Origin of the sequence: Methylomonas sp. LWB, assembly GCF_001856095.1 — a bacterium.
In the GTDB taxonomy this organism is placed as follows: Bacteria; Pseudomonadota; Gammaproteobacteria; order Methylococcales; family Methylomonadaceae; genus Methylomonas; species Methylomonas koyamae_A.
The window spans coordinates 457182-547533 of the sequence record NZ_MKMC01000012.1; the positions used below are offsets into that span (position 1 = coordinate 457182).

Below are 90352 nucleotides of genomic sequence, written 5' to 3' on the forward strand. Positions count from 1 at the left end.
TCCAGCGTATGGGCGATGACGCCTTCGGTGGAGTTTTCGACCGGCACGACGCCGAACTGGCAATGACCGGTCTCTACCGCCTGGAAGATTTCATGAATCGTCGGGACCGGAGTATCCTGGACCGCGTGTCCGAAATGCTTAAACGTCGCCTGTTGCGAGAAGGTGCCGGCAGGGCCGAGGAAGGCGACTTCCAGCGGTTTTTCCAGAGCGAGGCAAGCCGACATCAACTCCCGGAACAAATGCGCGGCGGACTGATCGCCTAACGGGCCAGGATTGATCTCCATGATGCGCCGCAACACCTGCGCCTCGCGATCAGGGCGGTAGAAACTGCCGGTCTCGCCTTCGGCCTGCTTGGTACGCGCGACTTCCAGCGCGCAACTGGCGCGCTGATTGATCAAGTCGAGAATCTGCCGATCTATGGCATCGATACGCTGGCGCAGTTCGGACAAAGGAATGATCGCGGTCATAAGCCTTAATGAGTACGCTCGAACTCGGCCATGAATTCGATCAAGGCCTCGACGCCGGCTTCCGGCATCGCATTATAGATGCTGGCGCGCATGCCGCCCACCGAACGATGGCCTGCCAGCGTGCTCAAGCCTTGTTGCTCGGCTTGCGCGAGGAAGGCTTTGTCCAGCGTTGCATCGGCCAATACGAATGGCACATTCATCCGCGACCGGCAGGCCGGATCGACCGGATTTCGGTACAGACTGGAATCGTCGATGGCTTGGTAAAGTTTGTTGGCTTTGCGGATGTTACGTTGTTCGATCGCGACGACGCCGCCCTCGCCTTTCAGCCATTGCAGCGTCAAACCCAACAAATACCAGTTGTAGGTGGCCGGCGTGTTCAACATCGAATCGGCCTTGGCCTGCTGAGCATAGCTGAACACGGCCGGCGTATTCTTGGCCTCCAAGCCCACCAAATCGTCGCGGACGATGACTACCGTCACGCCTGACGGCCCCATGTTTTTCTGCGCGCCGGCGTAGATTAAGCCATAGCGGCCGATATCGACCCGTCTGGACAGGATATTCGACGACATATCGCAAACCAGCGGCAGGTCGCCGGCGTCCGGAATATCGTTAAATTCGACGCCGTGTATCGTTTCGTTGGAAGTGTAGTGCAAGTAGGCGGCTGCCGGATCGACTCGCCAGTCCGCGTAGGCTGGGATTGTCGTGAACGCGGTCGATTCGCCGCTGGCCGCCACCTGGACTTCGCAATATTTGCCGGCTTCCTTGATCGCCGCGGTAGACCAAGCGCCGGTATTAACGTAACAGGCCTTGGTTTTGCCGTTCAGGATATTTTGCGGAATCATCGCGAATTGCGCGCTGGCGCCGGCCTGTAGAAACAACACCCGATAATTGGCCGGTACCGCCAGCAGTTCGATCAGATCGTTCTTCATTTGCTCGGCAATGACCATGAAGTGCGGACCGCGATGGCTCATTTCCATCACCGACATACCGCTGCCCCGCCAATCCAACATTTCCTGTTGCGCTTGTAGCAATACCGGTTCCGGCAACATCGACGGACCGGCGCTGAAGTTATAAATCCTGACCATTATTCTTCCTCTCCTGTCGACGGTGCCGCGTCGCTATCCGGACTTTCGTCGTCGAGATCGCCTTCTTCGTCGCCCAGCGCTTCGATGCGGTCGACGCCAACCACTTTCTCGCCTTTATCGAGGCGAATCACGGTAACGCCCTGAGTATTGCGACCCACCACCGAAATTTCGTTGACGCGGGTTCGGACCAAGGTACCGCCGTCGGTAATCAGCATGATCTCGTCGGTGTCGTTGACCAGCACAGCCCCGACCACCGCGCCGTTGCGTTCCGAGGTTTGAATCGCAATCAGTCCCTGACCGCCACGCTTGTGCTGGGTAAACTCTTCGAGCTTGGTGCGTTTGCCGTAGCCGTTTTCGGTGATATTCAATACCGTCCCCTCGCTGGCGACGATCAGCGAAATCACTTTTTGGCCTTCCTGCAAGCGGATACCCCGCACACCGGCCGCGACCCGGCCCATCGAACGTACGTCGCTCTCGTTGAAACAGACCGCCTTACCGTCGCTGCTAAATAACATGACGTTTTGACGGCCGTCGGTCAGCGCGACGCCGACCAGGGTATCGTTATCGCGCAAATCGATCGCAATTTTACCTTTCGCCAATTGGAACGCGAATTCAGTCAGCGGCGTTTTCTTGACCGTACCGGCCATCGTCGCCATAAACACGTATTTGTCCTCGCTGTACTCGCGAACCGACAGCATCGCGTTGATGCGTTCACCCTCTTCCAACGGCAACAAATTGACGAAAGGCTTACCGCGCGAGGCTCGGCTGGCTACCGGCAACTCGTACACTTTCAGCCAATATACCTTGCCGCGCGACGAGAAACACAGGATGGTGTCGTGGGTGTTGGCGATGATCAGTTTTTCGATGAAATCGTTTTCCTTGGTGGCCGTCGCCGATTTACCGCGACCGCCGCGCCGTTGCGCTTTGTAATCGGTCAGCGGCTGGGTTTTGACGTAACCCTCGTGCGACATGGTCACCACCATGTCTTCCTCGGTGATCAGATCTTCAGCGGTCAGGTTGGAATAATCCTGAACGATTTCGGTTCGGCGCGCGTCGGCATATTGGTTTTTGATTTCTTCCAATTCTTCCTTGATGACTTCCATCAAGCGCACGTCGCTGCCCAAGATGAACAAATATTCGTCGATCAATTCCAGCAATTGCCGATATTCGTTGACGATTTTTTCCTGCTCCAGCCCGGTCAAGCGATGCAGACGTAAATCCAGGATGGCTTGAGCCTGATTTTCGGACAGCCGATATTGGCCGTTCGCCAAGCCGAATTCGGCCGGCAAGTCTTCCGGGCGCGAGCGATCCGCATCTGCGCGGTCCAGCAGAGACGCGACCAGTCCGGCATTCCAGGATCGACCCAACAGGCCGACTTTGGCTTCCTGCGGATTCGGCGAGGTTTTGATCAGCTCGATCATCTCGTCGATGTTCGCCAACGCCACCGCCAGACCTTCCAAGATATGCGCCCGCTCGCGCGCCTTGCGTAGATTGAAGATCGTCCGGCGCGTCACGATTTCGCGTCTATGGTCGATGAAGGCGGCCAGAATGTCCTTTAAATTCATGCAATGCGGCCGACCGTCGTACAAAGCCACCATGTTGATGCCGAATACGGTCTGCAACTGGGTTTGCTTGTAGAGATTGTTCAACACCACATCGGCCACTTCGCCGCGCCGCAATTCGACGACCATCCGCATGCCGTCCTTATCCGATTCGTCGCGCAATCCGGAAATGCCCTCCAGCTTGCCTTCCTTGACCAATTCGGCGATTTTTTCCAGCAAGCGGGCTTTGTTGACCTGGTACGGCAGTTCCGTCGTGACGATGGCTTGTCGGCCGCTGTCGCCGATGTCCTCGAAATGGCAACGGGCGCGCAGATAGATTCGGCCCCGGCCGGTGGCATACGCTTCGTGTATGCCCGATGCGCCGTTGATGATGCCGGCGGTCGGAAAATCCGGGCCGGGTACGATCCCCATCAGCTCGGGAATCGTCAAATCGGGGTTTTCGATCAAGGCCAAACAGGCGCCGACCACTTCGCCGAGGTTGTGCGGCGGGATATTGGTGGCCATGCCGACCGCGATGCCGGAAGAGCCGTTGACCAGTAGATTGGGTACTCTAGTCGGCAGCACTGTGGGTTCGGATTCTGACTCGTCGTAGTTGGCGACGAAATCGACGGTTTCCTTGTCCAGATCGGCCAGTAACTCGTGGGAGATCTTTGCCATCCGCACTTCGGTGTACCGCATGGCCGCCGGCGAATCGCCGTCCACCGAGCCGAAGTTGCCCTGACCGTCGATCAACATGTAACGCAGCGAAAACGGTTGCGCCATTCGGACGATGGTGTCGTAAACCGCGGTATCGCCGTGCGGGTGGTATTTACCGATCACGTCACCGACGACGCGGGCGGATTTTTTATACGGTTTGTTCCAATCGTTGCCCAGTTCGCTCATCGCGTACAGTACGCGGCGGTGCACCGGCTTCAGGCCGTCTCTGACATCGGGAAGCGCCCTACCGACGATGACGCTCATCGCGTAATCGAGATAGGACTGTTTCATCTCGTCTTCGAGATTGACAGGAATGATTTCTTTAGCGAAGTCTGACATGGGTCCGTGATTCCATAGCGGTCGACGGCAAGCGCATCGACGGGTGGGCCTGAGTTGTCAATTCCATTTACTCAGTACCGACAGGTTTGTAAAGCCGGCAATTATAGCAAACGCCCCCCAGCCACGTCAGGCAAAAATCTCCGCCAAAAAGTTTTGCATCGCTTGCCACGAACGCCGGTCGGCGAGCGGCTGGTACACCGTGCCGAACCCCGGATTATTGGCCACCGGGTTGGTAAACGCGTGCAGGGTGTGACCGTAGCTATGCAGTTGCCAATCGGCACCGGCTTTGGTTAATTCGGCTTGCAGCGCGATAACCTGCTCCATCGGCACCATCGGATCGTCGTGACCGTGCAAGGCCAAAACCTTGGCTTTTATCATGGGCTCCGGAATGTTGGCGGGCGGCGAGAATAGACCGTGGAAGGCCACCACGCCTTGAATATCGGCGCCGGTCCTGGCTAAATCCAACGCGCACAAACCGCCGAAGCAAAAGCCGATTGCCGCAATTTTGCGATTATCGGCCCACGGCAATAATTTGGCCGCCGCCAGCGCCGCCAGCGTCCTACGCTGCAACAAGGCGCGATTCGCCATGAACGGCTGCATCAACTTGGCATTTTCATCGGGGCCGCTGCCTAACACGCCTTTTCCGTACATATCGACCGCAAACCCCAAGTAGCCCAATTCAGCCAATTTTCGAGCCTTGCCGGCGACAAATTCGTCCCGCCCACCCCAAGCGTGATGAATCAATACCAGCGGGCGCTGGCCGCTAACCGCGTCGTCGTACGCGAAATACCCTTCCAGCAAGGTCTCTTGATCCAGATAAGCAACCGTGTTTGCCACTATGGCCATGTCCTAACTCCTTTGGATGGTTACAAACGACCGGTCTGACGCAGGGACTCCAGAAAGGCTTCGGAGGCTTGTTCGACCAAATCCAATACCCGTTCGAAGCCGTAACTGCCGCCATAGTACGGATCGGGGACCTCATGCTCCAGTAGATGCGGCGCATACTCCAAAAACAAACGGATTTTATGCCGATGATCCGGCGGACACAGCTCGGTCAGACTCTCCCGGTTTTCGCTATCCATCGCCAAAATATGGTCGAAATGGGCAAAATCCGCTGCCGATACCTTGCGTGCGCGCAGGTGTTTCAATTCCACGCCGCGATCGCGAGCGGCTTTTTGCGCGCGTAAATCCGGCGCGTCGCCGACGTGATAGGCATGCGTGCCAGCGGAATCGATCTGAAAGCGATCGGCCAAATTTTGACTTTCGATCAAATTGGAAAACACGCCTTCCGCCGTCGGCGATCGGCAAATATTGCCCATGCAGACAAAGAGTACTTTAATTTTATTCATATAGGTCAATTACTTACTAAATTAATCGCTGCAAGATCGCTTCTAGAATCGCCAACCTTGAGTCTTTGACAACAAAGCTAGCGCGCCTATTTTAGTCGTCCGGCGGGATTTTAGGGTAGAGATGCGGCCTTTGGTCGACAAGAACCCGCAACCGATACGCTCGCTCGGGGAAGAGCCTACTCGTTCGCTGTGCGTGCTCCATAAAACGCCACCATCGCTATAAAAATCGCACAATAGACCCAATCAGCCCCGGCATTCGAGCTGATAGTATTCGTCGGAGACTTTAAGTTGGCGTGGTGCTTTTGCTGAGGCAAGGACCATCGTCCGTGACAATAAAAAAGGGGCCTTCCGGCCCCTTGTTTGGCTTACAGCCCGGATTAGTTGAAAGAACTGCCTGGCGTGCCGGGGAGATGCGGCATGCTTTGTGTCGGAAATTCGCCGCTCAGTGCGTTCAAAAATGCGACGATGTCGGCTACTTCGGCGTCGGACAATTCCTTATTCAATTGCAGTTTTGCCATCAACCATACGGCTCTGTCCAAGGTTTTCACGGAGCCGTTGTGAAAATACGGTGCGGTCAGAGCAACATTCCGTAACGTAGGCACTTTCCAGAAATGCTTGTCGGCATCGCTTTTGGTGACTTCGGCGCGGCCCAAATCTTTTTGGAAATGGTATTGCGCTTCGAAATATCCGTTGGAATTCACTGGGAATTTTTGGAACATGCCGGCACCGTTAAAGGCTGGACCGCTGTGGCAACTGGTGCAACCGATTTCGACGGCTTTTTTCATGCCGCGTACTTGTTGTTCGGTCATGGCGTTGGTATTGCCTTCGACATATTTGTCGTAAGCGCTGTTAGGCGTAATTAGCGTACGTTCGTAAGCCGCGATAGCCTTGGTCGCATTATCCTTACTGATCGAGTCCTTGCCGAAGGCTTTTTCGAACGCGTCTTGATAGCCTTCGATGGTTTTCAAGCGGGCCACTACGTCGTCCCAGCTTTTCATGCCCATTTCGATCGGATTGGTCACGGGACCGGCGGCTTGTTCTTCCAGGCTGGCCGCACGACCATCCCAAAATTGCACTGCGTTGAAAGCCGCATTCCAGACCGTCGGCGCGCTACGTCCGCCGGTTTGACCGTTGACGCCCATCGAGTTGGGTCGATTATCTTCGCCGCCCAGCATGGTGTTGTGGCAAGAGGCGCAAGCCACGGTGCCGGTCGACGACAATCGCGGATCGTGGTAAAGCATTTTTCCCAACGAGACTTTTTCGGCTGTGGTGGGATTGTTTTCCGGTGCCGGAGCGCTGGCCGGCAAGGATTCCGCGCCTGATGCGGACAAGGAACCGGTCATCGCCAACGCGGCGACCAGCAAACGAATTTTTAACATAACCATCCTCCTAAAAGTAATTATTGTTAGCTCAAGGCTGCCGAATTGTAAGATATTGCCGCGCGGCAGGTAAATCTAAATGCACGGTCGCCACTGCTACGGCTTGGCCCATGCTTGAAGTTGAAAAAAGACAGATGAGTTCGTGTTTTAGAGTACTGAATGTTCTCCATTCCCCGCCTATCCGTGGTAGCTCGACATCTTCATGGGTTTTCCGGCTGCAAGCCATCGCGCAACCGCGCTAATTGTAGCTGGGCTTCGTCGATTGCAAAGCGATCGATTGATTTGGCGATCGCGTCAAGTTCCGCCTGCCATCCCCCCCCTGCCGCCAGCGCCCGCAGCTCCGCGAGCGCCGATTCTACCGCGCCAAGATCGGTGTCCAAGATCCTCGCCAAACGCTCGGCGGCCTTGGCGACTTCCTGGGTATTGACGACGGGTTTCGGCTCCACCACGTTTTCCGGCTGTTTCGCCGCCAAATCGGTCAATTCGAGGATAATCCGCGCCAAGCATTGCTCCAAATCGGCGAGTTGCGCTTCGGCCGGCGGGTGGCTTTGCTTTAACACCGCGTCAACAGAGGAGGCCGCTTCGAACAAGGCTTGCGCGCCCAGGTTGCCGCTGACGCCTTTCAGCGCGTGGCAATGCGCTTCCGCTTCTTCGAAACGCCCCGCTTCGATCGAAGCACGCAGTTCTGTCACCGAGTCGGCGTAATGCGCTAAAAATCGCAGCAATTGCCGCCGATAAGCCTCCGAATTGCCGCCGATGCGCCGAATGCCCTGCGCGACATCGATATGACGTAAACACTGCAGATCCGCCGGGTATGCGACGCTAGCCGTTGCCGAGGCTGGGGGAGTCTGGCTCCCGGTGCCGGCGATCCAGGTGGTCAACGAAGCCAGCAAACGCTCGGGATCGATCGGTTTGGTGATATGGTCGTTCATGCCGGCTTGCAGACTTTTTTCGACGTCTTGCGCCATGGCGTGCGCCGTCATCGCGATAATCGGCATCGCACCGAAGCGGTCGGCGCCGTCGGCTTGGGTTAGCGACCGGATTTGCCGTACCGCTTCCAAGCCGTCCAGCACCGGCATCTGAATATCCATTAACACCGCGTCGTAAGCTGTCTGACAGACTTTCCGCACCGCCTCCTCGCCATTCACTGCCTCGTCTACCTCCAGGCCGTGTCCGCGCAATAATTCGCCGGCAAACTCACGGTTGATTTCGTTATCCTCAACCAGCAAGATGCGGCGACCGTGTAATGGTCCGGTTTCCACGCCACCTGTCAGGCGCGGCTTGAATTTGTCGGCCATGCCCTGGATACGGCCACGTCCCAAGGCCGACAGGATGGCATCCAGCAAAGACGACGGCGAGACAGGTTTGATCAAGAAACCGTCGATGCCGACCTTGTCCGCCAGGCGCATGACGTCCTCGTTGCCGTAAGCGGTGACCATGATCGCCTTAAGCCCGGCCAAGCGAGGGTCGGCGCGCATTTGTTCCACCACTTCATCGCCGTTCATGCCAGGCATGTGCCAGTCCACCAACACCAGTTCGTAGGATTGAGTTGCGGTCGCTTGGCGCAATTCGGTCAAGGCTTCGGCACCGCTGGCGGCAACCCCTATGCGTACGCCGAACGGCCTGAGCATATCGGCAATGATTTCCCGCGACGCTTCGTTGTCGTCCACCACCAACACCCGGACGTCGGCCAACAGCCGGCCAACCTTGTCCTCCAGCGATTGCGGCCGCAGCGCGCCGTCACCGACAATACCCAAACGCGCGGTAAAGCAAAACGTCGTCCCCAGACCCGGCTCCGACCAATCGATCCAGATTCGGCCTCGCATCATTTCCACCAGTTTCTTGGAAATGGCCAGTCCCAAGCCGGTACCGCCAAAGCGCCGACTAGTGCCTTGGTCGGCCTGAGTAAATTCGGTGAACAATTTATCGCGGTCGGTTCGCGACATGCCGATGCCGGTATCCCGCACCGTGACCAGCAGTTCCATTTCGGTCGGCGCGACGACGCGGCCGTGAAACGCCAGTTCCAATTCGCCACGCTCGGTAAATTTCAACGCGTTGCTACACAAATTGGTCAACACCTGCCCAAGACGCAACGGATCGCCGATTAACAGCGGCGGAATTTCCGGGTCGTGCCGAATCAAAAACTCGATATTTTTTAAGCCGGCTTGATACCCGATGACATCGGCCAATTGATCGACGACCGCATCGAATCGGAATTCGGCTTGCTCCAACGTCAGTTTACCGGCCTCGATCTTGGAAAAATCCAGAATGTCGTTAAGGATGCCTAACAAGGCCCTAGCCGAGCTATATGCTTTGGCCAAATAGTTGCGCTGCGACGCGCTGAGTTCGGTTTGCAGCGCAAGATGCAGCATGCCCAGCACGCCGTTCATCGGCGTGCGGATCTCGTGCGACATATTGGCGAGAAACTGACTTTTGGTTTGAGTGGCCGATTCGGCAGCATCGCGAGCTTCCTTCAGCGCGGTTTCGTATTGTTTGCGTAACGTGACGTCTTCGTAGGTACTGACGAAACCACCGTCGGAAATCGGCCCGCCGCTGATTTCCAACACCTTGCCGTCGGCCCGCGTCCACACGTAGCGGTGTGGTTGAAAGCGACTGATTCTTTCCAGGGCCTCGCGCAACTCGGCCTTGGTTTCGGCGTAACGCAAGGCATCGTCATGTAAATCAAAACGTTCGAAATCGCTGTGATCGCGGCCGGTTTGCAACAATTCTTCCGGATAGCCGCGCACGAGCGCCAATTGCTTGTTCCACACCAGCAATTTCAAATTGGCGTCGAAGGCAATCAAGCCTTGCGACATGCTGTCCAGCACCGTCGTCAATATCGCGCCGTTGTGCGCCAGTTTGACGTTGGTTTCGGCCAACTCGGCGGTCCGCGCCGCCACTCGGCGTTCCAGGTCCTCATTGACCGCCGCCAGTTGATGGCGGCTTTCCGCCAACTGGCGATCGCGGTTTTCGATCGTCGCGATCATGGTGTTAAACGCTGAAATCAATGCGCCGAGTTCGTCGTTGCTGTGGCGCTCGGCGCGCAGCGTGTAATCCTGACTGCGGTTGATGGTCTCGACGGTTTTTTTTAGCTTAACCAACGGCGCCGAGATCACCCTTTGCAAGCGCGAAGCCATCAAAAATGCGATGGCACCCGCCAATACCACGATTAGCGATGCCGCGATCAACGAACCCCGCCAGAGATTATTCAGTTCCGCCAAACTGGCCACGATCAACACCCGTCCGACATGCTGACCGTCCAATTCGATATCCTCGGCCATTCGGCAAAATTGCTCACCGAAAACCGCCAGTCCGACCTGTTGCCGCGCCGGCCACGAGGCCGGACAAGATTCGCCCCGCCGATATTCGGCGAATAAGCCGCCCTCGGCGTTGTAAATACAGGCGGACACCACCGCGGGCTTGACGCCCAACGCGCTAAGATTGGCTTCGGCGACGCCCGGATCCCCGAAGGACAAGGCGACGGTGCTGCGGCCGGACACAATCCGCGCCAGCGATTGCAAGTCCTTGGCCATATCTTCTTTCAGACGCATGCGCTCGTGCACGACGAAACCGGTTCCGGCCAGTAACAGCGCGACCAGGCTGGTTACCAAGATAATCAGCACCAATTTAGTTTTGATATTGACGTCGAGTGAGCGGACCGGCATGGTTTTCAAGGTTTGGAGGGAACGACGATACGGGCAATTTCCATCAACAAGGCATTAACCTTGAGTTGAGCGCCGCTGACCGTTTGGGGGTTGATTTCGACTTTAATCTGATCTTGTTCGCGGTAAAAGCCTATCCCGCCGCCGCGCGCCGCGAATCCAAGTTGGTCGCTGACGGTCAGCACCGCCCTGCTCTTCGTTTGCTGTAACAGTCCCGGCAACATCGCCGAATCCCCATCGATGTACAGCAATTGGCATATCTGCAACTCCTCGGTTCCGGACCAGATTTGCAAGGCTCTACCCTTACTATCGCGGCTGGCCAATTCGCCGAGTTGTTCGACCACCGCGTCGGCGCCGACCACGCAAACATGCAAGGGTTCGTCGCCGGGCGTCGGCCATTCGACCAGCCGGGTGAAATTAAACAAATATCCGGCCTTGATTTTCGCGTCGGCACTATCCGCCGCCACCGGCCAAGCCAACCAACACATCGCCCACAAGGCGATAAGGCGACAACGGATCGCCGAAATGCGGGCAGCGCGCATTAGAACTCCAGCCGCGCCGTCAATTTCAGCGTCAGCGGCGGACCGGCCAAAATCGACGTCGGCGCGCCGAAGTCGGACGAGGCGAAGTTGCTATTGAAAGCGCCGTAATTTTTGAAGTCGAACAAGTTCAAGACGTCCAAACGTAACTTAAATCGCGTATCTCGCGGAGTGTCGAAATTTTTGATTAACGCAATATCGAATTGCCGATAGCCCCACCATTCGCCGGGAAAAATAAAGTCGTAACCACGCGGCGTGTAGGTATCGAAACGGCAGGCACCACTGGTGCAATTGATGCCGTAGCGGGTTTCGGGCGTGGCCAGCGTCAATTTGGCGGCGAAGACCACATCCCACGGTAAATCGACGCTTGCGGTGGTTACGATTTTGTGGGCGCGTACTCCAGAGGTATCGAGCCAACCGACGCTGTGAGTATCCGGCTTTTCAAATAAATAGCTGCTGTTATCCACGAAGGATTGCGGCTTGTTTTCCTGAGAGTCGGTATAGGTATAAGCAAAACTAGCCCCCCAACCGCTTTCCTTGACGTAAGGCTTCTCGGCTTTTAAATACACCGAATTGGTTTTGGTTTGCACGCCGTTGTCGAACAGGATCAACTGACCGTAGCCCGGAACCGCTTGAAAAGTACCGCCAAGGTCGCTGCCGGCCCGGTAAAAGCTGCCGTCGGCATTACGTCCGCCCAGCACGCCCACCAAACCATCGTAGCTATGCACGTGCGACACCGCCAGTTCGGTATACCAATCGCCGATACGGTTGCGGATACCAAGGCTGAATTGATCGGCGAACGGCGTTTTCAGGTTGTTGCGCATTAAGTTGATTTCCCGGCTGGCCGGGGTGGCGCCGGTCAATGCGCTGAGTTGCTCGCCGTTGTAATTCAAATAGGCCGGATCCCAGGCGATGCAGTCGGCCGCCGCGCCGCAATCGTAGTTCGGATCGCCTTGAAACGCCACGCTGAACGACGGGTAACTGCCTTTAGTGCGCTCCAACTGCAACACGTCGTAAATGTTGCGGTCGTAGGCTCTCCCATAACCGCCGAACACGACGTGGCGCTGATCGCCGTCGAAGTCGTAGGCAAAACCCAGGCGCGGCGCGATGTTGTCGGCGTCGGCTCGGCGGTTATGGCCGTTGCTGAGATAATCCTCGAGATTGTAGCCGCCGCGGCCGCCGGCGATATTGCTCCAGTCGCGCAACGCGCTCGCCACGCCTGTCGGCGTGACGAAATTCAAGTAGCCGGGGTTGTATTCGTAATCCCAGCGCGCGCCCAAACTTAAACTTAGATGTCGATTCAATTCCCAGTCGTCTTGCAGATAGAGTCCGACTTGACTGACGTCGGTCGATGTCGCGCCGTTGCCGTCGCCCAATCCGGCCATCGGCGCGGCCCAAGTGACCCGGTAGGGCGTCCCGTCCGGGTTGTTCAGGTTGTAGCTGAATTGAGGATTGTAGGGATCGCGTTCCAGTGCGTTCAATTCGATGTACTTCAGCTTTGCGCCGACTTTGACGACGTGCGAACCGTGCCAATTCAAGCCGCTGAAGGTCAAATCGTCTTGCAAGCCAGGACCGCGTTGGCCTTTGTCTTGAAAGTTACCGGCGCCGCCGCCGTTCAGGACCGTGACGCTGCTTAAATTACCGCCGCTTAGGCTACCATCCAAACGCTGTAGCAACTGTCCGGCATTCAAATGCGCCGGCTGTTGCCGCCAATGGCTATCCTCGTAGGTGAAGCGCGCTTCGTTAACCCAGTGTTCGGCGGTGTATTGATACTTGAAGTCCAGGCGTTTTTCGGCGTTGCCCTTGTCCAGCGCGTTCGGTTCGGCATTGCCGCCGCCGATACCCAGTATTTGCGTTTCGTCGCGCAATTTAAACGAGGCCTCTAGCGAGTTGCGCTCGTCCAGGGCCCAATCCAGCTTGGCGAAGAACAGATCGGCTTCGAACGGCCGATTCGCCTCGCCGAGCAGGGATTGGTAGCGGGCCGGCAGCGCCCCACCGTCCGCGGTGCGCACGCCGGCGAAATCGTCGTTTTGTTTGCGCTCGTAAGCGACGAAAAAATGCGCCACGTCGCGGGCGATCGGTCCGCTCAAGGTCACGCCGTATTGGGCCTGCATATTGTCGTAGCGTCCGTTCAGCGTTTCGCTGGGCGTGGCGGCGCGCAAATCTTGATTGGTGTGGTCGTAAAAGGTCTCGCCGTGAAACTGATTGCCGCCGGATTTGGTCTGCACCGAAATCACCGCGCCGCTGGCTTGATCGAACTCGGCTTTGTAGTTTTGACTGATCACTTTGTATTCGGCGACCGCCGATTCCGGAAACACGTTCCCTCGACTGGAATCCTGGCCGGCCACGCCGCCGCGCACCACGTAATTTTTTTGGCTGACGCCGTCGATATAGAGATTGACGCTGTCCGGACGCTGACCGCCGCTTTGCAAGCGGGTACTGCCGTCCTGATCGGTTACCACGTTGACGCCGGGCGCCAGATCGGCGTAGTTCAGGAAGTTGCGGTTGATCTGCGGCAAGCGTTGCATTTGTTCCGGCGTCAGGTAGGTCGCCAGCTCCGGGTTGCGGATTTCCGATGCGGTTGAAGCGGATTCGGTGCCGGCTTCGGCGCCGACCGCCAAGTCCAGCGTCATGGCCTGTCCGACTTGCAAGGTCAGCGCCTGCTCGATACTGCGGCCATCCGGCGCCAATACTTTCAACGAATAGCGGCCGGGCCGCAATGCCATCAACACATAGCTGCCGCCCTCGCGCGACACGGTGCGGGTCGAAAAGCCGCGATCCAAATGGGTGACGATGATTTGGGCGCCCGCTTGATCGGCTAAGCCGGGCATTTCGACCCGCCCGCGTAGCGTCGCCATGCTGGGGTCGGCCCGAGCCGGCAGCCACCAAGCCACGCTCAACAGGCCGATACCGGCCAGTTGGCCAGCCTGCGCTGGCATCGACCGAAGCCATTTGAACGGAGCTGAGCTTTGGTCCGGCATGCCTTCACGCGTCCGATTCGGTATAGCTGGCGGCCGCCACCGGCGAGGGCTGGCCAATGTAATAGCCCTGGGAATAATCGATACCCAGTTCCTTGACCTTGGCCTGGATACGCGGACTGCCGACGAATTCAGCGATCGTCTTCATCCCCAGGCGCCGCGCCGCATCGACGATGACGTGAGCGATCGCTTGCGAATCGCGGCTATCGATGATGTTCATGATGATGGAACCGTCGATTTTTAAATAATCGATCTTCAGCCGTAACAAATGCGCGAAATTGGAATAGCCGCTGCCGAAATCGTCGATCGCGAAACGGCAACCTCGGGCCTTCAGCTTTTCAATAAACTCGGCGATCTCGCCGTAATTTTCGATACCTTCGGTCTCGGTGATTTCCAAGACGATGCGCGGCCCAACCTCCGGCGGCGACAGGCGATCGTACAGAAACGCGGCGGTATCGGCGTCGATGATGTCTTCGACGGTTAAATTCAGCGCCATCAAACCGCTACAATGGGGCAAGGCCTCGATCACTTTGTTGACCATGGTTTTGGTCAGCGCCGTATATTGGCGGGAGCGTTTGGCCACGCCGAGAAAGGTAGGTGGAATCACCGTGCCGTCCTCGTCTATCATCCGCATCAAGGCTTCGTATTCGACAATCCGGCCGGTGGCATTGTCGACGATGGGCTGGTAGTAGGGCACGATCCGGCCGCTGGCTAACGCCGAGCGAATCTTTTGGCTCCAGCGGATGTTGTCGCGGTAATGCGATTTGACCTCCATTTCCTCATCGTAGATCAGGTAATCGCGTTGTTCGGCCCTGGCCCTGGCCAACGCCAGCGCGGCATGGGTATAACAGTTGTCGGTACCCTGGCAAATCCCGGCAGTGACTTGAATGAAAATACGGTCCTCGTCGCAATCGACCGGTTCTTCCTCCAAGTGCCGCATGATGCGGGCTATCAAGGACGCGAACTGCTCCAGCGTGCAATCGTCGCCAACCGCCAGCATCGCGAACAAATCGCCGCCAATGCGGTAGGCTTCGACCCAGCCGCCGCCCATCCGGTCCAAACGTCGGCCGATTTCCAATAAAACCTTGTCGCCGTTGGCCAAGCCGTAAAAGTCATTGATGGCCTTGAATTGGTCGATATTGATCATGCCGAGCAAAGGACGGCTGGCGGCTTCCAAGTCCTGCATCAATTTGACGCGGTTGGGCAGTCCGGTCAATTTGTCGGTGGCTTGTTCGCGGATCAGTTCTTCCTGGTGTATCAAGCAAGTGACGTCCACGCTGCAAGACATGTATTCGCTGGGACGGCCGTCGGCACCGACTACCGGTACGATGGTATTGTTGATGTAAACCGTGTCGCCATTCTTGCGGCGATTGCAATAAATCCCGCGCCAAACATCACCGCCGGCGATGGTCTGCCACATTTCCCGAAACAAACTGCATGGCGTATCCGGATCGGCAATGAGTTTATGGGTTTTTCCGATGACTTCGTCGCGGCTGTAACCGTAGGTATCGACAAAGGCATCGTTGACGAAGGTGATCACGCCGGCCGCGTCGGTACGCGAGACGATGTTGGCGGCATCGGTTGCCCGAGTATACTCGTTGAGCCGGTGCAGGCGACCTTCCAGCGCGCGCCGCAGGCGACTCAGTTCCAGGTGCGTTTTGACTCTGGCGCGAACTTCGTCGATATCGAAGGGTTTGGTGATGTAGTCCCCAGCCCCCAACGAAAAGCCGCGGATTTTTTCGATCGCGGCGTCAACCACCGACACGAACAAAATCGGAATCGCTTCGGTGGCTGGATTTTCCTTGATACGCTGGCAGACTTCATAACCGTCCATGCCCGGCATCATCACGTCCAGCAACAATAAATCCGGCGGGGTGGGGCCGAATACCAAGTCCAGAGCTTTTTGGCCATCGGTGGCAACCAGTATGCCGTAGTCGCCCTTCAAGGCTTCCAGCAGACCATGAATGTTCTCCGGTAAATCGTCGACAACCAAAATGGTTGGTCGGGACTTGCTGACAAAATTGGCATTTTTACTCATGAATTCGTAAGACTCGGGCAGTGAAGCCAATTATAGTCGGCCATAGCGTTTACGATAGGCGGCTAGGGCCAAGTGGGTTCGGACTCTGGCCAGCAAGGTTTCCGGCACGACCGGCTTGGTCAAATAATCCGCCGCACCCATCTGAAATCCCTTGGCTTCGTCGCCCGACTCCGATGCGGCGGTTACGAAGATCACCGGGATGTCGGCAGTGGCGTCCGAGGCCTGCAAGCATTCCAACACCTGGTAGCCATCCATTTCCGGCATCACCACGTCCAGCAGAATCAAATCCGGCACGGGTTGGCGCTGGGCGATCTCCAAGGCTTTCTCGCCGGAGGTTGCCGCCAGAATCGCATATTCGCCGCGGAGTATGTTCAATAGGGTGTGCAAGTTCTCGTGAACATCGTCGACGATCAAAATCCTGGATTTGTCGCCGGCGCTATATGTGTCGGGCATGGACGCCGCCTCCCAACGGCTGAAATAATGTCTTTAGTGAATTCAATGGCCTACTGATTGCCGAATCGGCACAAGCCGGTTCCGCGGTTTGATTCGAGACAAACATCAACGCTTGCCTCGCAGCCCTGTCGAACCCGCGCTCACCTCGATCCGCGTTGCATTTGCTGGGTGTATCGAGTATCCTACCGACGATAAATCAGTCACCGTTTTTTAAAAAAAGCCTTCCGGCTATCGCCGAGGGGTTGAACAACCTTAGCATGTTTCTTCCGACTGATTCACACCTGGAGAGATGGCCGAGCGGTCGAAGGCGCACGCCTGGAAAGTGTGTATACGGCAACGTATCAAGGGTTCGAATCCCTTTCTCTCCGCCACCGAATATTTTAAGGCCTTGATAAACTCCAGTTTATCAAGGCCTTTTTTGTTGTTTGAATTTCCAGTTCGAGCCTGTCTTAGTTTTACCATCGAATACGCTCGCCGATTCCTAACCTCTTTACAAGATGTCGGCTCCCCAACTCGAAGCTTTCGATTAGTTTGCGTGCCAGCCCAGGTTCGAGGCCCGTCCGCACACCGCCGGATGGCTTATGTGCCATGGTCTTCGCTTAGAGCATAATCAGTTTTAGCCACGTCGTACCCAAGCGGCGGATGAGCTAACGACCGCAGCCGGATTTCGAGGAACAGAAGAGTTTGGGGGAATCCTTACGCTGGCAAGGTCGGGCTGAACAACGTTGCTGGATAGACCTTACATTTGGCGAGCCGGCGACTTCACGCGATACTGACAACCTTCGATTGCAGAGCAAACTTCATGGAAACCGACAGCGAACAACTGACCGAAATCGAAGCCGCCACTTTGAATCATTACGACCTCAATGCCGAATCTTTTTGGGAAGGCACCAAGGATCATGACGTCAGCCAGAATTATGCGGCATTTTTACGGGCGTTACCGCGAGATCGAGCGCTGGATATTTTGGATCTTGGATGTGGGCCAGGCCGGGATCTGTTCTATTTTAAAACCTTAGGCCACAGACCGGTCGGACTGGACGGTAGCGCGAGATTTTGCGAGATGGCGCGCGCTCACAGCGGCTGTCAGGTATTGCGGCAAAATTTTCTAAGTCTGGATTTGCCGACTCAGGGTTTCGATGGCATTTTCGCCAACGCCTCGCTGTTTCATATACCTAGCCGCGAGTTGCCGCGCGTGCTAGATCAGTTACATGCCGCACTAAGATCCGCTGGGGTCTTGTTTATATCCAATCCTCGCGGCAACGGTGAAGGTTGGTCCGGACAACGTTACGGCCATTTTATGGAAATTGACGCGAGCCGAACGTTTTTGGCCGCGGCCCGATTCGAGATCCTCGATCACTACTACCGACCGCCGGGCAAGCCGCGCCACGAGCAACCTTGGTTGGCGCTGACCGCGCGCCGACTGGACTGAACCCGCCGGCGACCGGCCCGACGAGATCCAGGGTGTTGGTTTTTATTTTTTGCATCGAAAACCGATTCAGGTGGGTGTTTCGGCTTGCCTAAGGTCCCCTACCAAACGCAAAAACTCGGCTAGTCTTAGGCATTTGGCGAAAACTAAGGAATATCGAGTTGGAAAACCGCAGACCCAACGTGATCGATTTTGAAGCCTCAGGGTTTGGTGTCGACAGCTATCCCATTGAAGTCGGGGTCGTCTTGGCCGACGGTCAAAAATATTGCGCTTTAATCAAACCGGCTCAAAGCTGGCGGTTTTGGGACGGCGAAGCCGAACGAGTTCACGGCCTTAGCCGTGAGCTGCTGTTGGCGCACGGCAAGCCGATCCAGGTGGTGGTTGGCGAGTTAAACGCCTTTCTCGGTAACCGCGTAGTGTATAGCGACGGTTGGGTCGTCGACAAACCCTGGCTTTCCAGACTGTATTACGACGCCCATGCTCAACCCAGTTTTTATTTAAGTCCGTTGGAAAACATTTTGAAGGAAAGCCAGATGGCGATCTGGAGCGAGATCAAGCACGAAGTGATAGAGACGCTGGCGTTACAACGCCATCGCGCCAGTAGCGATGCGCTGATCGTCCAGGAAACGTTTGCTCGCACCAGGGAAATAAGCGCACTACCTGCTGGATCGCCCGCATGACGACAAAGCGTTCGGACGGAGTCCTACCCTATGTTCCTGGTTATTACGCCTCGCGATAGCACGAACGGACAAGCTCGCCAGCCTGGATCTCGACACCCGCGACAGCGCCAACCCAAATCCCCTCCGAAACGGCGAGCATTACCGAGAATCCGACAAAATACCATCGCGCGAACGGCTCGATTCGTTTGTGCTTGTGCAAGCGGGGCCGTTGCTGGAACGCCTAGCCCTCATGCTACGCGGATCGCGCTATCGGGCACCATCCGCCGTTTTGCTGGCGGATTCACAAAATAAAGCTATATTGGTAATCTTTAGACTAACGTACGCCGTGCTAAGACCCGTGAAAGAGTCGCGAGCAAGGCCTAGGACAGCCTAACCAAAACGATAGAGTATGTGACGAACGCCTATTCGGCGACGGTTGACCGGCTTAATTCCACGAGGAGGCTTGGCGTACCATGGCGCGACGCAAACTGCCCGATTTGCCGATGAAGCAAAAGCTTTTGTATTTGCAGGAGCTGACCGTGGCGCTGGCCTTGCTGTTTACGTTGCCGATCACCAGTCTGACGCAAATTCATCAGGAGCGGAGCCGTTTGGAAACCGAAACCCGTTCATTGAGCACGATGGTGGGCTTTAGTGCTAGCGCCGCGCTGTTGTTCGACGACGTCAAGACCGCGAACGGCGTGCTGGCGACCTTGCGCGGTAAACCGGAGATTTTGTCCGCGCAACTCTATAGCAGGGAAGGCTTGTTGTTCGCGCAATATCCCTCAAGCGATACAACGCCGGATGTCCCGCGCGACTTGAGCGACGCGCGCTTGGAAATCGCGAGCAACGGCTGGCGACTGACCGAACAGGTCTTGATATACCCGGTTAGCGGCGAGGGTCCCGAAATCATCGGACATCTGCGAATGGCCGTCGATTTACGGCCGATGTGGCGGACGGTGTTAATCAATATGGCGCAACTGTTCGGCGCGTTGCTGACCGCGGTGGTGCTCGCGGTATTATTCGGCCGTAATTTGGCCAAATCGATCGCCGCGCCGCTAACCGCCTTGTCGTCGTTGGCGCGCAAGGTTTCGCAAGATAACGACTACATGGTGCGGGCCGGCGGCGGCGGAGACGACGAGGTCGGCCAATTGGTCGCCAGCTTCAATTCGATGATAGAACGCCTGCAACAACGGGACGCCGAGTTGGCCAAGCAACGCGAAAATCTAGAAAGGCAAGTCGATCTGCGTACCGTCGACTTGCGCCGAGCCGTCGCGGAGGCGCAGGCCGCCAACCTCGCCAAGTCACAGTTTCTAGCGACGATGAGCCACGAAATCCGCACGCCGATGAACGGTGTATTGGGCATGACCGAATTATTGTTGGGAACCCGGCTGGACGACACTCAACGCCAATATGCGGAAACCGTATTCAGCTCCGCGGAATCGCTATTGACCATTATTAACGATATTCTCGATTTTTCGAAAATCGAAGCCGGCAAATTGCAACTGGAAACCATCGATTTCAGCCTCTACGAACTCATCGAGCAACTGTCGGCGTTGTTCTGGGAACGGGCGCGCGCCAAGCATATCGAGCTGGATTGCAGAATCGACGCCAGCGTCGCCGACGCGGTCCGAGGCGATCCGCACCGTTTGCGGCAAATTCTGACTAACTTGTTATCGAATGCCATCAAATTCACCGAACGCGGCTCGGTGGGTTTGTACGTCTCGGCGGCGGAAGCCGATCCGGCCGCACCGGAACGGCGGCTACCCTTGGTGTTTCGGGTGGTCGATAGCGGCATCGGTATCGCCGAAGAAATCTTGCCTAAACTGTTCAAGCCCTTCAACCAAGCCGACGGATCGACCACCCGCAAATACGGCGGTACCGGCCTGGGATTGGCCATCTGCAAGGAATTGTCCAGTCTGATGGACGGGCGGATCGAAGTGCGCAGCCAGTTGGGCGTCGGCTCGCAGTTCGCGGTCTATTTGCCGCTCGCCCCGGCCGGCGCTCTCCTGCCGCCGGTCAACGTCGACCCGATTTTGCGGGGACGACGCGCGCTGGTGGTTGCCAACGGCCAGCTGGACATCGAATGCTTGTGCTTGGAACTCTCCGAACTCGGCGTGCATTTCAAGCTCGCCGCAAACGAAGCATCGGCCCTGCTACGGCTGGAAGAGGGTGCGAAATCCGGCATCTATTACGATTTCATTTTGTTCGACGTGGCGACCTTGGACGTCGGCGTGTTAAACGAACGTCTTCAAACCTTGCCGCGCCTAGCCTCGATTCGCGCCGTCGAAATCAGTGGCGCCAGCGGCCCCGACCCTAAACGACCGCTGCCGGACTGGCCGGTTTTATACCAGCCGATTCAGCGCCAAGCGCTCAGGGAAGTATTATTGCTGGGAGTAGACGGTAAACCCAGCATCGCCGACTTGGTGGCAGTCCGTTGCGATCGGCGGCGAATATTGTTGGCGGAGGATAACCCGGTCAATCAAAAAGTCGCCAAGGCCATGCTCGATCAATTGGGGTATCGGGTCAGAATTGCCGATAACGGCAAGTCCGCGCTGCACATTTACGAATCCGAACCGATAGACTTAATCTTGATGGACTGCATGATGCCGGAGATGGACGGCTATTCCGCCGCTCGGCTAATTCGAGACAGCGAACGCCAACAAGGCGGCACGCGAATTCCGATCATCGCGCTGACCGCCAACGCCATGGAGGGCGATCAGCAAAAATGTCTGGACGCCGGCATGGACGACTACGTCAGCAAGCCGTTTTTACAGCAAGCGCTGGCGAGTAAAATCGGCCGCTTTCTACCGCATTCCGGCAACAACGAATCACCGGCCCGTCCGCCCATCGACAAGGACCTGGACAAATTGGACAACAACGCCCTGGACACTTTAAGGCAGATCGGCGGCGACCAGTTGGTCACGGAAGTCGTCGACCTGTTCCGTCAGAATGCGCTCGAACAAATCGACTTAATCGCCACCGGACTACGCGAGCAAAACCCCCAAGCCGTGCGTTTCGCCGCGCACGCGTTGAAGTCGGCGGCCGCGAATATCGGCGCGCGAGGCTTGTCCGAACAAGCGAAAGCCATCGAGCATGCGGCCCGCGACAATACGCTGGATTTCGACGACCGGCTTGCCCTGACCTTGCAAAACAGCTATAAACGAGTGCTTGCAAAGCTTGCTAATCCGGATCCCGAATGACCTCCCCGCCATCCTCTCGTAGTCTGATATTAGTCATCGACGACGACGACATGATACGTCTGATGTTGACGAACATCCTGGACCGGGAGGGCTTCGCGGTGATCGGCGCCAGCGACGGCGAAACCGGTTTGGAGCGTTTGGCGGCGGACCAACCCGATCTGGTGTTGTTAGACGTGATGATGCCCGGCATTAGCGGCTTCGACTGCCTGCAAAGCATTCGCGCCCAGCCTGAAAAACGCTTGCTGCCGATCGTCATGCTGACCGGCGTCGACGATCTGGAGTCGGTCAATCGCGCGTTTCAGCTTGGCGCCACCGATTTCGTCGCTAAACCCATCAGCTGGGCCACCCTCCCGCACCGTTTGCGTTATCTGCTTCGGTCCTCCGCTGCTTTGGCCCAACTGGCCAAAAGCGAGGCGGAACTGCGTAAGGCGCAGAAAATCGCCCAGCTGGGTAGTTGGGAATGGTGGGTCGATACCGACAAAATGATCTGGTCGCGCGAAGTGTTCAATTTACTTGGCGTCTCTCCCGAGCACTTTCAGGCTAGTTGTCAAGACTTGTACGCGGCGGTGCATCCCAGCGAAGTGGGGATCTTGCGGCAGGCCATCGACCTGTGCTTGAAAAATCGCCGCCAATTTCGGCTCGACCTCCCGGTTGTCCACCGCGACGGCGGGGAGCGTATCGTTCACATCCAGGGCGAATTGATCGTCGACGGCGAATCGGCGACCCGGATACAAGGCACGCTGCAAGACATTACCGAGCGCCGCCATATCGAGGAAAGAGTCAGATTTTTATCGTACTACGACCCGTTGACCGGACTGCCGAACCGGGCACTATTTCGGGAAATTCTGGCCGAGGCGATGGCACAATGCAATCATCAAAATAGCCGGATTACGACCTTGTTCGTTTGCATAGATCGCTTCAGCCGCATCAATGAAACATTGGGTCCAAGAGCCGGCGATCACGTCTTGAAAATGTTTGCCGACCGCTTGGTCGCCGAAGTTCGCGACAGCCACGGCAAGGGAGGCGGCGCCTTTGGCGGCGAATCCACCGTGTCGCGCTTAGGCGGAAATGAGTTCACGATATTGCTTAAACACGCCGACGACGATCAAACCGGCGTGCGCGTGGCCCGCCAAATTCTCAGAACCCTGGAACCCGCCTTCCAAATCGACGCGATCGAGTTATTCCTGGGCATCAACATCGGCATCGCGGTTTATCCGGGCGACGGTAGCGACGAAGACGCTTACATTAAAAACGGCGAGTTCGCGATGCACCATGCCCGCGAACAAGGCCAAAACACCTATCAATATTTCAGCAAATCGTTGAATGCGGTCGCGTTCCAGAAACTGGCCATGGAAAACAGCTTGCGGCGGGCGCTGGACCGAGACGAATTGCTGCTGTTTTATCAAGCCAAGGTCGATATGCATCGTCAGCGCGTGGTTGGCGGCGAAGCCTTGATCCGTTGGCGCCATCCGGATCTGGCACTGGTCGCGCCGTCGCAGTTCATTCCCATCGCCGAAGAATCCGGGCTGATCGTGCCTATCAGCAATTGGGTGCTGGAAACGGTGTGCCTGCAAATCCGCGAATGGCAAGATCGCGGCATCAGTCCGGCCATGGTGATATCCGCTAACGTCTCGGCCAACCAATTGCATCAACCGGGCTTTGTCGGCCATGTCCGCAATGCCTTGACCCAGGCCGGCATCGCACCGGAATGCTTGAAACTGGAATTGACCGAAAGCATGTTGCTCGACCATGTCGATGAAGCGCTGGTCACGTTACGCGAATTGCGCGCGTTGGGGGTGAAGACCAGCATCGATGACTTCGGCACCGGCTATTCGTCGTTGTCGTATTTGAAAAAATTGCCGATATCGGAATTGAAAATCGACCGCTGCTTCGTCCGCGACTTGCCGGATAACGAAGACGACGTAGCTATTACAACCGCGATATTGGCGCTAGCCCGGGCCTTAAGCCTGGATGTGATTGCCGAGGGCGTCGAGAATCAAGCGCAGGCCGAATTTCTGATGGCCGGCGGTTGCCATATGGCCCAGGGTTTTTTGTATCACAAGCCGGCCCCGGCCGACGAGTTCTTCGATTTCGTCGCCCATTTCAACCAAGCGACACTGTCCAACAGCGGGCGATAACCCTAGAACAATTCCCAAATCGGCTGGGCGCCGACCGGCAGCGGCGCCAAGCGGCCCAGTTCCAAGTATTGGTTTTCGGGGGCATGAAAATCGGAACCGACCGACGCACGTAACTGATGCTTGGTGGCCAATTCTTGACTGAAGCGAATATCGTCGCCGCTGGCCCGCCCGGTGACCACTTCGACGCCCTGCCCTCCCGCCACTTTGAATGCCGCCAACGCTTTATTGATCCATTTATTGCTCAATTTGTAGCGCAACGGGTGCGCCAGTACCGCCAAACCGCCGGCGGCGTTTATCCAACCGATAACTTCGGCTAATCCGGCCCATTGCGTGGCGACATAGGCCGATTTGCCCTTGCTCAAGTAATAGTCGAAAGCGTCCTGTTGAGTCCTGGCGCGGCCCACCCCGACCAAAAAATCGGCGAAATGCAAGCGGGTAATTTCGCCGCCGCGCGCCGCGCGGGCGACGGCCTGAAAAGCACCGTCTATGCCTTTTCTAGCCAATTTGTCGGCGATTTTCCTGGCCCGCTCGACACGCAAATCCTGCTGTCTGGCAACGCCGTCGACCAGCACTGGGTGGCTTGGATCGATATTCAATCCGACCACGTGCAAACAATGGCTTTCGAAACTCGCCGACAATTCGATACCTGGAATCAAGCGCAGGCCCAATTCCGCCGCGACAACCCGCGCCTCGGCCAAACCGGCTGTCGTATCGTGATCGGTCAACGCCAAGGCGGTAACGCCGCGGGCATGCGCCCGGCGTACTAACTGGCCCGGCGTCAATACGCCATCCGAAGCATTGGAGTGACTATGCAAATCGTAGATGGCGGCGCTCATTGGTAGTCGCCGTAAAGCTTGGCGTACAACCCGTTTTGCTGAATCAAGACATCGTGCTTGCCCTGCTCGCAGATCTTTCCTTGCTCGAAGACGTAAACATGATCCGCCTGTTTTACCGCGCTAAGCCGGTGAGCGATAATCAGCGTCGTGCGGCCCTCCAAAAACTCCGCTAAAGCTTGATGCAACTTGAATTCGGTCTCGGTATCCAGCGCCGAGGTGGCCTCGTCCAAGATGACCACCGCCGGATTACTGACGATCATCCGGGCAATGGCCAGACGCTGGCGTTGCCCGCCGGACAAACGCATGCCTTGTCGACCGACCACGGTGTGCAGGCCAAGCGGCTGCTCGCGCACCGCGTCCGCTAGTTGCGCCATCGATAAGGCCCGCCACAGGTCGCTATCGGCGACGTCGCGGCCCAAGGTCAGATTGGCCCTTATCGTATCGTTGAGCAAGGCCGGATGCTGTAATACCGTGGCGACATGCTCGCGCACCACATCCAAACCAATCCGATTCAGCGGAACGCCGTCAAAGTAAATCATTCCTCGGCCGGGCGGATACAAGCCGATCAAAGTCTGCGCCAACGTGGATTTGCCGCCGCCGCTGGCACCGACCAATGCGATTTTCTCCCCGGCCGGTATGTCGAGGTTGATGCCGTTCAAAACCGGCTCGTCGCGGTAGCTGAAGTGTAAATCGCGCACGCCGACCGATACCGTTTTCCGACCGGCAAACGGATTCTCGGCGTGCGGATAATCGGGCTCCCGCTGCAAGTGGGTCAATTGGTTAACCCGTGCCAAAGCCGCCTTCGCGGCGTAAAACGATTGCTGTATGCTCAAAATCTCCTGCACCGGCGCCATCATGAACCACAGGTAGCCAAACACGGCCAGCATTTCGCCAATACTGAGGTTGGAATACAGCACCATCAGCATCGCGGTGGCGCGAAAAATATCGAAGCCGAACAAAAATGTCAGAAAGCTAAGGCGAATCGCCGCATCGCTTTTCCAGGCGAATACCGTCGAGTGGTTCTTAACCGCCTCGGCACTGGCGACCAACTGCCGGCAATAATGCGCCTCTCGGTTGCTGGCGCGTATCTGGTGTATCGCATCCAAGGTTTCGCTCAAGGCTTGCTGAAACACCGCATAGGCTTTGTTTTCGTTCGCTTTCAGATCCTTCACCTTCGAGCCGATAGCCTTGGCTAGGTAGATCACCAGCGGGTTCAAAAAGATGATGAACAAGCCCAACTGCCAGTGCATCCACAGTAAAATCAACGCGGTGCCGAATACCGTCAATACCGCCACCAACAACTTACTAATGGTCGTGCCGATAAAAGTATCCAGCGTATCCAGGTCGGTCACCATATGGGCGCTGACCGTGCCGCTGCCCAGGCTCTCGTATTCCGACATCGACACTCGCTGCAAATGGCCGACCAAGCCCTCACGTATCCGAAAAATCACATCCTTGGCGATATTGGAAAATTGCCGGGTTTGAATAATGTTCAATACCAACGCGAACAGTCGCATCAACAAGCTGACCAGCAAGATCACGCCGATGTAGAAAATCGGCACCCGCCACTCTGTTGGAATCAATGGGTCCAGAGTATTGAGTACCGTACCGGGATGATGTAATAGCACTTCATCCACTAGCAGCGGCATCAACAGCGGCACCGGTACGCTGGCGACCGTCGCCAGCAAGGCGATGATATGACCGGTCACCAATTGCTTTTTGTGTTGCAGTGCGATGCGATAGATATAATGCCAGGAATACTCCTGAGGTGTTACGGCTTGGGGTGCGTTCAAGGGAATATGACTAAATCCGGTGGCTTAATAGCAAATTATAATAGCGTGGCGATCTTTACTGAACACTTGTTATTTCCGCGCGGCTTTTCGCGATTTCTAAGGACATTGGGTACCGTCCTCTGGCTGACGGCGGCCGGTTGTTGCATCGCCGCTCAGCCCGCTTCGTCCCAGCGCACGGCTTTCCTGCAAGCCGAACGCGCTGTCGCCGAGAATCGGCTTGGCGATTATCAACGGCTGAGCGCCGAATTGAGCGATTATCCGTTACTGCCTTATTTGCGCTACCTTTGGGCTAAATCGCATCTGGACGACGATCAGGCCGTACGTCGATTTCTCGACACTTATGCCAATACCCGCTACGCGGCGCCATTACGCACCAAATGGCTGATACAACTTGGCAAGCGGCAACGCTGGTCGGAGTTATTAAGCCAATACCGCGGCGGTGAAGACCCCGAACTGCAATGCTACGCCGGCGTGGCCTATTTACAGTCCGGCCGGACCGACGAAGCGTTTGGAATAGCCAGACCGCTTTGGCTGAGCGGCGGCGAGCCGGCGGAACCCTGCATAAGCTTGTTTTCGACGTACCAGGCCTCGCCTTATTTCAACCGAGACCTGCTGTGGCTGCGCTTCAAGGCGGCTCTGAAACGAGGCAATACCGGGCTGGCTCAGCGCTTGCTACCGGCATTCGCGGAAGACGAACTCAGGCTGGCGAATCTATGGCTAGACTTGCAACGCCACCCCGAGCGCCTCGCCAATATAGCGGCCTGGCGCGAATATCCGGCCGAAACCAGGGCCGAGTGTTTGGTTTTCGCCACGGTGCTTTGGCTCGAACAAGACCTTAACGCTGCGCTGGTCTTCTGGGATCGCGAAAAAACCGGCTTACCGATTCCGGCCGAATCCAGTCAGCGAGTGGAAAAACAAATCGGGCTCGCGTTAGCCACGCAACGCGACCGACGCGCCTATGCCCGATTGGCGGCGCTAGACGATAGCGACGACTCGATCCGCGAATGGCGGGTGCGTGCCGCGTTGCAACACCAGTCCTGGCCGGAGGTCGATCTGGCATTGTCTCGATTGAACAACGAAGAACGAAACCAGGACAAATGGCAATATTGGTTGGCGCGCAGCCAGGAACTATCCGGACTGCGCGAACCGGCCTTGAGCCTTTACCGGCAAATTGCCGAACATCGCAGTTACTACGGTTTTCTGGCGGCCGGCAAGCTCGGACGGACGGTGAAGCTGGTCGACAAGCCGCTGGCCGTTCCGGAGTCGGAGCTGGAAGACTTGCAATCGCGCTCGGAATTTTTGGAAGTTTCCGAGTTTTTAGCCTTGGACCGCCCATTGGAAGCTAAGCGGCAATGGGGCTTCGCCATCGCCAAACTCGATAAACCGCGCTTGGCCGCCGCCGCCAAGTTGGCGCAGCGCTGGGGCTGGTCGGCGCAAGCGATCGCCACGGTTGCCAAGGCTAACGAATGGGACGACATTGGACTGCGCTTCCCCATCGCTTACGCCGACAGTGTGAGGCAAGCCGCCGGCGCCCGCCAATTGGCGCCGGCGCTGATCTTCGGGCTGATCCGCCAGGAAAGCGCCTTCGACCCGCAGGCCGACTCGCCGGCCGGGGCGAAGGGTTTGATGCAAATCATGCCGAACACCGGTCAGGAAATCGCGAAAAACCTGGGGGAGCCCTGGAGCAGCGGAAACGACCTGCTTAAACCGGAGACTAACATCCAATTCGGCGCCTGGCACTTCAAGCAGTTGCTGGACCGTTTTGATCGCCACCCGGCTCTGGCCGCCGCGGCGTACAACGCCGGCGCTAATCGAGTGAAGCGCTGGCTGCCGAGCGATAAACCGCTGCCGGCCGATATTTGGGTGGAGACCATCCCCTACAAGGAGACCCGCGGCTACGTGGCATCGGTGTTGATGTATAGTCTGATCTATCGGGAACGCCTGAACGCCGAGACACCACGTTCGGAGGATTTGATGCGTGACGTGAGGCCTGGATGAAATTTAGGGCTGATTTTTTAGGCTAATTATTGGATAATGTCGGGTGTTTTGAACCCAATTTATCAGGTAAGTATTGAATGGAGAAGCCGCACAGTTTTACGCGCGAAGAATTGTTGATGTCCGGTCGGGGCGAGCTCTACGGCCCGGAAAACGCGCAGCTACCGCTTCCCAATATGCTGATGATGGATCGAATTGTCCACATCTCCGACGAAGGCGGTAAATATGGCAAGGGCGAAATCATTGCCGAATTGGACATTACCCCCGATCTTTGGTTTTTTGCCTGTCATTTTCAAGGTGACCCGGTGATGCCCGGCTGCCTGGGTTTAGATGCGATGTGGCAATTGGTTGGCTTTTATTTGTGTTGGATGGGTGGACCAGGTAAAGGTCGGGCGTTAGGCTGCGGCGAAGTCAAGTTCACCGGCCAAGTCTTGCCCAGCGCGAAAAAAGTCACTTATAAAATCGATTTGAAACGGGTGATCTTGCGCAAACTGGTCATGGGCATTGCCGACGCGGTGATGGAAGTCGACGGCAAGCAAATTTATGAAGCCACCGACCTGAGAGTCGGTCTGTTTACCTCCACCCAGGATTTCTGAAGAAGGTCTAGCCATGAGACGAGCAGTAGTAACCGGTCTGGGCATCGTTTCCAGCATTGGCAATAATCGCGATGAAGTGGTCGAGTCGCTCCGCCAGGGGCGTTCCGGCATTGGTTTTTGCGAAGATTATCGTGAACTGGGCTTTCGTAGCCAAATCCACGGTCCGATCAAGATCAACCTCGACGAAGCGATAGACCGCAAAGTCAAACGCTTCATGGGCGATGGTGCGGCTTACAATTATTTGGCGATGGAACAAGCCATTGCCGACTCCGGTCTGGCTGACGACGAAGTGTCCAATGTCCGCACCGGTCTGGTGATGGGTTCCGGTGGACCGTCTACGTCGAACTTGGTCGATGCGGCCGACATACTACGCTCCAAGGGCGTCAAGAAAGTCGGTCCCTATATGGTGACTCGCGCGATGTCCAGCACGAATACCGCCTGTCTGGCCACGCCGTTCAAAATCAAGGGCGTCAATTACACGATCAGCTCGGCCTGCGCGACCAGCGCCCACTGTATCGGTCATGCGATGGAATTGATCCAACTCGGCAAGCAAGACGTGGTGTTCGCCGGCGGCGGCGAGGAGTTGCATTGGTCTATGTCGGTCTTGTTCGACGCGATGGGCGCGCTATCCTCCAAATACAACGATACGCCGGAAAGCGCGTCTAGACCTTACGACGAAACCCGCGACGGCTTCGTGATTTCCGGCGGCGGCGGCGTACTGGTTGTCGAAGAACTGGAACATGCCAAGGCGCGCGGCGCGAAAATTTACGCGGAACTGGTCGGCTACGGCGCCACGTCCGACGGTTACGACATGGTGCAGCCGTCCGGCGAAGGCGCGGTGCGCTGCATGCAAATGGCGTTGGCGACCGTTGACGGCAATATCGACTACATCAATGCGCACGGCACCAGTACGCCGGTGGGCGATACCCGCGAACTGGAAGCGATGCGCGCGGTGTTCGGCGCCGATTCGGTGCCGCCGGTGAGTTCCACCAAATCACTGACCGGCCATGCCTTGGGCGCGGCCGGCGTCAATGAAGCCATTTATTCGTTGCTGATGATGCAGGAAGGTTTCTTGAGCGCATCTGCCAACATTACCCAACTCGACCCTGGCGCGGCGGGCATTCCCATCGTTCGCGAATACCGGGACAACGTCAGCTTGAACACCGTGATGTCCAATAGTTTCGGCTTCGGCGGCACCAATGCCACGCTGATCTTCCAACGTTTCAACGGCTAAATCCTTGAGCGGCTGAAGCCTTGCTTTAGCCGCTCGCCTAGCGCCCATGTCCGATTCCAACCAAAAATCCCGCACCCAATTCAACAAACTGCAGAAGCGTTTGCGCCGTAGCGTCGGCGAGGCTATTGCCGACTTCAATATGATCGAGCATGGCGACAAAGTCATGGTTTGCCTGTCCGGCGGCAAAGACTCCTACACGATGCTGGACATTCTGCTGAACTTACAAAAGACCGCGCCGGTGGATTTCGACATACTGGCCGTCAATTTGGATCAAAAGCAGCCCGGGTTTCCGGAGCACGTATTGCCGGAATACCTGAGCTCTATCGGCGTGCCGTTTCATATCATCGAGCATGACACCTACAGCATCGTCAAACGCATCATCCCGGAGGGTCAGACCACCTGCAGTCTGTGTTCAAGGCTGCGGCGCGGCACACTGTACGGCTTTGCCAGAGAACATCGGGTCACCAAAATCGCGCTGGGTCACCACCGAGACGACATCGTCGAAACCTTCTTCCTGAATTTGTTTTATGCAGGCAAACTGAAGGCAATGCCGCCGAAATTGCTCAGCGACGACAAACAGAACATCGTGATTCGGCCGTTAGCCTACTGCCGGGAAAAAGACATCAATCGCTTCGCGGCCTTCAAGCAATTTCCGATCATTCCGTGCAATTTGTGCGGCTCGCAGGAAAACCTGCAACGCAAAGCCATGAAGGTGATGCTGAACGGTTGGGATAAGCAGTTTCCGGGTCGTATCGAAACCATTTTCGCCGGGCTGCAAAATATTGCGCCGTCGCAAATGCTCGACGCAGGCCTATTCGACTTTGCCGGCCTGACCCGCGATACTAACCCGCTGCCGGCCGGTAGCGCTTGCGGCGAGGTTGGCACCGACCAATCGGCCGTCGTTGCCTACGGCGCCGGACTGGACATACTCGAACGTTAACCCAACGGAAATCCGGACATGAACCCAACCATTTTGGTCACCGGCGGCGCTGGATATATCGGCAGCCATACTTGCGTCGAGCTGTTAAACGCAGGATTCGATGTTGTCGTCGTCGACAATCTCTGCAACAGCAAAATCGAAGCCATTTGCCGGGTAGAACGTATCACCGACAAAACAATAGCTTTTCATCAAGCCGACATTACCGACAAAGCGGCGTTGCAAGCCATCATGGCCCAGCACAACATTGCCGCCGTCGTGCATTTCGCGGGACTGAAAGCGGTCGGCGAATCCTGCCAGATGCCGCTGAACTACTATCACAACAATATTTACGGCACCTTGGTACTGCTGGAGACGATGGCGGAGTTCGGGATCAAACGCCTGGTGTTCAGCTCTTCGGCCACCGTTTACGGCGATCCGCACAGCGTGCCTATTCTGGAACATTTTCCGCTGCAAGCCACCAACCCTTACGGCCGCACCAAGCTGTTTATCGAAGAAATCCTGCGCGACCTTAGCCAGTCCGATCCGCTGAGCCATAGCGCCACACCTTGGCAAATCACGATATTGCGCTACTTCAACCCGATCGGCGCGCACGCCAGCGGGCTCATCGGCGAAGACCCGAACGGCATCCCCAATAATTTGATGCCCTTCCTGTCGCAAGTCGCGATCGGCAAATTACCGATGCTGTCGGTATTCGGCAACGACTATTCGACGCCGGACGGCACCGGCGTCCGCGACTACATCCACGTGGTCGATTTGGCGGTCGGCCACATCAAGGCCTTGGAATACCTTCTAAAACAGGATGCCAAGGATAGCGTGTGCGACGCCATCAATCTCGGCACCGGTAACGGTTACAGCGTCTTACAGATGATCGAAACCTTTATTGAAGTCACCGGACAAGCCGTACCCTACCGTATCGCGCCGCGCCGGCCCGGCGACGTGGCGGCCTGTTACGCGGACCCCGGCCTGGCCGCCGAAAAAATTGGCTGGAAGGCCGAGCGAGAGTTGGCCCGGATGCTGGCCGATACCTGGCATTGGCAAACACAAAACCCCAACGGTTACGACTGAACAGCCCTCGGCTCCAGCACCAACCCGGCGTTTTCAACCCGGTTTCTGCCGCTACGCTTGGCCTCGTACAAGGCTACATCCGCCGCTTGCACCAGTTCCAGCGCGATTTGAGGCACCGCCAATTTCCTGCTGAGGTTAGGGTGGTAGGTGGCGGCACCGATCGAGATTGTGACCGGAATAACTTGATCGGCGTATTTGATCGTCAAATCGGAAATGCCGATGCGGATCCGCTCGGCAATCTCACCGTTCATCGTTTCGTCAGCCTGCGACAACAGTGCGACGAATTCTTCGCCGCCGTATCGGACCAATACATCGTTGCTACGTAGCTGCCGTTTGATAGTACACGCCACCAACGAGAGTACTTGATCGCCGGCTTGATGACCGAAGCCGTCGTTAATTCGTTTGAAATAGTCGATATCCAGAAACAGACAGGACAGGGGTTCACGGCTGCGTTGACTTCGGTCCAATTCCTCGACGATGCGCTGTTCCAGAAAGCGCCGGTTATTGACGCCGGTCAGCGGGTCTATCAGGCTGGTGCGACGCATTGTCTCGACATTCAAGTTGTTTTCGAGACAAATCCCGATCACGGATGCAATGTGCTCGATAAAATCGGTCGCCATGCCGTTGATAAAACGGTCGCGCTGGTGGCTGCCCAAATTTAATGAACCCAAGATTTTGCCGCGGCGGATTAGCGGGATGATCACAACCGAAGCCGGCTGTTTTTCGACGCCTGGAAAGAAGCGGCTCCAGCGTTCATCGCGATGGATACCCACCAATGGCTGGCCGGCCGTACCGAAACTTTGTAGAAATACCCCGTCTTGCTCCAACAGCACCAAATCGGGCCGCTCGCGAAACGCATAGTGATCTGCCTCGAGACAACTGGCAATTTCACTTTGGGCGTCGATCAAGGACAAGCAAACCGCATCGAGATTAAAAAACAAGCGGGTCTCGTCTATGATGAATTCAATCATCTCCGCCAGGGTGTTCAGCGCCAACAAACGCATTTCGAAAGCCTGCAGGCGCTTCAGAGTCAGACTGTTATGTTGAACTCGATTCAGCATGCCATCCAAATGGCTCTCCAGCACCGACAATTCAGCTGTTATATCTTCTTCCAATCTTGCCCCCACCGCGCGCGACGACCCAGCCGATAATCCTAGCAGGGTTTGTCGAAAATGCGCGGGCCTGACACACCAGGCTTCATCCGGCCGCCTCGGGCTCAACCCGACGTGTTTGAGGCCGGTTACCCGCTCGGTTTCGCGGCGAACAACCGGCGCGATGAGGCATAACCCCGCCGCTTAGAAAATGCCATTAGGCGACTTGATCCGCCTTCGTTTGATAGCTGTCGATTTGATTGAAGTTCAGATACCGATAAGTATCGGCGCTGCTTTGGTCGATCAACGCCGCATATTGCATGTATTCCTCCGGCGTCGGGATTTTCCCCAATAAAGAACACACCGCCGCCAATTCCGCCGAAGACAAATAGACATTGGCGCCATTCCCCAAACGATTGGGGAAATTACGCGTCGAGGTCGATACCACGGTCGAACCTTCAGCCACTCGCGCCTGATTGCCCATGCACAAGGAACAGCCCGGCATTTCGGTGCGAGCGCCAACTTTACCGAAGGTGCCGTAGTAACCTTCTTCTATCAGCTGGTTTTGATCCATTTTGGTTGGCGGAGCGACCCACAAACGCGTCGGCAAGGCCCCGGCTTTTTCCAGCAATTTACCGGCAGCGCGGAAATGACCGATGTTGGTCATGCAGGAGCCAATGAAGACTTCATCGATTTTGGTCCCAGCCACTTCCGACAAGGGCTTGATGTCGTCCGGATCGTTCGGGCACGCCAATAGCGGCTCGGTGATTTCGTTCAAATCGATTTCGATAATTTCCGCGTATTCGGCGTCCTTGTCCGCTTCCATCAATACCGGATTCGCCAACCAATCCTGCATGGCTTTAATCCGGCGTTGGATAGTCCGTACATCGCCGTAACCTTCGGCAATCATCCATTTCAGCAAGGTGATATTGGAATTCAGATACTCACGAATCGGCGCTTCATTGAGTTTGATGGTGCAACCGCCGGCAGAACGTTCGGCTGACGCATCCGAAAGCTCGAATGCTTGCTCGACTTTCAAATCCGGCAAGCCTTCGATTTCCAGAATTCGGCCGGAAAATACGTTTTTCTTGCCCTGTTTGGCCACGGTCAACGAGCCGCTTTTCAGCGCCGCATAGGGAATCGCGTTGACCAAATCCCGCAAGGTAATGCCGGGTTGCATTTGGCCTTTGAAACGCACTAATACCGATTCCGGCATATCCAGAGGCATCACGCCGGTCGCGGCGGCAAACGCCACCAAACCGGAGCCGGCGGGAAATGAGATACCAATCGGGAAACGGGTATGCGAGTCGCCACCAGTACCGACGGTATCGGGCAACAGCATCCGGTTCAGCCAGGAGTGAATCACGCCATCGCCTGGACGCAGCGATACCCCACCACGGGTCATGATAAAGTCAGGCAAGGTATGCTGCATTTGCACGTCGACCGGTTTCGGATAAGCGGCGGTGTGGCAGAAGGACTGCATCACCAAGTCCGCCGAAAAACCTAAACACGCCAGGTCTTTCAATTCGTCGCGGGTCATTGGTCCGGTGGTGTCTTGCGAACCGACGGTGGTCATTTTCGGTTCGCAGTAACTGCCGGGTCTGACACCGACCACACCGCAAGCCTTGCCCACTATTTTTTGCGCCAGCGTGTAGCCTTTGCCGGTATCCGCGGCTTCTCCTAAGCGGCGGAACACGGTTGATGCCGGCAAGCCCAAGGCTAGTCGGGCCTTGTCGGTCAAGCCGCGACCGATGATTAACGGAATACGACCGCCGGCACGGACTTCGTCGAAAATCACTTCGGTTTTTAACGCAAATTCGCAGATGATTTCTTCGCTGCCGTGGCGTTTGACTACACCTTGATAAGGAAAAATGTCGATCACATCGCCCATCGCCATGCCGGTCACATCGCATTCGATCGGCAATGCCCCGGAATCTTCCATGGTATTGAAAAAAATCGGCGCAATCTTGCCGCCAATACAGACGCCGCCGCCGCGTTTATTGGGGATAAACGGAATGTCGTCGCCCATGAACCACAACACCGAGTTAGTGGCGGATTTGCGCGACGATCCGGTGCCAACCACGTCGCCGACGTAGGCTACCGGAAAGCCCTTGGCTTTTAGCTCGGTAATTTGCTGTTCGGCGTTGGTGATGCCATCGCGCGGCATTTTCAGCATGGCTTTGGCGTGCAACGGAATGTCCGGTCTCGACCAAGCATCCGGGGCGGGCGACAGATCGTCGGTATTGGTTTCGCCGGTAACCTTGAACACGGTAACCGTGAGTTTTTCCGGCACTTCCGGCTTGGCGGTAAACCATTCGGCCTCAGCCCAGGATTGCAGCACTTGTTTCGCGTAAGCGTTGCCGGCTTCGGCTTTTTCCTGCACATCGTGGAAGGCATCGAAGATCAGCAGGATTTGCGACAAGGCTTTCGCGGCAATCGGCGCCAACGTCACATGATCGAGCAGTTCGATCAACGGCGCGACGTTGTAGCCGCCGAGCATGGTACCGAGCAACTCGGTGGCTTTTTCCGGCGTAATCAGTGCGGACGACGCTTCGCCTTTGGCAACGGCGGTCAAAAAGCCGGCTTTGACGTAGGCGGCTTCATCCACGCCGGCAGGGACCCGATTCGCGAGCAAATCCAGCAAAAAGGCTTCTTCGCCGACCGGCGGCTGCTTCAATAATTCGACCAAGGCCGCGACTTGCTCGGCATCCAAGGGTTTGGGAACGATGCCCTCAGCGGCACGTTCGGCTACGTGTTTTCGGTATTGTTCTAGCATGATGATTTCCGGTAAAAAAATTAGGCTTGGGATGCGTTGGCGTTGGCATTTTCTTGAGCCAGCGTTTGCTCGGCGATGAAGGTCCGCATGTCGTCGTTGTCGACTCGGGCATAGATTTCGGCGACGCCGAGGTTCAAGCCAATCGATTCGAAAGGCACGTCGTCGCCGAGAAAATAGTGATTGAAGACCCAACCTTCGCTACGCCGACAAACTTCGACATCGACGATGTCTTGCTCGATCAGCACGTATTCCTGCAAAGTCGCAATGGTTTGATATAGGCGGCGTTTGATGGTTTCGTCGCGGCGGCGGGTGGATTTGGATAACACCTCGACGACCAATACCGGAGTCTCGGCGTAATAGTCGTGGGTCGAGGTATCCTCGCAAACCATCATCGCGTCGGGGTAGAACAAATACTGGCCGATCTTGACTTTGACATCGGAGCTAAACGGCTCGCAGGGTTGGTCCTGCAAATGGTTGCCGAAGATACGCGACAAGTTCATCTTAATCCTGTCGTGATTCTTGCTGACGCCCGACATCGCCACGACTTCCCCGTCGTCATACTCATGCTTCGTGTCGCTGAGCAATTCCGCCGCAAGATAGTCCTCAACGGACATCCACGGTTTATCAAATTCAGGTTGCGCGCTCATATCCGCCTCCGTCGCCGATTAATCACTCCATCGCATCGACAATGGCCTGCCCCATTTCCTTGGTGCCGTATTTGCTGCCCGGGTTCAAATCCGGGGTTACATAGACGCCGCCGTTCACGACTGTTTCAATGGCGTTTTGCATGCGGATCGCGGCATCATGTTCCCCCAAGTGATTCAGCATCATCACGCCGCCCATCATCACGGCAGTCGGGTTGGCGATATTTTTGCCGGCGATGTCCGGCGCGCTACCATGCACGGCTTCGAACAGGGCTGCATCCTCGCCGATATTGGCGCCGGGAATAAGCCCCAAACCACCCACCAAACCGGCGGTTAAATCGGACAGGATGTCGCCGAACATGTTGGTGGTCACCACCACATCGAACTGTTCGGGTTTCATGACCATGTGCATGCAGGCCGCATCGACGATCTTCTCGTCGAACTCTATATTGGGATATTTGGCCGCCACTTCGCGAGCGGTTTTCAAGAATAAGCCTTGGGTGAATTTCAAAATATTGGCCTTGTGACAAACCGTGACCTTCTTGCGATGGTTGTCGATCGCGTATTTGAAGGCATATTCGACAATGCGCTCGGACCCCGCTTTGGTCACGACGGCCAAGCTTTCGGCAATATCCTTGGCCGGTGTCAGATAATGCTCCAAGCCCACGTACAAGCCTTCGGTATTTTCCCGCACGATGACGATATCGACATCATCGTAGCGGGTTTTAACGCCATGCCAGCTTTTGGCCGGTCGCACGTTGGCGTAAAGATCGTATTGCTTGCGCAATTCGACGTTAATGCTGCGAAAGCCCTCGCCGACCATCGTCGTCAACGGACCTTTGAAGGCCACCCTGGTTTGCGCTATGGATTCCATCGTTGCGTCGGGCAGGGGCGTACCGGTACGTTCGTAGGCCGACATGCCGGCATCGGCCTCGTGCCAATGGATTTTCGCGCCGGCGGCGTTAATCACCGCGACGGCCGCTTCCATGATCGAGGGACCGATACCATCGCCTTTGATCAACGTGACGTTATGCATTCAAACTCTCCTGACTCAATATTTAAGGGATAAACAATCATACACAGTTTCGATTAACGACGCGAAACCGCCGAGACTCAAAGTGCCGCGGCCGATTCGATAACCATGGCATCGTCGATCGGTGCAGCTTCCAGGGTTTCGTGATCGAGATCGTAACAAAGAATTCGCGGCGATCCGCCGAACGGATAGGCCACCGACAAGGTCACGCACAAGCGTCCGGTTGCCACCGACAAATAGGGCCGGGTCAAATGCACATCCTCGGAACCTTGCAAGGCTCGTAAAAGATACGGTCGGCGTAGCCAACTCGCCCGATTCCCGGCCGCCAACGGCGCGAACCGGCCTGAGGCGGTCCCGTAGCGGTGATCGGCAAGCACGCTACCGCCGATCTGCACGCCGTCGCTGCCCAACAAGTAACAGCGATCGGCGCCCGGTAGCGCCAACAATTGGCGAATGCAATCAAGACTCTCGAGATCTTCGGCACCGGTTTGTAGAGCCTGTTTAGCCACCAGCATCGCTTGAATATGATGCGGATAACGCGAACGACCGCTCCGCTTGGCAATATCGAGCGCATACTGGCCGAATAATTCAGCAACCACCGGGCGCGCTTCTTCGGCGTCTTGCACCCCCATGCGCGGGGTGCCGAAATAATAGCCTTGTACCAAATCGATATTCGCATGCATCGCAATCATCGCTTCCTCATGCGTTTCGACGCCTTCGATCAACACCAGACTTCCGGCTTCGTGCAGCGTGGCGACGATATTGGGCAGCATGCGCCGCGCGACTGGGTTATTTACCGCATGGCGGACGATCGACTGGTCCAACTTAACGATATGTGGTTTTATGCGCCAGATCCGCTGAAAATTGGAATGTCCCGCGCCGAAATCGTCAATCGCAATCAAACAGCCCAACTCGCGGTAAAAATCGACCGACCGATTCAATTGCCGCTCTTCCAACAACGGACTTTCCATGATTTCGATCACGACCCGCTCGGGCCGAATTTCTAGCAGTTTCAGCAACTCCGCGAAGAAAATACCGAAACGCCAGCCGTGTACGATGACTTCGGGCGCAATATTCAGAAACAACCAGTTGTCGCGGGAATCCGCCCGCTTAAAATTCTGCAAATGCAGGGCTCTACATAAACGGTCCAGATAAACCAAATCCTGCAAGGACTTTGCACTCTCGAACAGTTGCGGAGGCGCCACGACACTTCCGTCGAGCGCCCTGCCCCGGATTAACGCCTCGTAACCTACCGCGCGCTGGTGCGGCAAACTGACAATCGCCTGAAAAGCACTACTTAACTCGACATTCTGGTGATGACCGAGCGCATGATCGCCTTCCAGGCGGATTTTGCTTAGGATCTGGTCGAGCATTGCATGTTTGGCATAATCCGTGGTTTATCATATCAATTTCAAACATCGGGCAGTCAGCACAGACCGGGCAACAAACCCGCTGAAACCCAAGGCCGATCTTAGCGTCCTGCAGATCAGAAAGCAAAACTCGCACCAATTGCAGCCTAAGGGGCCTTTAGCCGAGGCGACGACTGAGGGTACTGCGCGCCTATAGATTGGAAACCGCTGTCCTGGCAGACTCCGAGGGGGCTACGACGGCCAGCGGCATACGCGCCGGCGGCGCAAACTGGCGGAGCTTCGGCCGGCTTGTAGCCATCGCGCGACTACCGGAGCCGTGACGGCCAAATCATGGCCGATCTCGGCGTCACCCGACCTTTGAAAATAGTGTCTTCATGTTTCGGCGTACTATGCCGACATCGTTGGTGAACCGATCGCTAGCCGATACTGGCAGAATGCCGCTCTCTAAAGCGAGCGGCCGCACCAAGCTAATCGAGATCGCGCTGCATTTTGGTGCATGGGCTTGATCGAGTGGTTAGTCGACCTACAAACAACCGATCACGAGATAGCGGCCCGACGACCATATAAATTCCGATTGAGACACCGTGCTTCAGCACCGATGCACAAAGTCCGGATAGAACGCCTTCGACGTCAAACGAACGACGATTTCGCTGAACACGAGCCACGACATGCTTTTACCAGACTAAACACTAACCGGGCGCTTGCCGATGCAAATCAAGCGATCACGTGCTTAGCGGCTTTAACCCAATTCGCTTCGCTAGCGCTGCCCCCGCAAAAAAGCGATGCGCTCGGCATTGTCAGGATGCGTGGACCAATATTCGCCGAACTCCCCCTTTCGATCACCAAGTTGCAGGCGGTCTCTTTCTCGCCAGTAAGCGTCCAACTTGTCTAGCATATCGGCCAACAAGGTCGGCGATTGGTGATGGCTAATCAGCAAATCGGCCGCATAGCGGTCGGCGGAACGCTCGAAATCGCGCGAATATCCGGTCTCCAGCAATACCGCGGGAGCCGCCGCCAATAGACTACTGATGTCGCCCAGATAGGCCGCCAATGCCAAGCCAACCACAGTGGCTTGTAACATCTGCCGCAAGGCGTGCTTCTCGCGAACATGGCCGAATTCGTGCGCCAGCACTGCGACGATCTCGTCGTCGTTGGCTGTAAGGCCGACCAAATCGTCCAGCACCAACACCGTTCCTCCGGGCAGCGCAAAGGCGTTGGCGCCAAGCTGACGGCTGGCGCGGAACGCCAGCCGGACCTCGGCATGCGGTGCCAAACTAAATGCTTTGGCCTGGATGTCGGCGCGGCGCGATTCCGGCACGCCGCTGGGCTGCAACCAATGTTGGTCGAGGCTGGCGAACAACTGATGGTCCATTTCCGTCAACATCTCGGCCGGCAGCCTTTCCGCGACTGTCTCGGCCGCATAAGGCAAGCCCCAACGATAGCCGGCAATCGCCAATCCCAGCAATAACAATACGGCGGTTATCGCCGCGACGATATGACTTTCCAAGGTTGATAACCAACCGTCGGCCCGCTCCGGCAGCAAGTCGGCGAAACCGACCGAATCCGCCACTTCGCAGCGGGCTCCGTCGGAGAATAGAATCAAACGCGGCGAACGGCCGAGCGGTGCCGGTATCGTTAGCGCGGTGAGTGGCTCGCTACGATTTACGGTTTCGCCTCGCAATTGCAAGTGGCCGGCTTCGACGCTGAGAACGACCCGATGGGCTATCGCCTGCCGGCCGTCGAAATAAATGCCGGCGACCGATTTCACAACGCGATATCGAAATCGAAAATATCGGCGATTTCCTCGCCAGCCGCGCCCGCCTGGCTTTGCAGTCCGCCGACGAAATCGGCAAGGCTGCCGCCCGGTAACAAACTCGTGCATTCGAGACGATAGCGAGCCAGGCGGATATCGGCGAACGGTTTGAAAAGCCCCAACGACAAGCCGATCAGCAACACATTGCTGATCATGATCCACAACAAGTCGCGCGCTCTGGCCCGCGCGGCGAAGCGGTGCGCACCGAGCCGGGTATGTCCCCACATCAGATTTTGCATTCGCGCCGATACAAAGGGATAGACGATTACCAACAGGCCGAAATAGGTTAACAATGCCGCGACGCCGCCAATCACGCCAGCCTGATTCTGGCCTTCCAGCGGAAACGCACCGGACGACAGAACCAGCGTCATGGCCGCGGCCGCGCCGGCAAACATCAGCACCGCCAGCAAGAACACCCAGAAATAGATTTTGTAAAACGCCCCGACAGTGGCTTCGAACTTGAAGCGCGCGGAGCCGAAACTGCTGTGATCGCGGGTGTAAACCGTCATGCGCTGTTGCGCCCACGGCCAGAGCAAGCCCAGCGTGGCGCCGCCCAAAAACGGCGCCCCCAACAGATACCAATAAGCGGGGCCGGTCTGGCCGTGAAAACCGAACCGCAAGCCGCGATAGCTAGTGTTATGCAAGCGAAACCGCAAGGACCGCACCAGCAACCACGGCAGCACCGCTAAAATCGCCAGAAAAATCACGGCCGCGATGGTCGGGTCGAAACGGCTGAAAAAAGAATAGGAACCAAACAGCAGCACCGCGATTACTCGACCCTTCAATATCGACTTCGGGTCGCCGTGATAATCGAAGCCGCTGTCGGCGAGTAAGGTATGCCGGTAAAAATACTGGTTGCGCCTGACCTTGGCCCACGGCGAATAAATACCCAAGGTCACGATACTGAGCAACAGATTGACGATCCAGATTCGAAAATATTCGCTCCCGTTTCCGGTGAAACGCAGCGATAGAGGTTGTGCCGACATACGCTCCAGCTCCTTTTACAATGGTATGTGGCCTACAAGCGTAGCCGAAAACCCAAGTCTAGCTGGCAAAATTAGCGGCGAACTCAGTCAGCGGGCACCTGCCGCAGTTAGTAACGGGTCGGGTAGCCGGGGATAACTTTTGCATTGCACCTATCCCTGTCGGTAAGGCGAGACCGGCGGAAATCCCCAAACACAAACAAGCCGTGGAGTCCGAGATTCAACCCGACGCGGCGCTTAAATTACCCTGGAAAATTGCTGTTGTTTTTGGACAAGGTACTTGTCGAATACCATGCAAATGTTCCGAATCAACAAGCGGCCGGCGGGCAAGACCTGGACGCCAGCGTCGTCGAGACTCAACAGCCCGTCACCTTGCATGACCCGCAAATGTTCCAATTCCGGCGCGAAATAATGGGCGAAGCGGATCGAGAATTCCCGTTCGATAACCGCGAAAGACAATTCGAAGTGGCAGATTAACTGAGTGATCACGGCGCGCCGCAACTTGTCGTCGTCATCCAATTCGACGCCGCGAAACACCGCTAGCCGGCCTTGGGAAATCCGCGCGGCGTATGGGTCCAGTTCCTTAACGTTCTGGATATACGCATCGCCGACCCGGCCGATTGACGTAATACCGAATCCGATCAGATCGCAGTCAGAGTGGGTCGAGTAACCTTGAAAGTTTCGATACAACTTGCCTTCGCGTTGCGCTACCGCCAGCAAATCGTCTGGCTTGGCGAAATGATCCATGCCGATGTATACGTAACCGGCGTCGGTTAGTTTCCTGCCGATCATTTGCAAAATATCCAGCTTGACCGATGGCGGCGGTAAATCGGCTTCGTTGATCTGCCGCTGGGTTTTAAAGCGGCTGGGCATGTGAGCGTAATTGAAGATCGAGAAGCGGTCCGGCGCGTAAGCCAGTACTTGATCCAAGGTATCCGCGAAGCTGGTTTCGGTCTGCAACGGCAAACCGTAGATCAAATCGATGTTGGTGGAACGAAACCCTTCCGTCCGAGCCGCTTCCAGGACCGCAAAGGTCTGTTCCTTGCTCTGTAAGCGATTGACCGCGGCTTGGACCGCCGGGTCGAAATCCTGCAATCCCAGGCTAATGCGGTTAAAACCCAATTCTCGCAACTGCGCGATGGTTCTATCGTTGGTTTCGCGCGGATCGACTTCGATCGAGTATTCGCCGCCGTCGTCGCTACGCAGATTAAAATGCCGGCGGGTCGCGTCCATCAAGCGTTGCATTTGTTCGAAATTCAAAAAGGTCGGCGTGCCGCCGCCCCAGTGCAATTGGTTGACCGGACGGGACCCGTCGAATAAGTCGCCCTGCATTTCGATTTCCCGGACCAGATTGTCCAGATACGGTACCGAATGTGACCGGTTTTTGGTCACAATCTTGTTACAGGCGCAATAAAAACATACCGTGTCGCAGAACGGGATGTGGAAATACAGGGATAGCGGCCCGCCGGCCGCATTGGATTTTTCGATATGCTTGAGATATTCCGCCTCGCCGAAGCCCTCGTGCAATTCCAACGCGGTCGGGTACGAGGTATAGCGCGGACCGGATTTGTCGTAGCGGTGAATCAGGTCCAGGTCGAATTGGATGGATTGATCCATTACTTCACTTCTTGGTCGATGGTGACATTGACCCGCCGGTTGGCATCGGCCAAGTTCAGTTCGGCGCTGCCGATCAAGTCGCCGGCGGCCGGCATCGCATTGCCGGACTTGGAGACTCTGGCAACGATGCGCAATTTCGGAAAGTCGGCTAAATGCAACTGCGGTTGCATCGCCATGCTGTCGTTTAACACCACGTCAATCGGCAAGTCGGCGACCTGCTTGCGGACGATGGCCAACGGCATTTTGGGGCCGTTGGCCGCTTGGGCGTAGATAAATACCGTGTTATCCGCCGGCGCGGTCCGGCCGTTCGCCAATGACGCGCGCACCGAAATTTCGACGTTCGGCGCGGATGCTGCGTTAGAAGGCGGCGCTTTGACCATTTCCGCTTCGGCCATCCGCATCATATTGGCCAACTGTTGTTGAGCCTCGTCATCGGCCGGCAATAATTTAGAAAGCTTTTGCCAATAAACGATGGCCTGCCGAAAATCGCCGGCCTCCGCCTTGGCCATCCCGGCCAGCCACAGTGCGGTGTGATCTTCCGGGACTTGCTCCAGGGCCCTGAAGACCAAGTCGGCCGGTTCGCCGCTCATACGGCCGTTGCGCGCCATCGACAAGGCGTCGGCGTAGCGCAGCATCACCGCCGGATCGCCCGGCTTGCGCCGATTAAGCTCGCCGAAGGCCTCGGCCGCTTTTTGATACTCCTGCATGTATACGAAGGATCGGCCCAGCATCATCCAGCCTTCCACATCGTCCGGCTGTTGTTGCAAGCGATCAACCAAGCGCTGCACCATGGTTTGGACGTTGTCGGCCAGCTTTTGATTGGTTGCTTGCCATTCGGCCTTCTTCATCGCCTCGGGTTCGCCGAGCATGCCGTACAGTAACAAGCCGCCCACCGGCAGCAATATTGCAATCGGCACGGCAACCCAGCGACCGGCAGAGCCAATCGTGGTCCCCCGGCCTTGGTCGTCCAAGGTGTCGAGCACGGACAACTGCAAATCATTGTATTGGGCTTCGTACTGCGTCGGCGACAACGCGCCGCTTTGCAATTGTTGCTTGAGTTCGGCCACTTGTTGGCGAGCGATGTCGGTGTTGCGTTGCGCGCCGTCGGCCGATGAAATCGGCGCTCTTCGAAACAACGGTGGCAGCAAAATCGCTAGCGCCACGGCGCAAAGCGCGGCTATCCAAAGCCAGAATTCAGTCGTCACGCGTCTTCGCCCTCGCCCAATAGTTTTTGCAGCCGGGCTTTTTGCGCGGCGTCAAGTTCGGTTGCTCGCCCGGTCCGCTTGCGGCGTGCCACCAGTATTACCGTGATCAAACCACCAGCCAAGAATAACGCAGGTCCTAGCCAAAGCAATACGGTTTTAAGATTGAAAGCGGGTTTGTACATCACGAAATCGCCGTAACGCTCGGTCATGAAATTGACCACATCGGCGCGGGATTTACCCTGGCGCAGCATTTGATAAACCTGTTCGCGCAAATCCTTGGCCAAATCGGCGTTGGAATCGGCGATAGTTTGATTTTGGCAAACCAGGCAGCGTAATTCCGAAATCAAGGTCTGATAGACCTGTTCTTGCTCGGGTTGGGAAAAATCCCGATACTCCACGGCGGCGAAGGCCGTTGAGGCCATCAGCATCAGACTCAGCAGGGCCGCGCGTTTCATGAAGGCTCCCCTTCCAGACGTTCTATCATCGGCAATAACACTTGTTCGAGATCGGCCGGTTGAATCGGTCCGGTGTGTTTATGCCTCACGACGCCGCGCTTGTCGATCACGAAGGTTTCCGGCACACCGTAAACGCCGTAGTCAATGCCGATGCGGCCGTCGCTGTCCATGACGCTGGCGTTATAAGGGTTACCGTGTTTGCCCAGCCAAAGTCCGGCGGCCTGAGCTTCGTCCTTGTAATTTAATCCAATCAGCGTGACCCGGTTTTGCTTGGCCAGCTCGACCAGCAGCGGATGTTCTTCGCGGCAGGAAATGCACCACGACGCCCAAACGTTCAGCAACCAAACCTTGCCTTTCAAATCATTGGGAGTCAGGGTCTTAATTGGCTCGGCCAATACCGGCAAGTTGAATGCCGGTGCCGGTTTGTCGATCAGCGGCGACGGAATTTCCCGAGGATTCAGTTTCAAACCGATCGCCAAAAATACCGATAAGCCAATGAACAGCAATAGCGGTAAAACGTATTTCATCGGCTCTCCTGACTCTTGATACCCGCCATGCGATAGCGACGGTCGCAGGCCGCCAATAAGCCGCCCACTGCCATTAACACGCCGCCCATCCAAATCCAACGGATGAAGGCCTTATAATAAACCCGCAAACTCCAGGCTCCCTGCTGGTCCAAGGGCTCGCCCAACGCGACGAACAGATCGCGAAACACGCCGGCATCTATTGCGGCTTCGGTCATCGGCATTTTTTGGACACGATAAACCCGCTTTTGCGGCGCCAATTCGGCGACGATTTGGCCTTCGTGGCTGACGGTCAGAAAGCCTTGCTCGGCTTGATAATTTGGACCCTGAGTCTGTTTGACCCCATGGAACTGAAACACGTAGCCGAACAAATCCAGGGTTTCTTCCGGCGCCAAACGCACGTCGCGTTCGATGCTGTACACCGAGGTATAGGTGATGCCGATCGCGAATACGGCGATACCCAAATGGGCCACCGTCATGCCGTAAAAACCGGCCGGAATTTGTTTCAAACGCTCCCAGGACCAGGTTTGGATGCGGTGTTGGAAAGCGGCACCCGACACCGCTAAGGTCCACAGCGCCAGGGCGCTGCCCACTGCCGCCGCCCAGGAATAGAATGGCATCGCCAGCGGGGCGGCAACGGCCAATAGCAGACATGCCGCCGCCAAGCCGCGCAGCTTAACGGTCAAGCTCTTGAAGTCGTCGGATTTCCAGCGCAGCAAAACCCCCAAGCCGACCACCAATGCTAGCGGCGCCATCAGCGGAATGAACACCGCGTTGAAATACGGCGGACCAACCGACAGCTTACCCAAGCCGAGCGCGTCTATCACCAACGGATACAAGGTGCCGAGCAGAATGCTAGCGGCGGTCACCACCAACAGCACGTTATTGACCAACAACACGGTTTCCCGGGACACCCAATCGAAGCTCGCCGAGCTTTTCACGTTGGGGGCCTTGATTGCATACAACAGTAAAGAACCGCCCACCACGGTCGCCAAAAACACCAAAATGAATACCCCGCGCGCCGGATCGCTGGCAAAGGCATGCACCGAGGTCAACACTCCGGACCGAACCAAAAAGGTACCGAGCAAGCTCAACGAAAACGCGAAAATCGCCAACAACACAGTCCAGGTTTTGAACACACCGCGTTTTTCGGTGGCAGCCAAAGAATGAATCAGCGCGGTACCGACCAGCCAGGGCATGAAGGAGGCATTCTCGACCGGGTCCCAAAACCACCAGCCTCCCCACCCCAGCTCGTAATAGGCCCACCAACTGCCCAAGGTGATGCCCAGCGTCAAGAACAGCCAGGCGACGTTAGTCCACGGCCTCGACCAACGCGCCCAGGCGGCGTCCAATCGCCCCTCCAACAACGCGGCGATCGAAAACGCGAACGCCACCGAGAAACCGACATAGCCCATGTACAACATCGGCGGATGCACCGCCAAGCCGGGGTCCTGCAATAGCGGATTTAGGTCGCGGCCTTCGGCCGGGGCCGGGAACAACCGGTCGAACGGATTGGAGGTCAACAATAGAAACAACAGAAAACCGATGCTGACCAAGCCCATCACGCCCAACACCCTGGCGCGCGTGGTATCGGGAATCTTGGCGCTAAAAGCCGCGACCAAGCCGGTCCAAATCGCCAAGGTCAAGGCCCAAAGCAACAACGAGCCTTCGTGAGCGCCCCACACCCCGGAGATCAAGTACAAAAACGGCAATGCGGTATTGGAGTTTTGCGCGACATAGGCGACGCTAAAATCGTGTACAACAAAGCTATAAGTCAGACAAGCGTAGGCCGACGCCATGAACAGCAGCTGTCCGAAGGCCGCCGGTTTGGCGACATGCACCCAGCCGGCGATGTTACGGCCGGCGCCGACAATCGGCAGCAGGCCCAGCACGATCGCCATGCCCAGCGCCAGTATCAATGAAAAATGGCCGATTTCCGGAATCATGGTTGCCCCGCCGGTTTTTTCAAGCTACCGGCCACTTCCGGCGGCATGTAGTTTTCGTCGTGCTTGGCCAACACTTCCTCGGCGACGAATACGCCATTCGGGTCCAGTCGGCCCTTGGCGACGATGCCCTGCCCTTCCCGAAACAGGTCGGGCAAGATGCCGCTGTATTCGACGACGACTTCCTGGCTAAAATCGCTGAGTTTGAAGCGCACCAGCAAATCCTTGCCCGGTCGTTCGACGCTGCCCTTGACCACCATGCCACCCAAGCGAAACGCGGCATTATCCGGAGCCTTGCCGGCCTTGACGTCCGAGGTCGAGAAAAAATACATCAGATTTTCGTTGAAGGCTTTCAGCGCGAAAGTGGCGGCCAAACCCAGTCCCGCCAACATCAAACCGATCAGCAGCAAGCGTTGTTTTCGAATCGGTTTCATCGTTGTTGACCGCGCTTTTGCTTGAGCCACAACTGGCGGAAAAACTGCTTGCGCTGCACGATCGGCCACAACACATTGATCAGCAACACCAAGAAGGTAATGCCGTAGGACGGCCAGACATACCAGGCATAACCGCCCATCTCCAAAAAGCTTTGCAGCGTCATGCTTGCTTCTCCATCAAGGCCCTAACCCATTGCGAATTGGGCTCGCGCTTTAGCAATTCGAGTTTGGCGGCTTGCAGCACCGCGATCAGATAATAAAACTTGAAAGCCACCGCCATCAGTAACAGCGGAATCAACATCGAAATATGGATGGACGGTTTACCCATCTTGCCGACCGTCGCCGGTTGGTGCAAGGTATTCCACCATTCCACCGAATAATGAATGATCGGAATATTAACGACGCCGACCAAGGCTAGGATCGAAACGGCGCGGGCCGCGCTGCGTTTGTCTTCGATCGCGCCGTACAAGCCGATCAAGCCCAAATAAAGAAACAGCAGGATCAACTCCGACGTCAATCGCGCATCCCAAACCCACCAGGTGCCCCACATCGGTTTGCCCCACAACGAGCCGGTGACCAACGCCACGAAGGTAAAACCTGCGCCAATTGGCGCGCTGCCGATCAACATCACTTCCGCCAATTTCATGCGCCAAACCAGCGCGATGGCACCCATGACCGCCATCAGCACATAGATGAATAAGGACATCCAAGCGGCCGGCACGTGTATATACATGATGCGGTAACTCTCGCCTTGTTGGTAATCGGTGGGCGCCAGTATCAAGCCGCTGTAAAGGCCCGCACCCAACAACACCAGAAAGATCGCGGTCAGCCACGGAATGAAGCGGTCGGCCAAAGCATAAAAATGCGGCGGCGACGAGGTTCGATGAAAAAACCGGCTAACCGGCGCTGGAATCACGGACATTACTCAATTCACACTCATTTTTAACGCGGCGGCGGTCGGCAGCGGGACTAACACGAGGGCCGCCAACAACATCGCCAACAAAATATTCAATTGCGCCGAAACCGGCAAACCGCCGGCGGCCCTGTCTACCGCGCCGCTGGCAAAAATCAGCACCGGCACGTACAACGGCAACACCAACAACGACAACAGCATGCCGCCGCGCCGCAAACCGACAGTCAGAGCCACGCCAACCGCGCCGATTAGACTCAATAATGGAGTAGCTATGATCAAGCTCAGCCACAAAGTTCCCATCGCCCGTTCCGGCAGGCCCAAAAACACCGCTAGCAACGGCGCCACCAGCAACAACGGCAAACCGGTAACCAGCCAGTGCGCGGCGATTTTGCCCAGCACCAATACCGAGAGCGGTTGCGGACTGATCAGCATTTGCTCCAGCGAGCCGTCCTCGAAGTCGCTGCGAAACAAGCCGTCCAGCGACAGCAGGGTTGCCAATAGCGCCGAGACCCAAATCACGCCAGGCGCCACCGCTTGCAATAAATTCGGCTGGGCGCCGATCGCCAACGGAAATAAGGTCACCACCAACACAAAGAACATTAACGGATTGGCCATTTCGGCGCGGCGTCGAAAGGCCAGCATCAAATCCCGGCGGACGATGGCCCAGAAAGCTTGAATCAATGGCATGCTTGCAGATGGATGGTTTTCAATTCGATGTCGGGTAGCCTGAGATCGTGGTGCGAGGTCAATACCGCCAAGCCGCCGCCGGCGACGTGTTCCGCGATCAGCGATTCGATTAAGCGTATGCCCTGACGATCTAGCGACGTAAAAGGCTCGTCGAGTATCCACAACCGATTGGCGGTGATCAACAAGCGCGCCAGCGACAAACGGCGTTTTTGCCCCGCCGACAAAGTGTGCACCGGGTTATCGTCGAAACCGGCCAGTTGGACTTTTGCCAGGGCGTCGTCAATCCGATAGGCACCATCGGCCTTCATCGCCAACGCAAAACGCAGGTTTTCCAACACGGTCAATTCCTTCTTGGTACCGTCGGCGTGGCCGACGTAGGCCATGTCGCGATGGTAGGCGCCCTCTTCCAGACGCTCGCCGGTCCAAAAAATATCGCCGGCGTCAGGTTCGCGAAAACCGCAAAGAATCCGCAATAGCGAAGTCTTGCCGCAACCGTTGGCGCCCTCCAACAGCAAGGCCTGCCCGGCCGCCAATTCGAAACTCAAACCGGAAAACAGTAGGCGATCGTCGCGCGAACACGCTAATCCCCGGGCTTCCAGCATGACGGTTTGCGAATTTTCCATGTTCGGCGCAAGGCTCCAGGTTTACGAGGCGCGCTATCTTAACATTAAGGCCACCGGAATCCGCAATTCGCCGGCACGGAAAAACGCCCGATTGTGCGATAATCGCCCGCCTTGATTGATTGCAAGCACCGGAGATTTTGCATGACTGCATTGATAGGCATCATCATGGGTTCCACGTCGGATTGGGAAACCATGCAACATGCCGCGCAAACCCTGGAACATCTGGACATTCCACACGAGGTCGAAGTGGTATCCGCCCACCGCACGCCCGACAAATTGTTTCAGTATGCCGAATCCGCCGAGGCCAAGGGCCTAGAAGTCATCATCGCAGGCGCCGGCGGCGCCGCGCATTTGCCGGGCATGACAGCCGCGAAGACCGCGTTGCCGGTGCTTGGCGTGCCGGTACAGTCCAAGGCGCTCAACGGCATGGACTCCTTGTTGTCCATCGTGCAAATGCCGGCCGGCATTCCGGTCGGCACTTTAGCGATCGGCAAGGCCGGCGCCATCAATGCCGCACTGTTGGCCGCGGCGATTATCAGCAATAAACATCCGCAATATCGGCCGGCGCTGGACGCCTATCGCCGCCAACAAACCGACAGCGTGATCGCCACGCCCGACCCGAGACAGGTGGCCGGATGAAAATCGGTATCTTGGGTGGCGGCCAACTCGCCCGAATGATCGCGCTGGCAGGCTATCCGCTCGGTTTGCAATTCGTCGTGCTCGATCCCGACATCCACGCCGGCGCCGGCGGTTTGAGCGAACATTTGCTGGGCGCTTACGACGACCCGGCATTGCTGGCGCAACTGGCCGAAAAAGCCGACATCGTCACTTACGAGTTCGAAAACGTGCCCGCCCACGTCGCCGAATACCTTTCCAGTCACACCACGGTTTATCCGCCGGCCGGCGCGCTCGCTGTCGCTCAGGACAGGCTGCTGGAAAAGAATTTTTTCCAGGAACTGGGCATGCGCACAGCTCCGTTCGCCGCCGTGGATTGCCTGGAAGATCTAGCGAGGGCCATGGCCGATATCGGCTACCCGGCGATTTTGAAAAGTCGGCGCATGGGTTACGACGGTAAGGGCCAGATCTTTATCCAATCGGCCGAACAACTCGAAACTGCTTGGTTGGCGATGCAAGACGCACCTTCCATCGTCGAAGGCTTCGTCGGTTTCGAGCGCGAAGTGTCGATCATCGCGGCCCGCCGTCCATCCGGCGACATTGCCTTTTACCCGCTGTCCGAAAACCAGCATCGCGGCGGCATATTGCGCATCGCCGAATGCCGCAGTGGCGATCCGTTGCAGAAGCTGGCCGAAGACTATGCGACGCGCTTACTGGAAAAACTCGATTACGTCGGCGTGGTAGCCTTGGAGTTGTTTGCGGTCGGCAATGAATTGCTGGCGAACGAATTCGCGCCTCGGGTACATAACTCCGGCCACTGGACCATCGAAGGCGCCGAGACCAGTCAATTCGAAAATCATTTGCGGGCTATTCTGGATTTGCCGCTGGGGTCAACGCGCACCAGAGGTCACGCCGGCATGGTGAATTTTATCGGCGGCGTCGCCGGCGACGCGCAAGTGCTCGGCATCGCCAACGCCCATCTGCATCTCTACGACAAGACGCCGCGCAAGGGCCGCAAGGTCGCGCATGCAACGGTCAGAGCGGATTCCGCCGAACACTATCAGGAAGCCTTGCAACAATTGGCCAATTTGGCGCTAAGCACCGACGACTCCTGAGTCGTCGAATCGGCGAGATCAAGCCGACTCGCGGTCCGGCAAGGTCCTACCCAGTAGACTCTGTTTGACGATCTTTTCTTCCTCGCCCGGCGTACAATCGCGCGCGATTTCACGGAGCTGCTCCAAAAGCCGCTGATTTTCCTGGTGTTCGCGTCCCAAGCTTGCGCCTATTTCCGCCCACAAGCCGGCCAAGGACTGTTGCAGGCCTTTTTGCAGGCCGCGCTGGGCGGCTTTTTGCAGCGACGGCTGCAATTGTCGCCGCGCAAAATTGGGTATCAACCAACTCAGACCGATTAACAGGGCGCTATGTATCGCGAAATCGCTACCCAAATACGCGCCGTCACCGGTCGCGCCAAGGTAATAGCCGAAGTAAACCTGATAACCCACGGCCGCCATCGCCGCCAGCGGCAAAGCGGTCGCGGCGACCGTGGCGATCCCTAAGCCGATCCGTTGCGGACGATTGCCAGGGTTCAACAGAGCCATCCGGCCGGCCAGTTCGGTTTGCGCGACCACCTTGGCGCCTGCCGTGTCGCGCAAATCTTGTAGTGCCGCGCGCAACGGCCGGGGTGGAATGCCGGCTTGCGACGCTTGCAGCGCCACGTCGTCCAACAAATCGCCGAACAGCGTCTGCGCCCAATCGTCCCAAAGCTTAATATCGGCGGTTTGACCGCCCGGTTCGGCCCGTGCCTTGGCCAGTTGCGTCAGCGGCCAGGCCAGTCCGGCAGCGAGGTCGGTTTCCGCGCGCTGCCAGCGCGTTTCCAATTGCCGTTGCAGAGCCGGGTAATCGCGTTCGGCCAACAGCTTTTCCAAGTGACGCAAGGTCGTCGACAACGCTTGTTTTCGCTGGCGTTCGCCGCGACGCTGCATTTGCCGCATCGCATGACCACCCGCCAGTTCCGCCAGTTTGACCAGCAACGCCGGAAATTCGTCACCGTCCGGTTGCACGCAACTAGTGCGAAACAGCAAGGGATCGGCAAAACCCGCCAACGCCAGTTGGCGCCGCAAGTCCTCGTATTGCGCCGCTTGGCCGCGATCCCACTGATTCATCACGAACAACCAGGCATGCTTGGCGCCCTCGGCCAATAGCAGGCGCCAGGCCTTGCCGTCGCGATAGCGCTCGGGACTGACTACGTACAGCAGCACATCGATATGCGGCAGCCAATTCAGCACCAGTTTTTGGTTGGCGGCTTCGACACTGTCGAAATCGGGCATGTCTATCCAAACAATATGGCGCTGCGCGTCGTCGTCGTGGTGATCGATCTTAATCCGGTCCAAGGGCAACCCGTCGGGCAGTTCATTCAATGTCAGGCCGCGGTGATGATACAGCGTGACTTCGCGCGAGGTCGGCCTTTCGATGCCGGCCTTGGCGATCGCCCGGCCCGCCAATCGATTCAGCAAACTGCTTTTGCCGACACCGGTCCCCCCCATGAAGGCAACGATCATCGGCCGGCCTGCGTCGCCTTGGGCTTGCGGGAACAAGCTGGACGCGATTGGACTATCCAGTTGCGCCAACCAGTCCGCCTGTTCGAGCGGCAGGCGCTGTGCCGCGACGGCCGCTTCGCTCCACCGGCGAGCGCGACCCAGTAATTCAGAGTATTCGTAATCCATGCTTTTTATCTTGCAAGGCTTGTTCGGCTTGCCGACATTCGGTTTCGTCGATATCGAACCGGCTGTTGCTGGCAATTTGCCCAGGCAGCGCATAAAGACGCCGTTGCAAACAGTGCTCGAACAGCGCGGCGTTGACGGTATGAAGTTGATGTTGCTTTAAATCCGCCTCGACGCGCGCCATATAACCGCCCAGCGTACTTTCCGCCAGCAGCGAGGTCGCGGTCAGCATCAACGGCATCAGCACCAAATCATGCAGACCAATGCCGCCGGCCTGGATAGTCAATAGCACCGCACCGGCGTCGGTGGTCGCCCGCGTGGCGCGCAAACTGTTGAGAATCAGCGGCTGTTCTTGCAATTTGCGATACAGGCGCTGGGCGGCGGCTTCGACGTCTTGCTGAAAATCGCCGTGGTAATTCAGCACCGCCCGTTGATAAGCGCTGGAAATGTCGCCGCGCTGTTGCCGTAACGCGCCGCTGGTTTCCTTCCACCAGCGGGCATCGTCCGCTTCGGTTTCGGCGATTTCCAGCAGGCGGTCCGCCAATTGGATCATCACGTGATCGCCGATCTGCGTTAACACAGCGATCTCCTGGCTGGCGCTGACGGCAGCGGATTTTGAACCGAACAATTTACGCATCGGCCAAGTCATCGCCCGGCGGGTTTTGGCCAACAATCCCGCCAAACCGGGGATTTCCAGCAAGGTCAACAGGTTCAATACGGCCTGTTGAAAGGTTTCGTAATGATGCGGATGGTTCAGATAATCGCGTTGATAGTCCTTGAGTGCCCGCGCCAGACACTGATCGACCAACGTCCGCCAGTGACGTTGCGATTGATGCTCGGCATACACCGGCTCCAGCCAGTGCGGCCAGAAACGCGTCAAAAGCTGTTGTTGGTATTGGCTGTGTTTACGGCGCGAGACCGATTTAACCAGTTCCAATACCGCCTGCTCCGCAGCCCTAGGCCAACTCGGCTGGTCCGGCAATCTTCGAAAATGCAGCGGCACGACATTCGGTACCGGGTCGCGGCGCGCGGCGCGCCATTTTTCGGCCAGCGAGTCGATAATGACGGCTTCCTGACCTTCGCCCAACTTGTTGACGACGATCAAAGTCGGCTGCCGCAGCGACTCCAAAATGCTCATGATGTCCCAGACCGACTGATCCGCGTATTTTTCCTTGCTGACCAACAAAATCACTGCGTCCGCCAGTGCGATGGCTCGCACCAGGCCCTCGCGGTAGTCGGCAGCATCGATGGAGTCGAAGTCGGGCGTGTCCCAGCACACACAGGGTGGTAATAACGGCGAACGTAACGGACTGGTGCCGATCGCGTAACAATCCAAGCGGCCCGGCGCCAATTCGCCGACCGCCACCCGCTCGAAACGACCGAAGTAGGCTTGCAAACCCGGCATGGCCTCGGCGGACACCGCATGACAGAAGCCCTGGGCCTGCACGGTGTAACCCGCTAAAGGGCTGACGCCGGCTTGATGACTGTTCAGCAGCAAGTTCACGGTGGAGCTTTTACCGGACTGGGTCGGCCCGATCACCGCGATCTGCATCGGCAAATCCGGATGCTCCGCAATCAGGCGTCCCTTCCGGATAAAAGCCTCGGCGAACAGCAGCTGGTCGGCGCGTTGCTGGTAATCCAGATAACGAGGACTTCGTTTATCCATCCGACCTAGCACGATCTGATAGCGCTGTTTGAGGTGTTGGATAAATTCCAGCATGTGGTAAGCTTGTGCCGTTAAAATTTCCGAGTAAATAAGTTTGTTGGGTAACCGGAACCATTATAAATACAAAATCCGGGTTTGTTCATTTAGCCGTTGGGGGGCTACATCATGAAAATCGCGTCGATTCTTTTCGTTTTATTGCTGGGCGCCGTGGCGAGCGGTTGCAACAAAAGCAACCAGATCAACGGTAGCAGCATGAAAACCGTCAACCGTTCGATCAGCCATATCAAGGAAAAACTGCCGCTTGATCAACGCATCGAATTCGAAGTGTCTTTTTGGACCCTGCGCGACGAAATCCGCGATAACGGCGAGTTTTTGAACGAGATCGACGGCAAAACGCCGGAGCAGTTGATCGAAAAGGGTAAGGAGCTATTTGCCAAACGCAAGGCAGCCGGCAGCAAGGATTACGAAGAATACGCCAACTGGGATCAGATGATTGCCCAATACTCGCAAGAACGTATCGATCAAAACCGGAAAAAAGCCCCCGATCCGCGTGATAAGCAGTACCCTCACCGCGTGGATTACAAAATGCACTCGATGTAATTATCGTTTGGATATCGAGGCCGGCGCCGGCAGTTGTTTTTGCTCGACGAGCACCGCAACGAACTGGCTGGCCTCGCCTATCGTCTTTTCCATCACGTCGATCAACCGGGAAATATCCAGACCCATTTCGACAAACTCGTGACGCAGCGCGGCAATGGCATGGGCATTCAGATTGTGTTTCAGGAACAACACTTGATCCTGAAACGCCGCCAACACCGGTTGCATCCGGCTTTCCGCATTTTGTAGGGATTTCAGCAGCCGCGCATATTGCTGCCGGGATTTTTTCAATTGCTGCTGACTGCGGGAACGCAAAACCCGATTGCTATACAGCAGCAATTCCGACTCCCATTCCGCGAACAAGGCTTCGCTGATTTCCTCCACCGCTTGAATTCGCTGACTGACTTGGTCGGCCTTGCTCCGACACAAATCGTAACGGCGTTTGAGTTGCTGGTAGCGCTGTTCCAGCGAATGTTCCGGCAGATTGACGATGCTTTTGAATTTGTCCAGAGCATCGACAAATTGATCGCGGCTCTCTTTTAAGCCCACGCACGCCTGTTCGACTTGGGTCACGACGATATCGCGTTTTTGATGACCCAACAGCGATTCCCGGCTTTGGTAATAGGCCTTGCGCAAGCGCTTGTTCAGTAGAGATCGGATGAAATGAATCATGCGTTGATAAATGACGCTTGGTGAATGATGCGGATTCGATACCCGGCGTCGCGACTGTAGCGGCCGAACGCCGAATCCACTATACCCTGGCCGATCAATCGGCCGATGTCCGTGTCGTCGGCGACTTCGGCCGACTTGACCAAGATCAATTCGCCGGCGTCCAAGCGGCCGGCCAACCAAGCGGCCAGACTGTCCGAGGTCACTTCCCAACTGGCTTCAACGCCGGCGGCATCCAACTCGGCGTGATCAGGCATCCAGATGGCCGACCGTTTTGCGGACAAAACTTCCGCGAGGGTCGCGACCGAATCGGCGGGCTGAAATTGCGGACGGCGAGCGTGCATCAACCAACCCATTTGCCGCATCGCCAAGAGTGCCATGCGATGCGCGGTAACATCGTCGAAGTTCCAGATTGCTTGGGACCGGCGCACCTGATCGGCAAACTCGCCGCCGCCCGGTACGATGACCAACGATTCGCCCCATCCGCCGAGCGCATCCAAGCAAGCCGGCAATACGCCGGCGCTCAGCAAACTGCCGCCCAGCTTGACGACCCGTGTCATCGCCGAAATTTCTCCAACACTTTTAGCAAGGCCGCCGCCTTATCGAAGCACTCCTGATATTCTTCTTCCATGCGCGAGTCGTTAACAATGCCGCCGCCCGCCCAGAAGCGTATCGTGTCGCGATTGTGGACCAGCGTGCGAATCGCGATATTGGTATCCATGTCGCCGTTAAAACCGATATAACCGATCGCGCCGCAATACACGCCACGCCGATGCGGCTCCAGCTCTTCAATGATTTCCATAGCACGCACCTTGGGCGCGCCGGTAATCGATCCGCCGGGAAAACAACTCCGCAACAGATCGATCGCCTGCTGATCTTCGGCCAACCGGCCAGTCACCGTACTGACCAAATGATGCACGGTGGCATAGCTCTCGATCTCGAACAAGGTCGGCACGCTGACCGAACCTTTTTGGCAGCTTTTGCCCAAGTCGTTGCGCAACAGATCGACAATCATCACATTCTCGGCGCGGTCTTTCGGACTATTGAGCAATTCGGCCATCCGAGCCCGATCTTCATCGGCATCGTGGCCGCGCGGACGAGTCCCTTTGATCGGCTTGGTTTCGACGCAGCCGCCGTTGACCCGCAAGAAACGCTCGGGAGAAGAACTGAGCACTTGCGCGTCCGGCGTATTTAAATACGCGCTAAACGGTGCCGGATTGATTTGCCGCAAGGCCCGATAAGCGGTCCAAGGCCGACCTCGGCACGTGCTCTCGAAACGTTGCGCCAGATTGATTTGGTAGCAATCGCCTTCCTTCAGGTAGTGTTTGATTTTCGCGAGGGCCTGAGCATAGTCAGACGCGGTCATATTGGAGCGCGGCTCGCTTAAGATTTCAAAGCCGGTCTCCGGTTCCGGTTCCGGCATCCGGCTGAACCGAACCGTCAAGTCAAGAATTTCCGCATCGCTCAAACCGTATCCGGTCAACCAACTGGCTTGCGACTCATGGTCGACGACGACAGCCCACCGATAAATCCCAACCGCCAATTCCGGCAGGTTTTCGCAATCTCGGGCCGCGGCCGGCAAGCGCTCGATACGACGGGCCAGATCGTAACCTAAATACCCGATAGCCCCGCCGCAGAACGGCAAGCCCTCGATTCCAGGCTGATGCTCGCCCAGCGCCACCTTCAACAGATCGAATGGATCGTCGGCACTGTAGCGAATTTCGCCGCCACGGCTGATCCGGGTAAGTTCTCCGAACGTCTGCAGGGTGGCTTCCGGCTCGGCGGCGAGAATATCGAAGCGACCTTGCGAATCGGCGGGCCGGCCGCTATCCAGAAACATCGCCCAGGGCCGGTCGGCCCATGGCGCAAATAGCGCTGCACTATCCGAAACATACGGCAGGCGTATTTTAACGGGCTGAATTGGGGGCATTAAACGGGGGAATTCTCGATGAAGCACCAAAACCGATCATAACGACCGAATCGGCAAAGGACGTGATTTTATACCAGCGGGAAGGTTTAGACCAACCCGGCACGCAGCGCCGAATGGATCGAGCCGAATACGGCCTGGAAAGCAGGTAACTGTCGTGATATCCGAAAAAGCTTAATCGCTCGGGAGAATCGACCCTCGCTTTCGCAAGTCGAATCAGAAACGCCTTGCGCGAATGTTGCCGATCTCGGGGCTTTACCGCCATTTCGGAGGGAGCCGAAGCGGCGCTCTCTTCCGCGTCCGCCGATCTTCGCAACCGGGCAGGAGAAGTCGTCGTTTCCGAGAACAGCTTGGGAAACTCACGCTCAATGGAAAAGACGATTTGAACGATCGCCAGACTTCGCCCCCTCCCCACCAAGAAATAATCGAAAAATTTTCGAACAGTTTATTTCACTTTTATTGCCTAATGATGTTGCGACTAGTTAAAGTCCTCTATGCGATCAAAACAGCTCGGCATTCATTAAAAAGTGCGCACCGATACCGCCAAAATAACCTAACGCAATCACCGGCGCCCATTTCAGATGAGTTAGGAATGTGTACGCGCCCTTGGCTTGGCCCATCAAGGCCACGCCCGCGGCAGAGCCAACCGAGAGCAGACTGCCACCAACACCGGCGGTCAGCGTTACCAACAACCATTGGCCTTCCGACATTTCGGGATGCATGGCCAGGATGGCGAACATAACCGGGATATTGTCGATCAGCGCGGAAATAACGCCAACCAGTATGTTGGCTGGGGTAGCACCCAGTTCACCATAGAGAAAACCGGACAAATGTTGTAGATAGCCGAGGAAGTTCATACCGCCCACACACAGCACGACACCATAGAAAAACAGCAAGGTATCCCATTCCATGCGCGCCAGATGATGAAAGACATCAAAGCGCAAACTATCTGCATCGGCGCTACCCTTGACTTCCTCGCCGGACATTGGATCCAGCCCTAGTTCCGGCTCGTCGCGATGGGTGACGTGCAGGAAATAGCCGAACAATTGCAGATAAGTCAGACCGGCCATCATGCCGACCGCCGCCGGCAGTTGCAGACTGTTTTGGAAAGTCACCGCCGTGAGTACGGTGAGCAGAAATAACACTACGATACGTTTAGCGCCACGGCGAGTCATGACCTTGGCATGAATAGGCGCCGGCTGGGTTTTGGGAATCGCGAAATGCATGATCGCGGCGGGGATCAGGAAGTTAACCACCGAGGGCACAAACAATTTGAAGAAGGTCCAGAATTCGATGATGCCCTTTTGCCAGACCATCAAGGTGGTGATGTCGCCGAACGGACAAAACGCCCCACCTGCATTGGCAGCCACCACGGTATTGACACAGGATACGCCGACGAATTTGGGGTTGTCCTTGCCTACCGCCATGACCACCGCGCACATCAACATCGCGGTAGTCATGTTATTGGACACCGAGGAAATGAAAAAAGCCAAGCCCCCTGTAACCCAAAACAACTGACGATAACTCGAACCCCGATTAACCAACCAAGCCCGCAGGCTGTCGAAGACGCGTCTCTCTTCCATCGCATTGATGTAAGCGATGGAAACAATCAGGAATAGTAATAACTCGCCGTAGTCCAAAACATCGTGCCGAATCGCCGTTTCGGCGACCGACGATAAGCCTTGGTTCTTATAAACCAGGGCAATCGCCACCCATATCAGCGCCGCCGCCAACATCATCGGCTTGGATTTTCGTAATTCCAATACTTCTTCAAGGACCACAAAGAGGTACGCGATCGCAAACAGGCCTACACAGAGGTATCCGACCCAATGTCCGCTCAAATCCAGGGCTTGAGAAAAAGTTTCAGCAAGCACGTTGGTTGAAAATAACATTAGTCCGGCAGCTGCTAATGAGCCAAGCAAAAACTTGTTTAGTTCGTTCATACATTCTTCCATTTCTGTCGTTCAACGATCGACTTTTTGAGTCGATCACGTTCTCATTGTCCATACCCGCAACATGCTTGGGTTGGCCTAAACGTTCACCCTTGATTTTTGGCTGAAGGCGATTTTTTAGGCAGCGGATTAATAGGCTGCATCGCGGCTTCGTCGTCCTTAATTTGCATTTCTTTAACAAGCACATCGAGATTCTTGGCCAGAGACTTCAGAACATTTTCCGGCAAGGCAAATAGTGCATGTTGCAAAATCCCCTGCGGCGGCGAGCTTACTTGGTTTAATAGTTCAATACCGTCCTGAGTCAACATCACGGTAACAACCCGTTGGTCCTGACTAACGCGCTCCCGCATGATTAATCCCTTCTTGGCCAGTTTGTCGAGCATATTGCTGGCGGTGGAATGATGGATCGACATCGCTTTAGCTAGTTCGGTGACTTTCAATCCCGGATTTTTTGATAACTCCCAGAGTGCCCACAGTTGAGCGCTGGTAACGCCGCAATGCGTTTCTACCCATTGGGAGTGTTGCTGAACGGCCTTAAAAATCATTCGAAATTGTTTCAAGACTTCATGTGGCCATTGTTTGGAGCCGTCGGTGTTGGTGGTTGGCAGTGCTGATTTGTTCATGGGGTTACGGTTTATAGTCGGCAAAATTAAGGTGTCAAAAACATTATTACCCACCTGACAGCCAATGTGGCCCGCTTGATTCGGGCATAACGAACTCAGAATTTTTCCGCTGGCTCCGTACAGTATGCGGAAGATCTGGCAGATCGGCGTCTCGATATATATGTTGACACAAACAATGTTTGCGTCAACATTGTTGGGTCATTATAATGCTCTCGGCAAGTCTAAGAGCGGATTACCTGCCTTGGAATGGTTTGATGTGGTTTCAAAAATTGACAGCGCAACGAAATCCGCTCCTTAACTTGCCTCCGACGCATACTGCTTACAAGTAACGGAATTAGCAAAGACGCTTTCACGACCGCTAGACGCTCTCTGTCCAACAGCGATACACAAAACAAAGCGCCAAAATGACGAAATTAAAATGTTTTCAAATATTTACGTTAGATTGTTGATTTGCCTGGTTTGGCTCTCCTCTGTCATATTGCTGGCATCGTGTTGCGGTCAAAACACCCCAGTCCCTATCGATCAATCTTCGTCGACAACGGCGTAAGCCGACAAACATTCCAACTATCCGGGATGTCACCTTAGCAGCCGAAACTCGCAGAATTGGGCTCACTTGAAACCGTGGGACCGACTTCGGGACTGCAAATGACTAGGAATAGCGCATGAAATCGAAATATCGACACTGGGTATTCGTCAAGAGAAAGAAAAACAGACGGACTCATCAACAACGCGATTCGAACGCCTGTGCGACCGTCGTGATACCGGCTTTGAACGAAGCCAAACGCATCCAGGAAGTCGTTGCTTACGCCTTGGCAGATTCGGCTACCGCCGAAGTGATTGTCGTCGACGATAGCTCCATCGACGATACAGCGATGCTGGCGAGAGAGGCCGGTGCGAAGGTCATGACCAGTAGCATGTTGGGCAAAGGCGTCTCGATGCGCGACGGCGCGGCGGCGGCTACTCATGATTTGGTCGTTTATCTGGACGGCGATCTGACCAATTTACGTCCCGGCATCGTCACCAGCCTCTGCTTGCCGCTGCTTAACGAGGGGGCGGACTTCGTCAAAGCCCGCTTCGGACGCGGTGGCGGCCGGGTTACCGAACTCACCGCCAAACCGATGCTGAAAGTGTTCTTCCCCGAACTGGCGCATCTGGCTCAGCCGTTGGGCGGAATCATTGCCGCACGCAAACGCCTGTTGCAAACCATTAGATTCGAAGATGATTATGGTGTCGATGCCGGTCTGTTGCTTGACGCTCATTTGGCCGGCGCCAAGCTGGCGGAAGTTGACATTGGCTTGTTGGAACATGATAGCCAGCCGCTGCAAGATTTATCGCTGATGGCCAACGAGGTCAGCCGCGCCATTTTCGATCGCGCCAAAAAAGCTGGACGCCTGCATGTGGAACAGGTCACGGCCATGTACGAGAACCAACGCCAAGTGGCTGCCGGTATCGATTATGTGCTGTCTCTTCGCAGGGGACGCCGATGCTTACTTTTGCTGGACATGGACGGCACGGTAACCCCATCGCGATTTGCGCTGGAACTGGCACGCAACACCGGAAACGAAGCGGCTTTGGTGCAACTACTGGATACGCCTCATGACGATGCCATAACTCGTAGCGAGCGGATTGCCGAGTTGTTTCGCTTCATTCACAAGCAGCAATTCGAACAGGTGGCTCGTACGCTGGAAATCCGTCCAGGCGTCATCGAATTCGTCAAGCAGGCAAGGCGAGCCGGTTTCATGGTCGGTGTCGTCAGCGACAGCTATTTTGTTGCTGCCGATATTATAAGACGTCGCATATTTGCTGATTTCGCGCTGGCTCATATCCTGACTTTCGATGGGGAGGTCTGCAACGGCCAGTTACAAATCAATCCGGCTTTCTTGCCCGACGACGTCAATTCAGTTACCCCGATTTGTAAAAGCAACGCAATGCGATGCTTCTTGACAGATAAATCACAACCTCCGATCGAACTGATTTGGGCTGTCGGCGATAACCTTAATGATTTGGAAATGTTGCGGCTAGCAGATAACGCCTTCGTCATCGATCCCAAGTCGCCTAAACTGCTTGAGGAACCGGGCATCACGCTTATCAGTGAATTCAGCGACTTAGTGGAGTTGTTAACGCATGAGGCGTCGGAAAGTATCGAAGCGTAACGGCATCCGGGTTTAGTCATTTTTAATCGCGCACTCCGTGTCGTGATTACTCGACTAATACAAACATCGTCAGGGCCATTGGGGTTTTTATGAGCTTCACGCGTTGCACAGCTGTGATATTTATTGTCAGTTTGCTATGTATCTTCGGTTGCGAGCAACACAATCCGGAGCCAGGCGCTCAATCGAGCCAATCGAAGCGGTTTGCTGAAAGTACAAGGCAAGCGGTTATACAGTGCCTTAAGTCCCGCTCATACATTGTAAGCTCTGAAAATTCAACCAGAAGTATCCGCGGACACGATTTCCAAACGGATCCGAATAGAGTGTCTTGCTCAGACATTTATTATTACAACCAAGGTCGCTTGGGTCGACATCCCAATACTCCCAAATAGGCGGCAAAATATCCTCTTGTAAGGATACCCTCACAAATCGCGAATCGTCTAACTGCAACGATTCGCGATTAGCCGCCTCCTGACGCAAACAATGTTATCGAGAAATCAACCCGTTAGACCCCGCCCCTCTTTGCAACAATGCGTTTCTACAAACATTGTTTGCTTCAACATTACCTCATCACTAGAATGCGGTCAGTAACGCAAATGACCCAATAGATTAAAACGACTGAATGCGTTAAGAAAGAAAGGTATTCGGTGAAGCTCTAGCCATTGTCGGTTCGTTTGGTAAGGCTGCAACCGAATATATGGCTGGCGATTTCAAATCGCTTACTTTGTCGGGAAACGTAACTTGGCTGTATTCGTCGATTGTGAAGGCCAATCACCTGCCTCCGGGGGAAATTTGTTGCAACGTGATCCATCAGAACACCAATCCGCTTCAAAGGTAGAATTTAATCGGCAGCGGAACCATTTGATACCCCAAGCGCTTGTGCTCGGATTGACGACCGGCGCAACTTCGGTAGCATTCCATATAGCAATGAATAGCGCAGAAGCATTTCGAAAAAAGTTTTTAGACTTATCACATCAGAACCCCGACTTCGGCGTTGGAATGATTCTGGGATTAGCGTTAATCACCCTAATCATCTCCGCCGGAATCGTCAGACAATTTGCACCCGAGGCAAGCGGCAGCGGCATTCCCCACATTAAGGGCGTATTGATTGGGCACCGCCATTTCCGCTGGTTTCGGGTGCTGATTACCAAGTTTATCAGCATGGTCATTGGCGGCATTGGCGGCCTTGTCGTTGGTCGCGCCGGTCCCTGTGTACATATGGGAAGTTCCATAGGGCAAGGGCTAGCCAATATCTGGCCTAAAAACGGTAACCCCGAGCATACGATATTGATTGCTGCCGGCGGCGGCGCCGGGCTCACGGCGGCATTCAACGCCCCTCTCTCCGGCTTGACCTTTGTATTGGAAGAACTTGAACGGCGATGCTCTTCGCTCGAATTCGTGACCGCCGCCATGGCCTGTCTGACAGCGGATATGGTGTGCCGCGCGGCGCTCGGCCAACAACCCGCCTTTCATTTCGTTAATTTCACCGCTCCGCCGCTGAGTCTTCTTATTGCATTCGTTCCTTTGGGTTTACTATCCGCCGTATTGGGTAGTTTGTTCACGCATGCCTTGTTGCGGGGACAACGATTGGTTACCCTGAGTGTTTGGCCGAAAACGATGTGGTGGCTGACTTTGGCAACCTGGCTGACAGCCACAGCTTGGTATGCGCCCGAATTATTGGGCGGCGGCTATGATTTCGTGAATGAAATTCTCGTAGGCCGGGAACTCACACTGGGAACGATAGCGCTATTCTTTGTCAGCCGATTCGTGTTGACTATCGGTAGTTCCTGCTCGGGCGCGGCCGGGGGGATTTTTATGCCGATCTTGGTTTTGGGCGCATTGCTGGGTTGGGGGGTCGGTGCGACCACACAATTGTGTTTTCCCGAATTAAATGCAGATCCTAAGCTATTTGCCGTTATCGGGATGGCTGCATATTTTAGCGGAGTGGTACAAGCGCCTTTAACGGGCATCGTGTTAATCATCGAGATGACCAGTGATTACGCATTGATTTTGCCGCTATTCATCGCCTGTTTTACCGCTTTGCTCATCGTGAATTGGTTAGGATGTCCTCCCGTTTATGAAGCCTTGCTGGAAAACGAATTGCGACAAAAACGAATTCAGTAATAATTTCACTGAAACCGCCTGATATTCTAGCCAGCACCCCTTAGGAGACACAGTTATGGAATCTTACCGTATCGCATTATTTGTCATCGCCTTGGCGGCGGCTTTCTCTCCCTTGCTTGCCAGAATTCCAACACGCTTCCGCATGCCAGTCGTGGCGACGGAAATGCTTCTTGGAATGATAATCGGCCCTCATATTTTCAACTGGGTATCACCAGACGGTTTAGTCGGTATGCTAGGTGAGCTGGGCTTGACGTTTTTGCTGTTCATGGTGGGCATGGAAATCAATCTCGGCGAAATTCAAGGCAAACCCTTGACGCTGGCCATTGGCGGGTGGTTTCTTTCGTTTACGGTGGCCATGGCTTGCATGTCCGTCGTGCATGCCATCGGCCTGATTCAGGCACCGCCGCTTTTAGCAGCGGTAGCCTTATCGACCACCGCACTCGGCGTATTGGCCCCGATTCTGCGAGATGAAGGCATTCTGAATACGGACTTCGGCAAAATGCTGCTGTCGGCGGCGGCAATGGGTGAATTCGGCCCGCTGATGGTGGTCTCCATGCTGATCATCCCGACCCATAGTACCTTTTTGCATACCGTTTTTATCTTGGCCTTTGTGGGGATTACTTTTGTGATAGCGGATACGGCGATCAACGCCCGCTCCTCCACTTTAATCGATCTCCTGGCCCAAACCATGCAAAGTAGTGGCCAACTGCCGGTGAGAATCTGTATTGCGCTCCAGGCCCTACTGGTGGTTTTAGCCGGCGAGTTTGGGTTGAATGTGGTGGTCGGCGCATTCGCGGCCGGCATGGTGGTGGGCCTTGCCAGCAAAGGCGACGGCGGCATGATTCTTCGGCAGAAACTGGATGCCATCGGTTATGGTTTCTTAATCCCCATTTTCTTTATCGTCGCCGGTATGAAATTTGACGTTAGCGCACTGTGGGCGAATCCGCTGGTTCCAGTCCAGATCATCTGCCTATTGGGTTTGTTGATTCTAATTCGTGGCGTGCCGGTAATCCTTTACTACCCAGTTTTAGCGTCAAACGACAGATTGCCTTTTGCACTCTATTCCGCGACAGGCCTGCCCATGATCGTCATTATCTCCGAAATCGGGGTCTCGTCCGGCCTGATGGCACCGGATCGAGCAGCCGTTCTGGTCAGTGCCGGGATGATTTCCGTTTTGCTGTTTCCTCTACTGGCCGAAAGAATAAGACAGCATTCGTAAAGTCCTATGCCCGTACAATTGCCAACCAAACCAGTTTCAAGCGTCAGCCGTTACATTGACACTTAATTAGCCATGCCAACAATGTCTTGTTCCGCCTGATTCTCTGATTTAGCGGTGACAGTTTGCGTGGGCCGCTTCAGGTTTCTGCCTAAGGTAGCTTTTTTCATGGCGTTGATGACTGTCGGGTTGGGTGAAAAATATTCCGGCGTGTTCCACTGACTCCATTTGTGTTTGATCGTGTTGAAATCATCCGTGGCAATATTGGCAACATTGCTATTTTGTTCAGTTGTGTTGTACATACCCCAGTTATTACGACCTACTACCTTATAAGACCAAGTGGTCCAATGGCTGCCGGTTTCTGTAAATTGCTGAAGTCCGTAATCCCATGATTCGGCATTTTCGAATAGTGTGAATTCTCCAATAAAATGCGGCACGTTATATTCGGTGCCCCATTTCCGCGCGTCTTGTATCCACCCATCCACAGCGTTTTTCATCACCGCGAAATCGTTATTGTTTTGCCATTGGTAATAATGCAAGGAATAGACGACGTTCTCCCAGTTTTTCTCTTGGGGATTGGGCAGCGTGTTCCACCACCAAATAGCTTCCATAATAATGATATGGTCTGGATCAATCGCTCGGATGGCATGATACAGACGGTTGTAAAGGCTAACCACCCCAGATCCCATCCGGCCGGGAAACGTCTCGGAAGGTTCATTCAGTAGGTCATACCCCGCCACGGCGGCATTATCCTTAAAGCGCGTGGCGAGCGTTTCCCAAAGCTCAACCAGTTGATTCTGATAGAGCGGGGTAGAATACAGCAAAGCGCCGTTTTGTCGGCCTGAGTGATGGGCTCCGTTCTGCGATCCTGGCGCTCCGTGAAGATCAAGAACGGTGTAGAGCCCATATTCCCGAGCTTTGTTGACGGTCCACTCGATTCTGGATAAATCAATGGCGCCTGTATCGTCCCGCCTCCAATTGCCCTCATCATCCATATGGTTAAACGCATATACCGGCAAACGGATACAGTTGAGACCGGCTTCTGCGATGTTCTTGAAATCCTGTTCCGTGATCCAAGTATCCCAGTAAGAATTGTAAAGTTCCCACACGGCATCCTTGCCAAAACGCTCGGTTAGAACACTTCGCGCATCCCATTCATTTGATGCCCCAGCTAACGGGGACATCCAAGGTTCATGCCCCCTCCAACCGCCCAGATTAGTGCCGTATAAATGAACCTTTCGACCCAATCCATAGTTGTCTTTGATATCCGCTCCATCCACTTTAAGAAAATCCGAAGCGGCGTAGCATGAAGGAGAACCCATCACGATTGTCCAGAGTAACGCGGACAATCTCAGTACGCTTGGGTGAGTAACAGGTTTCGGTTTCATAAATATCACTTTAAATAACGTGGTCTCGGTACAGGGGTTGCAGGACAAAACAAGCTTAGGATTTTCCATCGTCGAACAATCGGTAAAGCGTCGACAACAGGTCTATCGTCGACAGTATTGTGAAGAACGCCTTCAGCCTGCTCGGTCAATATACTCGATATGGTGATGAAATATTCGAAGCCGACTTAACTAGCACCTTATATTTCCGACAACCAATAGAACTGAAAACCCTGCAACGCGACCCGTCTGTCGTATTGCTCCGGCTTGCCGCCGCTGTAAACATCGACAAATTGCCCGTAGGGATTGATGCCCTTGCTTTTGAGCAAGTAAAGATCCAGGTATTGCGGATTGGCATCGAAATTGGCGACGACTATCACCCGCTCGGAAGGACGCAGGTGATCGAAACGAATGAAACACAATAAATGCGCGTTATCGACGTCGACCAGTTCCCGGTTGTTGAAGTCGGCGAACGCGGAGATTTCCTTACGGATCGCGATCATTTTCTTCATTGCATTGAACAGGACAAATTCGGTGGTGCCTTGTTTTTTGCGCAATTCGGCCCTGTCCCAATTAATCTTGGGTCGATGTATCCAGCGGTTGTCGTCACTTTTACCGGGGTCGTCGCGGTAACTGTAATCGTTGATGACGCCGAGCGCGTCACCGTTGTATAGCAATGGAATACCGCCGAAGGACAATATCAGGCTCTGCAATAACAGAATCTTTTGGATTGCGGAATCGATCAAGCCCTGGTCATTGTTTTCCCGGCCCGCTTCCAGCCCCGCCAGGGAAGCCAACGAACCGCTGATACGGGCGTCGCCAGTGGTTTCGTTACGCATGAACACCATGCCTCTGGCCGGAGATCCTTCGAATTGACCGCTGAAATAATCGACTAGAAATTGCCGATGCGCGTGAGGGTCGTATCCCGCGGCGCGAATATCGTTGTCGTCGAAGCCAAAGCCGATATCGTCGTGGCAGCGCACATAATTCAACCAAGTGGCGCGCTCCAGTTTCGCCGGCAAGTTTTTTATCCCTTGACAGAGCAGTTTGGCATTTTGAGTGGCTATAGCATCCCATAGCAAGGCCATCAAAGTAGCGTTGTAAGCAATTTCGCATTCCTTGGCGATGATTGCATCCTCGCCAAAATATTTGATGACTTCGAGCGGCGTGACGATGGCTTCGGCGATGAACAACACACCCGGCGCGGTGACCTGACAGCAATCCTTCATCAATTGCAATATCAGATGGGCATTGCGTTCATTCTGGCAGGTGGAGCCGATTTTTTTCCACAGAAAAGCGACGGCATCCAGGCGTAAGATATCAACTCCCTGGTTAGCCCAGAATAAGATAATATCCAACATTTCGATGAACACCTCGGGGTTACTGTAATTCAAATCCCATTGGTAATCGTTGAAGACTGTCATCACCCATTTTTGCATGTTCTCATTCCAGGTGAAGTTGCCCGGTGCCGACTCCGGGAAAACTTGCGGCATGGTCTGCTCGAACATATCGGGAATTTCCCGGTTATCGAAGACGAAGTAATAATCCTGATAGCCTCCTTCGCCTTGGGCCGCCTTCTTCGCCCATTCGTGTTCGTCGGAGGTGTGATTCATCACGATGTCCAGTACCAGCAGGATTTCGCGTTTTCTGAGTTCCTGAGCCACCCGCCGCAGATCATTCAGATCGCCCAGCCTGTCGTCGATCTGTCTAAAATCGCTGACCGCATAGCCACCGTCGCTCTTGCCCGCGGGACACATCAGAATCGGCATGATATGCACCAAATTGATGCCGAGTTCCTGGAAATAAGGCGTCTTGCTTACCAGATCGGCCAGATTTTCCGCGAAGCCGTTGGTATACAAGGCCATGCCGACCCATTTCTGCGACAGAAACCAGTTGTGATCCTGTTCGCGCTCCATGTCGATGCGCTCCAACTCGGCGGACCGATCGATATAGCCCTTGGCCATGGTTTCCACCAGCCGCAGTATTTGCGGTTTAAAATCCTCCCGCTGACCGTACAGCGTGAAAAATAGCGAATAAATCGCATAAAAATTGGCGCCCAGCCGGGTGTAAAAGTGCCGAAGATCCTGGCGACGAATCTCCGGTTTCAGATCATCCAGAATGGCGTTCAATAGCGAATGGGAGACTTGTTCATACATGTCGTTGCGGAATCCATGGTTGGGATGATGTAAAAACTCACTAATAAATCAGGTTGCCACGCTATCGGTAAAGATTCTATTGGTCAAAAACCCCATATGCGATTGCGTTCTTGCTATTGTTTTTTACTGTATACATTAATTTATCCGCGCGTTTTACTAACTCATCGACCGAAATTTCGCCGCTTTGGTAGCTTAATACACCGATGGAAAAAGTGACTGGCCATTTATTTTTACGCATCTCGTTCAATAATCCGGCCTGAATTTTTTCAACGGTAAACTTTGCAGCATCTTGCCCCATTTCGGGCAACAACAATATAAATTCATCACCTCCCAATCGTGCCATGAGATCGGTGTTACGCAACATGTTTTTTGCCCGACTTACGAAAGCACATAGAAGCCTGTCACCAATCAAGTGCCCATATTGATCGTTTACCCATTTAAATCCATCGAGGTCGATATACGCAATCGTGAATACATGTTTATAGCGTCGAGAACGATTAAGCTCGGCTTGCAGTAACTCGAAAAAATAGCGACGGTTGGCAATGCCGGTCAAATAGTCCATGCGAGAAATTTGTTTTTCGCGCTCCAGCTCTTGTAATACAGGTAAAAGCCAGGTAATCATTACAAAGAAGCCAAAGCGCATGATGGCATTCCAATAGCCAATCATCGGATGTGAGTATGAAGCGTTGTTCAGTTGATCGACAATAAACCAGGTTCCGGTAGCAAAGACACAGAATACTAAACCCACCTGCCTACCAAATGCCAAGGTCACCAATACGATGGGTATTAAGTAGAATATTGAGAAACTGAATTCCCTGCCTAGTTTAAAATCAATAATACCGATACCAATATTGATTAAAAAACTAATAATTAACCAAATAATGGGGGTTTTGTTGTCGTTTTGGATAAAGCGCCAATTACTCATTAGCTTGTTCCATCCAACCCCGCGTGCAAGGGAAAAAGTGCGAAACGCCCTCAAGAATTCCCGCACTGTAGTTGCCGTTCATGCCTAAAAAATTTCCTTTAGCCAAATACAACCTGGCACCGGTTCCATTTTGCTCGGCGAGCGCCGTGGATTGCGCGACGACATCGCCATGCGCGTTGGCAACCAGAATCGCATTAATGCCACTGATTAGCACGGGCAGATCGTTGCCGCTATCGCCGGCAAATACCGTATTGCCGACATCGAAATTCTGGTGCTGCATCAAGAACTCCACGGCATGTAGTTTCGTGGCATGGGCGGGCAACACATCCAGCAATCCGGCGGCTGCGGCTTCGTCCACGCTGTAAATCAGGCTGGCCGCCAGATTTCGTGCGTGCAGTTGGTTCGCCATTTCCTGGCGCAAGGCTTCTATATCGCTGAGCGTGGTCAGATAGTAGCTGAGCTTGAAACGGTTTTGCTTCGCCTCTTCCTGCAAGCGCAAATTCGGCAAATCGTCAAACAAAGGCCGAAGATCCTTCGCCGTCAGACCGCGCCAATCGCCGGCGATATCCTCTTCCCAAGCGACCCAAGGTTCCCATTCTCCGGGGCTGGTTTTATAGATCGTGGTGCCGACGTCGCCAATCACCCAATCGGCTAATGGCAGATCATACTCACGGATCGCGTCTTCCACCAATTCGCGATGCCGGCCGCTCACATAGGCCAAAGTCACTTCGGGGCGGGAAACCAAACGCGCGAAAGCCGCTCTCGCCCCTGGCGACTCCGTTTGACTGCCATTGGGTAACAAGGTGCGATCCAAATCGGTACAAATCAGAAGACGATTCATCATGGCGCTGGCGCTCCGCTAAAGATGGAAAAAATCGTAATGTTCGATGGCTTCCAGTATGCCCCAGGCGTTGGAGTGTTCGGCGAAATAGACCTGTTCCATGTCCGATAAATTCGACAATTCCTCGCGGTGGCGGTTGGCCACCACGACCCCCAGCGTATTGCCCGCCACCATATCGGAATCGCCGCCGGAACCGCCCGTCGCCAGGATGCGCTCCAGGGGAATATCCCATTGCCGCGCGACATAACGCAATGCCTGTCCCTTGGAAGCGCGAGCCGGCACGATGTCCAAGAATTGCCCGAACGACAGCGTGGGATTCACCGACAGTTCCTGTTGGCGCAACAAAGTCAGAATCTCTTCCATCGGCGGCGCAAGCTCGCTATCGTAATAATAGGAAATCTTGAAGCGGCTCTGTTCTCGCTTGGGTTGCGGCGTCAAGCCGGGTAGCGTGCCTAGTACCCGGCGTAAGACCTGGGGCGTCCACAGATGGTCGATATGGTAGCTCCAGGCTATGTCCGCGATCAGTTGCGGCGTGAAATAGACTTCGGTACCGAGGCTGGTAATCAGAATATCCGGTACTGGAATACGATGTTTCTTAAAAATGGCTAAAACTGAATCCAGCCGTCGTCCGGTAGCAATGCCGAACAGGCATTTTTTTCGCTTTTTGCGAATCAGGCTGACAAATTGCGCCAGTCCCTCGTCGTCCCCCAGTAACGTATTATCCAGCGCGGTAAAAATAGCCTGCGACCGCAGCCGGCCGGTTGTGGCGACCAGCGGTGTCTTTGGCAGACGTTCGAAATGCTGCAACAACGGCGGCACTTTTTGGAGATAGGCTTGGGCATGCGCTTCCCACGAGTAATGACGGACGACGTTCGCCAGGCCGTTAGCCGATAAAGTCCGCCAGTACTCGTCATTGTCGAGTATGCTCAGCAAGGCCTCGGCGATCGCGGATTTATCCAGCGGGTCCACCAACACGCCGTTTTGGCAGTTGCCGATGATGTCGACCGGGCCGCCGTTTTCGGTGGCCACCAGCGGCAGACCGCTGGCTGCCGCTTCCAACAGCGTCAGACCAAAGGGTTCGGTCAAAGCGGGATTAATAAACACCCCCTTGGACGCCGCCGCCAGACGATAAATGTCCGCGACGTCGTCCGCCTTGTGGTGCTTGGGTAGGGCAACCCGACCGTAAAGGTCATAACAATCCGTGACCAGCAACAATTCGGTCAACACGCCCTGCGCTCCGTCGTCCATCTCCCGAATGTCGTCGCGGTTGCCGGCGACGATCACCAGATTGGCCTTAGCTTGCAAACGCGGCGATTCGCCGTAGGCTTCCAATAAGGTGACGATATTTTTCCGTTCGTCCGGTCGCGACAACGCCAATATCATCGGCATATCCGGTTGAGACAGGAAATTCTTGAGCGACGCCGCAAACTCGCAGATATCGTTTCTGGCGGCCGGAGGGTGAAATTGCTCAAGATCCGTACCGGGCGGTATGACGGCCATCTTTTCCGGCGTGTAGCAATCGTAAAGTTCGTATTGGTCTTCGATTTCGTTACCGGTACTGGTGATGATCAAATCGGCATTGCTCAGCGTCTCCTCTTCGGCATTGATGCGCCGCGAAATGTGGTAACGCTGCTCGATCTCCTCCATTGTCAGACCCCGCGCCAGCAACCTGCGGCACTTGTCGCGTCCCAAGGAATGGCCGGTGTGAATCAACGGCAACCCCGTCAGATGCGAAAGCCGCACGCCAACATAGCCGGCGTCGGCATAATGGCTGTGCAACACATTCGGCCAGCGCGGCTGTCCATGCAGCCAACTCAACAGATTATCGGCAAAGCTGTCGAGGTGATCCCAGAGCTCTTCCTTGCGGATGTAGCCTTCCGGGCCGGCATCGATACGAACGATTTGCGCGTTTTCAGCCAATGCCTCGACGGCTTCTGCGTAATCGCCGCCGACTTCAACGTCGACGATCCGCCGCGTCACCAAATCCACCTGCTCGACATTCGGCTGTTTTGCCAACGCCTTGGCCAGTTCCACGACGTATTTGGTCTGTCCGCCGGTATCGGCGTCGCGCCCCAGCTCCAAATCGTGACCGCGGATCAAGCCGTGTATGCTGATCAAGACGATGTACAAGGATTCGGATTTTTCATATTCCTGCATGGTTTTGCTCCATGAACGGCATGCGTCTATCGCGTCGCCCAAGACTAATGCTTACCTAAATAGAGCAATGGGCTTAGTTAATGTAGCGGTAATAACTCTTCAACAAGTTAGCTGACAGAAATGTCATGGCTATGGCAATGACCAATGCGGCGCATATATCATTATCCCCCAGTTCCTCCCCAATTCTCTTCGCGGAATCATGATAATTGCTATCGCCAAATGCACCGACCCATCGCTACTCGGAAATCACGCATCAATAAGTTTTCCGAAAATCGCGATCTCGGACAGACAGTTGGCGGATGTCGGTATCCAAGCCCACTTAGAACGACCGTAAAATGCTGCCGCTCTCCGTCGACAACTTGACGACCTAGCTCGGCCCCCGCCATGCCAATAAACTAGGACCTAGGATCACCCCAGCCAGTCACTCACCCGCTACAGCCGGACTTTGTAGGCGTGTAAACAATTCGCCCAACAGTCGAGTGGTCAGCAAAATAATCATCAACTGAAGGAAAAATTGATGGACAGTGTGGGCTTCCATGAGTCGATAGACCGTTAAAGCTTCTGCCGACTATCGATCAGCTTATCGGCCTCAGTTTCTGGCACGAGGACTTCGACGGGTTGTATTGACTGGTCCTTAGGAATCGTTGTCTGAGCGACCAGATCAGAACCGACTGGCCCAAGGTGTTGTCGATTTATCAATAATGCCGGAAGTACCGCCAGACCAATCAGGAAAGGCAGCGCCAATACTTGGCCGGCCCAGCGATAACGCCCCTCGAACGGCCCCGAGGCACCGTGAAATTCGCGTTGCGGCAGACCCTCGGACGTTAAGTACTTCCAGGGCTTGGTATCCAGCCAAGCCATCACTTGCCCGATTAGGAGCAACAACGCCATACCGCCCAAGTTGACCAATGCTACGGCCATAGGCGTTTCTCGACCGAACTGGTCCAGAACGATGCCGCCGGCGTAAGACAACACCATCGAGGTTAGAAAAATGGGTAAGGATTGTTGCCCCATCGTAGCGATGGCAAGAGGTAATGCAGTCGACAGCCATTGCGGACGCCAGTTGCATAGTCGGTGCATCAGGTAAGCCAGCGCGAGTAAGTGCACCCAACGCAACAAGCCGAGGTGGCTTTTGTTTAGCCACGGCTCTAATTTTGCGCGCAGTTCGCCCCAGAATAAGACTTTAGTGTAGGTGGCTTCATGTCCCAACGGAATGGACAGCAATACCAACGAAAGGCACAAACTCGCCAACCACCGATGCCTGACGCCGACGCTTAGCCAGCCGGCACCGAAAGCAAAGCCGGTGAAAAACATCAATTGCCAATTCATGGGATTGAAGTACCAGGGGCGGCCGGTCGATGGGTTGGCGGTCAGTTCCCAGCCATATTGCCAGCTTGCCCAATACAATCCCAGCGAGCAACCCAAGGCCACGGCGACGTGCAAGCGCGATAAAGCCCAAAATATTGGCAGCCACGCCATCATCACCAGATACATGGGCAGAATGTCGAAATAGTTAGGCACATAGGCCAAGGTAAACAAGTCGTAGAGTGCTTGTTCGGTCGACTCGAAAAAATAGACGATATTCAGACGTTGAATGTCATTCATTTCAGGCACCCAACGATTACCAATCACGCAAATCAAGGCCAGCAAAACGAATGACGCGAGATGCGCGCTATAAATCTGTACGCAACGGTGCAAGATGCGAATCGACCCTAGCCAAAGTCCAGCGCGTTCGAAGCAGCGGCCATAAGCCAACGCGGAAGCAAAACCTGATAGGAATACAAACACATCGGCGGCGTCGCAGAGGCTAAAGCGAGATGGGGTATACCAAAACCATGGGTTATCGGGCATGTGGTTGATGAATATCACCAGCAACGCCAAGCCCCTAAAAAAGTCCAGCTGGATATTCCTTGTTGGCAGTGATTGGTTTGGCAATCCCATAAAGCCCCTGTGATTCGATAAAAAACGAGTAGACTAGCGAAGTATTTCGATTCGATCATTTTATCGTACTCGACTTTAGACATTCAGCCTCCGTTCCCGACAGGGCCGGCGGCTTTTTTGTGGGAGGCGGATTCAAAACAAAAGTGCAACACCTCGATAGTCAATCCCCCCAGTCTTGCCGGGGGCCGACCGGTTGGGCGTAAATGCCGTTGTAGATGGACTCCAGTCCGAAATCGATTCAAACGTGCGGCCCGACCGCAATTGTGGTTATCATCCCCCACTGAACGGCGCCAGCGGTTCGCGCCGCCCACGCTCACCGCCATTTATCGCATGGAGAACTCATGACCACACCAACCGCGGCAGGCAGCCGCAATCATTGGCCGGCCGACATCAGCGCCGGCTTTCAAGTGTTTTTGATCGCGCTTCCGCTTTGCCTCGGCATCGCTCTGGCTTCCGGTTTTCCGCCGCTGTCCGGGGTTATTTCGGCGATCGTGGGCGGCTTGCTGGTATCGCGGATCGGCGGGGCCCCGCTGACGATTACCGGGCCGGCGGCCGGGTTGATCGTGGTGATCCTCGATGCGGCGGTCAGCTTGGGCGACGGCGATCCGGCGGCCGGGTACCGTTACACCTTGGCGGCCATCGTTTGCGCCGGTTTGTTGCAAATCGCGCTGGGTTATTTGAAGGCCGGCCGTTACGCGGCTCTGTTTCCCGCGTCGGTCATTCACGGTATGTTGGCGGCGATCGGCATCATTATCATCGCCAAGCAGTTGCCGGTGATGGCCGGCGTGCAAAACCACGCGCCCGATATTTTGACGGGAATCGGCGAACTACCCCGCCAACTAATCTTTTTTGTACCGCAAATCGGACTGATCGCGCTGGCCGGCATCGCTATCCTGATCGGATGGCCGCACCTTAAGCATGGCTGGCTGCATAAATTGCCTGCACCCATCGTCGTGATCGCCTCCGGGATTTTACTGGCACGGGTGTTCGGTCTCGCCCACCCGGCGCCGCTCGACTTCCGCATGCCCGAGGATGTCGATGTCGTCAGCGATTTTCTGGTGAATATTCCGGCCGATTTCAGCCAGGCCTTCAGTTGGCCGGACTTCGGCAAAATCGCCAGCTTGGCATTTTGGCAAAGCGTGATTTCGATTTGCCTGGTTGGCAGCCTGGAAAGCCTGTTGAGCGCCGCCGCCGTCGACAAGTTGGACCCATTGCGTCGTTACTCGGACTTGAACCGCGAATTGCGAGCGATCGGCATCGCCAATACCTTGTCCGGACTCATGGGCGGCCTGCCGATGATCGCCGAAATCGTCCGCAGTTCGGCGAATATCGAGGCCGGGGCGCAAACCAGCTGGGCCAATTTTTGCCATGGCGTCTGCCTTTTGGTCTTCGTCGCGCTGTTTCCGAGCGTGATCGCGACGATACCGTTGGCGTCGCTGGCGGCGTTGTTGGTCTACACCGGTTTCCGCTTGGCGTCGCCGAAAGCCTTCGCGAAAAGCATGGACTTGGGAAAAGAACAGTTGCTGTTATTTCTACTGACGATCGCCACGATTCTGGTCAGCAATTTGTTGGCAGGCGTGTTGGCCGGTATCGCCGCGAAAGTGGCCTTGCATGTCGGACGCGGAGTCTCGCTACGCCGTTTGCTGTCGATGTCTTACCATATCGAAACCGCGACGGACGGCACCTGGACCGTCAAGGTCAGCGGCGCGGCCTTGTTCTCGAACTTTCTAGCCCTGAAAAGCTGGCTGACGGAACTCCAAGACGGCCGAGCGCTGATCTTCGACCTTTCCGAAGCCGAGTTGATCGATCATACCGTCATGGAATTCATCGCTCAGTACCGGGAAGATTACATCGCGCAAGGCGGACGATGCGAAATCCGCGGCCTGTCCGCCACCGAGCCGCTGGGGCGGGCCGAACTGGCTGCCCGTGTCCGAAAACCATCGTGAAACGCTCGCGATGATATTGTTTATTCGTAACGTGCCCGCCAGCACGCATTTATCGGAACTGGAAGCCTACGTGGCTCCAGCCTTGAAACGACGTTTTTTGTTCGGCGGAGGGCGCATTCTGAAAGCGGAAATCCTGGTCATTCTGGATAAAACCACCCACACGCTGGAATACCATGGTTTGGTTCATATCGACTCGGACAAGGTCGGCTTGAGAGCCATCAAATCCTTGAAGGGCCAACGCTTCAAGAACAAGTTGGTATTGGTGCGGGAATATCACAATCGCAATTGGCACAATGATCGCCGCCAGACTTACCAAGCCACACAGGCGTTGGCGGATAAACGAGTGGCGGACCGCCGGCGTGGCGCCAGCCTGGAATTCGTCAAGGACATTTCGGCCATTTTCTCGGCGCCCAGGACCGCGGCCCGCAAGTTAATCTGAATTATCGACATCCGCTTGTTACATTGCCGTGACCGTGTGTTATATTGCGGCTTAATGAGAACAGTTATTAATAAGCTTATAACATGTCGACCTATCTGAAAGCGCTCGCGGCCGGCGATACGGGCCGCATCGTCGGATTCGACCAGTCGGGCGGGGTCTACCGCAAAAAGCTTCTGGCCATGGGCTTGACGCCGGGCACTGAATTTACCATTACCCGCTTCGCGCCGATGGGCGACCCGGTCGAGATTAAAATTCGCGGCTTCTCGCTGTCGCTCCGCAAAAACGAAGCCTCGGTATTATTGATCGAGAAATTATGAGCGCGGATTTCATCGTCGGCGTCGTCGGTAATCCCAACTGCGGAAAGACCACGCTATTCAACGTGCTGACCGGCTCGCGCCAACAAGTCGGCAACTGGCCCGGCGTGACCGTCGAGAAAAAGACCGGCGAATACCGCCACCAAGGTAAGCGCATCGAACTGGTGGATTTGCCGGGCACCTACTCTCTGGAATCCGACGACGACAGTATCTCTCTCGACGAAAAAGTCGCGCGCGACTATGTCGCGTCGCGTCAGGCGCACTTAGTCATTAACATCATCGACGCCGCCAATATCGAACGCAACCTGTATCTGACCTCGCAACTGCTGGAAATGCGAGTACCGATGATCGTCGTGTTGAATATGATGGACGCGGTCAAGAAGCGCGGTATCAAAATTGACATTGAAACACTGAGCCAACGCCTGGGCTGTCCCGTGGTGCCGGTCACCGCCGCGTCCGGCAGCGGCATCAAAGAGTTGCGCGACATCGTCAGCGAGGCCTGTCTCGATGCGCCAACCCCGAACCTGCAAGTCCAATACCAAGCCGAACTGGAAAGCGCGGTCGCCGAATTGCAAGCACGATTGCCAATCCATCCGGAATGCGACAACCGCTGGTTGGCATTGCGGCTGTTGGAAAACGACACGCTGGCAAAACGCTTCGCCGGCCCCGATATGTTGCCCTTGGTCAATCGGCTACGCGAACGGATCGAAGCCGAAACCGGCGACGAAATCGACATCCTCGCCGCCGACGCGCGCTACGGTCTAGTCAATCAACTGGTGCAGGCCGCGGTTTGCAAACTCAACGAAGTCTCGCGCAGTACCACCGACAAAATCGACAGCGTGGTGCTCAATCGCTTTCTTGGCATCCCGGTGTTTCTACTGGTGATGTACGCGATGTTTATGTTCACGATCAACATCGGCAGCGCCTTTGTCGATTTTTTCGATAAAGCGGTCGGTGCGTTGCTGGTGGACGGCCTCGGCGCGCAACTCACCGGCTGGCAGTGGCCGGCCTGGTTGGTGGTTTTGATTTGCAACGGCATCGGTGGCGGCATCCAAGTTGTGTCGACCTTTATTCCCATAGTCGGCTTTCTGTTCATTTTCCTGTCGGCGTTGGAAGACTCCGGCTACATGTCGCGCGCCGCCTTCGTAATGGACCGTTTTATGTGCATCCTCGGTCTGCCCGGTAAATCCTTCGTGCCAATGATTGTCGGTTTCGGTTGCAACGTGCCGGCCATAATCGCTACCCGAACGCTGGACAACCAACGCGACCGGGTTCTGACCAATTTGATGAACCCGTTCATGTCTTGCGGCGCCAGACTGCCGGTGTATGCGCTGTTCGCGGCGGCTTTTTTTCCGGTCGGCGGCCAAAATTTAGTCTTCGGACTTTACTTATTCGGTATCGCCGTCGCGGTCGCGACCGGCCTGATCATGCGCCATACCTTGTTGCGCGGTGCCCCCACCCCGTTTCTGATGGAACTGCCCGCGTATCACCTGCCGACGCTGCAAGGCATTTACACCAAAACCTGGGAGCGTCTGAAAACCTTCATCGTCAACGCCGGCAAAATCATCGTGCCGATGGTTCTGGTGCTGAACGTACTGAATTCGCTCGGCAGCGACGGCAGTTTCGGCCGCGAAAACAGCGACCAATCGATACTGAGCGGTATCGGCAAGTCGCTGACGCCGCTGTTCGGCCCGCTCGGCATCGCCGAAGACAACTGGCCTGCGACGGTCGGTATTTTTACCGGCGTGTTGGCCAAGGAAGCCGTGGTCGGCACCTTGGACGCTCTCTACAGCCAAATGGCGGCCGGCGCGGATAACAGCGAGGATGCCGAATTCGACCTCGGCACCGCATTGCGCGAAGCGTTGCAAACCGTCCCGGACAATTTGGCCGCGGTCGCCGATCGCTTGCTGGACCCGTTGGGCCTCGGTATCGCGACCAGTGCCGACCAAGCCGAAGCCGCCGAGAAACAACAGGTTAAACTGGATACCTTCGCGGTCATGCAAAGTCATTTCGACGGCCAGATCGGCGCCTTCGCCTACTTGGTATTCATCCTGCTTTACGCGCCCTGCGTGGCCGCGACGGCGGCGATCTACAAGGAAACCAACGGCGGCTGGGCGCTGTTTACCGTATGCTGGACTACCTTCATCGCCTATCTTTCCGCGACGTTGTTTTACCAAATCATGACTTACGACCAGCATCCGCAGGCTACGTTAAGCTGGTTGTCCGGATTGACACTGGTCTTCCTGAGCATACTGGCCGGCCTGCGCTACGTCGGCAATCACCAAACCGAAGGAGTTCCGCCATGATCCTGTCCGACCTGCGCGGTTATTTACAGCAGCGGCAACGCGCCACGCTGAACGACATGGTCCTGCATTTCCATATGGACGCCGACGCATTACGCGGCATGCTCGACAAATGGATCAGTAAAGGCAAGGTCAGACTGAGCGGTAACGGCTCGAACTGTGCCAGCGGCAATTGCTGTAAATGCGATCCGCTACTGACCGAAATTTACGAATGGGTAGATTGAGCTTGGCTCGGCGCTGAAAGCTACGCGCATAGCGTACCGCGCTCAGAACGCGCTCGCCCCCTGATTCTCCGCATCTTCCGCGTCGCTGCCGACGCCCGGCTTAAGCGCCAGTCAAACGGAAACCGAATCCCGAGCAAACGTCACATTTCACGGCCTCTCAGCGTCGAAACCGCCGCGCTCGAACCGGGCTTGCTGCAAATTAAGATACAATACGCCGTTACGCGCGGAGGTTTCTGGCCACTGTGTCGCACGACCTCCAGCGAACGTTATTGATTTTTCCGACCTAAAACCGCATGCAAGCCACCGAATACAAGCGTAGACGCACTTTTGCCATCATCTCCCACCCCGACGCCGGCAAAACCACCATCACCGAAAAACTGCTGCTGTTCGGCGGCGCCATTCAGCTGGCCGGCTCGGTCAAAGGCCGCAAGGCCGCGCGCCATGCCACCTCGGACTGGATGGAAATGGAAAAGGAACGAGGCATTTCGGTCACCACCTCGGTGATGCAGTTCGAACACAACGGCGCCATCGTCAATCTGCTGGATACGCCGGGCCACGAAGACTTCTCGGAAGACACTTACCGCACGCTGACCGCGGTCGATTCGGCGCTGATGGTCATCGACGTCGCCAAGGGTGTCGAGGACAGGACCATCAAATTGATGGAAGTCTGCCGCTTGCGCGATACGCCTATCCTGACCTTCATCAACAAGCTGGACCGCGAGGGTCGCGAACCGATCGAGCTATTGGACGAAGTGGAAAGCGTGTTGAAGATCGAATGCGCGCCGATGACCTGGCCTATCGGCATGGGCAAACGTTTCAAGGGCGTTTATCAGCTATACAAAGACGAGATTTTGCTGTTCAACCCGCAGCATGGCGGCAGGATCGCCGATTCCACGCTGATCAAGGGCTTGAACAATCCGCATTTGGACGAGTTGCTCGGCCTGCAGGCTGACGAATTGCGCGACGAAATCGATCTGGTCCAGGGCGCCAGCCACGAATTCGACCACGCCAAATATTTGCGCGGCGAGCAGACGCCGGTATTTTTCGGATCGGCGATCAACAACTTCGGCATCGTCGAATTGCTGGACGCCTTCGCCGAATACGCGCCGCCGCCGCGTCCGCGCCAAGCCGAGCAACGCTTGGTGGAACCGAGCGAAGATAAATTCACCGGTTTCGTGTTCAAGATCCAGGCCAATATGGACCCGGCTCACCGCGACCGGGTTGCCTTCATGCGCATCAGCTCAGGCAAGTTCGACAAAGGCATGAAGATGCATCACGTGCGCATCGGCAAGAGCATCCAGGTTGCCAACGCGATCACCTTTCAAGCCGACAGCCGCAAGAACGTCGAGGAAGCCTATCCCGGCGACATCATCGGCTTGCATAACCACGGCACCATCCAGGTCGGCGACACCTTCACCCAGGGTGAAAACCTTAAATTCGGCGGCATCCCCTATTTCGCGCCGGAATTGTTCCGCCGCGTGGTGTTGAAAGATCCGCTACGCGCTAAGGCGCTGCAAAAAGGTTTGGTGCAATTGACCGAGGAAGGCGCGACCCAGCTATTCAAACCATTGAAAAACAACGACTTGATTCTCGGCGCGGTCGGCATCCTGCAATTCGACGTCACGGCCCACCGTTTGAAGCACGAATACAATGTCGAATGCGTCTACGACGCTTCGCCGATCAACACCGTGCGCTGGGTCAGCTCGACCAATCCGGCCAAGCTGGAAGAGTTTAAAAACAAGGCTTTCGAAAATCTGGCCGAGGACGGCGGCGGTTATTTGGTGTATCTGGCGACCAGCCGGGTCAACCTACAACTGACCGAAGAACGCTGGCCGGACATTCATTTCAGCGCCACCAGAGAACTTTAATGCACCAACCAGCCGGGCAGCGAACCCGCCCGGCTGGCCGATTTCCGCTTAATACTCGATTTTCACCGCCCCCATGAAGGTACGCGGATTGCCGTAATAGGTTGGGCCGTAGCTGTAAATCGACTGGTAATAGGTTTTATCCAGCAAGTTGTCGACATTGAGCTGTGCGGTCAGTTTGGTTTTACCGACCTGCCAGGCCTTGCTGGTCATCAGATTCATCGTCACGTAGCCCGGCGCCTGGGCGCCCTCGTAATAACCGATTTCCCGTTGACTGACGGCCTGCATGCCGGCACCGAATTTCAGTCCCTTCAAATACTCGCCTTGCTGAAACTCGTAGGTCGTCCACAAACTGCCGTTGTGCTTGGGCGCGTTGTTCAAGCGGTTGCCAACCACGGTCGGATCGGTTTCGTCCTTGATGCTTTTGGCGAACGGCATGTAGGAATAGGCGCCGATCACATTCCAGCCAGGAACGATCTCCCCGCTGACGTCGAATTCGATGCCGCGGGTTTCCGCTTCGCCCACCGCGCGCGATAAGGCCAGATAGGTCGCGATAGGTGCGTTGCGCTTGGTCAAGTCGTAGTAAGCCAGCGTCGCGCTGAAACGGCCGTCGAACAATTCGGTTTTTGCACCGACTTCCCATTGATCGGCGGTTTGGGCCGGTAGCGGCTTACCGTCGCGCCCCCAAAAATTCGGCGCCCCGAAATTTTCGGTGTAACTGCCGTAAAGCGAAAACTCCGGTATCGGTTGCCAGACCACGCCGCCGCGCGGCGATACCCGCTCCGACGTTTGTTCGGGCGACTGGCCCGAACCAAACTCCCCGTAGCTGCTGTAAATCACATTGGCATTGTCATAGCGCAGGCCGGCCATCACATGAAAATGGTAAGGCAATTCGATTTGGTCCTGGGCGTACAAGCCGAACCAGGGTACGGTTGAGTTCGAATAGGTCACGTCGGTCGGCAACAGTGTCGGCGGAGTGGCGCGGTGAGTCGGCCGGTAGATATTGCTGGTGTCGTACAAATCGCCGTTAAACCCGAATCCGGCCATCGAAACCCGATAATCGGTGCGGTAGTAGTCGCCGCCAATCAGCAGATTGTGCTTCAAAAACGCCGTATCGAATTTACCGTTCAATTCCAGCGCATTGAAAAAATTGTACTGATAGTCCTGACCGTCGGTATTCGAACCGAAAAATGCCCGGCCGACATCGCCGGTCGCCGGATCGGCGACCGATCCGTGAATCGCCGACATGGTCAGATTGTAATTCTTGAAATTGAAGCGGTGCCTTAGACTCCAGCGGTCGTTGAAGGCGTGCTCGGTGTGCAGCGCCAGCATCACGTATTCGTCTTGCTGATAGTTCCAGGCATCGCCCAGATTCCGCTCGCGAGCGATTGGCGCGGGTCGATTACCCATTACTGGTACCGTGCCATTGCCGAATTCCTTGATGTCGCTATATTCGAGCTTAATCGTGGACACCGTGTTGTCGCTGATATTCCAGCGCAAGGTCGGCGCGACCATCAAGCGTTCGTTGCCGCCGAATTCCTGAAAGGTATGGTTGCTTTGATATCCCAGATTGAAACGGTAGGCGAGCGTCTTATCGGCGTTCAGCGGCCCGGTCGCGTCGACGCTGGTACGGTACATGTCGAACGAACCGAATTGCTGGCGCAGGCTGTAATACGGTGTATCCAGCGGTTGCTTGGTGACGAAGTTGACGATGCCGCCGGGTTCGGTCCGACCGTAAAGTATGGAGCCGGGGCCCTTCAGCACTTCCACCCGTTCCACGTTTTCCAAATCCTCGGTGTGAGCGTACTCGCCCTGACTCAACACCCCGTCGCGATAGTTAATATAACTGCCGAAACCCCGGATGAAGAAAGTGCCGCTGCCGCCCAAGCCGTTGCTGACGCCGCTGACATTTCTCAGCGCCTGATCGATCGTGATGGCCTGTTGGTCTTTCAGTACCGCATTCGGCACGACTTTGACCGACAGCGGCGTCTGCATCAACGGCGTGTCGGTCTTGGTCGCGGTGGTGGCATTGTGGCGGTTATAGTCGGTGTTATAAGGATCTTCGCCCTCGAAAAACGGATTGCTGGATTTACCGACGACGTTAATCGCCGGTAACGCAGTCGGCTCATCGCGCTGGTTGAGCGCCTGGCGTTGAATCAGCACGTTGCCGTCGGCGGTCAAATGGTAAGTCAAGCCGCTTCCGGACAACAGCTTTGACAATGCCGCCTCCGGCGAAAATTGACCGGATAATCCGCCGCTGCGTAAACCGTTGGCGATTTCGGCATCGTAAATCAGTTGCAGGCCGCCGACTTCGGCCAGTTGATTCAACGCAACCGCAAGCGGCCCCGCCGCGATCCGGTATTCCCGGACCGCTGATTCGGCAACGGCGCCTCCGGCTACCGCCGAGCCGACAACCAACAGCACGCTGGCGGTTTTAAAGGTATCGTGCACTGACATTGTGTTCCCTCTCCAAGTGTTTTAACGATTAGTAACAGCTATGACGCACTAGTCAGCCAAAACAGGAGGTCGGGAAATTTTTTAACGATGCAGCAAAATCAGATAGTCGCCGAAGTGGGTAGTATGCAATTGCAGCGCGGTTTCCAGCGCGGCAATCGCGGCGAGTGGATCGTCGATCCGAAACACGCCGTTGACCCGGCGTTGGCGAAGGTCGGCGTCCTGAATCAGCAAGACGCCGGGGTAATAATGAGCCAGTTCGGCGACGACTTCGTCGAGCGGACGATTCTGAAAAACCAATCGGTGGCGGCGCCAAGCGGTCGCGGCGCCGATGTCGGCCGCTTTTGCTTGACTCAGTCCATGCTCAGCGTCATAACTGGCCGCCAGGCCTTCGTCGATCTCGGCCGTTTGTCGGCCGTTGCCAAACTCCACCCACACGCGGTGTTCGGTCACAGTGACTTCGGCGCCCTCCTCGGCCAATTTGACGTTGAACGCGGTGCCCAACGCGGTGACGCTGCCGCCGGCTGCGTATACTCGAAACGGCCGGTTACGGTCCGGACTGACTTCGAACGCTGCCTCGCCCCGCAGCAGGTGCAATTCACGGCGCGTTTCATCGATTTGAACATCGACGGCGGATGCGCGGTTCAAATGCACCGTGGAACCGTCACTGAGCGTGAAGCTGCGAATCTCACCGCGACCGGTCTGCAAATCGGCGTTCCAGAGTTGTAAGTAAGGACTGAGCCAGATCGCCGCCAAGCTTGCGGCCAACGCCAATCCGAAAATCAGCGGAGCGAGAGCCCGCTTAGCCGGCGGTTTCGACTTCGGCGCCACCGACGCCTCAACCTTTGCCAAACCATCCAGTTCGACCCACAAATTTTCAAGTTCGCTATAGGCCAAACGATGCTCCAAAGACGCATTCAACCAGCGCTGAAATTCCTTAAGCTCGTTTTCGTCCATGCTTCCGCCATCCAGACGCGCCCACCAATCGGCAGCCTGTTCACGAATTGTCGCGGAGTTTTGGGCGGGTGCGGGCATGGTTAGAAAGGTTAAAACCCGAAATTCAATAGGCGATAAGCGGCAACACCGGGAACACTAATCATCATCGACTTGCTGCAGCGCCAGCAAGGCATTGCGCAGATGTTTTTCGACCATGTTACGCGAAATGCCCAAACGCTCGGCGATTTCCGCCTGACTCAACTCTTCGAATTTTCGCATCTCGAAGACTCTTCGGCATTTCGGTGGTAAGCCTTCCACTGCAGCCGCCAAGCGCCCCAGGCGTTGGCGGGCCGCTAACAGACGGTCCGGCTGGCGCGCTTCGGTCTCCGCTACCCAATCCGGTAATTCGTCGGATTTAGCCAAGTATCGGTCGCGCACCGCATCGCGCCGCTCGTAATCGGTCGCAAGATTGGCCGCGATCCGATGCATTAACGCTCGCGGATTGTCGGCCGCACGCCATAGGTCGCCGCTCAGCATGCGCTGATAGGTTTCTTGAACGATGTCGGCCGCCATGTCCCAGCAACCGCAGCGCCTGAACATGACGCGCCGCAGCTCTGCGTCGTAGCGGACGATCAAGCGCTGAATATCCAGGGTATCAGTCATCGAAAACGGCAGGGAAAGAGAGTTGGCCCCCTAACAACAAATTCGATGCCGTTTTATTGTCAGTCCCGCGCAATCAATGCCTTGAGTCGAAAAAACCGCGCTCTAACCGCATGCTGTTAACGCGGAATGCGGCATTTCACTCATCATATCCGAGTTATTTAACAAAGTTTAATAGATATAACCGACCCTCTATAACCCACCCTCAATCGGATTTGGTCGCGGCCTCCGCCAATAACTCGTCTATGAAATACTGACAATACGACGGCAAATACAATTGCCGCAAATACGCAATCTTAGTGGTCGAACTCGGGATCAAATCCATCAGACTGCGAGCTACCAAATCCGCGTCCTTGACGGGCTCGTAGGACGTGCCGGCGATGATACCGACTCCCATGCCCAGCCGCACGTAAGTCTTGATGACGTCGGAGTCGGCCGCGGCCAAGTTGATGTCCAACGGCAAATGCGCGTTAACGAAGGCTTTCTCGATCGCCGACCGTCCGGTAAACCCCGGCGTATAGGTTAAAATAGGTTCGGCCGACAGTCGTTGCAAGGTGATATCGCCTTCGGCCAACGGATGGCCTTTAGGCACCACCGCAACATGGTGCCAGTGATAACAGGGCTTGACCACCAATTTGTCGTCTTCCGCCAGTCTTTCGGTACAAATCGCAATATCCGCCTTGTGCTGATGGAGTAAATCGATCAGGTTGTCGGGTGACGATTGCACCATGTAAATCTTAATGCCCGGGTAACGTAAACGGAACCGGGCAATCGGCCCAGGCAGCAGATACTTGGCCTGAGTATGGGTAGTTGCTATATGCAGCGTGCCGCTACTGCTGTCGAGGAAATCGTCGGCAATCAGTTGGATATTTTTCTTGGCCTGATTAATCAAATCCACTTCCGCCATGATGCGCTCGCCCAACGGCGTTAGACCGATCAACTTTTTACCCTGCCGGGCAAATAATGGCGAACCCAACTCGGCTTCGAATAATTGTAATTGCCTGCTTACCGCCGATTGCACCACGTGCATCTTATCCGCCGCCCGGCTCAGATTGAAGCCGGTCTCATGCAGCGTGCGCAACAACTCAAGTTGGTTTAGATTCATGCAGCTAACCTTGTTCTAACGTCAAGCAATTTCGGAAAATCCCACTATACTGATCGTGCGTTCGGTAGGCGTCCGTAAAATCGGCGGCCGCATCGAAAGCTATCGCTTCATTTTAGGGGTTTCCGGCGCCAACATCGACATCTAATCCGGATTCGTCGCATGTAAAACGCCGGGCAATCTCCTCCTAGCGACACGGATGTCTTATGGCGGACCTCGGTCCGCCGTTTTTTTGCGGCTAGCCCGGCATTACCCCTTTTCAGCATGACGTGATAGAAATTGTCGCCTCCCCCGCAGTGGCTCATTCATCCAGAAGCCAGAACGAATCCACTTGGAACTTGATCGAAAAATATAATAGACGGGAATTAGTTGACAGATACTTAATTTGACAATATAATGCTCACTTAACTTGCCAGCCAAGTTAAGCCGAGGTGGTGAAATTGGTAGACGCGCTAGCTTCAGGTGCTAGTAGGGGTAACCCTGTGGAGGTTCAAGTCCTCTCCTCGGCACCATCATTTCTCAGTGAAATATGGTGTGAAGTTTTATATCCATTCCTTTCGATAGAGCTTTGCTACGGTTCTTGTAGCTAATATCCAAAAACCAATTTTATACGCTAGACCACAGCGTCGCCTCCATTGTATTAAGCGTTCTCTTGGTCTTTAAGACTAAAAATAATCGGCACAAGCACTGAGCACGCCTCGTTGATCTCCCCACGCTTGGCCGGAACAAACTGCCAATTCTTTACAGCTTCTAGTGCAGCTTCGTCCAAAGTCTCATGACCGCTGCTTTGTTCAATACCGATCGTTTCCACTTGCCCTGCTTCGCTGACCAGAACTTTTAACACGACCCTGCCTTGCCAACCGCGACTCCTGGCTACCGATGGATAGTCTGGCTTAGGATTTTTATCATACGCCGCGCTCATATAAGCCTCGGTATACGGCTGAGCATCGTTTTCGAACACGGGCTTCTCAGGCTGATTAGGCGTGGGTAATACATCGCTAACAGGCTGCAATTGTTGCTTCAACAATTGTTCGAGCTCGGAAAAATCAGCGGCTCGCGCTTGTTCGGTTTTTATTAATTTCGGTTTGGGTTGCACACGCTTACGCGGAGGCTTTGAAGCTTGCGGCGGTTTAGCCGGCGGTACGGGCGTCTGTTTAGCAGCGGGGATCGTAATCGTTGAAACCTGGATGGCCAGCGGCTCAGGCTCCGGAGAACGTTGCTCAGGAACAAACAAGCACTTCACGCCTAGCAAGTGAATCCCGGAAACCGTGACGGCGATTGCGAACAATACATCACGATTTCGGGATTTTCCTGCTCCGGGTATTTTAATCCGAGGAGTTGTGAATACCGGCGCGACGGTCCGTCGGCGCGAGTCCTCCACGAAGGAAGGCGACGGCGCTCGCCCCGAGGAGAATCGAGCGGAAGGCTTTTCGAGAATACTGGTCGGAAATCGGAACATACGGAAAGTAAATATCCCCCGGCAAAGCCGGGGGCTTTATGTTGTGAACCGCTCAAAGCGGTAAATAGGGTCGCTGACGCGGCCCTTTAACTTTAGCCGCCAATAGGCGGCGACTCATTGCCAAAGGTTCATTTGTTCGACTCGTTGGTCTTCCTGTTCTTGATGACGGATATACTCCCGTATCATCGTTTCATCCCGACCCACTGTCGAAACAAAATACCCCCGCGCCCAGAAATGCTGACCTACAAAGCTCTGTTTCTTTTCACCATAAACACGGGCCAAGTGAATCGCACTCTTCCCTTTGATATAGCCAATCACCTGCGACACCGCATATTTCGGCGGGATAGAGATCAACATATGCACATGATCCGGCATCAAATGCCCTTCCAATATTCGGCTTTCTTTCTGGCTCGCTAACCTTCGAAACACCTCGCCCAAATGCTTGC

General features: G+C 55.6%; 70 protein-coding genes and 2 tRNA genes (1 of these 72 running past the window's edge). 23 read left to right on the top strand and 49 right to left on the bottom strand.

What is annotated here, in order from left to right:
• From pheA to BJL95_RS08025, 11 genes are all read right to left on the bottom strand, one after another.
• On the bottom strand, positions 1-467 hold the 5' portion of the coding sequence (gene pheA / locus BJL95_RS07975) for a prephenate dehydratase (RefSeq protein WP_064027623.1). It extends 619 nt beyond the left edge of the window; 467 of the gene's 1086 nt are visible here — the first part of the coding sequence; it begins with the start codon at positions 465-467; its stop codon lies beyond the left edge, outside the window.
• A gap of 5 nt (positions 468-472) precedes the next feature.
• Entirely contained in the window at positions 473-1552 is a 1080-nt protein-coding gene (serC, locus tag BJL95_RS07980; RefSeq protein ID WP_071156897.1) for a 3-phosphoserine/phosphohydroxythreonine transaminase, read from the bottom strand.
• Positions 1552-4149 (bottom strand): DNA gyrase subunit A, encoded by a 2598-nt coding sequence (gene gyrA, locus BJL95_RS07985; RefSeq protein WP_071156899.1) that lies wholly within the window; start codon positions 4147-4149, stop codon positions 1552-1554. Before gyrA ends, serC begins: the two co-directional genes overlap by 1 nt.
• A gap of 126 nt (positions 4150-4275) precedes the next feature.
• The gene (locus BJL95_RS07990) at positions 4276-4995 is read right to left on the bottom strand and encodes a dienelactone hydrolase family protein (RefSeq protein ID WP_071156901.1); all 720 of its coding nucleotides are present in this window, start codon (positions 4993-4995) and stop codon (positions 4276-4278) included.
• Positions 4996-5015: 20 nt separating this feature from the next.
• Positions 5016-5498 (bottom strand): low molecular weight protein-tyrosine-phosphatase, encoded by a 483-nt coding sequence (locus BJL95_RS07995; RefSeq protein WP_064027631.1) that lies wholly within the window; start codon positions 5496-5498, stop codon positions 5016-5018.
• Positions 5499-5875: 377 nt separating this feature from the next.
• On the bottom strand, positions 5876-6877 hold the full coding sequence (locus BJL95_RS08000; RefSeq protein ID WP_071156903.1) for a cytochrome-c peroxidase: 1002 nt from the start codon (positions 6875-6877) through the stop codon (positions 5876-5878).
• A gap of 200 nt (positions 6878-7077) precedes the next feature.
• Positions 7078-10542, bottom strand: coding sequence for a response regulator (locus BJL95_RS08005; RefSeq protein ID WP_139306171.1), 3465 nt, complete (start codon positions 10540-10542; stop codon positions 7078-7080).
• Positions 10543-10547: 5 nt separating this feature from the next.
• A complete protein-coding gene (locus BJL95_RS08010) occupies positions 10548-11081 on the bottom strand; it encodes a YfiR family protein (protein ID WP_071156907.1) in 534 nt (177 codons plus the stop codon).
• Positions 11081-14017, bottom strand: a complete 2937-nt coding sequence (locus BJL95_RS08015) for a carboxypeptidase regulatory-like domain-containing protein (RefSeq protein ID WP_175463664.1) — start codon at positions 14015-14017, stop codon at positions 11081-11083. The genes BJL95_RS08010 and BJL95_RS08015 overlap by 1 nt, the downstream gene beginning before the upstream one ends.
• 46 nt (positions 14018-14063) lie before the next feature.
• Entirely contained in the window at positions 14064-16094 is a 2031-nt protein-coding gene (locus tag BJL95_RS08020) for an EAL domain-containing protein (RefSeq protein ID WP_064027643.1), read from the bottom strand.
• 30 nt (positions 16095-16124) lie between these two features.
• Positions 16125-16547: a response regulator gene (locus BJL95_RS08025; protein WP_064027645.1), complete on the bottom strand. Its 423-nt coding sequence runs from the start codon at positions 16545-16547 to the stop codon at positions 16125-16127.
• Positions 16548-16830: 283 nt separating this feature from the next.
• Between BJL95_RS08025 and BJL95_RS08030 the strand changes: the two genes are divergently transcribed.
• The 5 genes from BJL95_RS08030 to BJL95_RS08050 all read left to right on the top strand — a co-directional run bounded on the left by BJL95_RS08030 (position 16831) and on the right by BJL95_RS08050 (position 23970).
• Positions 16831-16918 (top strand) — tRNA-Ser (locus BJL95_RS08030).
• A gap of 431 nt (positions 16919-17349) precedes the next feature.
• A complete protein-coding gene (locus BJL95_RS08035; protein WP_071156911.1) occupies positions 17350-17976 on the top strand; it encodes a class I SAM-dependent methyltransferase in 627 nt (208 codons plus the stop codon).
• Between the two features lie 158 nt (positions 17977-18134).
• Complete coding sequence (locus BJL95_RS08040; RefSeq protein ID WP_139306172.1) at positions 18135-18653, top strand: hypothetical protein; 519 nt, start codon at positions 18135-18137, stop codon at positions 18651-18653.
• Positions 18654-19105: 452 nt separating this feature from the next.
• Positions 19106-21832, top strand: coding sequence for an ATP-binding protein (locus tag BJL95_RS08045; protein WP_071156913.1), 2727 nt, complete (start codon positions 19106-19108; stop codon positions 21830-21832).
• Positions 21829-23970, top strand: a complete 2142-nt coding sequence (locus tag BJL95_RS08050; RefSeq protein ID WP_071156915.1) for a bifunctional diguanylate cyclase/phosphodiesterase — start codon at positions 21829-21831, stop codon at positions 23968-23970. The genes BJL95_RS08045 and BJL95_RS08050 overlap by 4 nt, the downstream gene beginning before the upstream one ends.
• A gap of 2 nt (positions 23971-23972) precedes the next feature.
• Here the strand turns inward: BJL95_RS08050 and BJL95_RS08055 are convergent, their stop codons facing one another.
• Both BJL95_RS08055 and BJL95_RS08060 read right to left on the bottom strand, forming a co-directional pair.
• The gene (locus BJL95_RS08055; protein WP_071156917.1) at positions 23973-24806 is read right to left on the bottom strand and encodes a PHP domain-containing protein; all 834 of its coding nucleotides are present in this window, start codon (positions 24804-24806) and stop codon (positions 23973-23975) included.
• Positions 24803-26599, bottom strand: a complete 1797-nt coding sequence (locus tag BJL95_RS08060) for an ABC transporter ATP-binding protein (RefSeq protein WP_071156919.1) — start codon at positions 26597-26599, stop codon at positions 24803-24805. Before BJL95_RS08060 ends, BJL95_RS08055 begins: the two co-directional genes overlap by 4 nt.
• A 45-nt stretch (positions 26600-26644) precedes the next feature.
• Between BJL95_RS08060 and BJL95_RS08065 the strand changes: the two genes are divergently transcribed.
• The 5 genes from BJL95_RS08065 (at position 26645) to galE (ending at position 32429) form a co-directional block, all read left to right on the top strand.
• Positions 26645-28597, top strand: a complete 1953-nt coding sequence (locus BJL95_RS08065) for a transglycosylase SLT domain-containing protein (RefSeq protein WP_175463665.1) — start codon at positions 26645-26647, stop codon at positions 28595-28597.
• Between the two features lie 77 nt (positions 28598-28674).
• Entirely contained in the window at positions 28675-29190 is a 516-nt protein-coding gene (gene fabA, locus BJL95_RS08070; protein WP_064027660.1) for a 3-hydroxyacyl-[acyl-carrier-protein] dehydratase FabA, read from the top strand.
• 13 nt (positions 29191-29203) lie between these two features.
• Positions 29204-30424: a beta-ketoacyl-ACP synthase I gene (fabB, locus tag BJL95_RS08075; protein ID WP_071156921.1), complete on the top strand. Its 1221-nt coding sequence runs from the start codon at positions 29204-29206 to the stop codon at positions 30422-30424.
• A gap of 46 nt (positions 30425-30470) precedes the next feature.
• Positions 30471-31364, top strand: a complete 894-nt coding sequence (gene ttcA, locus BJL95_RS08080; RefSeq protein WP_071156923.1) for a tRNA 2-thiocytidine(32) synthetase TtcA — start codon at positions 30471-30473, stop codon at positions 31362-31364.
• 18 nt (positions 31365-31382) lie between these two features.
• On the top strand, positions 31383-32429 hold the full coding sequence (gene galE / locus BJL95_RS08085) for a UDP-glucose 4-epimerase GalE (RefSeq protein ID WP_071156925.1): 1047 nt from the start codon (positions 31383-31385) through the stop codon (positions 32427-32429).
• Here the strand turns inward: galE and BJL95_RS08090 are convergent.
• The 17 genes from BJL95_RS08090 to ccmA form a co-directional block, all read right to left on the bottom strand.
• Positions 32420-33544 carry a diguanylate cyclase gene (locus BJL95_RS08090; protein ID WP_071156927.1) on the bottom strand — a complete coding sequence of 375 codons (1125 nt, stop codon included), beginning with the start codon at positions 33542-33544 and terminating at the stop codon, positions 32420-32422. The two genes, galE and BJL95_RS08090, sit on opposite strands and share 10 nt — an antisense overlap.
• 193 nt (positions 33545-33737) lie before the next feature.
• Entirely contained in the window at positions 33738-36296 is a 2559-nt protein-coding gene (gene acnB / locus BJL95_RS08095) for a bifunctional aconitate hydratase 2/2-methylisocitrate dehydratase (protein ID WP_071156929.1), read from the bottom strand.
• Between the two features lie 20 nt (positions 36297-36316).
• Positions 36317-36943, bottom strand: a complete 627-nt coding sequence (locus BJL95_RS08100; RefSeq protein WP_071156931.1) for a Uma2 family endonuclease — start codon at positions 36941-36943, stop codon at positions 36317-36319.
• A gap of 22 nt (positions 36944-36965) precedes the next feature.
• Positions 36966-37976: an isocitrate/isopropylmalate dehydrogenase family protein gene (locus BJL95_RS08105; RefSeq protein ID WP_071156933.1), complete on the bottom strand. Its 1011-nt coding sequence runs from the start codon at positions 37974-37976 to the stop codon at positions 36966-36968.
• Between the two features lie 77 nt (positions 37977-38053).
• Positions 38054-39346, bottom strand: coding sequence for an EAL domain-containing protein (locus tag BJL95_RS08110; protein WP_071156935.1), 1293 nt, complete (start codon positions 39344-39346; stop codon positions 38054-38056).
• Between the two features lie 754 nt (positions 39347-40100).
• Positions 40101-41111 carry a M48 family metallopeptidase gene (locus BJL95_RS08115; RefSeq protein WP_175463666.1) on the bottom strand — a complete coding sequence of 337 codons (1011 nt, stop codon included), beginning with the start codon at positions 41109-41111 and terminating at the stop codon, positions 40101-40103.
• Complete coding sequence (locus tag BJL95_RS08120) at positions 41108-42142, bottom strand: YjgN family protein (RefSeq protein WP_071156937.1); 1035 nt, start codon at positions 42140-42142, stop codon at positions 41108-41110. The genes BJL95_RS08115 and BJL95_RS08120 overlap by 4 nt, the downstream gene beginning before the upstream one ends.
• A 234-nt stretch (positions 42143-42376) precedes the next feature.
• The gene (hemN, locus tag BJL95_RS08125) at positions 42377-43756 is read right to left on the bottom strand and encodes an oxygen-independent coproporphyrinogen III oxidase (RefSeq protein ID WP_071156939.1); all 1380 of its coding nucleotides are present in this window, start codon (positions 43754-43756) and stop codon (positions 42377-42379) included.
• Complete coding sequence (gene ccmI, locus BJL95_RS08130; protein ID WP_071156941.1) at positions 43756-44961, bottom strand: c-type cytochrome biogenesis protein CcmI; 1206 nt, start codon at positions 44959-44961, stop codon at positions 43756-43758. The genes hemN and ccmI overlap by 1 nt, the downstream gene beginning before the upstream one ends.
• The gene (locus tag BJL95_RS08135; RefSeq protein ID WP_071156943.1) at positions 44958-45416 is read right to left on the bottom strand and encodes a cytochrome c-type biogenesis protein; all 459 of its coding nucleotides are present in this window, start codon (positions 45414-45416) and stop codon (positions 44958-44960) included. Before BJL95_RS08135 ends, ccmI begins: the two co-directional genes overlap by 4 nt.
• Positions 45413-45943, bottom strand: coding sequence for a DsbE family thiol:disulfide interchange protein (locus BJL95_RS08140; protein ID WP_071156945.1), 531 nt, complete (start codon positions 45941-45943; stop codon positions 45413-45415). The genes BJL95_RS08135 and BJL95_RS08140 overlap by 4 nt, the downstream gene beginning before the upstream one ends.
• On the bottom strand, positions 45940-47886 hold the full coding sequence (locus BJL95_RS08145; protein WP_071156947.1) for a heme lyase CcmF/NrfE family subunit: 1947 nt from the start codon (positions 47884-47886) through the stop codon (positions 45940-45942). Before BJL95_RS08145 ends, BJL95_RS08140 begins: the two co-directional genes overlap by 4 nt.
• The gene (gene ccmE, locus BJL95_RS08150) at positions 47883-48317 is read right to left on the bottom strand and encodes a cytochrome c maturation protein CcmE (protein ID WP_071156949.1); all 435 of its coding nucleotides are present in this window, start codon (positions 48315-48317) and stop codon (positions 47883-47885) included. Before ccmE ends, BJL95_RS08145 begins: the two co-directional genes overlap by 4 nt.
• Positions 48314-48481, bottom strand: coding sequence for a heme exporter protein CcmD (gene ccmD, locus BJL95_RS08155; protein WP_064031657.1), 168 nt, complete (start codon positions 48479-48481; stop codon positions 48314-48316). Before ccmD ends, ccmE begins: the two co-directional genes overlap by 4 nt.
• A complete protein-coding gene (locus tag BJL95_RS08160) occupies positions 48478-49239 on the bottom strand; it encodes a heme ABC transporter permease (RefSeq protein ID WP_071156951.1) in 762 nt (253 codons plus the stop codon). Before BJL95_RS08160 ends, ccmD begins: the two co-directional genes overlap by 4 nt.
• 3 nt (positions 49240-49242) lie before the next feature.
• Entirely contained in the window at positions 49243-49917 is a 675-nt protein-coding gene (ccmB, locus tag BJL95_RS08165; protein ID WP_071156953.1) for a heme exporter protein CcmB, read from the bottom strand.
• Positions 49908-50540, bottom strand: a complete 633-nt coding sequence (gene ccmA / locus BJL95_RS08170; RefSeq protein ID WP_064031660.1) for a cytochrome c biogenesis heme-transporting ATPase CcmA — start codon at positions 50538-50540, stop codon at positions 49908-49910. The genes ccmB and ccmA overlap by 10 nt, the downstream gene beginning before the upstream one ends.
• 141 nt (positions 50541-50681) lie before the next feature.
• On the opposite strand from ccmA, the gene purE reads away from it, so the two are divergent.
• A complete protein-coding gene (gene purE, locus BJL95_RS08175) occupies positions 50682-51179 on the top strand; it encodes a 5-(carboxyamino)imidazole ribonucleotide mutase (protein WP_071156955.1) in 498 nt (165 codons plus the stop codon).
• A complete protein-coding gene (locus BJL95_RS08180; RefSeq protein WP_071156957.1) occupies positions 51176-52270 on the top strand; it encodes a 5-(carboxyamino)imidazole ribonucleotide synthase in 1095 nt (364 codons plus the stop codon). The genes purE and BJL95_RS08180 overlap by 4 nt, the downstream gene beginning before the upstream one ends.
• 18 nt (positions 52271-52288) lie before the next feature.
• On the opposite strand, the gene BJL95_RS08185 is transcribed toward BJL95_RS08180, so the two are convergent.
• On the bottom strand, positions 52289-53878 hold the full coding sequence (locus tag BJL95_RS08185; RefSeq protein WP_071156958.1) for a GTPase domain-containing protein: 1590 nt from the start codon (positions 53876-53878) through the stop codon (positions 52289-52291).
• Positions 53859-55595, bottom strand: a complete 1737-nt coding sequence (locus BJL95_RS08190; RefSeq protein ID WP_071156960.1) for a GTPase domain-containing protein — start codon at positions 55593-55595, stop codon at positions 53859-53861. The genes BJL95_RS08185 and BJL95_RS08190 overlap by 20 nt, the downstream gene beginning before the upstream one ends.
• A 111-nt stretch (positions 55596-55706) precedes the next feature.
• Here BJL95_RS08190 and BJL95_RS08195 point away from each other — a divergent pair, with 111 nt between their 5' ends.
• A complete protein-coding gene (locus BJL95_RS08195; RefSeq protein WP_064031665.1) occupies positions 55707-56141 on the top strand; it encodes a DUF6694 family lipoprotein in 435 nt (144 codons plus the stop codon).
• On the opposite strand, the gene BJL95_RS08200 is transcribed toward BJL95_RS08195, so the two are convergent.
• The 5 genes from BJL95_RS08200 to BJL95_RS08220 all read right to left on the bottom strand — a co-directional run bounded on the left by BJL95_RS08200 (position 56142) and on the right by BJL95_RS08220 (position 61309).
• A complete protein-coding gene (locus tag BJL95_RS08200; protein ID WP_064031666.1) occupies positions 56142-56810 on the bottom strand; it encodes a DUF2959 domain-containing protein in 669 nt (222 codons plus the stop codon). It lies immediately after the preceding gene.
• A complete protein-coding gene (locus BJL95_RS08205; protein WP_071156962.1) occupies positions 56807-57367 on the bottom strand; it encodes a uridylate kinase in 561 nt (186 codons plus the stop codon). Before BJL95_RS08205 ends, BJL95_RS08200 begins: the two co-directional genes overlap by 4 nt.
• Positions 57364-58737, bottom strand: coding sequence for an aminodeoxychorismate synthase component I (pabB, locus tag BJL95_RS08210; protein WP_071156964.1), 1374 nt, complete (start codon positions 58735-58737; stop codon positions 57364-57366). Before pabB ends, BJL95_RS08205 begins: the two co-directional genes overlap by 4 nt.
• A gap of 497 nt (positions 58738-59234) precedes the next feature.
• Positions 59235-60677 (bottom strand): sodium:proton antiporter NhaD, encoded by a 1443-nt coding sequence (nhaD, locus tag BJL95_RS08215; RefSeq protein WP_064031669.1) that lies wholly within the window; start codon positions 60675-60677, stop codon positions 59235-59237.
• Positions 60678-60772: 95 nt separating this feature from the next.
• Positions 60773-61309, bottom strand: a complete 537-nt coding sequence (locus BJL95_RS08220) for a MarR family winged helix-turn-helix transcriptional regulator (protein ID WP_064031670.1) — start codon at positions 61307-61309, stop codon at positions 60773-60775.
• A 662-nt stretch (positions 61310-61971) separates the two neighbouring features.
• Between BJL95_RS08220 and BJL95_RS08225 the strand changes: the two genes are divergently transcribed.
• The 3 genes from BJL95_RS08225 to BJL95_RS08235 all read left to right on the top strand — a co-directional run bounded on the left by BJL95_RS08225 (position 61972) and on the right by BJL95_RS08235 (position 66802).
• Positions 61972-63462 carry an HAD-IB family phosphatase gene (locus tag BJL95_RS08225; RefSeq protein WP_071156966.1) on the top strand — a complete coding sequence of 497 codons (1491 nt, stop codon included), beginning with the start codon at positions 61972-61974 and terminating at the stop codon, positions 63460-63462.
• 738 nt (positions 63463-64200) lie between these two features.
• The gene (gene clcA / locus BJL95_RS08230; protein WP_254786726.1) at positions 64201-65583 is read left to right on the top strand and encodes a H(+)/Cl(-) exchange transporter ClcA; all 1383 of its coding nucleotides are present in this window, start codon (positions 64201-64203) and stop codon (positions 65581-65583) included.
• A 55-nt stretch (positions 65584-65638) separates the two neighbouring features.
• Entirely contained in the window at positions 65639-66802 is a 1164-nt protein-coding gene (locus tag BJL95_RS08235; protein ID WP_071156968.1) for a cation:proton antiporter, read from the top strand.
• A gap of 62 nt (positions 66803-66864) precedes the next feature.
• Here the strand turns inward: BJL95_RS08235 and BJL95_RS08240 are convergent, their stop codons facing one another.
• The 6 genes from BJL95_RS08240 to BJL95_RS08265 all read right to left on the bottom strand — a co-directional run bounded on the left by BJL95_RS08240 (position 66865) and on the right by BJL95_RS08265 (position 76204).
• Entirely contained in the window at positions 66865-68187 is a 1323-nt protein-coding gene (locus tag BJL95_RS08240) for a glycoside hydrolase family 5 protein (protein WP_071156970.1), read from the bottom strand.
• Positions 68188-68384: 197 nt separating this feature from the next.
• A complete protein-coding gene (locus BJL95_RS08245) occupies positions 68385-70340 on the bottom strand; it encodes an alpha-amylase family glycosyl hydrolase (protein ID WP_071156972.1) in 1956 nt (651 codons plus the stop codon).
• Positions 70341-70416: 76 nt separating this feature from the next.
• On the bottom strand, positions 70417-71265 hold the full coding sequence (locus tag BJL95_RS08250; protein WP_071156974.1) for a GGDEF domain-containing protein: 849 nt from the start codon (positions 71263-71265) through the stop codon (positions 70417-70419).
• Complete coding sequence (locus tag BJL95_RS08255) at positions 71258-72109, bottom strand: HAD-IIB family hydrolase (protein ID WP_071156976.1); 852 nt, start codon at positions 72107-72109, stop codon at positions 71258-71260. The genes BJL95_RS08250 and BJL95_RS08255 overlap by 8 nt, the downstream gene beginning before the upstream one ends.
• Positions 72110-72124: 15 nt before the next feature.
• Entirely contained in the window at positions 72125-74263 is a 2139-nt protein-coding gene (locus tag BJL95_RS08260; RefSeq protein ID WP_071156978.1) for an HAD family hydrolase, read from the bottom strand.
• Positions 74264-74815: 552 nt separating this feature from the next.
• On the bottom strand, positions 74816-76204 hold the full coding sequence (locus BJL95_RS08265) for an OpgC family protein (RefSeq protein ID WP_071156980.1): 1389 nt from the start codon (positions 76202-76204) through the stop codon (positions 74816-74818).
• Between the two features lie 341 nt (positions 76205-76545).
• Here BJL95_RS08265 and BJL95_RS08270 point away from each other — a divergent pair, with 341 nt between their 5' ends.
• The 6 genes from BJL95_RS08270 to BJL95_RS08295 all read left to right on the top strand — a co-directional run bounded on the left by BJL95_RS08270 (position 76546) and on the right by BJL95_RS08295 (position 83298).
• Positions 76546-78150 (top strand): SulP family inorganic anion transporter, encoded by a 1605-nt coding sequence (locus tag BJL95_RS08270; RefSeq protein WP_071156982.1) that lies wholly within the window; start codon positions 76546-76548, stop codon positions 78148-78150.
• Between the two features lie 10 nt (positions 78151-78160).
• Positions 78161-78589 carry a hypothetical protein gene (locus BJL95_RS08275; protein ID WP_071156984.1) on the top strand — a complete coding sequence of 143 codons (429 nt, stop codon included), beginning with the start codon at positions 78161-78163 and terminating at the stop codon, positions 78587-78589.
• A gap of 83 nt (positions 78590-78672) precedes the next feature.
• Entirely contained in the window at positions 78673-78906 is a 234-nt protein-coding gene (locus BJL95_RS08280; RefSeq protein WP_064031681.1) for a FeoA family protein, read from the top strand.
• On the top strand, positions 78903-81209 hold the full coding sequence (feoB, locus tag BJL95_RS08285; protein ID WP_071156985.1) for a Fe(2+) transporter permease subunit FeoB: 2307 nt from the start codon (positions 78903-78905) through the stop codon (positions 81207-81209). Before BJL95_RS08280 ends, feoB begins: the two co-directional genes overlap by 4 nt.
• Positions 81206-81430 carry a FeoC-like transcriptional regulator gene (locus BJL95_RS08290; RefSeq protein WP_071156987.1) on the top strand — a complete coding sequence of 75 codons (225 nt, stop codon included), beginning with the start codon at positions 81206-81208 and terminating at the stop codon, positions 81428-81430. The genes feoB and BJL95_RS08290 overlap by 4 nt, the downstream gene beginning before the upstream one ends.
• Positions 81431-81723: 293 nt before the next feature.
• Entirely contained in the window at positions 81724-83298 is a 1575-nt protein-coding gene (locus BJL95_RS08295) for a peptide chain release factor 3 (RefSeq protein WP_071156989.1), read from the top strand.
• A 48-nt stretch (positions 83299-83346) separates the two neighbouring features.
• Here the strand turns inward: BJL95_RS08295 and BJL95_RS08300 are convergent, their stop codons facing one another.
• The 4 genes from BJL95_RS08300 to BJL95_RS08315 form a co-directional block, all read right to left on the bottom strand.
• Entirely contained in the window at positions 83347-85752 is a 2406-nt protein-coding gene (locus BJL95_RS08300) for a TonB-dependent receptor (protein WP_071156990.1), read from the bottom strand.
• A gap of 81 nt (positions 85753-85833) precedes the next feature.
• Positions 85834-86784, bottom strand: coding sequence for a FecR family protein (locus BJL95_RS08305; protein ID WP_071156992.1), 951 nt, complete (start codon positions 86782-86784; stop codon positions 85834-85836).
• A 57-nt stretch (positions 86785-86841) separates the two neighbouring features.
• Positions 86842-87348 (bottom strand): RNA polymerase sigma factor, encoded by a 507-nt coding sequence (locus tag BJL95_RS08310; RefSeq protein ID WP_071156994.1) that lies wholly within the window; start codon positions 87346-87348, stop codon positions 86842-86844.
• A 202-nt stretch (positions 87349-87550) separates the two neighbouring features.
• Positions 87551-88450 (bottom strand): LysR substrate-binding domain-containing protein, encoded by a 900-nt coding sequence (locus BJL95_RS08315; protein WP_071156996.1) that lies wholly within the window; start codon positions 88448-88450, stop codon positions 87551-87553.
• Positions 88451-88872: 422 nt separating this feature from the next.
• On the opposite strand from BJL95_RS08315, the gene BJL95_RS08320 reads away from it, so the two are divergent.
• A tRNA-Leu gene (locus BJL95_RS08320) sits at positions 88873-88959 on the top strand.
• 128 nt (positions 88960-89087) lie between these two features.
• On the opposite strand, the gene BJL95_RS08325 is transcribed toward BJL95_RS08320, so the two are convergent.
• Both BJL95_RS08325 and tnpA read right to left on the bottom strand, forming a co-directional pair.
• Positions 89088-89681, bottom strand: coding sequence for an energy transducer TonB (locus BJL95_RS08325; RefSeq protein ID WP_217631666.1), 594 nt, complete (start codon positions 89679-89681; stop codon positions 89088-89090).
• Between the two features lie 339 nt (positions 89682-90020).
• Positions 90021-90352, bottom strand: a 332-nt coding sequence (gene tnpA, locus BJL95_RS08330; RefSeq protein WP_083385803.1) for an IS200/IS605 family transposase, incomplete at its 5' end; no start/stop codon positions are given.

What these genes read in the sequence shown, in the direction of transcription:
- serC (WP_071156897.1), bottom strand. Translation starts at nt 1,552, where the DNA reads ATGGTCAGGATTTATAACTTCAGCGCCGGTCCGTCGATGTTGCCGGAA.
- gyrA (WP_071156899.1), bottom strand. Translation starts at nt 4,149, where the DNA reads ATGTCAGACTTCGCTAAAGAAATCATTCCTGTCAATCTCGAAGACGAG.
- BJL95_RS07990 (WP_071156901.1), bottom strand. Translation starts at nt 4,995, where the DNA reads ATGGCCATAGTGGCAAACACGGTTGCTTATCTGGATCAAGAGACCTTG.
- BJL95_RS07995 (WP_064027631.1), bottom strand. Translation starts at nt 5,498, where the DNA reads ATGAATAAAATTAAAGTACTCTTTGTCTGCATGGGCAATATTTGCCGA.
- BJL95_RS08000 (WP_071156903.1), bottom strand. Translation starts at nt 6,877, where the DNA reads ATGTTAAAAATTCGTTTGCTGGTCGCCGCGTTGGCGATGACCGGTTCC.
- BJL95_RS08005 (WP_139306171.1), bottom strand. Translation starts at nt 10,542, where the DNA reads ATGCCGGTCCGCTCACTCGACGTCAATATCAAAACTAAATTGGTGCTG.
- BJL95_RS08010 (WP_071156907.1), bottom strand. Translation starts at nt 11,081, where the DNA reads ATGCGCGCTGCCCGCATTTCGGCGATCCGTTGTCGCCTTATCGCCTTG.
- BJL95_RS08015 (WP_175463664.1), bottom strand. Translation starts at nt 14,017, where the DNA reads ATGCCAGCGCAGGCTGGCCAACTGGCCGGTATCGGCCTGTTGAGCGTG.
- BJL95_RS08020 (WP_064027643.1), bottom strand. Translation starts at nt 16,094, where the DNA reads ATGAGTAAAAATGCCAATTTTGTCAGCAAGTCCCGACCAACCATTTTG.
- BJL95_RS08025 (WP_064027645.1), bottom strand. Translation starts at nt 16,547, where the DNA reads ATGCCCGACACATATAGCGCCGGCGACAAATCCAGGATTTTGATCGTC.
- BJL95_RS08035 (WP_071156911.1), top strand. Translation starts at nt 17,350, where the DNA reads ATGGAAACCGACAGCGAACAACTGACCGAAATCGAAGCCGCCACTTTG.
- BJL95_RS08045 (WP_071156913.1), top strand. Translation starts at nt 19,106, where the DNA reads ATGGCGCGACGCAAACTGCCCGATTTGCCGATGAAGCAAAAGCTTTTG.
- BJL95_RS08050 (WP_071156915.1), top strand. Translation starts at nt 21,829, where the DNA reads ATGACCTCCCCGCCATCCTCTCGTAGTCTGATATTAGTCATCGACGAC.
- BJL95_RS08055 (WP_071156917.1), bottom strand. Translation starts at nt 24,806, where the DNA reads ATGAGCGCCGCCATCTACGATTTGCATAGTCACTCCAATGCTTCGGAT.
- fabA (WP_064027660.1), top strand. Translation starts at nt 28,675, where the DNA reads ATGGAGAAGCCGCACAGTTTTACGCGCGAAGAATTGTTGATGTCCGGT.
- fabB (WP_071156921.1), top strand. Translation starts at nt 29,204, where the DNA reads ATGAGACGAGCAGTAGTAACCGGTCTGGGCATCGTTTCCAGCATTGGC.
- ttcA (WP_071156923.1), top strand. Translation starts at nt 30,471, where the DNA reads ATGTCCGATTCCAACCAAAAATCCCGCACCCAATTCAACAAACTGCAG.
- galE (WP_071156925.1), top strand. Translation starts at nt 31,383, where the DNA reads ATGAACCCAACCATTTTGGTCACCGGCGGCGCTGGATATATCGGCAGC.
- acnB (WP_071156929.1), bottom strand. Translation starts at nt 36,296, where the DNA reads ATGCTAGAACAATACCGAAAACACGTAGCCGAACGTGCCGCTGAGGGC.
- BJL95_RS08100 (WP_071156931.1), bottom strand. Translation starts at nt 36,943, where the DNA reads ATGAGCGCGCAACCTGAATTTGATAAACCGTGGATGTCCGTTGAGGAC.
- BJL95_RS08105 (WP_071156933.1), bottom strand. Translation starts at nt 37,976, where the DNA reads ATGCATAACGTCACGTTGATCAAAGGCGATGGTATCGGTCCCTCGATC.
- BJL95_RS08110 (WP_071156935.1), bottom strand. Translation starts at nt 39,346, where the DNA reads ATGCTCGACCAGATCCTAAGCAAAATCCGCCTGGAAGGCGATCATGCG.
- BJL95_RS08120 (WP_071156937.1), bottom strand. Translation starts at nt 42,142, where the DNA reads ATGTCGGCACAACCTCTATCGCTGCGTTTCACCGGAAACGGGAGCGAA.
- hemN (WP_071156939.1), bottom strand. Translation starts at nt 43,756, where the DNA reads ATGGATCAATCCATCCAATTCGACCTGGACCTGATTCACCGCTACGAC.
- BJL95_RS08135 (WP_071156943.1), bottom strand. Translation starts at nt 45,416, where the DNA reads ATGAAACGCGCGGCCCTGCTGAGTCTGATGCTGATGGCCTCAACGGCC.
- BJL95_RS08140 (WP_071156945.1), bottom strand. Translation starts at nt 45,943, where the DNA reads ATGAAATACGTTTTACCGCTATTGCTGTTCATTGGCTTATCGGTATTT.
- BJL95_RS08145 (WP_071156947.1), bottom strand. Translation starts at nt 47,886, where the DNA reads ATGATTCCGGAAATCGGCCATTTTTCATTGATACTGGCGCTGGGCATG.
- ccmE (WP_071156949.1), bottom strand. Translation starts at nt 48,317, where the DNA reads ATGAAACCGATTCGAAAACAACGCTTGCTGCTGATCGGTTTGATGTTG.
- ccmD (WP_064031657.1), bottom strand. Translation starts at nt 48,481, where the DNA reads ATGACGCTGCAAAGCTTTTTGGAGATGGGCGGTTATGCCTGGTATGTC.
- BJL95_RS08160 (WP_071156951.1), bottom strand. Translation starts at nt 49,239, where the DNA reads ATGTCCGTGATTCCAGCGCCGGTTAGCCGGTTTTTTCATCGAACCTCG.
- ccmB (WP_071156953.1), bottom strand. Translation starts at nt 49,917, where the DNA reads ATGCCATTGATTCAAGCTTTCTGGGCCATCGTCCGCCGGGATTTGATG.
- ccmA (WP_064031660.1), bottom strand. Translation starts at nt 50,540, where the DNA reads ATGGAAAATTCGCAAACCGTCATGCTGGAAGCCCGGGGATTAGCGTGT.
- purE (WP_071156955.1), top strand. Translation starts at nt 50,682, where the DNA reads ATGACTGCATTGATAGGCATCATCATGGGTTCCACGTCGGATTGGGAA.
- BJL95_RS08180 (WP_071156957.1), top strand. Translation starts at nt 51,176, where the DNA reads ATGAAAATCGGTATCTTGGGTGGCGGCCAACTCGCCCGAATGATCGCG.
- BJL95_RS08185 (WP_071156958.1), bottom strand. Translation starts at nt 53,878, where the DNA reads ATGGATTACGAATACTCTGAATTACTGGGTCGCGCTCGCCGGTGGAGC.
- BJL95_RS08190 (WP_071156960.1), bottom strand. Translation starts at nt 55,595, where the DNA reads ATGCTGGAATTTATCCAACACCTCAAACAGCGCTATCAGATCGTGCTA.
- BJL95_RS08195 (WP_064031665.1), top strand. Translation starts at nt 55,707, where the DNA reads ATGAAAATCGCGTCGATTCTTTTCGTTTTATTGCTGGGCGCCGTGGCG.
- BJL95_RS08200 (WP_064031666.1), bottom strand. Translation starts at nt 56,810, where the DNA reads ATGATTCATTTCATCCGATCTCTACTGAACAAGCGCTTGCGCAAGGCC.
- BJL95_RS08205 (WP_071156962.1), bottom strand. Translation starts at nt 57,367, where the DNA reads ATGACACGGGTCGTCAAGCTGGGCGGCAGTTTGCTGAGCGCCGGCGTA.
- pabB (WP_071156964.1), bottom strand. Translation starts at nt 58,737, where the DNA reads ATGCCCCCAATTCAGCCCGTTAAAATACGCCTGCCGTATGTTTCGGAT.
- nhaD (WP_064031669.1), bottom strand. Translation starts at nt 60,677, where the DNA reads ATGAACGAACTAAACAAGTTTTTGCTTGGCTCATTAGCAGCTGCCGGA.
- BJL95_RS08220 (WP_064031670.1), bottom strand. Translation starts at nt 61,309, where the DNA reads ATGAACAAATCAGCACTGCCAACCACCAACACCGACGGCTCCAAACAA.
- BJL95_RS08225 (WP_071156966.1), top strand. Translation starts at nt 61,972, where the DNA reads ATGAAATCGAAATATCGACACTGGGTATTCGTCAAGAGAAAGAAAAAC.
- BJL95_RS08235 (WP_071156968.1), top strand. Translation starts at nt 65,639, where the DNA reads ATGGAATCTTACCGTATCGCATTATTTGTCATCGCCTTGGCGGCGGCT.
- BJL95_RS08240 (WP_071156970.1), bottom strand. Translation starts at nt 68,187, where the DNA reads ATGAAACCGAAACCTGTTACTCACCCAAGCGTACTGAGATTGTCCGCG.
- BJL95_RS08245 (WP_071156972.1), bottom strand. Translation starts at nt 70,340, where the DNA reads ATGTATGAACAAGTCTCCCATTCGCTATTGAACGCCATTCTGGATGAT.
- BJL95_RS08250 (WP_071156974.1), bottom strand. Translation starts at nt 71,265, where the DNA reads ATGAGTAATTGGCGCTTTATCCAAAACGACAACAAAACCCCCATTATT.
- BJL95_RS08255 (WP_071156976.1), bottom strand. Translation starts at nt 72,109, where the DNA reads ATGATGAATCGTCTTCTGATTTGTACCGATTTGGATCGCACCTTGTTA.
- BJL95_RS08260 (WP_071156978.1), bottom strand. Translation starts at nt 74,263, where the DNA reads ATGCAGGAATATGAAAAATCCGAATCCTTGTACATCGTCTTGATCAGC.
- BJL95_RS08265 (WP_071156980.1), bottom strand. Translation starts at nt 76,204, where the DNA reads ATGGGATTGCCAAACCAATCACTGCCAACAAGGAATATCCAGCTGGAC.
- BJL95_RS08270 (WP_071156982.1), top strand. Translation starts at nt 76,546, where the DNA reads ATGACCACACCAACCGCGGCAGGCAGCCGCAATCATTGGCCGGCCGAC.
- BJL95_RS08275 (WP_071156984.1), top strand. Translation starts at nt 78,161, where the DNA reads ATGATATTGTTTATTCGTAACGTGCCCGCCAGCACGCATTTATCGGAA.
- BJL95_RS08280 (WP_064031681.1), top strand. Translation starts at nt 78,673, where the DNA reads ATGTCGACCTATCTGAAAGCGCTCGCGGCCGGCGATACGGGCCGCATC.
- feoB (WP_071156985.1), top strand. Translation starts at nt 78,903, where the DNA reads ATGAGCGCGGATTTCATCGTCGGCGTCGTCGGTAATCCCAACTGCGGA.
- BJL95_RS08290 (WP_071156987.1), top strand. Translation starts at nt 81,206, where the DNA reads ATGATCCTGTCCGACCTGCGCGGTTATTTACAGCAGCGGCAACGCGCC.
- BJL95_RS08295 (WP_071156989.1), top strand. Translation starts at nt 81,724, where the DNA reads ATGCAAGCCACCGAATACAAGCGTAGACGCACTTTTGCCATCATCTCC.
- BJL95_RS08300 (WP_071156990.1), bottom strand. Translation starts at nt 85,752, where the DNA reads ATGTCAGTGCACGATACCTTTAAAACCGCCAGCGTGCTGTTGGTTGTC.
- BJL95_RS08305 (WP_071156992.1), bottom strand. Translation starts at nt 86,784, where the DNA reads ATGCCCGCACCCGCCCAAAACTCCGCGACAATTCGTGAACAGGCTGCC.
- BJL95_RS08310 (WP_071156994.1), bottom strand. Translation starts at nt 87,348, where the DNA reads ATGACTGATACCCTGGATATTCAGCGCTTGATCGTCCGCTACGACGCA.
- BJL95_RS08315 (WP_071156996.1), bottom strand. Translation starts at nt 88,450, where the DNA reads ATGAATCTAAACCAACTTGAGTTGTTGCGCACGCTGCATGAGACCGGC.